This is a genomic window from Ramlibacter sp. (assembly GCF_035627355.1).
Lineage (GTDB): Bacteria > Pseudomonadota > Gammaproteobacteria > Burkholderiales > Burkholderiaceae_C > Ramlibacter.
Map to the genome: position 1 here is coordinate 218,246 of NZ_DASPLW010000007.1, position 111,735 is coordinate 329,980.

Sequence of the window (111,735 nt, forward strand, 5' to 3'; positions counted from 1 at the left end):
GCGGGCGCAGCTGCGGCTGCGTGGCAGCCAGGCGGTCGCGCTCGCGCACGGCGAACTGCAGGACCAGCAGGCCGGCCAGCGCAAGCACCACGAGCAGCAGCGCCAGGCGCACCAGCGGCCGCCGCCAGAAGGCCTGGCGGCGCGCCTGCCGCACGAAGGAGACGTCCTCGAGCGCACTGTCGGGGATTTCGGAGTCGGCTTCATCGTCGTCATCCGGCAGGTCCGTGTCGTCCTTCTCCCGGAAGGCCTGCGCATAGTCGTAAGGGGACGAGCTCGCCGCCGGCTGCGAATCGCGGGGGACCTCGGAGGCGCCGGTGGCTGGTTCCGCGTCGTCGGCGAACGCCGCGGACGGCGTCCGTTCCGTCGGCTGCGGCGGCAGTGGCATCGCCTGTGGCTGCGGCTGCGGCTCGGGATCACCGGGCAGGTTCCCTACCGGTTCGCTGGCGTCGGCCGCTTCCTGGTGCACCTCCTGCTGCGGTGGTGCAACCTCCGTGGCCCGATCGCTTCCGGACGCGGGATGGGCGTGCGGCTCGCCCGGTTCCGAAAACCGTGGGTGGATGGCTTGCACCGAGGCCTCGGCGGGGCGCGGGTCCGGCTGCAGGCTGCCGGTGGCGTCGAACACCTCGCCGCAGTGGCCGCAGCGCACCCAGCCTTCGGAGATCCTGAGCTGGTCGGGGACGACCCTGAACATCGTCCCGCAGGCCGGGCAGGCGGTGATCATGCTCATGAGCGCGGCATTGTAGAAGCCGCTAGCGCTGCCCCGTCATCAGGATCCAGCCGTCCTCGGTGTCGGCCACGTCCAGCCGCAGCCAGGGCGCGTAGGCCTGGGCCAATTCATCAGCCTGTCGCTCGAGGATGCCGGCCAGCACCAGCTCCCCGCCGGGCGCCACGTGCCCGCACAGCAGCGGGGCCAGCACCTTCAGCGGCGTGGCCAGGATGTTGGCCAGCACCACCTCGTAACGACCCTGCGCCGCCTCCGGGAGGCCGGCACGCAGTTCGACCCCGTTGGCGCTGGCGTTGTCCAGCGTGGCCTGCACCGCCGCCGGGTCGATGTCGACCGCGTCGACCTCGGGCGCGCCGTGCAGCGCGGCGCCGATGGCCAGGATGCCGGAGCCGCAACCGTAGTCCAGCACGCGCCGCCCGTGCAGCGGCTGCCGCGCGATCCAGCGCAGGCACATGCGGGTGGTCGGATGGGTGCCGGTGCCGAACGCCAGCCCCGGGTCCAGCCGGATGACGCGCCGGGCCTGGGCCGGCGGCTCGTGCCAGCTGGGCACGATCCAGAACTCGGGCGTGATCTCCACCGGCGCGAACTGCGACTGCGTCAGGCGCACCCAGTCCTGCTCGGGCACTTCCTCGATGCCCTGCACCTGTCCGTCGGCAAAGAAATCCTGCGCCGCCAGCAGCCGGGCCGCTTCCTCGGCCGCGGCGCGCTGCCCGAACAGCGCCAGCACGCGCGAACGCTGCCAGCCTTCGCGCGGCGGCGGCAGCCCCGGCTCCCCGAACAGCGCCTGCTCGGCGTCGGTCTGCGCGTCGGCGTCCTCGACCGAGACGCTCAGCGCGTCCAGGGCCTCCAGCGCCTCGCTGACCGCCTCGACCTGGCTTTCGCCGCAGAGCAGTCGCAGTTCGAACATGGGGTCAGCGCTTGTGGTGCGACAGCCACTGCTCGAGGTAGTGGATGTTGGTGCCGCCCGTCATGAACTTGGCGTCCACCAGCAGCTCGCGATGCAGCGGGATGTTGGTGTGGATGCCCTCGACCACCGTCTCCAGCAGCGCGGTGCGCATGCGCGCCAGCGCCTGCTCGCGCGTGTCGCCGTGCACGATGATCTTGCCGATCATGGAATCGTAGTTGGGCGGCACGAAGTAGTTGTTGTAGACGTGCGAGTCCACCCGCACGCCGGGGCCGCCGGGCGCGTGCCAGAGCGTGATGCGCCCGGGCGACGGGGTGAACTTGTACGGATCCTCGGCATTGATCCGGCACTCGATCGCGTGGCCGCGCAACTGGATGTCGCGCTGGCCGAACGGCAGCTTCTCGCCGGCCGCCACCATGATCTGCGACTTGACGATGTCCACGCCCGTGACCAGCTCGGTCACCGGGTGCTCCACCTGCACCCGGGTGTTCATCTCGATGAAGTAGAACTCGCCGTCCTCGTACAGGAACTCGAACGTGCCAGCGCCGCGGTAGCCGATCTTCTTGCAGGCGGCGGCGCAGCGCTCGCCGATGCGCTCGAGCAGCTTGCGCGGGATGCCCGGCGCCGGCGCTTCCTCGATGATCTTCTGGTGCCGCCGCTGCATGGAGCAGTCGCGCTCGCCCAGGTACACGGCGTTCTTGTGCTTGTCGGCCAGCACCTGGATCTCGATGTGCCGGGGGTCCTGCAGGAACTTCTCCATGTAGACCGCCGGGTTGCCGAACGCCGCGCCGGCCTCGGCCTTGGTCATCTGCACCGCGTTGACCAGGGCGGCTTCGGTGTGCACCACCCGCATGCCGCGGCCGCCGCCGCCGCCGGCGGCCTTGATGATCACCGGGTAGCCAATGGCGCGGGCGATGCGGCGGATCTGCGCCGGGTCGTCCGGGAGTTCGCCTTCGGAGCCGGGCACGCAGGGCACGCCCGCCTTGATCATGGCCTGCTTGGCCGAGACCTTGTCCCCCATCAGCCGGATCGACTCGGGCGTCGGGCCGATGAACTGGAAGCCGCTCTTTTCCACCCGCTCGGCGAAATCGGCGTTCTCGGACAGGAATCCGTAGCCGGGGTGGATGGCCTCGGCATCGGTGACTTCGGCGGCCGAGATGATGGCCGGCATGTTGAGGTAGCTCTGCGGCGAAGCCGCGGGGCCGATGCAGACGGCCTCCTCGGCCAGCTTGACGTACTTGGCGTCTCGGTCGGCCTCGGAATAGACCATCACCGCCTTGATGCCGAGCTCGCGGCAGGCGCGCTGCACCCGCAGGGCGATTTCGCCGCGATTGGCGACCAGGATCTTCTTGAACATGGACGGCGGCTACCCGGTCACTCGATCACGAACAGCGGCTGGCCGTACTCCACGGCCTGCCCGTTCTCGCACAGGATCTGGGTGATGGTCCCGGTCTTGTCCGCCTCGATCTCGTTGAGGATCTTCATCGCCTCGATGATGCAGACGGTGTCGCCTTCCTTGACCTGGCTGCCCACGTCGACGAAGGGCTTGGCGCCCGGGCTGGAGGCGCGGTAGAAGGTACCCACCATCGGCGACTTGATGGTGTGCCCGGCGGGCACTTCGGGCGCGGGGGCCGCAGCGGCCGGCGCCGACGCGGCCGGCAGTTGGGCGGGAACGCCTGCAGCGGCGGCGGGCGGCGCCGCATACACCACCTGCGGGGTGGCGGCCGGACCGCCCTTGACGATGCGGACCTTGCCCTCGGCTTCGGTGATTTCCAGTTCCGAGACGTTCGATTCGGACACGAGGTCGATCAGCGTCTTCAGTTTTCGCAGGTCCATGGTCTCCGCCGGTTCTTCGTGGAAAGTCGGCGAATTTACCGCAAAACGCTGCGATTTTTACTTTTCTTCGCCTAATTTTTCGGATCTTGCAGATCCTTGGGATGCCGTCCGGGTCGTCCGGAAGGCCATGGAACAGGGCCCGGGCCGGCTTGCAGGCTCATCCACCGGAAGATGCCCACTGGTCCAGGTCGCGGCGGTAGAGCTTGCCCATTCTACGCTGGCGGATGTCCCCCTCCGGTCCGAACACGACGGTGAACGGCAGCCCCCCGGCCTGGTTGCCCAGCGACTTGGACAGGTCTGTGCCACCCAGCCCGGCCATCCCGATCGGGAAGCGCACCGGCACCTTGCCAAGGAATTGGCGGACCGCGCTCGGCTGGTCGATGGCCAGGCCGACCACGTTCCAGCGACCGGCCTGCTCCTGCTGGAAGGCGTCCAGCAGCGGCAGTTCCTCGATGCAGGGCGGGCACCAGGTGGCCCAGAAATTCAGCAGCAGGGGCTGGCCGCGGAAGCGCGACATGGGCAGGTGGCCCCCGTCGGGGGTATCGAACCCGGAAGCCCAGAACCCCTCCGGCGCCCCTTCGGCGACCGCCCCGGGCCGCAGCCGCCACCAGGCCAGGCCACCGCCAGCCAGCGCCGCGGCGGCACCGACCCCGGCAGTCAACAGCATGCGCCGGCGGCTGGCCGGGCGCGAGACAACAGCTTCGTTCATTCCATCTCCAGCAGCGCCCGCAGCGCCGTCGCGTCGCCGCGCGCCACCCGGCCGCGGCCGTCCGGCCTCAGGGCACCCCGCAAGTCGTCCAGGTCGTGGATCAGCAGGTGCACCCCCACCGTCTCGCCCAGCCCCGGGCAGAGGCTGGACAGGCTGAGGGCCTCCACCGGCTCGCCCTGGAACCCGGTCACCGTGCGGGCCTCGTAGTTCACGTCGTGGTCGATCAGGGCCAGCTCGGCCGATTTCGGGTCGTCGCAGAACAGTTGCAGGTAGATATCCGACAGCCGGGTGGCGGTTCCATTCCACACGGCCCCGGCCAGGTGCGGCCGGAACTCCGCCAGCCGCTCCATCCAGGTCAGGGCGTGGCGACGCAGCGCGGCCAGTTCCTGTGGCTGGGTGTCGGCGCAGAAGACCGCGATGTACTCGCGGACGGCCTCGTCCAGCGTGTCGTTGTCGGGCAAGGCGGCGCGCGGCGGCAGGCGCAACTGGCGCACCGCGCGGCGCTTGGCCGGCCCGTACTCCAGTCCTTCCTCGACCACCATGCGGGCCGCGGTCGCCGCGATCTCCGCCTGCACACTGTCCATCACACCGGCATTGTGCCCGCCGCCCGCCGCGAGGGAACCGCAGCCGCTGCGAACGCGGCCGGACCGGAGGGCCATCCGATAATCCCGCGCATGCACATCCATATCCTGGGCATCTGCGGCACCTTCATGGGCGGCGTCGCGGCCCTGGCCCGCGAAGCGGGACACAAGGTGACCGGCTGCGATGCCGGCGTCTATCCGCCGATGAGCGACCAGCTGCGCGCCCTCGGCATCGAACTGATCGAAGGTTTCGGAGCCGACCAGCTCTCGCTGGCACCGGACGCCTGGGTGGTCGGCAACGTGGTCTCGCGGGCCCGCCAGGCCGACGGCTCGCCGCGCTACCCGCTCATGGAAGCCATCCTGGAGCAGGGCGCCCGCTACACCAGCGGGCCCCAGTGGCTGGCCGAACACGTGCTGCATGGCCGCCATGTGCTGGCCGTCGCCGGCACCCACGGCAAGACCACCACCACGTCGATGCTGGCCTGGATCCTGGAGCAGGCCGGGCTGGAACCCGGCTTCCTGGTGGGCGGGGTACCGATGAACTTCGGCCTCTCGGCGCGGCTGGGCAAGGGCTCCTGCTTCGTGATCGAGGCCGACGAGTACGACACGGCCTTCTTCGACAAGCGCAGCAAGTTCGTGCACTACCGGCCGCGCACCGCGGTGCTGAACAACCTGGAGTTCGACCACGCGGACATCTTCGATGACCTCGCGGCCATCGAACGCCAGTTCCACCACCTCGTGCGCACCGTGCCGCGCAGCGGCCGGGTGGTCGTCAACGGCCTGGAGGAAAGCCTGCAGCGCGTCCTGAACGCGGGCTGCTGGAGTGAGGTGCGCTCCTTCGGGGCGGCAGTCGACGATTTCAGCGCCATCGGGGAGCCTGGTGCCTTCGACGTGCTGCGCCGGGGCGAGAAGGCCGGCCGGGTCGAATGGGAGCTGGGTGGCGTGCACAACCAGCTCAATGCCCTGGCCGCCATCGCGGCGGCCGAGCACGTCGGCGTCGATCCGGCTGCGGCGGCGCAGGCACTCGCTTCGTTCCGGAACGTGCGGCGCCGCATGGAGCTGCGCGGCGAGGCCGGCGGGGTGCGGGTCTACGACGACTTCGCGCACCACCCGACGGCCATCCGCACCACGGTGGACGGGCTGCGCCGCCAGCTCGGGCCGCAGGGCGGGCGCATCCTCGCGGTGTTCGAGCCGCGCAGCAACACCATGAAGCTGGGCACGATGAAGTCGCAACTGCCCTGGAGCCTGGAACAGGCCGACCTGGCGCTGTGCCACGCTGGCGGCCTGGACTGGGATGCGCGGGCGGCGCTGGCGCCCATGGGCGAGCGGGCCCGGGTGGCCGATTCCATCGACGACCTGGTGGACATGACGACCGCCGCAGCCCGGCCGGGCGACCACGTCCTGTGCATGAGCAACGGGGGCTTCGGCGGCATCCACGCGCGCCTGCTGGCGGCACTGGAACGCCGGGCTGCCTAGCGGCCGGGGACGCGCCTCTCAGTCGAGCGACAGCGGCGCCGGCGCTGTCAGGTCCGGCCGGGGCCGCAACAGCTGCCGGTCGGAATCCTGGCCCAGCCCGGACGGCAGGACGCTGCGTCCGCTGTGCATCGAATCGGGCCCCTCGCCCCGCCGCAGCGTCGCCTGCGAAGCGCGCTTGGGGTTGGACGTGATGGCGCCCACGAGGTACAGCGCGGCCAGGTCTTGCGCCAGCCGCTCCTCACCCAGGCCGGTTCGCTGCTGGAGTTCGGCGAAGCGGGCCGGCGCGACGGCCAGCTCTCGCAGCAGCAACAGGTGGGCATCGCTCAGCATGCGCTGCGGCAGCCGGGGCGGCCGGCGGAAATACAGCAGCCCGGTCCGGTAGCGGCGCGGCAGGGTGTCGCGGCGGGTGCGCAGCGCGTATTGCCACATCAGCTGCGACAGGCTGGTGCGGGAGAAGTGGCCGGGGATGGCGGACGCGTTCGGCTGCGGCGTCCACATCGCATTTTCCAGCTCGAGCGGCGCGGCGGCCGGCAGCACGCCGACGTCGCCGCGAAGGTCCACCACCGCCAGCAGCAGGCCGCTGGCGGCGTTCACGTGGTAGACGCCGGACCCCAGCGCGCTCTCCTGCTCCAGGATCTGCGACGCCAGGCCGAACTGGGCGATGGTCGGGCGCATCCAGTTCTCGAGGCGCCCGAGCAGGCCACGGACGCTGGCCGGATCCTGCAGCTCGAAGCTGAGCCCCTGCGGCAGGTTGCGCGGCAAGGGCAGCGCGAAGGCCACCGGGCGATCCACGTCGGGCAGGTTGATGTGGACCGATCGCCCGCCGGCCACGCCGGAGGCGATGCGCACCGTGCCTTCCGACAGGACCTGGGTCCGGCTGCCGTGGATCAGGATGGCGTCGGCTTCGCCCAGCCGCGCGAGCTCCCAGGCCATGCCGCCGGGCGAAGCTCGCGTCAGCAGGGCCGCCAGCTCCTCCTCCTGCTGGGTGGAGAAGCCGGCCAGCCCGATGCGAAGGATGGGCAGTTCGAGGGACATGGGCGGTCGCCACCGGGGACTGCGTCGGCGGCGAAAGCAACCAATGTAGTGATGTAGTTACTGCATGTAAATAATGGCTTGCCCCGAGTGGTGTCATCGGGCTCGACGCGCGGCAACTGCCTCGGCGAGGACGCCGAGCAATCCCGCCGAGTCTTCCCAGCCCAGGCAGGCATCGGTAATGCTCTTGCCGTACTCCAGGTCCCCGGGCTTGTCCTTGCCCGGCGTGAACTTCTGGGCGCCGGCGTGCAGGTGGCTCTCCACCATCACGCCGAACACGCTGCGAGAGCCGCCGGCCAGTTGCCGGGCGATGTCGCGCGCCACGTCCAGCTGCTTCTCGTGCTGCTTGCTGCTGTTGGCATGGCTGCAATCGACCATCAGCCGCGGCGGCAGCTTGGCGGCCTCGAGTTCGCGGCAGGCCGTGGCCACGCTGTCGGCGTCGTAGTTGGGCGCCTTGCCGCCCCGCAGGATGACGTGGCAGTCCTTGTTGCCGTTGGTGCGCACGATGGCCACCTGCCCGTTCTTGTGCACCGACAGGAAGTTGTGCCCGCGGCTGGCCGCCATGATGGCGTCGGTCGCGATGCGGATGTTGCCGTCGGTGCCGTTCTTGAAGCCGATCGGCGCCGACAGGCCCGAGGCCAGTTCGCGGTGCACCTGGCTCTCGGTGGTGCGGGCGCCGATCGCGCCCCAGGAGATCAGGTCGCCGATGTACTGGGGCGAGATCACGTCGAGGAATTCGCTGCCGGCCGGCACGCCCAGGCGGTTGATCTCGATGAGCAGCTGGCGGGCGATGCGCAGTCCCTCGTCGATGCGGTAGCTCTGGTCCAGGTACGGGTCGTTGATCAGGCCCTTCCAGCCGACCGTGGTGCGGGGCTTCTCGAAATAGACCCGCATCACGATCTCCAGCGTGTCGGCGTAGCGGCGGCGCATCTCCTGCAGCCGGCGCGCGTACTCCAGTGCCGCGTCCGGGTTGTGGATGGAGCAGGGGCCGATCACCACCAGCAAGCGGTCGTCGGCGCCCGCCATGATGTCGTGGATGCGGCGCCGGGTCTGGCTGACCAGGCCTTCCACTTCGGTCCCGCGGATCGGGAAGAAGCGGATCAGGTGCTCGGGTGGAGGCAGCACGGTGATGTCCTTGATGCGCTGGTCGTCGGTGGCACTGGTCTTGTCGACGGGGTGCGGATACCAAGGCTCGCTGGCGGTGGCGGATCGGGCTGCATTCATCGGTGAGGCTCCTTCGCGGTCTGGAAAAGGCATAAAAAAACCGCCGGGGGTCCGGCGGTTTCTTCGGGGGTTCTCGCGTTTCTTGCAGGTACGCTCAGGACTCTCGACCGCCGGGGGCGCCAGAGAACCAAAAGTAGCCAAAGAAGAACACGCTGTGCTTGCGCATGGGTCGGAAATTTAGCACATGCACGCTCAGGCCGTGCCGCCGACCGTCAATCCATCGATGCGCATGGTCGGCTGGCCGACGCCCACGGGCACGCTCTGGCCTTCCTTGCCGCAGGTGCCCACGCCGCTGTCCAGCTGCATGTCGTTGCCGATCAGCGTGACCCGCGTCAGCGCGTCGGGGCCGTTGCCGACGATGGTCGCGCCCTTGACCGGATACAGGATCTTCCCGTTCTCCACCCAGAAGGCCTCGCTCGCGGAGAACACGAACTTGCCGGAGGTGATGTCCACCTGGCCGCCGCCGAAATTGGTGGCGTACAGGCCCTTCCTGATGCTGGCCACGATCTCCTCGGCCGGCTTGTCGCCACCCAGCATGTAGGTGTTGGTCATGCGCGGCATCGGGATGTGGGCATAGCTCTCGCGGCGCCCATTGCCGGTGGGCGCGACGCCCATCAGCCGGGCGTTGAGCGAGTCCTGGATGTAGGCGCGCAGGATGCCGTCCTCGATCAGCACGTTGCGCTGGGTGGCATGCCCCTCGTCGTCCACGTTGAGCGAGCCGCGCCGGTCGGCGATGGTGCCGTCGTCGAGCACGGTGACGCCCTTGGCCGCCACGCGCTCGCCGATGCGGCCGGAGAAGGCGCTGGAGCCCTTGCGGTTGAAGTCGCCTTCCAGCCCATGGCCCACGGCCTCGTGCAGCAGCACGCCGGGCCAGCCCGGGCCCAGCACCACGGTCATCTCGCCGGCCGGGGCAGGCCGCGACTCCAGGTTGGTCAGTGCGGCCTTGGCGGCATCGTCCACGTATTCGCGGATGCGCTCCTCGTCGAAGTACGCCAGCCCGAAGCGCCCGCCGCCGCCGCCCGAGCCCACCTCGCGGCGGCCGTTCTGCTCGGCGATGACGGTGACCGACAGGCGCACCAGCGGCCGCACGTCGGCGGCCAGCGTGCCGTCGGCTCGTGCCACCATCACGACGTCCCACTCGCTGGCGAGCCCCGCCATGACCTGCACGATGCGCGGGTCCTTGGCGCGGGCCAGCTGCTCCACGCGCCCGAGCAGGTTCACCTTGGCCGTGCTGTCCAGCGTCGAGATCGGATCGACGGCCGGGTACAGCGACCGGCTGGAGGCCACCTTCTTGCGGGCGCCGACCTTGGCCCGTCCGGACTGCATTGCCGATGCGATCGACCGCACCGTGCGCGCGGCGTCCAGCAGCGAGGCTTCGGAGATGTCGTCCGAGTAGGCGAAGGCGGTCTTCTCGCCGCTGACCGCGCGCACGCCCACGCCCTGGTCGATGCTGAAGCTGCCGGTCTTGACGATGCCCTCCTCCAGGCTCCAGCCCTCGCTGCGCGTGTACTGGAAGTAGAGGTCGGCATCGTCCACCCGGTGCGCCTGGATCTCGGCCAGGGCGCGCGCCAGGTGGGTTTCGTCCAGTCCGAAGGGTTCGAGGAGCAGCCGCTGGGCCGTGGCCAGGCGCTCCAGGGTCGGTTCGCGGGAGATCATCGAAGGATTCTAGGTGCGGCGCCCCGCCCCTGCGGTGCAGTGGCCCATGCACCGCGCCGGCGCGGCTCAGGTTCGCTGGCCGCCGAGCAGCTGCAACAGGGCCGCGTCGTCGAGCTCGCCCAGCCCGGCCTGCGCGGCCTGCTCGAACACGCCGGCGGCGACCGGCCCCAGCGGCCCCTCGAAGCCCGCCTGCCGCGCCATCGCGACCGCCAGCCTGGTGTCCTTGCGCAGCAGGTTGACGTGGGCGCGCGGCGCGTAGTCGCCCGCCAGCGCCCGCCGCATGCGGTCGGAGCCGATCCAGCTCTGCCCGCTGGACCGCTCGATCACGTCCAGCGTGCGACCGGGGTCCAGGCCCAGCCGCTGCGCCAGCGCCATCGCTTCGGCGGCGCCGGCCAGGTTGATCGCGGCCAGCAGGTTGTTGACCAGCTTGGTGCGGGCACCGTCGCCGCAACGGTCGCCGACGCGGAACACCTGGCTGCTCAGCGCGGCGACCAGGCCCTGGGCCTGCTGCCAGGCCTCGTCGCTGCAGGCGACCATCAGGCTCATGGTGCCCTCGCGGGCGCGGGCGGGACCGCCCGACATCGGCGCATCCAGCGGATGGAGCCCGCCCGCGGCCAGGCGAGCGGCCAGTCCCGCCACGTCTTCCGGCGCAATCGTCGGGCAGAGCAGCACCGGCGCGCCGGGCGCGAGCGCCGCGGCAGCGCCCCGCTCGCCGAACAGCACCGCTTCGCTCTGCGCCGCATCGACCACGCAGACGATCAGGGCGCCGGCGCCCTCGGCCGCCTGCGCCGGGTCGACGGCCGGCCGGGCACCGAGCGCCTGCAGCGCCGCCACCTTCGCGGCAACGAGATCGCAGGCGTTCACCGACCAGCCCAACCCCAGCAGGCGCTGCGCCACGGCGCCGCCCATGTTGCCGACCCCGACGATGCCGACGCGGCAGGGGCCGCTCATGTCTGCACCAGCCGCTTGGCCTTGGCGATCGACATCAGGATGCCCAGCCCCAGCCCCAGCGTGACCATCGCGGTGCCCCCGTAGCTGATGAAGGGCAGGGGCACGCCCACCACCGGCAGGATGCCGCTGACCATGCCCATGTTCACGAAGGCATAGGTGAAGAAGATCATGGTGATCGCCCCAGCCAGCAGGCGCGAGAACAGCGTCGAGGCCTCCAGCGCGATCGCCAGCCCGCGGAAGATCAGGAAGATGAAGCCGGCCATCAGGCACAGGTTGCCCACCAGCCCGAACTCCTCGGAGAAGGCGGCGAAGATGAAGTCGGTGGTGCGCTCGGGGATGAACTCCAGGTGCGTCTGCGTCCCCTGCATGAAGCCCTTGCCCAGCAGGCCGCCCGAGCCGATCGCGATCATGCCCTGGATGATGTGGAAGCCCTTGCCCAGCGGGTCCTTGGTGGGGTCCAGCAGGGTGCAGATGCGCTGCTGCTGGTAATCGTGCAGCACCGGCCAGCGCACGCCCTCGCCGCACAGCTGACCCTCGAACACCACCAGCAGCACGATGCCGACCAGCCCGATCGCCACCGGCGGCACGATCAGCTTCCAGGACAGGCCGGCAAAGAAGATCACCGACACGCCCGCCGCCAGGACCAGCAGCGAGGTGCCCAGATCGGGCTGCTTCATGATCAGGCCCACCGGCACCAGCAGGATCAGCCCGGCCATGGCGTAGTCCAGCGGGCGCAGCTGCCCTTCCCGCTTCTGGAACCACCAGGCCAGCATCAGTGGCATGGCGATCTTCATGATCTCGCTGGGCTGGATCACCACGCCCAGGTCGATCCAGCGGCGCGCCCCCTTCTTGGCGATGCCGAACATCGCCACCGCCACCAGCAGCGCGACCCCCAGCGTGTACAGCGGGACGGCCAGGCTCATCAGCCGCTGCGGCGGCACCTGCGCCACCACGAACATGATGGAGCCGGCGATCAGCATGTTGCGCGCGTGGTCGTAGAAGCGCGTGCCGTGGTCGAAGCCCGATGAATACATCGTCATCAAGCCGGCGCTGGCCAGCAGGAACACGGCGAACGCCAAGGGGCCGTCGAAACCCTGGAGCATCGGGGCCACCCGCTGCCACAGCGGCGGCTTTTCGAGGACAGCGGACATGGGGGCGGATTATCTCCGCTGGCATCATTGCCGGATGAGCGAAGAACCGGCTTCCGTGACGCATTTGCTGTACCTGCACGGCTTCCGTTCGTCGCCCCGCTCCGCCAAGGCGGTGCGGGTGGCCGAGCGGATCGCCCGCGAGCACCCGGGGCTGGCCTGGTGGTGCCCGCAGCTGCCGCCGTCCCCGCGTGCGGCGATGCAGATGGTCATGGACGGGATCGCGTCGTGGCCGCGCGACCGCATGGGCGTGATCGGCTCCTCGCTGGGTGGGTTCTACGCCACCCACGTGGCCCACGAGACCGGCTGCCGCGCGGTACTGCTGAACCCGGCCGTGGATCCGGCGCGCGACCTGGCCCGGTACATCGGCGAGCAGACCTTCTGGCACGACCCGAGTCAACACTTCTACTTCGAGCCGCGCTACGTCGACGAATTGAGGGCGATGGAGCACGGCCCCCTGCCCCACCCTGAACGGGTGCTGGCCATCGTCGCCAAGGGCGACGAGGTGCTGGACTGGCGCGAGATGGTGGGCCGCTATCCGGGCTCGGCCATCGACCTGATCGAAGGCGGCGACCACGCGATCAGCGACTTCGACCAGCGCATCGACCGGGTGCTCGCCTTCCTGGGCCTCGGCAGCCCCGCCGGCTGAAACCCGCATGGGACAATCGCGGCGATGTACGCATTGTTCGAAGAGGCCGGCAAGTTCCAGGCCGGGCGGATCCTCTCCGAAGCCGAATCGTCGGCACAGGTCGAGCTCGACAGCGGCAAGCGCGTCAAGGTCAAGGCCCAGAATCTCCTGCTGAAGTTCGACAAGCCGCAGCCGGCCGAGCTGGTCGCGGCGGCGCAGGCCCTGTCCGCCGACATCGAGCTGGACCTGGCCTGGGAGTTCGCGCCGGAGGACGAATTCGGCTTCGCCGACCTGGCGCGCGAGTATTTCAGCGACAAGGCCTCGCTGGAACAGCAGGCCGCCGCGCTGTTCCGGCTGCACGAGGCGCCGCACTACTTCCGTCGCGCCGGCAAGGGGCGCTTCCGCAAGGCGCCGGCGGAGATCGTCCAGCAGGCGCTGGCCGCCATCGAGAAGAAGAAACTGGTGCAGCAGCAGATCGCGGCCTGGGCCGCGGAGTTGGCCGCCGGCAGCTGCCCACCAGCGGTGCGCGAGCAGTTGTTCCGCATCCTGTTCAAGCCGGACAAGAACGGGCCCGAATACAAGGCCGTGGTGGAGGCCTCCCGCGCCACCCAGACCGCGCCGCTGGCGCTGCTGCAGAAGGCCGGTGCGATCGACTCGGCCTACCAGTTCCACTGGAAGCGCTTCCTGTTCGAGCAGTTCCCCAAGGGCACGGGCTTCCCGCCGCTGGCGCCGCCGGCCATCGCCGAGGCGCTGCCGCTGGCCACCGTCCAGGCCTTCTCGGTCGACGACTCCAGCACCACCGAGATCGACGACGCGCTGTCGGTGCAGGGGCTGGGCACCGGCACCGTGACGCTGGGCATCCACATCGCCGCGCCCGGGCTGGCGCTGCAGCCGGGCACGCCGCTGGACGCGGTCGCCCGCCAGCGGCTGTCCACCGTCTACATGCCCGGCCACAAGATCACCATGCTGCCCGACGAGGTGGTGCAGGCCTATACGCTGGAGCAGGGCCGCGATTGCCCGTCCGTGTCGCTGTACCTGCGCTTCGACGAAGCCTCGCTGGTGCTGCAGGACAGCCAGACGAAGCTGGAGCGCGTGCCGGTCACGACCAACCTGCGCCACGACCAGCTGGACGAGCACATCACCGAAGCCTGGCTGGAGAATCCGCAGGCCCCCGCGACGGCCGTGCCCGAGCCGGCCGCCCACCTGCGCGAGCCGCTGGCCTTCCTGTGGCGGCTGGCCCGGCACCTCAAGGGGCTTCGCGAGCAGGTGCGCGGCAAGCCCGAGACCTTCACCCGGCCCGACTACAGCTTCCGCCTGCTGGGCGAGCGCGAGGGCGAGCCGACCGGCGACGAGCGGGTGGAGATCACCGTGCGCCGCCGCGGCGCGCCGCTGGACCTGATCGTCTCCGAGGCCATGATCCTGGCCAACAGCACCTGGGGCCAGTGGCTGGCCGAACTGGGCGTGCCGGCGATCTACCGCAGCCAGGCCAGCCTGCTGCCGGGCGTCAAGGTGCGCATGGGCACCAAGGCGCTGCCGCATGCGGGGTTGGGGGTCAAGAGCTACGCGTGGAGCACTTCGCCGCTGCGCCGGTACACCGACCTGGTCAACCAGTGGCAGATCATCGCGGCCGCCCGGCACGGCCGCACCGCCGCGCTGGCGGCGCCCTTCAAGCCCAAGGACGCCGAGCTGTTCTCGGTCATCTCCGCCTTCGACTCGGCCTACTCCGCGTACAACGGCTACCAGGCGGCCATGGAGCGCTTCTGGACCCTCCAGTACCTGCGCCAGCACGACATCCGCGAGCTGGTGGGCACGGTGTTCCGCGAAGGCCTGGTGCGCGCCGACGAACTCCCGCTGGTGCTGCCGGTGCTGGGTACCGAGACCCTGCCGCGCGGCACGCGGGTGCGGGTGAAGCTGGGCGCGATCGACGACATCGCGCTGGACGTCGCCGGCACTGTGGCCGAGCGGCTGGACACGGCGCCGGCGCCGGTGTCGGCGGAAGACGACACCGGCGAGGACGAAGAGCCCGTGGCCGGGCCGATCGCCATCGCGGTGGACGTGACCGAGGGCGAGCAGCCCGACAATGCGGCCGATAATCCGGCCCCGTGAACCTGAAGTCCTTCAGCACCCTGCAGATCGCGCTGGGCGTCTCGGTGGCGGTCCACGCCGCCCTGCTGACGGTGCGCATCGTGGACCCCGAGGGCTTCAACCGCGTGTTCCAGGACACGCCGCTGGAAGTGGTGCTGGTCAACGCCGCCAGCCACGACAAGCGGGAAAAGGCTCAGGCCATCGCCCAGCGCACCCTGGCCGGCGGCGGCGAGGCCGCCAAGGGCCGCGCCACCTCCCCCCTGCCACCCTCCGCGCTGACCGAACTGGGTGACGCGTCCGAAGACGCGCAGCGCCGCATCGAGGCCATGCAGGAGCAGCAGATGGTGATGCTGGCGCAGGTCAAGCGCATGCTGGCCGCCATGCCGCCGGCGGACCCCCGACAGCCGAGCAGCAGCGCCGAGGCGAAGGAACGGGAAGAAAAGCGCCGGCGCCTGTCGCAGCTGCTGGCCGAGATCGAGCGCCGCATCAACGAGGAGAACGCGCGGCCGAAGAAACGCTACATCAGCCCCGCCACCCGCGAGGAGGTCTATGCGATCTACTACGACGGCCTGCGCCGCAAGATCGAGGAACGCGGCACCACCAACTTCCCGGAGCTGGGCGGCCGCAAGCTGTACGGCGAGCTGACCATGGTCGTCACCGTCAACCACGATGGCCGGGTGCTAGGCACGGAAGTCGTCGAGACCTCCGGCAACACGACGCTGGACCGCCGTGCCCAGGCCATCGCGCGGGCGGCCGGCCCCTTCGGCCGCTTCAACGAAGCCATGCGCCGCCGCGCCGACCAGATCGTGGTGGTCTCGCGCTTCCGGTTCACGCGCGACGAGACGCTCGAGACCAAACTCACCAGCCAATGAGCGAGGACCGCTACTGCGTGATCGGCAACCCGGTCGAGCACAGCCGCTCACCCTGGATCCACGCGCGCTTCGCCGAACAGACCGGCCAGCCCGTCGCCTACGGCAGGCGGCTGGCGCCGCTGGACGGCTTCGCCGCCACGGTGCGGCAGTTCCGCCAGGAAGGCGGCCTGGGCTGCAACGTCACCGTGCCCTTCAAGTTCGAGGCCGCCGCGCTGGCCGATGCGCTCAGCGCACGGGCGCGACAGGCCGGCGCCTGCAACACGCTGCGCTTCGACGGCGGACAGGTGTTCGGCGACAACACTGACGGCGCCGGGCTGGTGGGCGACATCCGCGCCGCCGGCGTCGAGCTGGCCGGGCGCGACCTGCTGCTGGTGGGCGCAGGCGGCGCCGCGGCCGGCGTGCTGGGCCCCTTGCTGGATGCGCGGCCGCGCCGCGTGGTGATCGCCAACCGCACGCCGGCCAAGGCGCAGGCGTTGGTGGACGGCCATGCGACGATCGCCCAGGGCGCAGAGCTGCTCGCCTGCGGGCTGGACGACATCGCCGGTGCCTTCGACATCGTCGTCAATGCCACGGCCAGCAGCCTGGCCGGCGGCTCCGTGCCCGTGCCCGGCCGCGTGCTGCGGCCCGGCGCACTCGCCTACGACATGATGTACGGCCCGGCGGCCGAGGGCTTTCTCGCCTGGGCCCGCGCGCATGGCGGCATCGCGCGCGACGGCCTGGGCATGCTGGTGGAGCAGGCAGCGGCGTCCTTCTTCGTGTGGCGCGGCGTACGGCCCGACACCGCGCCGGTGCTGGCCGGCCTGCGCGCGCTGCTGTCGGCAGGGGGTTGAGCGTGAAGGGCTTGCTGCGCTGGCTGCTGCTGCTGGTGCTGGCCGGCGTCGCTCTGCAGCTGTTCTTCGTGCTGCGCATCGCGCTGGCTACCGTCGTCGATCCGCAATCCACCACCTTCCAGCGCTCCGAGGCGTGGCGCATCGCCGTGGAGCGGAACCGCTTCCGATGGCGCCAGCAGTGGGTGCCGTACGAGCGCATCTCCGGGCACCTCAAGCGCGCCGTGATCGCATCCGAGGACGATGGCTTCGCGAACCACGAAGGCGTGGACTGGGAGGCGATCGAGAAGGCCTGGGAGAAGAACGCCCGCGCCGAGGAACGCGCCGCGCGGCGTGCCAACCTGCGGTCCAACGCGCGCCCGCCCAGGATCGTCGGCGGCTCCACCATCACCCAGCAACTGGCCAAGAACCTGCTGCTCTCGGGCGAGCGCACCCTGCTGCGCAAGGGGCAGGAGATGGTGCTGACGTTCGCGCTGGAGGCCTTGCTGTCCAAGCAGCGCATCCTGGAGATCTACCTGAACAGCGTGGAGTGGGGCGAAGGCGTGTTCGGCGCCGAGGCCGCCGCGCGCCACTACTGGCACAAGCCCGCCAGCCAGCTCAGTGCCTACGAGGCCGCGCGGCTGGCCGTGATGCTGCCACGGCCGCGGTACTTCGAGCGGGTGCCCAACTCGGGCTACCTGGCCAACCGCGCGCAGACCATCCTGGCGCGCATGCGCAGCGCGGAACTGCCCTGACGCAGGGAGCGGGGGCCTACTTGGCCCGGATGTCGCTGCCAGCCCCGTTCACGCGCCCGTTCGGGACGGGTGCCTGGAAGGCGCCGTCCTGCACGGCGATCGGCGCCGAAGCCGCGACCGCCCGCCCATAGACGTCGTCGAACCGGACGATGTCGTCTTCGCCGAGGTAGTCGCCCGACTGCACCTCGATGACTTCGATGGGGGTCGTGCCCGGGTTGCAGAGCCGGTGCACGGTGCCGACCGGGATGTCGACCGACTGGTGCTCGGCGAGCATGAAGGTCCTGGTGCCCAGCGTGACTTCGGCGGTTCCACGCACCACGGTCCAGTGCTCGGACCGGTGGTGGTGCAGCTGCAGGCTGATCGCCGCCAGCGGATCGATGTGCAGCCGCTTGACCTGGAAGCCGGGTCCCCGCTCGACGCTGTCGTAGTACCCCCATGGCCGCAGCACCTTGCGGTGGCTGGTGGCCTCCGGGCTCCCGCCGCGCTCGAGCTGGTCCACCACGCCCTTGACCTGCTCGGCGGCGGACCGGTCGGCCACCAGGACCGCATCCGGCGTGTCGATGATGATCAGGTTGTTCGTCCCCAGCGCCACGACGCGGCGGTACGGCGCGTGGATGTAGTTCCGGCTCACGGCGCCCACAACGGTGCCGTGGCCCTCGATGTGGTTGCCATGCTCGTCGGGGGGAGCCAGGTCGGCCACGGCATTCCAGCTGCCGACGTCGCTCCAGGTGCCCTGGAACGGCAGCACCACCAGCCGGTCATGCCGCTCCATCACGGCGACGTCGATGCTTTGCGACTCGCAGCCGCGCATCGCGGCCGCATCCGGCCGGATCGTGTCGTCCTTGCGCTGCGCCCGCTCCATCGCCTGGCGGCAGGCCGCCAGGATGCCGGGCGCATGCCGCTCCACCGCCTGCAGCAGGATGCGCGGCCGGCACAGGAAGATGCCGGCGTTCCAGAGCACGTCGGCACCGTCGATGAGCGCCTGCGCCCGTTGCGCGTCCGGCTTCTCCACGAAGCGGGCCACCCGGTGCCCGCCGTGCTCGTGCGGCTCGGCGCGCTCGATGTAGCCGTAGGCGGTGCTCGGATGCGTGGGCACGATCCCGAACACGACGATGGAACCGCTCTCTGCGGCGGCCACCCCGCTGCGCACCATGGCGGCGAACGCCCCGGCGTCGGGGATGTGGTGGTCCGCCGGGCAGAACAGCTGCAGCCGGTCCGGCTCGCCAGCCTGCAGCGCCGCCAGCACCATTGCCGCTGCGGTGTTGCGGGCGCAGGGCTCCAGGATGAGCAGGGCCCGGCCCACCGTCCGCTTCACGGCGTCGCGCAGCAGGAACCTGTGCTCCTCGGCGCCCACGCACACCGGCTCCCCGCCTTCCAGGAGCGGCGCCACGCGCTCCAGCGTGAGGTCCAGCAGGCTCTTGCTGGCGACCAGCTCGACGAACTGCTTGGGAAACGCCTTGCGCGACACGGGCCACAGGCGGGTGCCGGAGCCGCCACAGAGAATGACAGGTTGGATCATTGGCGCCTCGAAGGGGGTGCAGCGGGTCCCGGCTTGCGGGAGGTGGGGCCAGCCTATGCACAGCATCCCACGCACGCGAGAGATGAAACAACCCAGTTTCCTAGGCGTTTTGTCCCGGAGCGGGCCGGCCGCTGGACAGGCGCAGGAAGAATGTCCTGCCCGCTGGGTGACAGAAGCCCCTTCCGGGCGCCGGCGCATGCGCATCCAATCGCCCGATGCGCGCGATTTCCGCGGGGGTCACCGGATGAAGATCTACCTGGATCAACTGCCTCCCAGGCTCACCCCGGACCAGGGCCAGTGGGGCTTCGCCAAGGCCATCCTCGACCGGCTGCTGATGGCCGGCGCGTACCTGGCCACGGTGGGTGCGTTCCGCGTGCCCTTCCGGCGCAACGACCTCATCGTCGTGCTGATCGTCCTGATGGTGAGCGCACCCGGCCGGATCCCGTTCCGCCGCATGGACCGGTCGATCGCCTGGCAGATCGTCAAGCACTGGGGGCTGTCGGTCGTCTCGCTCGCGCTGATCACCGTCATCCTGAGTGCCGTGTTCCCCGAGGATCCGGCGCTGGTCGAGCCACGGATCGCGCTGGCGTGGAGCGCGGCGGCCCTGCTGACGCTGTTCGCGGCCCATGCCGCCTCGCCCTTCGTGGCGCCGCATGTGTCCAGGCTCTACCGCAAGGACAAGGTGCTGATCGTGGGCATCAACGACGTGGCCCGCCGCCTGTCGCGCCTGATCGCGAGCGGCGAGGCCGATGGCCAGCAGCTGGTGGGCTTCGTCGAGGACCGGTCGCCGCCGCGGCTGCAGCGGGCTGCTGGCGAGCGCGTGGTCGGCGGCTTCGAGCAGCTGGGCGAGCTCACGCGGACCCACGGCGTGAGCGTCATCTACCTCGCCATCCCGATGGCCCAGCAGCCGCGCGTGCTGGCGTTGCTCGAGCAGCTGCGCGACACCACGGCTTCCGTGTTCTTCGTGCCCGACGTGTTCATCGCCGACCTGGTCCAGGCCCGGGTGGCCACCGTGGCCGGCCTGCCGATGGTCTCGGTGTGCGACACGCCGCTGCAGGGCGCGGCCGCGGTCAAGAAGCGCGCGCTCGACCTGGTGGTCACGCTGGCGGCGATGCCCTTGCTGCTGCCCGTGCTCGGGGTGATCGCGCTGCTGATCAAGGCAACTTCCGAAGGCCCGGTGATCTTCAGGCAGCGGCGCTTCGGCCTCGATGGACGCGAGATCACCGTCCTGAAGTTCCGCACCATGAAGGTGATGGAGGACGGCCACACCACCTACACGCAGGTGACCCGGGACGACGACCGGGTCACCCCCATAGGCCGCTTCCTGCGCAAGAGCTCGCTCGACGAGCTGCCGCAGGTCTTCAACGTGCTGGAGGGCAGCATGAGCCTGGTCGGCCCCCGGCCGCACCCGATCGCGGTCAACGAGACCTACCGCAAGCTCATCGCCGGCTACATGATCCGCCACAAGGTCAAGCCGGGCATCACCGGCTGGGCGCAGGTGCATGGCCAGCGGGGAGGCAACGACCTGCCGTCCATGCGCAAGCGCACGGAGTACGACATCGCCTACCTGCAGTCCTGGAGCCTGGGCCTGGACATGAGGATCCTCGTGCGCACTGCGCTCATGCTGGTGCGCGGCGACATGATGGGGTACTAGGACCCTGGGTTGGCGCACGGGCGCCGGGTCAGGCGCCGCGGCCCTGGCGCGAGGCCGGATTGGTCACGTAGCGCGCCAGCGGCAGCGCGGCCGACCGCGGCAGGACGATCACGAGCACGGCCCAGACGGCGATGCAGGACTTCAGCAGCGGCGAGAAGTCCGGCGAGGTGCGCAGCGCGAACCACAGGTCGGCGAACTGTTGCTGCCCCGTCGAGAGTCGCCGCAGGTACCGCATGTCGCGAAAGACGCCGAGGACGAACTCCTGCTTCTGGGTGCTGAAGGACACCAGCCGCGGCGGCAGCTCGAGGCCGAGCTGGTGCTTCACGTGCGACCGGAACGTCGCGATCCGGGCCCTGAGCTTCTCGGGTGCGTTGTACTTGCCCGCATTGGCGAAGGCGAGCGAGGCTCCCTCATCGCCGGCCGACCCGTGCAGGCGATAGCGCCCCAGCACGGCGTCCACCGCAACGACCTTGCCGTTCAAGGCGCTTCCATAGACGGCGAAGAAGTCCGCGCAGTACTTGTCCTCGGTGACGGGGAGCGGGAACAGGCCCAGGAGTGCCCTCCTCGCATAGGCGTTCCCGGACCCGGGTGCCGACGAGTACAGGACGCCTTTGGTGGCCAGCAGGTGGCCCACGTCGCCGGACGCGAGGACCCTGGGCGTCTGCCCGGCGCGCGGCTCCCCCCCGGGTCCGATGAAGGACAGCCGGAAATGGGCCTTCGCCGTGTCCGCATCGATGGCCGGCACCACCCGCTCGGCCATGTCCGGCAGGTACAGGTCGTCCGCATCGAGGAACAGGACGATGTCGCCGGACGAAGCGGCGAAGCCTGCGTTGTACGCGGCGCACTGCCCCTGGTTGGCCTGGTAGATGGCCTTCACCGAGCCGGCCGCGACGAACTCGCCGATCACGGCCCGGGAGTCGTCGGTCGATCCGTCGTCGACCACGATGACCTCCACGTGTCCGTACGTCTGCCCGAGTGCCGAGCCGATCGCGTCGCGCAGGAACCGGCCGTGGTTGTAGTTGCAGATGATGATGGACACGAGCGGTCCGGGGCTTTGCTGGGAGCTTGGCATCGGTCACCTGCGACGGGTTGGCCCGTGGAGCGACGCGGGCATCGTCAGGCCTGGAGGAGGGTCGCGTGCGCCACGGCCTGCCTAGTACTCGAGCCCCTTGCGGGTCTGCTCGCGCCGGCCGAGGCTCGCGAGGTGCGTCCGCAGCTTGGCCCTGAACCGCGAGAACTGCCCGGTGAGCAGCATGCCGCCCGCGCGCAGGAACTTGGGACCCCAGTAGTACGCGAACACCGGCAGGTAGGCCCCGCCGTGCCGGCGCGTCATGGTCCGAACCTGCAGCCAGATGTCCGCCTTGTACAGCTGCGACCGCTGCTGCGGCTGCACCCGGTTGGCGCTCCACCAGTCGTCGACCCAGGCGATCGGGAACTGCTTGCAGATCCGGATCAGCCAGTCCCAGTCCTGCACGAGCGGGTAGCTGTCGTCGACGGGACCGATGCGCTCCAGGGCCTCGCGCCGCACGAAGGCGCTTTCCAGGGGCACGTAGTTGTACCGCAGCATGTCCCGCACGCTTGCCTGACGGCTGCGGGTCCTGCCGATCTCCACGCCCGTCTCGTCGACCTGCAGCGAGTTGCAGTACACCAGGCCGGCCTCGGGATGGCGCTTGAAGGCATCGACGGCCTTGGCGATGGCACCGGGCAGCAGGTAGTCGTCCGCGCTCAGCCAGCAGACGATGTCGCCGCGGGCCAGCGAGAAGCCGAGGTTCATCTTCGCGCTGAGGCCCTGCGGTGCCGGCGTGACGAGGCGCAGGCCCGGGTGGCGCGCCAGGATCTCGGCGGTGCCGTCCGTCGAGCCGGAATCGAGGACGATGTGTTCGACGCGCGGGTAATCCTGCTGCTCGACGCTTCCCAGGGTGTCTTCGATGTAGGCACCCGTGTTGAACGAAGGTGTCACGACCGACACGAGAGGAGTCTCTGGGAGCGGATTCACGGCGCGTGGCCTCCTGGCATGGTCACTGTCCTTTGGTTCGTCTCCGTTGCAAGGCTACGGGCGCAGCACCCCCACCGTAAGGGAGGCTCCTACCGAATCGGCTGGGTGATTTGTCCCGTCGTCGCCGTGCGTGGCAGCCACGACCCGCAGTTCCGCCCGCTGCCCGCAATGCCGGTCACAGCAAGTTCCTAGCCGAATCGGGACAAAACTCCCAACTGGCCGCGAGTCGGTTCGCATCCAATCTCCGTGGGCCGGACCCGACTTCCACCTGTCGTGTCGGCACCGGCTGCGCACCGCCGCACGCACGGCTGTGCAGCTGAATCAGGGAGCAGGTCTTGAGTGCAAGCATCGCCATCGATGGACGATTCCTGACGCAGAGAACGACGGGCGTGCAACGCTTCGCCAGGGAGATCGTCCGCGCGCTGGATGCCGTCGAGATGCCCGGCGTCGAGCTGGAGCTGATCTGCCCGCCGGGTGCCGAACGGCTGGGGCTGGCGCGCATCCGGCAGACTTTTCGCGGCCTGGGCGGTGGCCACGCCTGGGAGCAGCTGCAGTTGCCCTGGTTCGCCGCCGGCCGGCCCCTGCTCTGCCTGTGCTGCCTCGCGCCCGTCTTCTGCAGGCGCCGCGCGGTGGTGGTCCACGACGCCGCGGTCTTCGACCTGCCGGAGGGCTTCAGCCCGCTCTTCACGGCCTGGTACCGGCTTGTGCTGCGGGCCCTGGCGGCCACCGGCGCCCGGCTCGTCACGGTCTCGGAATTCTCCCGGGGCCGACTGGCGCGGGCGTTGCGCGTACCGCCCGCCCGCATCGACGTCGTCGGCGAGGGCACCGACCACGTCGACCGCATCGAGCCCGACCACTCCCTGGCCGACCGGCTGCGAGGCCAGCCGTACGTGCTGGCGATCGGCAGCCTGCAGGCCAACAAGAACATCGCCACGCTGGAGGCCGCCATGCAGGATCCGCGGCTGGCGCACCTCAAGCTGGTCGTCGCGGGCGGGGGGTCGGCGCGTGTGTTCCGTGCGACGCCCGGACAGGGTGGCACCCCGAACGTCGAATACACCGGCTACGTGACGGATGGCCAGCTGGTCGGCTTGCTGCAGCGTGCCGTCCTGTTCGTGTTCCCGTCGCGCTACGAGGGATTCGGCCTGCCGCCGCTGGAAGCCATGCGGGTGGGCTGCCCGGTGCTGGTGTCGAATGCGGCGTCCATCCCGGAAGCCTGCGGCGAGGAAGCGGCGGCCTACTTCGACCCGGACGATGCCGGCCAGCTCGCATCGGCGATCGCCCGCCTGGCCGCGGACGATGCCGAACGGGCCCGCCTGGTCGCTGCCGGCCGACGGCGGGCCGGGCAGATGAACTGGGACGTCCCGGCGCTCGCCGTGCTGGATTCGGTGCGCAAGTGGGTCGCAGCCCGCACGGCGCACCAGCCAGACACGCGGGGCAATGCGGCCACCTGACCATCGGAAACACGCCATGACGATCCAGCAGTTCTTCCGCGCACTCCGCTATCGCTGGCGCTTCGCGCTCACCGTCTGGGTGGGCACCTTGCTCTCGGTGCTCCTGATCGGGTCCCTGCTGATGCCCAACCGCTATCGCGCCACGTCCGAGATCCTGATCGAGGAAGAGGACCTGGATCCGATCGCCGGCGTGCACCTGCCGGGGACCAACCTGCCCAGCCGGATCATGACGGAGGCGGACGTGGTGCGCAGCGCGCGCGTCGTGTCCGGTGCCTTGCAGGCCCTCGGCCCGTCGGTGGAGCAGGCGCTGCGGGAGCGCTGGCAGGAGAAGACCGGCGGGCAGGGCGACTTCCAGGCCTGGGCGGTGGAGGAGATGCAGCGGACGACCGAGGTCCGGCCCGCCCGCGACTCCCGCGTGCTGAAGGTGTCCCATTCCTCGCGCGACCCCAAGCTGGCGGCGGCCTTCGTCAACGCCCTGGTCAAGGCCTACGTCGCGACCTCGGTGGACCTGCGGCTCGGGCCGGTGCGCGAGTTCAACGTCTTCTTCGACGAGCGCGCCAAGCTCCTGCGCGACCGGCTGCACGAAGCGCAGCGGCGCGCCTCCGAGTTCCAGCGGCGCAACGGCATCACCACGTTCGACGAGAAGCTCGACGTCGAGGACGCGCGCCTGGCCGAGCTCAGTGCCCAGGTCGTGGCCCTGCAGGCCAGGGCCGGCGAGGCGCAGCGCCGGCGCAGGGAGGCGGCCGACACTCCCGACCACATGGAGGAGGTGCTCAAGGACGTCACCGTGGCCGAGCTGGCCAAGTCGCTGGCGGTGCAGGAAACCCGGCAGAACGAGCTGCTGGAGCGCCTGGGCGACCGGCACCCGACGGTGGTCGAGTCGCGGGCCATCACGGCCAGCCTTTCCCAGCGGCTCGAGGCCGCCAAGCGCCGGGTCGCGAACGCCTTCGAGGGCAGCAGCAAGGTGCTGGCCAGCCAGCTGGCAGAACGCACGCAGGCGCTGGAACAGCAGCGCGCCAAGGTGCTGCAGCGCAAGGCCCTGCGCGACGAGGCCCGGCTGCTGCAGCAGGAAGTGGACGTGGCACGCGAGGCGTTCGACGCCGTGATCGAGCGCCTGAACAAGACCACCCTCGAGAAGAGCGCCCCGCAGGTCACCGTGTCGGTCCTGAAGGAAGCCAGCGTTCCGCTGCTGGCGAGTACCGCTTCGGTGGCCGCCAAGGCGTCGGTCGGCGCCGCGGTCGGCCTGCTGCTCGCGCTGGTGGCGATCGCGTTTGCCGAGCGGCGCGACCGCCGGCTCCACAGCACCGACGACGTGCTGGCCGAGATCGGGCAGCCGGTGCTGGCCGTCCTGCGGCAGCGCAAGCCGCGCGGCGCACTGTCCCCCGTGCGACCGCTGCTCGTCCGGCCCCGCCCTGCCCTCACCAGCGACTAAGCCATGCCGCAGACCAGCCCCATGACGTCCAACACGGCCCTCAGCACCCACGACGACCACGTCGTCACCCTCAAGCGCGACCGGCGGATGGGGCAACTCCTGGCCTATTCGGGGGTCCTGGACCCCGCCGGCATCGAACAGGTCCTGCGGCACCAGCGCGAGAACGGCGGACGCTTCGGCGAAACGGCCATCGCGCTGGGGCTGGCATCGGAGGACGACATCTTCGAGGCGCTGGCCGAACAGTTCGAGTACCCCTACCTGCGGGAAGCGGCGCTGTTCGACAGCGAGCTGGTGTGCGCCAGCGACCCGCTGGGCGAGGACGCGCACGGCTTCCGGGAGCTGCGGGCCGAGCTGGTGGCCGGTGCGATGGACCGCAAGGGCGAGCGCGGCCTGGCGGTGGTCAGCCCCGAGCGCGGCGACGGCCGCAGCTACGTGGCGGCCAACCTGGCGATCGCCTTCGCCCAGCTGGGCGGGAGAACCCTGCTGATCGATGCCGACCTGCACGCGCCGCGCCAGCACGCGCTGTTCCGGCTGGACGACTCGATCGGCCTGAGCCAGCTGCTCGCCGGGCGCGCGGCGGCGGAGTCCGTGGTGCAACCGTCGCCAGTGACCGGGCTGCTGGTGCTGGGCGCCGGGCCCATTCCGCCCAACCCGGCCGAGCTGCTGCATCGTGGCGCCTTCGAAGCGCTCCTGCGGGAGTTCCTCGCCAGGTTCGACTACGTGGTGCTCGACACCCCGGCCGCCAGCGAGGGCACGGAAGCGCGCATCATCGCGGCGCAGGCCGGCGCCGCGCTGGTCGTGGCGCGCCCCCACAGCGCGCGGATGGCTGCCTTGCAGGGCCTGGTGGCCGCGATCCGGAAAGGTCGGGCGGCCCTGGCAGGTGTCGTCATGAACGAGCACTGACAACCGGGCGCCGGGACGGTTCATGAGCAACCCCTCGCGCGTCAGCGCCCCCCTGCTGGTCCGCTTCTCCGACACGGGTGCGAAGGTGGTCGCGCTGGGGGTGGCGCAATGCGCCGTCTACTCGTTCCCGGTCGTCTTCGCGGTGGTGTGCGCGCGCAACCTCGGCCCGGCCCCCTACGGCGTGGTCGCCTTCTACACGGCGCTCACGTCCTTCCTGTGTATGTTCATCGAGTTCGGTTTCGACTCCATCGGCGTGCGCGAGGTCCATTCCAGCCACTGGCGTGACCGCCCGGCGCAGGTCCTTTGGAACATCACCCTGGCCAAGCTGCTGATCGCCCTGCTGACCTGCACGCTGGCCTTGCCGATCCTGCTCGCCACCCGCAGCCCGAGCGAAAGCTCGATGTCCTGGGCCATGGCGGTTTACATGCTCGCCTTTGCCCTCGAGCCCGGCTGGTACCTTCGCTCCCTGGAACTGATGTGGTCGGCCGCGCTGGTGGCCCTGGTGTCCCGCGGGGCCGGCATCGCCGTGCTGGTGGCGACCGTCGCGGCGCCGGAAGACCTGACGATGGCGATGTGGGCCTACGCCTTCGTGGTGTGGGCCAGCGCCATCGTGGGCTGGCTCCTGATGCACCGGTTCCGCCTGCTGAAGCCGCCGCACGTCGACGTTTCGCAGCTGCGCGCCCTGTTCCGCAGCGGCGCAGCCATCGTGCTGGGCAACCTCAGCGGCGCCTCGATCACGAGCGGAGGCGTCGTCGTCCTCGGCGCGATCGCCGATCCCGTGCTGACCGGTGCCGCCAACATCGCCCTGCGGATCCGGACCGCCGGGCTGGCGATCCTCGTCCCGCTGGGGCAGCTCGGCTACATCCGCCTCAGCCGGCTGATGGCCGACCGCCGCGCCGCCGTGCGCTTCGGGCGCAGCCTGTTCTACCTGCTGATGGTCTGCAGCGCGGCGATCGCACTGCTGATCAGCAGCCACGCCGGCAGCATCGTCACGTTTGCCTACGGGTCCGCGCAGGCGCCGTCCGCTGCCTTCATGCTGACGAGCCTGGTTGCGTTGACCCTACCCGTCTGCATGGCGGAAGCGCTCTTCGGCATGCAGTGCCTGACCCTGTTCCGCAAGGAACGCGTGTACGTCGCCATCGCGATGGTCGGTGCGGCCATCTTCTTCGGCCTGCTGCTTGCGCTCCGCGACATCCCCGCGGGGTTCGGCTGGGCGCTGCTCGCCGCCGATGCGTCGGTGGCGGTGGCGGCCGGGCTGGTGCTTCGCGGGCTCGCCCGATCCGATGCGAGAGCCTGAATACGCCGCTCCCTCGCCGGCACGAGCCCTGCCGTGGTGGACGCGTCCGTCCACCGTCAACCTGCTGTTCGTCCTGCCCATGCTGCTGGTGGTGTACTGGGCCGGCAGCAGCGACCTGCAAGGGCTTGCGGTGCGAACGCGCAACTACCTGTTGCCGTGGCACCTGGCCCTGTGCCTCGGCCTGGTGGTCTTCTCGGCCATCGGAGCCGCGTTGGGCGAAGGCCTGCGGCAGCGCACAGTGCTCCAGGGCCGCGACGACCACCTGGTGCGCGCCGCACTGTGCCTGGGGATGGTGGTGCTCGCCGCCTATGTGTTCTGGTACCGGTCGCTGGTCCTGGACCCGTCCGTGATGCTCCGCATCCTGACCGGCGAGTTCAAGCCCGACCGCGAGGAGATCGGCCGGGTCGTGGGCATCACCTCGTTGGTCAACTGTGCCGCGCCCTTCTTCTCGCTGGCGGGCTACCTCCTCTTCGTGCGCAAGGTGCGCAGCGACGCACTGAAGGCGATGGTGATCGTGCTGCTGCTGTTCACCCTCTTCCGCACCTACATCTGGTCCGAGCGCCTGGCGGCAGCGGAAGCGCTCATCCCGCTGGTGCTGGCCCTGCTCCTGGCCATGCCCAGGCCCACGGCGGAGCAGCCCATGCGCAGCTTGCTCTACCGGCTGGGGCCCTATGCGGCGCTGCCGGTCGTCTTCCTGTTCTTCGCGGTGGCGGAGTACTTCCGCAGCTGGCCCTTCTACGAGGACCGCATGGCGTTCTGGGAGTTCGCCGTGGGTCGCTTCGTCAGCTACTACTACACGGCGCTCAACAACGGGGCCGGCATCCTGGCCACCACGGAGTGGCCGAGCTGGAAGTTCGAGGCCGTGCTGGACTGGCTGCATGCGTTCCCGCTGGGCATAGGGCACTGGTTCTCCGAGGCGGTGGGCGCCACGACCGAGAGCGGCGACCTCTTCCTGCAGCGCTACGGCGACCCGGAGTTCAACTCGGGTTCCAGTTTCCTGGGGGTCACGCTGGACCTGGGCGTGGCCGGGGCCATCCTGTACTTCGCCGTCACGGCGTTCCTTGGCGGCGTCCTGTACTCGCGCTACCTCCGCGGCGACACCATCGCACTGATGCTGTACCCGTCCGTGCTGGTCGCCATCTTCGAAAGCTTCCGCTACTGCTACTGGGGCACCTCGCGGGCTTTCGTCTGGCTCCTGGGGGCCCTCGCCGTGCTGGCCGCGCTGTGGGCCTTCGGCGCGCTGGCCACGGCAAGACCGACCCGCGATGCGGCCCGGCGCTTCGCTTCTTGAGCGCCCCGGCTTCCCCGGACAGCTTCGCCGCCTCCTGGCCATGGGTGCGCTGGCCTCCGGGCTCGCGGCCGCTTACCCATTGGCCGGCAGCCCATCCGCACCCGCGCAGGCCGTGCGCCTGGTCGACCACGGCGCGGCCTGCGATGGCCGCACGGACGACGGCCCTGCCCTGGCCCGGGCGCTGGCACGCGGCCGGGCCTTGCGCCTGCCCGTGCTCGTTCCGGACCGGGTGTGCGCCTACGCGGGCGTCATCCGTGTCGATGGCGCCACCCTGACCGGTTCCGGACCCGACTCCGTGCTGCACGCGCTGGACTGGCGGCGCTCGGCCATCTTCATGTCGGGCGAGTCGCCGGTCGTCTCCAACCTCCAGCTCACGGGGGTGGCCGCGCCATCGCGCCGCGCCGACTGGGAGATGACCCGCATCACCGTGTTCGGCGCCACCGGCTTCGTCATCGACCACGTCACGATCGACGGCGCGGCCGCGGCGGGCATCCAGACGGCCGACCGGGCCATGCACGGGCGGATCACCCACAACGTGGTGCGGAACACGCTCTCGGACGGCATCCACCTGACGGGAGGGGCCAGCCACATCCTGGTGGAGGACAACCTGGTCGAATCGACGGGAGATGACGGGATCGCCGTCATCAGCTACCGGGACGACCCTGCCCGCGTGAGCCATGTCACCGCACGGCGCAACGTCGTGCGCGACAACCGCTGGGGACGGAACATGAGCGTCGTCGGCGGGGAGCACGTGCTCTACGAGAACAACCTGCTGCAGAACAACCTGGCCGGCCGGGCCTGCCTGTACATCGCGCAGGACGGCGGCGAGCTGGCCACCAAGGGTTCGCTCAACGTCGTGGCCCGCCGCAACACGCTGGAGCACTGCGGAGGCTTCCTGGCGAACCATGGCGCAGCGATGGTCTTCAGCGCCGGGCAGGAGGCCAATGCCGGCATCTCGCTGCTCGACAACGACGTCCGGGATCCGCGGCTCGTGGGCATCCGGGTCGCGGGCCCCAATTCGGACGTGCTGCTGCAGTCCAACCGGGTCACCGGGACGATGTGGCCGCTGGACGTCCGCGACCCGGCCGTGCGCGTGATTCCCTACGCCGGTGGCCCCGTCGGCCACGCCGCCGACTGACGCCGGGCTGAAGCCGCGCACGTTCGCGGCGCCTATCCGCGCCTTCCCCTAGTTTTCCTGCGCGCACGTTCACCGGCACGAGCGCGACGCGCGCGCTTGCGAAGGTGAGCGCCGGCTCCCGCCGCGGCCGGCGCCCCGCCAGGCCGGCCGCTTCAAGCTGACGTGTGTGTGGACTTGTGACGTACATACCTGCGCCGCGGGCCGTTTTCTCATCCATTCCCCTAGCTCATGAGCAGATCGCACAGGCGTGCGCCGCTCCAGCGTTGGACACAGATTGCAGTGGTCGCTTACAGCTGACTCAACCATGCCCGTTACTGTCGCGCTTCTGATCTCAACAGTGACGACATGAAGTACTCCTCTCACCCGAAATCCTCCTTCCAGGGTCGCCTCGCCCTGTCCGCGCTGATGGCCGCCGTGCTGGCGGGTTGCGGCGGCGGCGGCGGCGACGGTGTCGTGGCCGATGCGTCGGGCGATCTCGACAGCGCGATGCTCGCGCGCACCAAGCCGTTCCCGCCGGATCACCCTCTTTACCAGACGGACAAGGACCCGGGGAAGAAATCCCCCGCGCCGTCTCCTGCTCCGGCACCCGCTCCGGCTCCGGCACCCGCTCCGGCTCCGGCTCCTGCCCCGGCACCCGCTCCGGCTCCGGCTCCTGCCCCGGCGCCCGCGCCCGCTCCGGCCCCCGCACCCGCCGGGATCAGCCTGACCAACTACGGCGGCGTGTGCGACGGCCGCACCGACAACAACTCGGCCATCTCGCGCGGCATCGCGGACACCAAGGCCAAGGGCGTGGCGCTGCTGATCCCGGCCGGCCAGTGCAACTTCAGCTCGGTCATCCAGCTGGACAGCGGCAAGATCGTCGGCACGGGCGCGAACTCCGTGCTGTACGCCACGAACTGGCAGCAGGCCTCGATCTACATGCGCGGCACCGGGCCGGTCGTGAAGAACGTGAAGCTGACCGGCGCCGCGGCACCCGGCCGCCAGGCGAACTGGGAAATGACCAAGATCATGATCTGGGGCGCCAACAACTTCGTGATCGACGGCGTGACCATCGAGAACTCGCCGGCCGCCAGCATCCAGACGGCTTCGCGCGCCACCAAGGGCCTGATCACCAACAACACGATCCGCAACTCGCTGTCCGACTCGATCCACCTGACCGCCGGGGCCAGCTACATCACGGTGGAGAACAACGTGATCGACGGCAGCGGTGACGACGGCATCGCCGTGGTCAGCTACCAGGGCGACGGCACGCCGGTGAGCAACATCACGGCGCGCAACAACATCGTGCGTGGCAACAAGTGGGGCCGCAACATGAGCGTGCTCGGCGGGCGCAACATCCTGTACGAGAACAACCTCCTGCAGAACAACTCGCAGTGGGCCTGCATGTACTTCGCGCAGGAGACGCCGTGGAACACGTACAACGTGGTCGGCGTCACCGCGCAGCACAACACGATGCAGAACTGCGGCAGCCTGAGCACGGGCCATGGCGCGGTGCTGATCTACTCGGACGGCAGCTACAACGGCGGCGCGCCCAACGACGACATCAAGGTGATCTCCAACGACATCATCCAGGACGGCCGCAACGGCTTCAACTGGTGGGGTCCGCAGACGAACGTGCGCCTGGAGAACAACCGCTACAGCGGCTCCGGCCCGGCCTACGCCGGCAACGGCCCCGGCGTGACGGTCGTCCGCTACTCCAGCGGCCAGGTGGGCTACGTCGCCCCCTGAGGTCCATGAGTGCAGCCGGCAAGGTCCTGCCGGCTGCACCTGGCACCCCCGCATCGCGGCCCTGAGCCCGGGCCCTTCGCGTTCCCCGGCCGTCCGACCCGTGTGAGCAGCACAGGGCGTCGGCGGGCCGGTTCATCCGGTCCATCCGGGACGGCAGCTCGACCCCGAAGCCTGCCGGCCCGCCCTTCATCCCGACAGAGAAGACATTTGCAGTACTCATCCCTTACCCAATCTCCGTTTCGCCATCGACTCTGCCTCGCCGCGCTGATGTCCGTCGTCCTCGCAGGCTGCGGCGGCGGCGGTGGTGGTGGCAGCGAGGTCGCCAGCTCGGTCATCGGCGCCGACGTGGACGGCTCGGGCCTCTCGTCATTTCCTGCTCCTGGATCCGCGGCACCGGCTCCTGCACCCGCACCCGCCCCTGCACCCGCAGGGATCAGCCTGACGAACTACGGCGGCGTGTGCGACGGCCGCACCGACAACAACTCGGCCATCTCGCGCGGCATCGCCGACACCAAGGCCAAGGGCCTGGCGCTGCTGATCCCGGCCGGCCAGTGCAACTTCAGTTCGGTCATCCAGCTGGACAGCGGCAAGATCGCCGGCACCGGCCCGGACTCCGTGCTGTACGCCACGAACTGGCAGCAGGCCTCGATCTTCATGCGCGGCAACGGTCCCAGCGTGAGCAACGTGAAGCTGACCGGCGCCGCGGCACCAGGCCGCGTGCCCAACTGGGAGTCGACCAAGATCATGATCTGGGGCGCCACCAACTTCGTGATCGACGGAGTGACCATCGAGAACTCGCCGGCCGCCAGCATCCAGACCGCTTCGCGCGCCAGCAAGGGCCTGATCACCAACAACACGATCCGCAACTCGCTGTCCGACTCGATCCACCTGACCGCCGGCGCCAGCGACATCACGGTGGAGAACAACGTGATCGACGGCAGCGGTGACGACGGCATCGCCGTGGTCAGCTACCAGGGCGACGGCACGCCCGTCAGCAACATCACGGCGCGCAACAACATCGTGCGCGGCAACAAGTGGGGCCGCAACATGAGCGTGCTCGGCGGGCGCAACATCCTGTACGAGAACAACCTGCTGCAGAACAACTCGCAGTGGGCCTGCATGTACTTCGCGCAGGAAACGCCGTGGAACACGTTCAACGTGGTGGGCGTCACCGCGCAGCGCAACACCCTGCAGAACTGCGGCAGCACGAGCAACGGCCACGGCGCGGTGCTGATCTACTCGGACGGCAGCTACAACGGTGGCCAGCCCAACGACGACATCAAGGTGATCTCCAACGACATCATCCAGGACGGCCGCAACGGCTTCAACTGGTGGGGTCCGCAGACGAACGTGCGCCTGGAGAACAACCGCTACAGCGGCTCCGGCCCGGCCTACGCAGGCAACGGCCCTGGCGTGTCGGTCGTCCAGTTCTCCGGCGGGCCGGTGGGCTACGTGGCCCCCTGACCGTGCCACGGGTGAGCCAGCCACCCCGGCGCCTCGGCTCGCCCCCTCCTGACCGGCATGGCCGCCGCGGACGCGTTTGCGTCCGCGGCTTTTTTTTGCCGGCCGGGATGAATGTCCAGCCGACCCGGGACGTTCGTCATGGGTCGCGGGCCGGCTGCCGCGCGACACTGCGGATGTGCAGTCCCAGGTGCGCCCAGCCGCACGGAGGTATCCGGGTGAAAGTCGCGATCGTCCACGAGTGGTTCGACAGTTACGCCGGCTCGGAACGGGTCGTCGAGCAGATGCTGGCGCTGTTCCCCCAGGCCGACGTCTTCGGGGTGGTCGACTTCCTGTCCGGCTCCGAACGTGCGTTCCTCGGGGGCCGGAACGTGCGCACCACCTTCATCCAGCGACTGCCTTTCGCGCGCCGCGCGTTCCGCCACTACCTGCCGCTCATGACCCTGGCGATCGAGCAGCTCGACCTCAGCGCCTACGACCTCGTGCTCTCGAGCAGCCACGCGGTCGCCAAGGGGGTTCTCACCGGCCCCGACCAGGTGCATGTGAGTTACGTGCACAGCCCGATCCGGTACGCCTGGGACCTGCAGCACCAGTACCTGCAGGAATCCGGACTGGACCGTGGCGCCAAGGGCCTGTTCGCCCGGCTCGCGCTGCACTACATGCGCCTGTGGGACTGCCGCACCGCCGCCGGCGTGGACCTGTTCATCGCCAACTCCGCCTTCGTCGGCCGCCGGATCCGCAAGGCCTACGGGCGCGACAGCGTGGTGGTCCATCCCCCCGTGGACGTCCAGTCCTTCGCGCTGCAGGCCGACAAGGACGACTTCTACCTGGCGGCCGCACGGATGGTGCCCTACAAGAAGATGCCCGTCCTGGTGGAGGCGTTCGCGCGCATGCCCGACCGGCGCATCGTGGTGGTCGGGGAGGGCCCCGACCTCGACCGGTGCCGCAAGCTGGCAGCCGGCCGGCCCAACATCCAGCTGGTCGGACGCCAGCCCGCCGCCCAGCTGCGCCACTACATGCAGCGGGCCAAGGCCTTCGTGTTCGCCGCCGAAGAGGATTTCGGGATCACGCTCGTCGAAGCCCAGGCCTGCGGCACCCCCGTGATCGCCTACGGGCGTGGCGGCGCGCGCGAGACCGTGCGGCCGCTCGATGGCAGCGATGCGCCGACCGGCCTGTTCTTCGAGCAGCAGACGCCCGAGTCCGTCATGGCTGCGGTGGCGCGCTTCGAGGAGGAGGCCGGGCAGTTCAGCCCCCTCGCCTGCCGGGCCCAGGCCGAGCGGTTCTCGGTCGATGCGTTCCGCAGCGCCTATCGCCGGTGCATCGAAGACGCGATGGGCGCGCGGAACGCCGCACCGCCTGCGCCGCCCCGCAAGCGGCCCCACCTTGCCGCGTCGGGCGGGGTGCTCTCCCTGCAGGCGGTGCAGCGCGGCACGGGCGATGCCTTGCAAACGGGAGGCCCCACGGGGTCCGTCGCACCGGTGCGATGAGGCGCCACGCGGGCGCGGTCAATCGGCGCCGAACAGGTCCCGGGTGAACACCTTGTCGCGCACGTCGTGCAGGTCGTCCGTGAGCCGGTTGGCCACGATCACGTCGCAGTCCCGCTTGAAGGCCTCGAGGTCCCGCACCACGCGCGAATCGAGGAAGGAGCCCTCCTGCAGCAGCGGCTCGTAGACCAGTGCCTCGACGCCGCTGGCCTTGATCCGTTTCATCACGCCCTGGATCGCCGAGGCACGGTAGTTGTCCGCTCCGCTCTTCATCACCAGGCGGTGGAAGCCGACGGTCCGGGGCCGGCGCTGCAGGATGGCTCCCGCGATGAAGTCCTTGCGGGTGGCATTCGACCGGACGATGGCCCCGATCAGCGCCTGTGGAACATCGCCGAAGTTCGCCAGCAGTTGCCGGGTGTCCTTCGGCAGGCAGTAGCCGCCGTAGCCGAACGACGGGTTGTTGTAGTGCGCCCCGATGCGGGGATCGAGGCAGACCCCGTCGATGATGGCCCGCGTGTCCAGCCCATGGCTGAGCGCGTAGGAATCCAGCTCGTTGAAGAACGCCACCCGCATGGCAAGGAAGCTGTTCGCGAAGAGCTTGATCGCCTCCGCCTCGGTGGAACTGGTCAGCAGCACGGGCGCGTTCCTGGCCACCGTGCCTTCCAGCAGCAGGTCCGCGACCGCGCGGCCGCGCTGGGACTGCTCCCCCACGATGATCCTGGATGGATGCAGGTTGTCGTGCAGCGCGCGTCCTTCCCGCAGGAACTCCGGCGAGAACAGGATGTTGGGGCAACCGGTCTCCGCCTTCAGCCGCTCGGTGAAGCCCACCGGCACGGTGGACTTGATGACGATGACCGCGGCCGGGTTGACGGCGATGACCCGCCTGGCGACCGCCTCCACGCTTCGCGTGTCGAAACGGTTCGTCGCCGGGTCGTAGTTCGTCGGGGTGGCGATCATGACGTAGTCCGCGCCCGCGAAGGCCGCCTCGGCATCAGTGGTCGCTTCCAGCCGCGCCCCGGGCGAAGACAGGAAAGCCTCGATGTCGGGGTCGGCGATGGGACTGCGACCCGCATTGATGGCCGCCGTCCTCTGCGCGGACACGTCGACGCCGACGACCCGGTTGTGCTTCGCCAGGAGGCAGGAGTTCGCCAGCCCCACGAACCCCATGCCCACCACCGCGACCTGCTTCGCCTTCGAGGCGGGCTTCACCTCCGCGGCAGCGAGTTCGAGGTCCGCGAATCGCTGCGGGTCCCGCAGTGCGCGCAAGGGAGCCCTTCGGGAAACGACCTGGAGGCCTGGCGCCCCGGAAGCCTTCGTCGACTGCGGCTGCACGCCCCTGGGGGTGATGCCTGGCATGAAGAACTCCTTTCGTGAACGGAGCATTTGGCGCGCACGCCGTCGGCACGGCATGAGAGGAGTCTCACGGTGGGTGGGGGACAAACCTACCGGAAGCGGGGGAAGGCGCGCCCGTCGCTGCGCACGGATGGGTTGCCCCCCGTCCGCAGCCGCTCACCAGTCCCGGTGCTGGTGCCAGTGCCAGGCGTGCCGGATGATCGCGTCGAGGTCGGCGAACCGGGGCCGCCAGCCCAGCCTGGAAACGGCCTTGCCGGCATCCGCGTAGACGGCCGCGGGGTCGCCGGCGCGGCGTTCACAGATCCGGTAGGGGATGTCGCGCCCGGTCACGCGCGATGCCGCATCGATGACCTGCAATACCGAGAAGCCCTGGCCGTTCCCCAGGTTGAACGCATCCGGGGCGCCGCCCCGTTCCAGGTACTGCAAGGCCAGGACGTGCGCGTCGGCCAGGTCGCACACGTGGACATAGTCCCGCACGCAGCTGCCATCGACGGTCGGGTGATCGCCCCCATGGACCCTCGCTTCGGGAGTGCGTCCGGCGGCGACATCGAGGATGCAGGGGATGAGGTGCGGTTCCGGGTCGTGCGACTCGCCGATCGGTTCCGTCGGGTGGGCGCCCGCCGCGTTGAAGTAGCGCAACAAGGCGGCGCTCATCCCGTAGGCGCGGCAGAAGTCCAGGATCATTCGCTCGCAGAACAGCTTCGTGGCTCCGTACGGGCTGATGGGCACCTGGGGCGTTGCTTCCGTGACCTGCGCGGAGGGCGGCAGGCCATAGGTGGCGCAACTGCTCGAGAAGACGAAGTGCCTGGCTTCGTGCACGAGCGCGGCTTCGAGCAGCGCGATGGTGCCGGCCACGTTGTTGCGGTAGTACTTGCGCGGATGCTCCATGGACTCGCCCACGTAGGCTTTTGCCGCGAAGTGCAGGATCGCTCCCGGCCTGTACTTCAGGAACACCTCGCCCAACCGCGCCGGATCACCGATGTCCCCGACTTCGAGCGGTCCCCAGCGTACGCTCTCCCGGTGTCCGGTACTCAGGTTGTCGTAGGCGACCGGGACGTAGCCGGCCTGGGCCAGCGCGGCGCACGCGTGGCTGCCGATATAGCCTGCCCCACCGGTGACGAGAATCGTGCGGACATCGTTCATTCGGATCATCCCTGCGGTCGCACCGGCGACCGTCGCAAGCCAAGGAACTGCGAACGACGATTGGGCACGCAGGGGCCAAGGGTTGCACGGGAGGAACCTCCCGGTCTGCACGGGGCAAACGTCCCGCAAGCCTCCGTCTTTCGGGCAAGCAACGGCAGGGACGAGCGGTATCGCCGCCGGAAGGGACCGTCAGGCCCTCACCGCCGCCCGAACACCTGCGCCCAGTAGATCCCGCCCGTGCTGGCCTTGTTGACGGCGAAGGCCACGCCCATCTCGGTGAAGCGCGGCTCCATGATGTTGACGCAGTGCTCGGGGCTGGCGAGCCACCCGCGCACCACCTGTTCCGCGCTGGTCTGGCCCGAGGCGATGTTCTCGCCCACGCTGCGCCAGCGATAGCCCGTGCGGTCGACCCGCTCGACCGGGGTGCTGCCGTCACGGCCCCGGTGCTCCAGGTAGCCGTGGCGCGCCATGGAATCCGCATGGACCTGCGCCGCCTGCGCCAGCAGGCGGTTGCCTGCCAGCGGCCCGGCGGCGCCGAACGCCTGGCTGCCGCAGCGGCGCGGCTGGGCGCGGGCCTGGTTGACCAGCGCCAGCACGCGGCTCGCCACATCGCCGGACTGCCCGGACGCGGGCGGCGCGAAGGGCGCTGCGGCGATCACCCACCAGGACCCGCCCGCGTGCTGCAACCCGACTTCGCGCAGCCCCGGGTCGGCCAGCGCCTTGCAGTGCTGCGGCACCAGGGCCTGTACCGCCGCCTGCGGCGAGCGGTAGCCACGCAGCGACCATTGCACGCTGCGCTGGGCGCGGTAGCCGCTGGCCTGTAGCGCGCCGGACAGCGTGGCGCCGCGCGACAGGCGGCGGGCGGCCTCGTCGAGCTGGGGATTGGGTTGGAGCGGCGGGCCGGCGGCGCCGCATTGCTGCCGGGCACGCTGCAGGGCTTGCAACAGCGGGGCCTGGGCCGACGCTGCGGGTACCAGCACCGCGAGGACCAGGAACAGGGCCGCCAGGCGCATCGGTCCAGCATAGCGGTCCGCCTGCAGCCCGAGTGTGGCGCCGGCCTTCAACTGCAAGCACTTGTGCCCCGCTGGCTCAGCGGTGCTTATGATCGGCCGATGCTGGCCAAGGCGATGGGCATCTTCCTGCTGGGCCTGGTGCGGCTGCTCACCGGGGCGCAGGCGCGCTGGCACGGCTGCCCGCCCAAGGCCGAGCAGCGCATCTACTTCGCCAACCACCAGAGCCATGCCGACCTGGTGATGATCTGGGCGGCGCTGCCGCAGGAACTGCGCAGCATCACCCGCCCGATCGCCGCGCGCGACTACTGGACCCGGAGCCGGCTGCGGGAATGGATCACCACCGCGGTGTTCAACGCCATCTACGTGGACCGTGCCCGCACCGGCGAGCAGGATCCATTGGAGCCGCTGGTGCGGGCGCTGGAGAACGGCGACTCCATCATCCTGTTCCCCGAAGGCACGCGCGGCCATGCCGAGGAGCCGCAGCCCTTCAAGGCCGGCCTCTACAACCTCGCGCTGCGCTTCCCGCAGGTGGTGCTGGTGCCGGCCTGGATCGCCAACGTGCAGCGCGTCATGCCCAAGGGCGAGGTGGTGCCGGTGCCCATCCTGTGCTCGGTGACCTTCGGCGCGCCCATCGAACTGCAACCCGGCGAGGACCGCCATGCCTTCCTGGCGCGGGCGCGCGATGCCGTGATCGCGCTGCGCGACCTATGAGGGCCGCCTACGACTTCCTGCGCACGCTGTCGCCCGAGCAGCAGGTCGGCGCGCTGTTCTTTCTGGTGTTCGGCATCCTCGCCGTGGCCAGCATCGCCGTGTTCCTGCTGGGTTTCCGCAGCCGCCCGGACGCCGACGATGCCAGCCGGCAGGAGCGCCTGGCCGACCTGCGCAAGCTGCTGTCCACCTCGTGGGCCATGGTGGTGGTGTTCTGGGTCGGCTGGGCCGCGGGCAACGCCGGGGCCACCCTGCTCTTCGCGCTGATCGCCTTCTTCGCGCTGCGCGAGTTCATCACGCTGTCGCCGACCCGGCGGGCCGACCACCGCAGCCTGGTGCTGGTGTTCTTCGTCGTACTGCCGGTCCAATTCTGGCTGGCGGCTACCCGGCGCTTCGACCTGTTCACGGTCTTCATCCCGGTCTACGTGTTCCTCGCGCTGCCGCTGGCCAGCGCGCTGGGCGGCGATACCCAGCGCTTCCTGGAACGCAACGCCAAGCTGCAGTGGGGCATCATGGTCTGCGTGTACGGCATGAGCCACGTGCCGGCCCTGCTGCTGCTCGATTTCCCGCAGCGCAGCTACGAGGGCAAGGGCGCCTTCCTCGTGTTCTTCGTCGTGTTCGTGGTGCAGACCTGCATGGTCGTGCAGCACCTGCTGGCGCGCCAGTCGCAGCGGCCGCCGTCGATCCCCGGCGTGAGCCGCAGCTTCAACTGGCCATCCTGGTCGCTGGGCATGGCGGTGGGCAGCCTGCTGGGCGGCGCGCTCTCCTTCATCACGCCCTTCCGCCCGGGGCAGGCGGTGGCGATGGCGTTCATCGCCTGCGCCGCCGGCTCGCTGGGTCACCTGGTGATGAAGGCGATCAAGCGCGATCGCGGCGTGCCCGCCTGGGGCCACCGCGCATCGGTGACGGGCGCCAACGGGCTGCTGGACCGCGTCGACGCCCTGTGCTTCGGCGCACCGGTGTTCTTCCACTCGGCGCGCTGGTACTTCGGCGGCTGAGGGCCGCGTCAGCCCGAGATCACGAGCTGGTTGTCGACCGACTTCACGCCGTCGATGCTGCGGGCCAGTTCGCCGGCCTTGCGCCACTCCTTCATGCTCTTGACCTGGCCCTTGAGCTTGACGTTGCCCTGCAGCGTGTCGACGTTGATCTTCATGGCGCTCAGCTCCGGATCGGCCGCCAAGGCCGCTTTCAACCGGGTGCCTATGGTGGCGTCGTCCACCGCCTGGCCGGCCGTGCGCGTGCCGCCCGGTCCGGCGTCGCCATAGTTGAAGCTGGAACAGCCGACCAGGCCCAGGGCCACCATCGATGCGATCAGCAAGGTCTTCATTCGGTACCTCCATTCGATGCGAAAAGCCCAGCGTGCCGCCGCGCTGCGAAGCGGCCTGTAGGACTGCGCCGCCGCGGGCGGCGACCGTTTTCGCTTTGCCGTCTCGGCATCGGGCGATGCGCGGCGTGCGCTGCAGCGGAAGGTAGACTCGGCAGCGCCCATGCGAATCCTCGGCATAGACCCCGGCCTGCAGAACACCGGCTTCGGCGTGGTCGATGCGCTGGGCCACGAGCTGCAGTACGTCGCCAGCGGCACCATCAGCACCACCCACCTGCCGCGCGGCGACCTGCCGGCGCGCCTGAAGGTGCTGTTCCAGGGCATCGCCGAGGTACGCGGGCGCTACCAGCCCCATGCCGCGGCGGTCGAGATCGTGTTCGTCAACGCCAACCCGCAGGCCACGCTGCTGCTCGGGCAGGCCCGCGGCGCGTGCGTCACGGCCCTGGTGGCCGGCGAGCTGCCGGTGGCCGAGTACACCGCGCTGCAGATGAAGCAGGCGGTCGCCGGCTACGGCAAGGCGGGCAAGGCCGAGGTGCAGGAGATGGTCAAGCGGCTGCTCAGGCTGCCCGGCCTGCCGGGCAAGGACGCGGCCGACGCGCTGGGCCTAGCGATCACGCACGCGCACGCGGGGCAGGCGATGGCGCGCATCGCGCAAGCCACGCAGACCAGCCGCCGCAGCACCGGCATGTACAAGGCCGGGCGGACCTACTGAGGCGAGTCGCCGGGCGGGTTCAGCCCCGCAGCCGTTCGACCACCAGCACCGCGAAGAAGCCGAAGGCCGCGATCAGGGTCCACTTGAGCGTGACCAGGCCCAGGCGCCGGTAGCGCGGCTGGCCGGTGGCGGCATAGAAGGCGAAGCAGACGCCGGCGCCCAGCAGGAGCAGCAGCAGGGCCCAGCGGAAGACCAGCATGCCCCTACCAGGCGCGGGCGAGCTGGGCGAAGCCGGCGGGCGCCTGCCGCTCGTCCTGGAAGGTCACCAGTTCCCAGGCATCGCGCTGCGCCAGCAGTGCGCGCAGCAGCTTGTTGTTCAGCGCGTGGCCGGAGCGGAAGGCGCTGTACGCGGCCAGCATCGGCTTGCCCAGCAGGTACAGGTCGCCCATGGCGTCGAGGATCTTGTGCTTGACGAACTCGTCCTCGTAGCGCAGGCCGTCGGTGTTGAGGACGCGGTAGTCGTCCATCACGATGGCGTTGTCCATGCCGCCGCCCAGCGCCAGGCCGTTGGCCCGCATCATCTCCACGTCCTTGGTGAAGCCGAAGGTGCGGGCGCGCGCGATGTCGCGCTGGTAGTTGCCCTGGCCGAGGTCGAACTCGACCCGCTGGCCGGTGGAGTCGACCACGCGGTGGTCGAAGACGATCTCGAAGCTGAGCTTGTAGCCGTGGTAGGGCACCAGGCGCGCCCACTTGAGCGCGTCGCCCTCGCCCTCGCGCACCTCGACCGGCTTGAGCACGCGGATGAAGCGGCGCGGCGCGTTCTGCGCCACGATGCCGGCGCTTTGCAGCAGGAACACGAACGAGGACGAGGAGCCGTCCAGGATCGGCACTTCCTCGGCCGTGATGTCGATGTAGAGGTTGTCCAGCCCCAGCCCGGCGCAGGCCGACATCAGGTGTTCGACCGTGTGCACCTTCACCGTGCCGTTGGACACGGTCGAGGCCAGCCGCGTGTCGGTCACCGCCTCCGCCGACACCGGGATGTCCACCGGCTCGGGCAGGTCCACCCGCCGGAACACGATGCCCGTGTCCGGCTGCGCCGGCCGCAGCGTCAACTCCACCCGCTGCCCGCCATGCAGCCCCACGCCGACGGCACGGGTGAGGGTCTTGAGGGTGCGCTGGGGAAGCATGGGTGAATTCTAGGGAGGGAAGGTAAACGGCGTGTAGCGCGGGACAACCTTGCGGACGCGCCTCGGCGCGAGAGCCGGAGGACTGGATCCCCGCCTCCGCGGGGATGACACGGAGGGGGCGGCGATGACGGCCTAGGGCGGGGATGAGCGTCCGGGGCCCTTTGCGCGACCGGCGCAGCCGGAGCGCAGTCCGTCGGCGCGGAATAGCATGCAGCGCCGACGTGCTTCGAGCGAGGATCCGGCTCCGCCGGTCCTCGCTCGACTGATCAGAACACCGTGAAGAAAACGCGCAGCGTTTTCTTCACGCTCAGTCCGCTTGACGCCGCAGGAACGCCGGGATCTCGAAGTCGTCCATGCCGCCGGCGCTGAGCGCCTCGACCTTGGACGAGGCCTGGGCCCGGTTGGTGCGCCAGACGCTGGGCACCGTCAGGTCCGGGGCCGGCGCGGGCATGGCGACACCGGGCACCTGCATGGCGCCGGCACCGGCGACCGGGTTGTGCAGGGTCGGCACGTGCACCGGCATGTTGTCGGTGCCGGTGCGCAGCACCTGCAGCGGCGGCGCCGTGCGGCGCTGCTGGCCCTGGCGCGACAGCCCGGTGGCGACCACCGTCACCCGCATCTCGTCGCCCAGGCTGGGGTCGTAGGCGGTGCCGAAGATCACGTGCGCTTCGGGCGAGGCGTAGGCGCGGATGGTGTTCATCGCCTCGCGCGACTCGGCCAGCTTCAGGCTCTCGCGCGCGGCGGTGATCAGCACCAGCACGCCCTTGGCGCCCGACAGGTCGATGCCGTCCAGCAGCGGGCAGGCGACGGCCTGCTCGGCGGCGATGCGCGCGCGGTCGGGGCCGGAGGCCACCGCCGTGCCCATCATCGCCTTGCCGGGCTCGCCCATCACCGTGCGCACGTCCTCGAAGTCCACGTTGACGTGGCCGGGCACGTTGATGATCTCGGCGATGCCGCCGACCGCGTTCTTCAGCACGTCGTTGGCATGCGCGAAGGCCTCGTCCTGGGTGACGTCGTCGCCCAGCACCTCCTGCAGCTTCTCGTTGAGCACCACGATCAGCGAGTCGACGTTGGCCTCCAGTTCGGCCAGGCCCTGCTCGGCGTTGGTCATGCGGCGGCCGCCTTCCCAGTCGAACGGCTTGGTCACCACGCCCACCGTGAGGATGCCCATCTCCTTGGCGATGCGCGCGATCACCGGCGCCGCGCCGGTGCCAGTGCCGCCGCCCATGCCGGCCGTGATGAACAGCATGTGCGCGCCCTCGATCGCCTCGCGGATGCCGTGCTCGGCCACCTCGGCCGCGTCGCGGCCGCGATCGGGCTTGCCGCCCGCACCCAGTCCGTTGTTGCCGAGCTGGATGGTCTTGTGGGCCGCGCTGCGCACCAGCGCCTGGGCGTCGGTGTTGGCGGTGATAAATTCCACGCCCTGCACCGCGCGCTCGATCATGTGCTCGACGGCGTTGCCGCCGCCCCCTCCCACGCCGATCACCTTGATCTGCGTGCCCAGGTGGAAGCCTTCGTCTTCCTCGATCATTTCGATGGGCATTTCATTTCTCCTATACCTTGCAGTTGCCGATTGAAGTCGTTGTCGATGTGAAAGACCTGAACGTTCAGGATGGCGGATCGGTGCACCGCCATCGTCGTCGTCGTCGCCCGGCGCGCCGTTCGAAGTCCATCAGAAGTTCCCCACGATGAAGTCGCGCATGCGCGAGAAGGCCGTCTTCATGGAGCCGTTCTTCTGCGCGACCTTCTGGCCGCGCACGCGCGCCAGGCGCGCTTCCTCCAGCTGGCCCATCACGGTGGCGGCGCGCGGCTGCGCCACCATGTCGGCCAGCGCCCCGGTGTACTGCGGGATGCCTCGGCGCACCGGTTTGAGGAAGATGTCCTCGCCCAGTTCCACCATGCCCGGCATCACGGCGCTGCCGCCGGTGATCACCACGCCGGAGGACAGCACCTCCTCGTAGCCCGACTCGCGGATCACCTGCTGCACCAGCTGGTAGATCTCCTCCACCCGCGGCTCGATCACGCCGGCCAGCGCCTGGCGCGACAGCATGCGCGGGCCGCGGTCGCCCAGGCCCGGCACCTCGACCTGCTGCTCCGGGTCGGCCAGCAGCTGCTTGGCGTAGCCGCTCTCGACCTTGATGTCCTCGGCGTCCTTGGTCGGGGTGCGCAGCGCCATCGCGATGTCGCTGGTGATCAGGTCGCCGGCGATCGGGATCACCGAGGTGTGGCGGATCGCGCCGCCGGTGAAGATCGCCACGTCGGTGGTGCCGGCGCCTATGTCCACCAGCGCCACGCCCAGCTCCTTCTCGTCGGCCGTGAGCACGGCGTGGCTGGATGTCAGCGGGTTGAGCAGCAGCTGCTCCACCTCCAGCCCGCAGCGGCGCACGCACTTGATGATGTTCTCGGCCGCGCTCTGGGCGCCGGTCACGATGTGGATCTTGGCCTCCAGCCGGATGCCGCTCATGCCGATCGGCTCGCGCACGTCCTGGCCGTCGATCACGAACTCCTGCGGCTCCACCAGCAGCAGCCGCTGGTCGGTCGAGATGTTGATCGCGCGCGCCGTCTCCACCACCCGCGCCACGTCGGCCGGCGTCACCTCGCGGTCCTTCACCGCCACCATGCCGCTGGAGTTGATGCCGCGGATGTGGCTGCCGGTGATGCCGGTGTAGACCCGCGAGATCTTGCAGTCGGCCATCAGCTCGGCCTCCTTGAGCGCCTGCTGGATCGCCTGCACGGTGGCGTCGATGTTGACCACCACGCCGCGCTTGAGCCCGCCCGAGGGCGCCACCCCCAGCCCGGCGAGCTTGAGTTCGCCTTCGGGCAGGACCTCGGCCACCACCGCCATCACCTTGGCGGTGCCGATGTCCAGGCCGACGACCAGGTCCTTGTATTCCTTTGCCATGTTCCCCTCGTCCCCTCAGCGGGCCGCGGCCGCGGCCGCCGGTCCCTTCGTCCCCGGGCCGGCGCCGCGCGCCGACCCCTTGGTCCTGCCGGCGGCACCCGCCACCGGTCCTTCCTTGGCCTCCGCCGCCACGGTGCCCACGCCCCGCAGCCGGATCGCATAGCCGTCGCCATAGCGCAGGTCGGCCGACAGCAGCGACTCGGGCTGGCGGCCGTAGCGCGCCGTCACCTGGGCCAGCGTGGCGGCCAGCCGCTGCGCACGCGGCAGCACGTCGGCCACCTCGCCGCGCCCCAGCTCCACCAGCGCGCCGCTGTCCAGTTCCAGTTGCCAGCTGCCGCGGCCGGTCAGCTCCAGCCGCGCGGCCGACAGCTCCAGCGGCGCGAACAGCGGCGCGATCGCGCGGTACATGGCCAGCACCTGCGCCGACTGCCCGTCGGGCCCGGCCAGCCGCGGCAGGTCCTCCTGCTCGACCTCGCCGGCATTGGCCTCGAACACCTCGCCGAAGCTGTTGACCAGGCGCGAGCCGCCCTCCTCGCCCCAGAACGCCACGGCCTGGTGCTCCTCCAGCACCACGCGCAGGCGGTCCGGGAACTCGCGCCGGACCTCCGCCTGCCGCACCCAGGGCACGGCCTCGAAGGCGCGGCGGGTGGCCGCCAGGTCCACGGTGAAGAAGTTGCCGGACAGCCGCGGCGCCACGTTGGCGCGCAGCGTGGCCACGCTGTTGTGCGTCACGCCGCCCTGCACCGTGATGCCGCCCAGCGAGAACAGCGGATGGCGCAGCGCCCACCAGCCCAGCGCGCCCAGCAACAGGCCGGCGACGACCCCGAACAGCACCGTGGCGGTGCCGTTCATCAGCCGCACGTCGAAGGGCTGCTGCAGCGCGGCGCTCATTCGGCGGCGCCCTCCTTGGCGCTGGCCTGCCCGCCGCGCTCGTGGTCGAGCGCGGCCGAGGCGAGCAGCTGCAGGCACAGGTCCTCGTAGCTGATCCCCGCCGCGCGCGCCGACATGGGCACCAGCGAATGGCCGGTCATGCCGGGCGAGGTGTTGATCTCCAGCAGCCAGGGCTTGCGCGTGGCGGCGTCGATCATCACGTCGACCCGCCCCCAGCCGCGGCAGCCGAGCACGCGGTACGCCTTGAGCACCAGCTCCTGGATCGCCGCCTCCTCGCCTTCGGGCAGGCCGCAGGGCACCAGGTACTTGGTGTCGTCGGTGAAGTACTTGTTCTGGTAGTCGTAGTTGCCCTCGGGCGCCACGATGCGGATCACCGGCAGCGCGCGCGCCGAGTCGCCGCTGCCCAGCACCGGGCAGGTGACCTCCTCGCCGGCGATGAACTGCTCGCACAGCACGTCGGGGTCCAGTGCCGCGGCGGCGTCCACCGCCTGCTGCATCTCGGAGTAGCCCTGCACCTTGGCCACGCCGATGGACGAGCCCTCGCGTGCCGGCTTGACGATCACCGGCAGGCCGAGCGCATCCGGGATCTCGCGCACCTGCTCGCGCGTGAACACGCCGCGCTGCAGCAGCCGCCAGCCCGGCGTCGGCAGGCCCTCGGCCTGCCAGATGCGCTTGGTCATCACCTTGTCGATGGACACGGCCGAGGCCATCACGCCCGAGCCGGTGTAGGGGATGCCCAGCAGTTCCAGCGCACCCTGCACCGTGCCGTCCTCGCCGAAGCGGCCGTGCAGGGCAATGAAGCAACGCTTGAAGCCCTTGCGCTTGAGCTCGCACAGTTCGCGCTCGGCCGGGTCGAAGGCATGCGCCTTCACGCCCTTGCTCTGCAGCGCCTGCAGCACGCCGCTGCCGGACATCAGCGAGACCTCGCGCTCGGCCGAGCGGCCGCCCATGAGGACGGCGACCTTGCCCAGGGCCTTGACGTCGATGCCGCTCATGCCACGCCCCCGATCTCCACCAGCCTGGCCGGCACCGCGCCGATCGAGCCGGCGCCCATGCACATGAGGACGTCGCCGTCGCGGGCGACGTCGAGGATGGCCTGCGGCATGGCGCCGATCTCGTCGACGAACACCGGCTCGACCTTGCCGGCCACGCGCAGCGCGCGCGCCAGCGAGCGGCCGTCGGCCGCCACGATCGGCGGCTCGCCGGCCGCATAGACCTCGGCCAGCAGCACCGCGTCGGCCTGGCCCAGCACCTTGACGAAGTCCTCGAAGCAGTCGCGCGTGCGCGTGTAGCGGTGCGGCTGGAAGGCCACCACCAGCCGCCGGCCCGGGAACGCGCCGCGGGCCGCCGCCAGCGTGGCGGCGATCTCCACCGGGTGGTGGCCGTAGTCCTCGATCACGCTGAAGCGGCCGCCGCCGTTGGCCGCCGGCACCCGCACGTCGCCGTAGCGCTGGAAGCGCCGGCCCACGCCATGGAACTCCGACAGCGCCTTCTGCACCGCCGCGTCGGGCACGTTCAGCTCCGCCGCCACGGCGATCGCCGACAGCGCATTGAGCACGTTGTGGTGCCCGGCGAGGTTCAGCGTGACCGGCAGGTCGGGCAGCGTGACGCCGTTGCGCCGCACCGCGGTGAACTGCATCTGGGCCCCGGCGGCGCGGATGTCGACGGCGCGCACCTGCGCGTCGGCGCCGGTGCCGTAGGTGGTGACGGGGCACTTCACCTCCGCCACGATGTCGCGCACCGCCGGATCGTCGGTGCACAGGATCGCGGTGCCGTAGAACGGCATGCGGTGCAGGAAGTCGACGAAGGCGCCCTTGAGCCGGCCGAAGTCGTGGCCGTAGGTCTCCATGTGGTCGGCGTCGATGTTGGTCACCACCGCCATCACCGGCATCAGGTTCAGGAAGGAGGCGTCCGACTCGTCGGCCTCGACCACGATGTAGTCGCCGGCGCCGAGCTTGGCGTTGGCGCCGGCGCTGTTCAGGCGCCCGCCGATCACGAAGGTCGGGTCCAGCCCGCCCTCGGCCAGCACGCTGGCCACCAGGCTGGTGGTGGTGGTCTTGCCGTGGGTGCCGGCGATCGCGATGCCCTGCTTCAGGCGCATCAGCTCGGCCAGCATCATGGCGCGCGGCACCACCGGGATCTTGCGCTGGCGCGCCGCCAGCACCTCGGGGTTGTCGGCCTGCACGGCGGTCGACGTGACCACCGCGTCGGCGCCGGCGATGTGGCTGGCCGAGTGGCCGATGCAGGTGCGGACGCCCAGGTCCTGAAGCCGGCGCAGCGTGGCGCTGTCGGACAGGTCGGAGCCGGAGATCGTGTAGCCCAGGTTGAACAGGATCTCGGCGATCCCCGACATGCCGGAGCCGCCCACGCCGACGAAATGGATGTGCTTGATGGCGTGTTTCATGGTTGTGCGAGTTCCTCGCAGGCGGTGACCATCTCCGCGGTCGCGCCGGTCCGGGCCAGGGCATGGGCGGCGGTGGCCTTCTGCAGCAGGTCGGTGCGCGTCACCTGCTGCAGCAGCTCCGCGAGCCATTCGGGCGTGAACTGCGGCTGCGGCTGCAGCCAGCCGCCGCCGGCATCGACGATGAAGCGGGCGTTGGTGGTCTGGTGGTCGTCCACGGCGTGCGGGAACGGGACGTACACCGCCGCCGCGCCCACCGCCGCCAGTTCGGTGACGGTGCTGGCGCCGGCCCGGGCGATCACCAGGTCGGCTTCGGCGAAGGCATCGGCGGTGTCGTCGATGAAGGGAGTGAGTTCGGCCTGCACGCCGGCGGCCTGGTAGTTGGCGCGCAGTTCGTCGATCTGCTTGGCGCCGCTCTGGTGCAGCACGTGCGGGCGACGTTCGGGGGCCATCAGCGCCAGCGCCCGCGGCACGGTCTCGTTGAGCGCGCGCGCGCCCAGGCTGCCGCCGACCACCAGCACCTTGAGCGGCCCGCTGCGGCCGGCAAAGCGTTCCGCCGGCGCTGGCTGCTGCAGGAAGGCGGCGCGCAGCGGATTGCCGATCCAGCGCGCCTTGGCCAGCACGTCCGGGAAGGCGCTGAACACGCGGTCGGCCACGCCGGCCAGCACCTTGTTGGCCATGCCCGCGACCGAGTTCTGCTCGTGCAGCACCAGCGGCTTGCCCAGCAGCACGCTCATCATCCCGCCTGGAAAGGTGATGTAACCGCCCAGCCCGACCACCACGTCCGGCTGCACCCGGCGCACCACGCGCAGGCTCTGCCAGAACGCGCGCAGCAAGCGCACCGGCAGCAACGCCAGCGTGATCGGGCCCTTGCCGCGCACGCCGCCGAAATCGACCGGCTCGAAGTCGAAGCCGCGCGGCGGCACCAGCCGGCTTTCCATGCTGCCGGGCGCGCCCAGCCAGTGCACGCGCCAGGCGCGCTCGCGCAGCGCCTCGGCCACCGCCAGCCCGGGGAAGATGTGGCCGCCGGTACCACCGGCCATGATCAGGGCGCACTTGCTCATGCCCGGCCTCCGCGCATGAGAACCCTGTTCTCGTAGTCGATGCGCAATACCAGCGCGATCGCGACCAGGTTCATCAGGATGGCCGAACCGCCGTAGCTCATGAGCGGCAGGGTCAGGCCCTTGGTCGGCAATGCGCCCAGGTTGACGCCCATGTTGATGAAGGCCTGGAAGCCGACCCACAGGCCGACGCCCTGGGCGGCCAGCCCGGCGAACACCCGGTCCAGCGCCACGGCCTGGCGGCCGATGTGGACCATGCGCCGGGTCAGCCAGAAGAAGGCGACGATCACCGCCAGCAGGCCGACCAGCCCGAACTCCTCGCCGATCACCGCCAGCAGGAAGTCGGTGTGCGCCTCCGGCAGCCAGTGCAGCTTCTCCACGCTGCCGCCCAGGCCGACGCCGAAGATCTCGCCGCGGCCGATCGCGATCAGCGAGTGCGACAGCTGGTAGCCCTTGCCGAGCGCGTGCTTCTCGCTCCACGGGTCGAGGTAGGCGAAGATGCGCTCGCGCCGCCAGTCCGAGGCCGCGATCATCAGCGCGAAGGCCACCACGATCACGGTGGCGATCAGGAAGAACATGCGCGCGTTCACCCCGCCCAGGAACAGGATGCCCATCGCGATCACCGCGATCACCATGAAGGCCCCCATGTCCGGCTCGGCCAGCAGCAGCAGGCCGACCACGGCCACGGCCGCGGCCATGGGCAGCACGGCGCGGAAGAAGCGCTCCTTCACGCCCATGCGGCGCACCATGTAGTTGGACGCGTAGAGCAGCACCGCCAGCTTGGCCAGCTCCGAGGGCTGGAAACTCATCACGCCCAGGCCGATCCAGCGGCGGGCGCCGTTGACGCCCTTGCCCACGTGCGGGATCAGCACGATGGCCAGCAGCGCCAGCGACGCGAGGAACAGCCAGGGCGCCGTCTTCTCCCAGGTGCTCACCGGCACCTGGAAGGCGATCATGGCCGCCACGAAACCCAGCGCCAGCGACAGCAGGTGCCGCAGCAGGAAGTGGGTGTGGGCGTAACGGGCGAAGCGCGGGTTGTCCGGCAGCGCGATGGACGCCGAATACACCATCACCAGCCCGAAGGCCAGCAGCGCCACCGTCACCCACAGCAGCGGCTGGTCGAAGGCCTGGATGCGGGCCGGCGCGGCCGCGTAGCCGCGCGCGGCCGGCCGGCCGCCGCCACGGCCGAACCAGCCGCCGATGCGGGCTGCCAGCGCGTTCATGCGCCACCCTCCAGGGGCACGCCGGCTTCGTCAGCCAGCGACTGCACCGCGGCGCGGAAGACCTCGGCGCGGTGCTCGTAGTTGCGGAACATGTCCAGGCTGGCGCAGGCCGGCGACATCAGCACGGCGTCGCCGGCATGGGCGCGCTGCGCCGCCACCCGCACCGCTTCCTCCAGTGAAGCGGCCTCCAGCAGCGGCACGCCCGTGGCCTGCAGGGCGGCGCCGACCAGCGGTCCGTCGCGGCCGATCAGCAGCACAGCGCGCGCGTGGCGCGCCACCGGATCGGCCAGCGGCGCGAAGTCCTGCCCCTTGCCATCGCCGCCCAGGATCACCACCAGCTTGCGCTCGGCGCCCAGGCCCGCCAGCGCCGCCACGGTGGCGCCCACGTTGGTGCCCTTGCTGTCGTCGAAGTACTCGACCTCGTTGACGATGCCCACGGGCTCGACCCGGTGCGGCTCGCCGCGGTATTCGCGCAGGCCGTACAGCATGGGGGCGAGCTGCGCGCCGCTGGCGCTGGCCAGCGCCAGCGCCGCCAGCGCATTGACGGCGTTGTGGCGGCCGCGGATGCGCAGGGCCTCGGCCGGCATCAGGCGCTGGATGTGCAGCTCGACCTCTTCATCCTTTGGGCGGCGCTTCTGCGTCTCGTCGGCCTCGAACGCGCGCACCAGCCAGGCCATGCCGTTGACCACCTCGATGCCGAAGTCGCCGGGCCGTTGCGGCATGTCGCCGCCGAAGGTGAGGTGCTCGCGCTGCTCCATGCGTCCGCCGCGCACCTTCACCGGCGGCGGCAGCATCTGCATCACGCGCGGGTCCTCGCGGTTGAGCACCATCAGCGTGTGCTCGCCGAAGATGCGGGCCTTGGCCGCCGCGTAGGCGTCCATGCCGCCGTGCCAGTCCAGGTGGTCCTGGGTCACGTTCAGCACCGCCGCCGCGGTCGGCTCGAAGCCGCGGCAGGCGTCGAGCTGGAAGCTGGACAGCTCCAGCACCCAGGCCTGCGGCAGCGCCTGCGCCTCGATCTTCGCGGCCAGCGTGTCCAGCAGCGTCGGGCCGATGTTGCCGGCCACTGCGACGGTGCGGCCGCTGCGCTCCACCAGCTGGCCGGTGAGCGCCGTCACCGTCGTCTTGCCGTTCGTGCCGGTCACGGCCAGCAGCACCGGCGCGTAGCCGTGCGCCTCGCGCAGGGCGGCCAGTCCGGCCATGAACAGGTCCAGTTCGCCGCCGACCGGGATGGCGCGCTCCTGCGCCGCCTGCAGCACCGCGGCGGCCTGCTGCGGCGACAGGCCGGGGCTGCGGTACACCTCGTCCACCCCGTCCAGCAGGCCGGGCTCGAAGGCGCCGCCCACGAAGCGCGCCTGCGGCAGCTCCTCGCGCAGCGCCGCCAGCCGCGGCGGCTGCTCGCGCGTGTCGGCCACCGTCACGGCGGCACCCGCGCCCGCGCACCAGCGCGCCATCGCCAGCCCGGACTCGCCGAGGCCGAGGATGAGGACGCTGCGCGGGAGGGACTCGTCGTGCACCGGGTTCACCTCAGTTTCAGCGTGGACAGCCCCACCAGGCACAGCAGCATGGTGATGATCCAGAAGCGCACCACGACCTGGGTCTCGGTCCAGCCGCTCTTCTCGTAGTGGTGGTGCAGCGGCGCCATCTTCAGGATGCGCCGGCCCTCGCCGTAGCGCCGGCGCGTGTACTTGAAGTACATGACCTGCGCCATCACCGACAGTGCCTCGGCGACGAACACGCCGCCCATGATGGCCAGCACGATCTCCTGGCGCACGATCACCGCGATGGTGCCTAGCGCGCCGCCCAGCGCCAGCGCGCCGACGTCGCCCATGAAGACCTGGGCCGGGTGCGTGTTGAACCACAGGAAGGCCAGCCCGGCCCCCGCCATCGCGGCGCAGAAGATCAGGAGTTCGCCCGAGCCGGGAATGTGGGGGAAGAACAGGTACTTGGAGTACACCGCGCTGCCGGTGACGTAGGCGAACACGCCCAGCGCCGAGCCCACCATCACCACCGGCATGATCGCCAGCCCGTCCAGGCCGTCGGTCAGGTTCACCGCATTGCTCGAGCCCACGATCACCACGTAGGTGAGGAACACGAAGCCGAACACCCCCAGCGGATAGCTCACTTCCTTGAAGAAGGGCACCAGCAGGCCGGCCTTGGGCGGCAGGTCGACGTCGAAGCCCGATTGCACCCAGGCGAAGAACAGCTCCACCACCCGGACGTTGTTGCTCTCGGAGATGCTGAACACCAGGTACATCGCCGCGATCAGCCCGATCACCGACTGCCAGAAGTACTTCTCGCGCGAGCGCATGCCTTCCGGGTCCTTGTTGACGACCTTGCGCCAGTCGTCGGCCCAGCCGATCATCCCGAAGCCCAGCGTGACCACCAGCACGATCCAGACGAAGCGGTTGGACAGGTCGAACCACAGCAGGGTGGCCACCGCGATCGCCAGCAGCACCAGCACGCCGCCCATGGTGGGCGTGCCGCGCTTGGACAGGTGGGACTGCATCGCGTAGTCGCGCACCGGCTGGCCGATCTTCAGCTCGGTCAGGCGGCGGATCACCCAGGGGCCCGCGATCAGCCCGATCAGCAGCGCGGTCAGCGCCGCCATCACGGCGCGGAAGGTGATGTACTGGAACACGCGCAGGAAGCCGAACTCGGGTCCCAGGGTCTGCAGCCACACGGCCAGGCTAAGCAGCATCGCCATCCTTTCCTTCTTGTTGTTGTTCGATGGCCTGCACCACGCGTTCCATCATCATGAAGCGCGAACCCTTGACCAGGATGCTCGCGGTGCCCGCCAGCTGCGCCCGCACGGCGGCGTTGAGGGCGTCCACGTCCTCGAAGTGCTCGCCGCCCATGGCGCGCGACTGCTCGCCCAGCGTGAACAGGCGCTCGATGCCGCGCTGGCGCGCGTACTGGCCCACCTCGGCGTGGAACTGGGGCCCCTGGTCGCCGACCTCGCCCATGTCGCCCAGCACCAGCAGGCGCGGACCCGGCAGTTCGGCCAGCACGTCGATGGCGGCGCGCACCGAATCCGGGTTGGCGTTGTAGCTATCGTCGATCAGCGTCAGCTCGCGCCCTGCGATGCGGACCGACTGCGCACGCGAGCGGCCCTTCACCGGCTCGAAGTCCTGCAGGCCCTGCACGATCGCGGCCAGCGGAGCCCCTGCGGCCAGCGCGCAGGCGGCGGCCGCCAGCGCATTGAGGACGTTGTGGCGCCCGGCGATGCGCAGCACGAAGGCCAGCGCGCCGGCCGGGGTGGAGGCGCGCACCGCCCATCGTCCCTGCTGCCACTGCGCGGTCACCAGCGCGAGGTCGGCGCCGCTGCCGCCGTCGCCGAAGGTCAGGCAGGTGCGGCCCTGGGCCAGTTCCTGCCACAGCGGCGTGAACGCATCGCCGGCGGGGAACACCGCGACCCCGTTGTGGACCATCGCCGCGAACACCGCGCCGTTCTCCCGCGCGACCGCTTCCACCGTGGCCATGAACTCCTGGTGCTCGCGCTGCGCGTTGTTGACCAGGGCCACGGTGGGCCGCGCGATGTCGGCCAGGTAGGCGATCTCGCCGGGGTGGTTCATCCCCAGCTCCAGCACCCCGACCCGGTGCCCGGCCCGCAGCCGCAGAACGGTGAGCGGCAGGCCGATGTCGTTGTTCAGGTTGCCCTGCGTCGCCAGGTGGTGCTCCGGCTGCCAGGCGCGCAGGATGGACGCGATCATCTGCGTCACGGTAGTCTTGCCGTTGCTGCCGGTGACGGCGACCAGCGGCAGCCGGTGCTGCATCCGCCAGCCGCGCGCGAGCTGCCCGAGCGCGAGCCGGGTGTCGGCGACTTCGACGCCCGCGAAGCCCGCCGGCAGCCGGCCGGGGTGGGCGAGCGCCGCGACCGCGCCGCGCGCCTGGGCCTCGGGCAGGAAGTCGTTGGCATCGAAGCGATCGCCGCGCAGGGCCACGAACAGGTCGCCGCGCTGCAGCGTGCGGGTGTCCGAGTGCACGCGCCCGAAGGCCAGCGTGGCGTCGCCGACCACGCGGCCACCGGTCCAGTCGGCCACCTGCTGCAAAGTGGTCATGGCCGTCATGCGACCGCTCCCTGCGCAGCACGCTGCGCCAGCGCGGCCCGCGCCTGCTCGCGGTCGTCGAACGGATGCTTCACGCCGGCGGCTTCCTGGTAGGCCTCGTGGCCCTTGCCGGCCAGCAGGATCACGTCCTGCGGCCCGGCCGCGGCAATGGTCTCCGCGATCGCCCGCGCGCGATCGGCCTGCACTTCCACGCTGTCGTGGTGCGACAGCCCGAGCAGGATCTGGCTGATGATGGCCTCGGGCTTCTCGCTGCGCGGGTTGTCGCTGGTGACCACCACCCGGTCGGCGTTCTTCTCGGCCACGGCGGCCATCAGCGGCCGCTTGGTGGCGTCGCGCTCGCCGCCGCAGCCGAACACGCACCACAGCTGGCCGCCCCGCTGCAGCGCCAGCGGCCGCAGCGCCAGCAGCGCCTTGTCCAGCGCGTCCGGCGTGTGCGCGTAATCCACCGCCACCAGCGGCTGCCCCGGCTGCTGCAGGCGCTCCATGCGGCCCGGCACGGGGGACAGGCCGTCGCACGCGCGCACGGCGTCGGCCAGCGGCACGCCGAGCGCGCCCATGGCGGCGATCACGCCCAGCAGGTTGGTCACGTTGTACTGGCCGACCAACTCGGTAGCCAGCTCGTGCCGCTCGCCAGGCCCGAGCACGGCGAACTGCAACCCGGTGGCGCCATAGCGGATGTCGACCGCCTGCACGCGGGCGGGGCGCTCGGACGACACGGTCCACACCGTGATCCCGCTGTCCTGCAACTCGTCGGCCAGCGCCGCGCCCTTGCCGTCGTCGATGTTGATCACGGCCGCCCGCAGCCCCGGCCAGCGGAACAGCTGCTCCTTGGCGGCCCAGTAGGCCTCCATGCTGCCGTGGTAGTCGAGGTGGTCCTGGGTGAAGTTGGTGAACACCGCCACCGCCACCTGCGTGCCATCGAGCCGCCGCTCCTGCAGGCCGATCGAGGACGCCTCGATCGCGCAGGCCTTCAGGCCCTGGTCGGCGAAGGCGCGGAACTGCGCATGCATCAGCACCGGGTCGGGCGTGGTCATGCCGCTGTACGCCAGCGCCGGCGGCCGGCCGCTGCCCAGCGTGCCGATCACGGCGCAGGGCCAGCGGTGGCCCGGCAGGCGCGACAGCGCCTGGGCCAGCCACCACGCGGTGGAGGTCTTGCCGTTGGTACCCGTGACGGCCAGCACCTGCAACTGCGCGCTCGGATGCCCGTAGTACTCGGCCGCGATCGGGCCGGTGGCGGCCTTCAGCTGCGCATAGCCGGCGATGCGTTCGTCCTGGAAGCCGAAGGCTTCCGCGCCCTCGCGCTCGACCAGGCAGGCAGCGGCCCCCTGGGCCAGCGCGCTTGGCACATGGTGGCGCCCGTCGGTGGCCGCCCCGGGCCAGGCGATGAAGCCGTCGCCCGGTCCCACCCGGCGGCTGTCGCAGTGGAGCTGGCCGCGCACGCGGCCGTGCAGCCAGCGCGCCGCTTCCCCGGGGGTGCGCAGTTGCTGCATCAGAACGACTCCTCCACGGCGTCCACCACCACCTGCGGCTTGACGTTCATGTCGGGCTGCACGCCCAGCAGGCGCAGCGTCTGCTGCACCGTGGCACTGAACACCGGCGCGGCGACGTCGCCGCCGAAGTACTTGCCGTTGCTGGGTTCGTCGATCATCACCGCGACCACGATGCGCGGCTGCTCGATCGGCGCCATGCCGACGAAGAAGCCGCGGTACTTCTTGTCCGAGTAGCCGCGGCCTTCCTGCTTGTGCGCGGTGCCGGTCTTGCCACCCACCGAGTAGCCCACCGTCTGCGCCTTGGGCGCGGTGCCACCCGGACCGGTGGTCATCTGCAGCATGTGCCGCACCGCGCGGGCATGCCGTGCCTCGATCACGCGCACCCCGACGGCAGGGCCCTCGGCCTTGAGCAGCGTCACGGGGATCAGCTCGCCGTCGCGCGCGAACACGGTGTAGGCCCGGGCCAGCTGGAACAGGCTGGCCGACAGCCCGTATCCGTAGCTCATGGTGGCCTGCTCGATCGGGCGCCAGGTCTTGGGCGGGCGCAGGCGGCCGCTGACGGCGCCGGGGAAGGGCACGTGCGGCTTCTGGCCGAAGCCGGCCTCGGTGTAGAGCTCCCACATGTCGCGCGGCGACATCTGCATCGCCAGCTTGACGGTGCCGACGTTGCTGGACTTCTGGATCACCTGCTCCACGGTCAGCTCGCCGTGCGGGTGCGAATCGCGGATGGTGGAGCCGCCGATGCTCATGCGGCCGGGGGCCGTGTCGATCACCGTGTCGGGCCGCACCAGCCCCTTTTGCAGCGCCAGCGCGGCGATGAAGGGCTTCATCGTCGAGCCCGGCTCGAAGGTGTCGGTCAGCGCCCGGTTGCGCAGCTGCGCGCCGGTCAGGTTCTGCCGCCTGGCCGGCGAGTAGCTGGGGTAGTTGGCCAGCGCCAGCACCTCGCCGGTCTGCACGTCCAGCACCACCACGCTGCCGGCCTTGGCCTTGTGCTCGGCGATCGCGTCGCGCAGCTTCTGCCAGGCGAAGAACTGCACCTTGCTGTCGATCGACAGCTGCAGGTCGCGCCCGTCCACCGGCGGCACCTGCTGGCCCACGTCCTCGATGATGCGGCCCAGCCGGTCCTTGATCACGCGGCGCGAGCCGGCGCGGCCGGCCAGCGCCTGGTCGAAGGCCAGTTCGATGCCCTCCTGGCCCTTGTCCTCGACGTTGGTGAAGCCGACCACGTGCGCCGCCGCCTCGCCTTCGGGATAACGGCGCTTGTATTCCATCCGCTGGTAGATGCCCTTGATCCCGAGCGCGGCGATCTGCTGCGCCACCGGCTCGTCCACCTGCCGCTTGAGCCACACGAAGGTCTTGTCCTCGTCCTGCAGCTTGCGCCCCAGCTCGGCCGGGCTCATTTCCAGCAGCCGCGCCAGTTCCGCCAGCTTGCGCTTGTCGGCATCGACGTCCTCGGGGATCGCCCAGATGCTGGGCGAGGGCACGCTGGTGGCCAGCAGCAGGCCGTTGCGGTCGAGGATGCGGCCGCGGTTGGCCGGCAGCTCCAGCGTGCGGGCGAAACGCACCTCGCCCTGGCGCTGGAAGAAGTCGTTGCCGAACACCTGGATCCAGGCGGCGCGGCCGGCCAGCGTGGCGAAGCCCAGCGCCAGCCCGGCGACCATGAACTTGCTGCGCCAGACCGGCGTCTTGCTGGCCAGCAGCGGGCTGGAGGTGTAGAGCACGCTGCGCGTCATGGCTGCGGCACCCTCGCGGCGATGTACTGCGTGATGGCCGGGCCGGCCGGGCGCATCTTCAGCTGCTCCTTGGCCAGCTTCTCGACCCGCAGCGGCGTGGCCTGCGCGCGCTTGTCCACCTGCAGCCGCTCGTGCTCGACCTCCAGCTTGCGCGCCTGCGCCTGCGCCTTCTCGATCTCGGCATACAGGCGGCGCGAGTCGTACTGCACCTGCACCAGGTGCATGGCGCTGAGCAGCACGGCGAACAGCAGGACCAGGTTGAGGCGGGTCACGGCCTGCCTCCCCTTGCAGCCATGTGCCCGAAGCGAACCACGCGCGCGGGCCTCATGCGGCGGTCCTTTCCGCGACCCGCATGATGGCGCTGCGGGCGCGCGGGTTGGCCGCGACCTCGGCGTCCGAGGGCTTGACGCGCGCCAGCGCGCGCAGCTTCATGGGCTGCGGCGCGGCGAAGGGCGCCCGGCGATCGACCACCTCGCGCGAGTGCCGCGCGATGAACTGCTTGACGATCCGGTCCTCCAGCGAATGGAAGCTGATCGCCACGAGCCGGCCGCCGGGTTGGAGGACGTCCAAGGCCGCCCCTAGCGCTTCCTGCAGCTCTTCAAGCTCGGCGTTGATGAAAATCCGAAGAGCCTGAAATGTGCGCGTTGCAGGATCCTGGCCCGGCTCGCGGGTTTTGACCGCGCGAGCCACGAGCTCGGCCAGTTCGGCGGTGCTTGCAACAGGGCCCCGTTCCTGTCGGCGAGCCACAATCGCCTTTGCAATCGGAACAGCAAACCGTTCTTCGCCGTAGTCACGAATCACCTCCGCGATGCGGCCGGTCTCGGCCGTTGCCAACCACTGCGCCACGCTCTGGCCGCGCGTGGTGTCCATGCGCATGTCCAGGGGCCCGTCGCTCCGAAAGGAAAAACCCCGCGCGGGGTTGTCGATCTGGGGGGAGCTCACGCCCAGGTCGAGCAGCACGCCGGCCACGCTGGCCGGGCCCAGTTCCCCGATCGCCCGGAAGCCCTGGTGGCGGATCGAGAAACGCGCATCGGCGATCCGCGCGGCGGACTCGATCGCCTCCGGGTCCTTGTCGAAGGCAATCAGCCGCCCCTGGGGACCGAGCCGCTGCAGGAGCGCGCGCGAGTGGCCGCCGCGGCCGAACGTCGCATCGACGTAGGTCGCATCGGGCCTGGTGAGGAGCGCCTGGATCGCTTCGTTCAACAGGACGGTGGTGTGTTGCCATCGGGTGTCCACCGCCGTGCCGCTAGAAAGAGAAGTCCTTGAACACGTCGGGCATCGGGCCACCCAGGGCTTCGGCCTCCTTGGCCTCGTACGTGGGCTTGTCCCAGAGCTCGAAGTGGTTGCCCATGCCCAGCAGCATGGTTTCGCGCGTGATGCCGGCCGCCTTGCGCAATTCCGGCGAGACGAGGACGCGGCCCGTGCCGTCGAGTTCCACGTCCATCGCGTTGCCCAGGAAGATTCTCTTCCACCACTGGGCGTCGACCGGTAACGCAGCGATACGGTCGCGAAATTTTTCCCACTCGGGGCGGGGAAAGATCATCAGGCAGCCGTGCGGATGCCGCGTGATCGTGAGCTGGTTGGCAGCGGTGGCGGCCAGCACGTCGCGATGCCGGGTCGGCACGGAGAGCCGCCCCTTGGCATCGAGACTGACGGACGACGCACCCTGGAACACCGCTGAGCCTGCCTGCTGGAGTGCCGAAGTGGGGTGCGAAGGCACCTTTCACCACTTAATTGCACTTTTTTGCACTGTAGCAGGAAAAGCTTCGCCCGCAAGCGCCGAGCGGCGCCGTTTTCGCTTGTAAATCAACGACTTAGCGCCGGCTTTGCAAGCTCGACCGCGGTCAAAATCGTTCTAAATGAACGACTTAGCCGAGCCTCTGCATGTGGAACATGAAGCTCAGCGCAATTGTCAAAGGATGTAGCGCGAAAGGTCCTCGTTTCGGCTGAGCTCGGTCAAGCGCGCGTCCACGTAGGCGGCGTCGATGGTGACGGTCTGGCCGTCCAGCCGGGCCGCCTCGAAACTGACCTCGTCCAGTAGCCGCTCCATCACGGTGGACAGCCGGCGTGCACCGATGTTCTCGGTGCGCTCGTTGACGTCGTACGCGATGTGCGCCAGCCGTGTAATGCCCTCCGGCGTGAACTCGAGCTTCACGCCCTCGGTCGCCAGCAGCGCCTGGTACTGCTTGACCAGCGAGGCGTGGGTGCTGGTCAGGATGGCCTCGAAGTCCTGCACCGACAGGGATGCCAGCTCCACCCGGATGGGCAGCCGGCCCTGCAGTTCCGGGATCAGGTCGCTGGGCTTGGCCAGGTGGAAGGCGCCGCTGGCGATGAACAGGATGTGGTCGGTTCGCACCGGGCCGTACTTGGTCGACACGGTGGTGCCTTCCACCAGCGGCAGCAGGTCGCGCTGCACGCCCTGGCGCGAGACGTCGGCGCCGGAGGCCTCGCTGCGCGCCGCCACCTTGTCGATCTCGTCGATGAAGACGATGCCGTTCTGCTCGGCGTTGTGGATGGCCTGGGCCTTGATCTCGTCCTCGTTGACCAGCTTGCCCGCCTCTTCCTCCACCAGCAGCTTCATGGCCTCCGCGATCTTCAGCTTGCGGGTCTTGCGCCGCTGGCCGCCGAACTGACTGAACATGCCGCGCAACTGCTCGGTCATCTCCTCCATGCCGGCCGGGCCCATGATCTCCAGCTGAGGTCGCGCCTCGGCGACGTCGATCTCGATGTCCTTGTCGTCCAGCTGCCCCTCACGCAGCTTCTTGCGGAAGGACTGGCGCGCCGCGCTGTCGGGCGCCACTCCGGGCACCAGCACGTCCAGCACGCGCTCCTCGGCGGCGTCCTCGGCCCGGGTGCGGACCTTGCGCATCTCGGCGACCCGGGTCTGCTTGACGGCGATCTCGGCCAGGTCGCGCACGATGGCATCGACGTCCTTGCCGACGTAGCCGACCTCGGTGAACTTGGTGGCCTCGACCTTGATGAAGGGCGCGTCGGCCAGCTTGGCCAGCCGGCGCGCGATCTCGGTCTTGCCGACCCCGGTGGGGCCGATCATCAGGATGTTCTTGGGCGTGATCTCCGGCCGCAGCTTCTCGTCGACCTGCTGGCGCCGCCAGCGGTTGCGCAGCGCGATGGCCACGGCCCGCTTGGCATCGGCCTGCCCGACGATGTGGCGGTCGAGTTCGGAGACGATCTCCTGAGGGGTCATGGAGGACATCAGTCCAGCACCTCGATCGTGTGGTTCATGTTGGTGTAGATGCACAGCTCGCCGGCGATCTCCAGCGACTTCTTGACGATGTCGCGGGCGCCGATCTCGGTGTTCTCAAGCAGGGCGCGGGCCGCTGCCTGCGCATAGGAGCCGCCGGAGCCGATGGCGATGATCCCGTGCTCGGGCTCGAGCACGTCGCCGTTGCCGGTGATGATCAGCGAGGCCTCGCGGTCGGCCACCGCCAGCATGGCCTCCAGCCGGCGCAGCACGCGGTCGGTGCGCCAGTCCTTGGTCAGCTCGATCGCCGAACGGACCAGGTGGCCCTGGTGCTTCTCCAGCTTGGCCTCGAAGCGCTCGAACAGCGTGAAGGCGTCGGCCGTCGCTCCGGCGAAGCCGGCCAGCACCCGGTCGTGGTGGATCTTGCGCACCTTGCGCGCCGAGCCCTTGACGACCACGTTGCCCAGGGTGACCTGGCCGTCGCCGCCCAGCGCCACTTGCCAGCGTCCGTCCGCGGTCTTGCGGCGCACGCTGACGATGGTCGTGCCGTGAAATGGTTCCATGGGGGAAATGACGAGAATGACGGATGGCAGTTCGGGGCCATTTTGTCATTTGCAAGGTGCGCGGCGGCCGGCGTCACCGGCCAGCGCTCGCGCATTGCGGGGGGGCCAGCGCCGCGCTGCGGCGCCGCGCTTCAGTCGCGCCGCGCGCTCACCCGCGCGCACTCGCCGATGCCGATCACGTTGAAGAAGGCGGCCACCAGCCGGTTCACTTCGATGAACTGGACCTGCCGCCCTTCGCCCTGGCGCGCGCTCACCCAGTTGAGCAGCGTGCCCGCGGCGGTGAAATCGATGCGGATCAGTCGCGCACAGGAAATCACCATGAAGTCGGCGCCCGCCAGCTTGCTGTCCAGCAGGTCGATCGCCTCCTTGGCATCGCCCAGGATCTGCCCAGCCAGCTCCACCGTCGCCACGGTGGCCATCTGCGAGCTCGGGCTGGCGCTCAGCGATTCGCCGAAGCCGGTGAAGCCGGAGGTCATCGAATCGCGGAAGGCGTCGCCGATGATGGTGTTGCTCGCGACCACCGAACCGTCGGCCTGCAACGGCTTGTAGTCGCAACGGGCGCTCTCCCACGAGGGCGGGGAGACTTCGTAGGTCACGCAGTAGTCCAGCGCGACCAGCTCGAATTCGTCGGGCCGGTGCATCACGCGCAGCACTTCCATGCGCAGCTTCCAGTAGCCCGGCGGGGTGGACTTGTCACCCGAGGGCGTGGCCTCACGGAGCACGCGCTCGAGGTTGTCGGCTCCGATGAAGCGCAGCTGCAGCGGCTGCGACGCCCACTGGGTGAACAGCTTGGTCAGCCCTTCGATCGCCGCCTCCTCGATCGTGGCCAGCTTGGCCCAGGACAGGCGCCAGGGCTGCGCCGAGCGGGCGAGCGCGGCGTTGAGCGCCGCCAGCGTCTGCGTGCCCAGGGAGGACGGGCAGGTCCAGTCGGCCACCGCGCCGCCGGCAGCGGGCGTGGTGGGCGACGCGCCCATCCGGCCGACCACCTCGGGAAGCGAGATCCATTGCGGGGCCGAGCGGCCGAAGCGGCCGGCGAAGTCGATCGCGGCGCTTTCGAAGCGGTCCTGCTGCCCGGTGGCGCGATACAGGTCGAACAGCGTGAGCCAGGTCTCGTCGTGCTCGATGCGCGAGCCGCCGGGCCCCAGCACTTCCATCAGGCCGGCCTCCGCGCCCGCGTCGTCGCCGTTGGCGAAGCGGATCGCGGCTTCCTCCAGCTCCGGGTCGTGCGCGAATTCCTCGACGTCGATGGCGAACAGCTTGGAGGCGGAGAAGCCGCTCGCGCCGCCCGACTCGGGCCCGGCGTACAGCGGATGCCGCGCGCCCCCGAGCGAGGGCGGCCCCGACCTCGGGTCCGGGGCGGCGACCTTGCGCAAGGCCGCCGGCTCGATCGATTCGAGCATCGGAGCCGGCGCCGGCGTGGCGGCCGGTTCCGCCGCGTGCGCCAGCGGCTGCGGCTCGGTGCGCACGTAGGCGCTGGCACTGGCGGTCACGGGCACCACCGGCGGCGCGGTCGGGGCCGAAGGCGCAGGCTGCGCGGGCGCACCGGCTGGCGGCAGACTGCCCTGGACCGTGGTGCCGGCCACCGGCCGGGGCGCGGACTCGGGCGGCAGGCCGGAGGTGGGGAACGGCGTGCTGGCCGTGCGCGTCGCGTCGCTGCCATGCTTGGTCTTCCACCACTGCATGGACATCTGCGCCTCGATCTCGTCGATCTTCTTGAGGGTGCTGGCGCGGTCGTCCGGCTTGGACGGCATCGAGCTCTGGAAGAACGAGGGGCGGGCCGCGGGGTCCTGGCCCGCCATCACCTCGCTGCGGCGCATCTTGCGGAGCATGTCGAACTCGCGCTTGCGCACGAAGTCGTTGCGCCGCTTGCGCTCGATCATCTCCTTGAGCATCTGCTTGGAGTACGAGCTTTCGTGCTCGCTCTCCGGACCGCCGTCGGACCAGCTTCCGCCCGGGTTGCGGACGAACTTGACTACCTTGGAGAAAAGACCGGGGCTCTCGTCCTTCGGCATGTTCCGGGTACTGCCTCAGATGCTGAAGACGCGGCGTCAGTCGCCGAACATCTTCTGTTTGAGCTCTCGGCGCTGCTGCGCCTCCAGCGACAGCGTGGCGGTGGGCCGTGCGAGCAGCCGGCCCACGCCGATCGGCTCGCCGGTCTCGTCGCAGTAGCCGTAGTCGCCGGCGTCGATGCGGGCGATGGACTGCTCGATCTTCTTCAGCAGCTTGCGCTCGCGGTCGCGCGTGCGCAGTTCCAGCGCATGCTCCTCCTCGATGGTGGCGCGGTCGGCCGGGTCGGGCACGATGACCGTGTCCTCGCGCAGGTGCTCGGTGGTCTCGCCGGCGTTGTTCAGGATGTCCTGCTTGAGCTGCACCAGCTTGTTGCGGAAGAACGCCATCTGCTTGTCGTTCATGTACTCCGCATCCGGCATCGCCAGCACTTCCGCGTCGGTCAGTTCCTCCGCGGGCTTGGTCTTCCAGTTGTTGGCGAGCTTCGGGTCTTTCTTGACGTTGACGAGGGGAGGTGGGGTCAGCACGGATGAACTGGGGGTCTGGATGTAGCTGGCCTTGGCGGCGGTGGACGCGACCGACTGCGCCATCGAGGGCACGGTGATCTGCGCCAGCCGGGCCGACGGCCGGGTCGCGCGCGCAGGCATCGCCTGCATGTCGGCGGGCGTCGGCCGCGGCGGCATGGCGGGAGCCGGCGTAGGGGCTACGGGGGTTGGTCGGGCACTCGCCTTCGCCGGCGCAGCGGCCGGCCGGGTGGCGGTGGCGGTTGTTTTCTTCACGGAGGCCTTCGCGGGCGCGGCAGCCTTGCGGCTGGCCGGCGCCGGGGTGGGAGCAGCGGATGCCTTGCGCGCTGGCGGCGCCTTGGACACCTTGGCGGGCACCTTCTTCGGGGGAACCTTGGCCGCGGTCTTCGCCGGTGCCTTGGTCGTGGCGGCCTTCGGCGCGGAAGCCTTCTTCGCGACAGGCGCCTTCTTGGCGGGCGCCTTCTTCACCGCCGTCTTCGCAGCGGTCTTGGCCGGGGTCTTCTTGGCAGCCGCCTTGGCGGCTTTGGCCGGGGCCTTGGGTTGGGGCTTCACGTTCCGTCTCCTCGCAGCGCCGGCTCTGGGAGCCATGCTCCCGGCCTGCGTCTTGTCGTTGGGGTCGCCTTCATCGGAGCGAGTTATACCCTGATTGTCGGGCACGCCGACGTGGGTATCGGGGTTTTGCCCACGCCCCCGCGGCTCCCCTGCCCATGCCTGCCAAGGCAAGCCGAGGGGAAACCCCATCCGTTGGAGCAAGGACAGCAGCACGCGGGCGTTCCGTTCGGCTCAGGCGGGCTGCGCCCGGCTCACGCCAGGCACTGCTCCAGGCCCTGCAGGAAGATGTCGCGCGGCAGGTCGATGCCGATGAACACCATCTTGCTGGTGCGCGGCTCGCCCTCGGTCCAGGCCGGGCCCAGGTCGCTGCCCATGAGCTGGTGCACGCCCTGGAAGATGACCTTGCGGTCGGTGCCCTTCATGTTCAGCACGCCCTTGTAGCGCAGCATGCGCGGCCCGTAGATGTTCACCACCGCGCCCAGGAAGTCCTCCAGCCTGGCCGGGTCGAACGGCCGGTCCGAGCGGAAGACGAAGCTCTTGACGTCGTCGTCGTGGTGATGGTGGTGGCCGTGCCCCTCGTGCGCGTGCGAGGGGTGGTCGCAGTGCTCGCCATGCTCGTGGTCATGGTCGTGGTGGTCGTGCTCGTCCTCCTTCAGGAACTCCGGGTCGATCTCCAGCTTGGCATTCAGGTTGAAGCCGCGCAGGTCGAACACCTCCTGGATCGGCACCTCGCCGAAGTGCACCGGCTTCTGCGGCGCGCGCGGGTTCATGTGCTTGAGGCGGTGCATCAGCGCCTCGGTCTCCTCGCGGGCGACCAGGTCGGTCTTGCTGATGAAGATCTGGTCGGCGAAGCCCACCTGGCGGCGGGCCTCCTGGCGGTCGTTCAGCTGCTGCGCGGCGTGCTTGGCGTCGACCAGCGTCAGGATCGAGTCGAGCAGGTAGGTCTCGGCGATCTCGTCGTCCATGAAGAAGGTCTGCGCCACGGGGCCGGGATCGGCCAGGCCGGTGGTCTCGATCACCACCCGGTCGAAATCCAGCAGGCCCTTGCGCTTCTTGGCGGCCAGCAGCTGCAGGGTGGCGCGCAGGTCCTCGCGGATGGTGCAGCAGATGCAGCCATTGCTCATCTGCACGATCTGCTCCTGCGACTCGGTCACCAGGATGTCGTTGTCGATGTTCTCCTCGCCGAACTCGTTCTCGATGACGGCGATCTTCTGGCCGTGCGACTCGCTGAGCACGCGCTTGAGCAGCGTGGTCTTCCCCGAACCGAGGAAGCCGGTGAGGATGGTGGCGGGAATGAGGCTCATGGTCGCGCTGTGCCGGAATCGGAAGGTCGCCGAGTGTAGCGGTCCCCCATCCTCCTGAAGGCCAGTGGGGTCGGCCAGCCCGGCAACAGGAGAGAATGCGCCCCGGAGACGGGGAACACGAACGATGGGGACCTGGTGGAGGGGGCTGGCCGCCCGGGTGGCGGCGGGCCTGTCAATGCTGTTGCTGGCCGCCGCGCCGGCGGCCCATGCGGATCGCGTGGTCGCGCTCGATCCGGCCGAAGGGCTGGCGGCGCTGGGCACGGCCGGCTCCAGCTGGCTGGACCCCGAAGGGCGGGCCCGGTTGGCCGACGTCATGCAGGACACCATCCCCTGGCGCGCCACGGCGCCCGACACGGTGTACCCCCTGCAGGAGGGCGCCGCCCTCTGGTTCCGGTTCACGCTGGCCGAGACCCGCGACAGCGAGCGCTGGTTCCTCGAGGTCCCCTACCCCGCCGTCGACCGGGTCACGCTGTACGCCGCAGACCCGGGCGGCCGCTGGACCTCGCAGTCGGCCGGCGACAAGCTGCCGGTGGCGCGCTGGCCGCTGCCGCACCGGCACCCGCTGCTGCCGCTGCAGCTGGTGGCGGGCGAGCCGCAGCAGTTCTACGTGCGGGTGGAGAACCCGCACAGCTTCGGCGCCCCGCTGCTGTTCACGAGCGAGCGCCAGCTGGTGCAGCAGGAGCAGCGCACCGGCTTCATCCTCGGCATCTATTTCGGGCTGGCCGGCCTGTCGGTGCTGCTGGCGCTGCTGGGCGCGGCGGCGTTGCGCGAGCGCGCCTTCGGCTGGTATGCCGTCACGGTGCTGCTGATGGGGCTGGCGCAGGCGTCCCTGACCGGCGTCGCCGGCCTGCACCTGTGGCCCACGCTGGCCTGGTGGAACGACATCGCGGTGCTGGCGCTGCCGCTGGTCGCCAGCGCCACGCTGCTGTGGTTCTTCTCGGCGGTGATCTCGCTGCCGCAGCGCTCGCGGCCGCTGCACCGGCTGCTGGTGGTCGTGGCGCTGCTGTGCCTGCTGGCCGCTGCCGCCATCCCGCTGGTGCCGCCGGGCTGGCGCGTGCGCCTGATGGTGCCCACCATCATCCTGAACATCTCGGCGGGCTTGCTGGTCAACCTGTGGGCCGCGCGGCGGGGCGACCGCAATGCCGGCTGGCTGCTGGCCGGCATGACGCCGGTGCTGCTGGGTGCGGCCTTCCCGCTGGCGCGCACCTGGGGCCTGATCCCGATCGGCTTCTGGAGCACCTACGGCATGCAGATCGGCATCGCCATCGAGATGCCGGTGCTGCTGGCACTGCTGGCGCGGCGCAGCCAGGACCGCCGCGAGAACCTGCGCCGCATCCATGGACTGGAACGCACCGATCCGGCCACCGGTTTGATCCGGGGGGAGGTGTTCGTGGAGCGGCTGTCGCGGCTGATCGCGCGCAGCGAGCGCCTGAAGCTGCAGAGCGTGGTGCTGCTGGTGGACATCGCCAACGTCGACCAGATCCGGCGCGACTTCGACCGGCGCGAGGCGGAGGAGATGCCGCTGCTGGTGGCCGGCCGGCTGCTGTCGACGGTGCGCGACATCGACAGCGTCGCCCGGCTGTCGGAACACCGCTTCGGCATGATCGTCGAGGGTCCGCTGGCGCCGCTGGAGGCGGTCGGCACCGGCGCCAAGGTGGTGGCGCGCTGCCTGATGCCGTTCAAGGGCAAGCCCATGGGCTGGGTGGCGCAGGTGCGGGTGGCGCAGACCGTGGTGCCGAACGGCAGCGATGCGAAGCAGGTGATCGAGCGCCTGGGTGCCGTGCTGGCGCGCGTGCCTTCCGACAGCAAGCGGGCGGTTTTCACCATCCGCTGATGGCCCCGGCCAAACGCCTAGCCTTTCGACTTCCGCTGCGCCCTCGGATGCGCCGCATCGTAGGCCGCGGCCAGGTGCTGGAAATCGAGCCGGGTGTAGACCTGCGTGGTGGCGATGTTGGCGTGGCCCAGCAGTTCCTGTACCGCGCGCAGGTCGCCGCTGGACTGCAGCACGTGGCTGGCGAAAGAGTGCCGCAGCATGTGCGGGTGCACCGGCGTGGCCAGGCCGGCGCGCAGGCTGCGCTGGCGCAGGCGCAGCCAGATCGCCTGCGCCGACAGCCGCCTGCCGCCGCGGCCTATGAACAGCGCCGGATCCTGGCCGGCCAGGCCGGGCCGGGCCGCCAGCCAGTGTTCCAGCGCCTGCACCGCCTTGCGCCCGATCGGCACCGTGCGGCGCTTGCTGCCCTTGCCCAGCACGTGCGCCTCCGCGGCCTGCACGTCGACCCAGCCGCGTGCTCCCGCGCTGGCCTGCGCGTCCAGCCCGACCAGCTCGCCCACCCGCAGCCCGCAGCCGTACAACAGTTCGACGATGGCCGCATCGCGCGCTTCCAGCACCGGGTCGGCCTGGTCGTCGTGGTGTTCGGCCAGCTGCATGGCGTCGTCCACCCCCAGCGCCTTCGGCAGGGGCCGCGGGGACTTGGGTGCGCGCACGTCCTGCACCGGGTTGCTGCCCACCCGCCCCAGGCGGCCGAGCCAGGCGTAGAAGCCGCGCCAGCCGGAGAGGATCAGCGCGATGCCGCGCCCGCTGCGCCCGGAGCCGTGCATCTGCGCCACCCAGCGCCGCACGTGCGCCGCCTGCACCCGCAGCAGCTCGACGCCGGCCTCGTCGGCCAGCTGCCCGAGCTTCTGCAAATCCAGTGCATAGAGTTCGACGGTGCGCTGCGCCAGCCGCTTCTCGACGCGTACGTGCTCCAGGTACTGTTCGACCAGGGCCGTGTCGCCGGGCTGCATCGACCTTACTCGTCGCGCAGCCGCGAGAGCGCCGCGGCCGCCAGCTCCGCGATGCGCTCCAGGAAGTCGGTGCCCATGCCGGCGGCGAAGCGCTGCGGGTCGGGCGAGGCCAGCACCAGCATGCCGAAGGCGCGCGAGGCGTTGTGCAGCCCGCCCACGCGCAGCGGCAGCAGCGCCACGGACATGGCCATGGCCTTGTCCTCCAGCCAGTTCACGGCCTCGAAGCCGGAGTTGACGCCGCAGTAGGGCTGGGTCAGCGAGGAGGCGAAGCTCTTGGCGTCCTCGGTCACGCCGGTGGCGAATTCCTCCGCAGCGAAGTGCGGCGCCACGCCCCAGACCTTGATCGCGACCTGCGGCACCATGAACTGGGTCATGATCTCCGAGGCGATGGTCGCCGGCAGCGCATGCTTGGAGCGCACCAGCATGATGTTGCGGGCCCAGCGGTGCAGGCGGTCGGCGATCACCACGTTCTCGTTGCCGTGCCGCACCATGTCCATGATGCGGTGCTCCAGCGCCTTGATCTTCTCGCGCAACATCTCGGCCTGCCGTTCCTGCAGGCTGACCGCGCGACTGCCGTGCGGGCTGGTCAGCTGCACGCTGGCCAGCAGCTGCGCGTGGCGCTCGAAGAAGTCGGGCGAATTCGCCAGGTAGTTGGCGATGTCGTCCTCGGTGATGGGCGGCACGCTGGGGATGGGATGGTTCATTCGGGTACCTCGATCTCGCCTTCGAACACGGTCACGGCCGGGCCGGTCATGAAGACCGAAGCGCCCTCGCCCGCCCACTCGATGGTGAGCCGGCCGCCGCGGGTCTCGACGTCCACGCGGGGGTCCAGCCGGCCCAGGCGGATGCCGGCCACCACCGCCGCGCAGGCGCCGGTACCGCAGGCCAGCGTCTCGCCGGCGCCGCGTTCCCACACCCGCAGCCGCACCCGGCCGCGGTCGACGTATTCCAGGAAGCCGGCATTCACGCGCCGCGGAAAGCGGGCGTGCGTCTCGATCAGGGGGCCCTGGACGGCCACCGGGGCCGCCTCGGCGTCCTCGACCTCCTGCACCGCGTGCGGATTGCCCATGGACAGCACGGCCACCGCGACCTCGGCGCCATCGCCCAGCGCCAGCGGCCACTTCTGCCAGCTGCCCGCCGGCTGCGGCTGCAGGCCGGCGGCATCGAAGGGAATGGCCAACAGTTCGAACACCGGCGGGCCCATGTCGACGGTGACGCGGCCGTCCGGGTTCAGGCGCGGCTCGATCACGCCCGACATCGTCTGCACGCGCAGGTGGTCGCGCGCGGCCAGGCCCTTGTCGCGCACGTAGCGCACGAAGCAGCGGGCGCCGTTGCCGCACTGCTCGACCTCGCCACCGTCGGCGTTGTGGATCACGTACTCGAAGTCGATGCCGGGGCCCGGCGAGGGCCGCACCGACAGGATCTGGTCGGCGCCGACGCCGAAGTGGCGGTCGGCCAGGAAGCGGTACTGCGCCGGCGTGAGCTGCAGCGGGCGGCGGGTCTCGTCGAGCACGACGAAGTCGTTGCCCGCGCCCTGCATCTTGGTGAACCGGATCCGCATGGGCCGGATTATCGCGGCTGTGACGGCGGTGGCACGGGCTTGTCTGCTGTAATCGCCAGATGGTCAGAGCCACGCAACTGCTGCATCCGCAGCGCGAACCCGTTCCCACCCGCGCCGCGGCGACCGTGCTCCTGATGCGGGACACGAACCAGGGCCCGGAACTGCTGATGACGCGCCGTTCCGCCACGGCCTCCTTCGCGCCCGGCGCCTACGTGTTTCCCGGCGGCGGCATCGACCCGGCCGACGCCGCTGCGCATGCGATCGCCGCCCGCCGGCCGACCCAGAGCGACCTCCACCTGACCCAGGCCATTGCCGCCATCCGCGAGAGCTTCGAGGAGCTGGGCGTGCTGCTGGCCCGCCATGCCGACGGCCGCTTCGCCGGTCACGCCGACATCGCTGCGCTGGACCGGCGGGCCCCCTTTGCCGAGCAATGCCGTGCGCGCGGCCTGACCCTGGCCGCCGAGCAGGTGTACGTGCTGGCGCACTGGATCACCGACCGCGACCTGCCGCGCCGCTTCGACGTGCCCTTCCTGGTGGCGCGCATGCCCGAAGGCCAGCAGCCGCAGGCCGACGAGGCCGAGCAGTTCGAACCGGTGTGGGTGCGCCCGGCCGACGCGCTGGCCCGGCACGAGGCCGGCAACTTCTTCATGATCTTCCCGACCATCCGCACGCTGGAGCGGCTGCGCCGCTTCGACAGCGTGGATGCGGTGCTGGCCGCCTGCACCAGTGAGGAGCCGCTGTGGCGCAGCTGCCCGCGTGCCGGCTGGCTGGGCGGGAAGGAAGCGCGCTTCATGGAGCAGGACATGCCCTATGGCGAGCTGCAGCTGGTCGCACCGGACGGCCAGATCGTCCACCACCTGGACTGGCAGAGCGACAGGGCCGTGCCCCTGCTGAAGAACGTGCAGCGGCTGACCGCGCCCAACGGGGGTTTCATGACCGGCCCGGGCACCAACAGCTACCTGGTGGGCGACGCCGCCACGGGCCATGTCGCCATCGACCCCGGCCCCGACGATCCGCAGCACCTGCGCAAGCTGTGGCAGGCAGCCGGCGGCGACATCCGGATGATCGTGTGCACCCATTCGCACCCGGACCACGCCCCCGGGGCCAGGCCCCTGCAGGCGATGTGCGCCGGCCGGCCGCCCATCCTGGGCCTGCCCTCGCTGCCGACGGCGCGGCCGGGCAGCAGCTTCGCGCCCGACCGGGCGCTGGCCGACAGCGAGGTGCTCGCGCTGGAAGGCGATGGCGAGGGCCACCAGCTGCAGGTGATCCACACGCCGGGCCACGCCGCCAACCACCTGTGCCTGGTGCTGCTGGAGGATGGCCTGCTGTTCTCCGGCGACCACATCCTCAACGGCAGCACCACGGTGGTCGACCCGCCGGACGGCGAGATGACCGCCTACCTCGACTCCCTGGACCGGCTGGACGCCGCCTGCGTGGCCCACGGCATCGAGTTCATCCTGCCGGCGCACGGCCACGTGCTGGGCTCGGCGCGCGGCGCCATCGCCCAGCTGAAAAGCCATCGCCTGCAGCGCGAAGCCAAGGTGATCGCCGCCATGCGCGCCCGCCCCGGCGGCTCGCTGGAGGACTGGGTCCCGCTCGCCTACGACGACGTGCCGCCCAAGGTGTGGCCGCTGGCGCAGCGCTCCCTGCTCGCCCACGTGCAGCGCATCCAGGCGCTGGGCCTGGCCTGAAGGGTTTTCGCCGACCGCAGGTCGACCCGTTCGCGCGGAATAGCATGCAGCGCGAACACCCTTTGGGCATGGATCCGGCTTTGCCGGTCCATGCCCAACTGATCAGGAACCATCGAGGAAACGCGAAGCGTTTTCTCGATGAAGAAAGGTGTGAAGCACGCCTGTAGGCCGGATTCTGTGCGGCGCGGTTGCCCGCGCCGTGGCCGCCATTCCTCTGGGCCGGGGGTCGCCCCACCGGCTCGGTGCTACCTACCCGCCGACTCCCCGGGACCAGGTCTACGTCGGCCTACTTGGTATTGCTGCGCGTAGAGATTGCCCGTTTCACCCGGCGCGCCCCTGCGGGACGCGCCGACTCGTCTCTGTTGCTCTGATCCTCACCTCGCGGTGGACAGGTGTTGCCTGCTACGCTGCCCTGTGCAGTCCGGACCTTCCTCCAGTGCCGTGTTTCCACGATCGCACCAGCGGCGGCCTGGCGTGCTTCACGCCGCGTATTATCCCGGACCCGCCTGCAGCCCGCAGGCGGCCTGCTTGATGAACACAAGCCGTGATCCGCATCGCCGAACTCAAACTGCCGCTCGCGCAGGCCGAACAGCCTGAGCCCGCCCTGCGCGCCGCCGCGGCCGCCCTGCTGGGGGTGGCGCCCGACGCCATCGCGCGGCTGGAGGTCTTCAAGCGCAGCTTCGATGCGCGCAAGGCCGAGCTGCTGGCCGTCTTCATCGTGGACCTGGCGCTGGCCGACGCGGAGGCCGAGGCGGCCGTGCTGCAGCGCCTGGCCGCGAACCCGCGCGTCGCTCCCACCCCCGACATGGCCTGGCGCCTGCCCGTGGAGGCTCGCATCGCCCCTCAACCGCGACCGGTGGTGATCGGCTTCGGCCCCTGCGGCATCTTCGCCGCGCTGGTGCTGGCGCAGTTGGGCCTTCGCCCCATCGTGCTGGAGCGGGGCAAGACCGTCCGCCAGCGCACCAAGGACACCTGGGGCCTGTGGCGCCGGCGCGAACTGCATCCGGAGAGCAACGTGCAGTTCGGCGAAGGCGGCGCCGGCACCTTCTCGGACGGCAAGCTGTACAGCCAGATCAAGGACCCGCGCTTCCTCGGCCGCAAGGTGATGCGCGAGTTCGTCGACGCCGGCGCGCCGGAGGAGATCCTGTACGTCGCGCACCCGCACATCGGCACCTTCAAGCTGGTGAAGGTGGTGGAGAGCCTGCGCGAGCAGATCATCGCGCTGGGAGGCGAGGTGCGATTCCAGCAGCGCGTGACGGACTTCGTGATCGAAGGCGGGCAGCTGCGCGGGCTGAAGGTGCTGCACCAGGACACGGGCGCCACCTCCGAGCTGCGCGCCGACCACGTGGTGCTGGCCTTGGGCCACAGCTCGCGCGACACCTTCGAGGCGCTGCACGCGCGCGGCGTGCAGCTGGAGGCCAAGCCCTTCTCGATCGGCTTCCGCATCGAGCACCCGCAAGGGATGATCGATCGCGCCCGCTGGGGCAGGCACGCCGGCCATCCGCTGCTGGGCGCCGCCGATTACAAGCTGGTGCACCACGCCAGCAACGGGCGCGCCGTTTACAGCTTCTGCATGTGCCCGGGCGGCACGGTGGTGGCGGCGACCTCCGAGCCGCAGCGGGTGGTCACAAACGGCATGAGCCAGTACTCGCGCAACGAGCGCAACGCCAACGCCGGCATCGTGGTGAGCATCGAGCCGCGCGACTACCCCAGCGGGCCGCTGGCCGGCGTGGCGCTGCAGCGGGAGCTGGAGTCGCGCGCCTTCGAGTTGGGCGGCGGCAACTACGACGCGCCGGGGCAGCTGGTGGGCGACTTCATCGCCGGCCGCCCGTCCTCGCAATTCGGCGACGTGCTGCCTTCCTACAAGCCGGGCGTGAAGCTGGGCGACCTGCACCCGGCCCTGCCGCCGTATGCGATCGAGGCCCTGCGCGAGGCGCTGCCGGCCTTCGGCCGCACGATCCCGGGCTTCGACCGGCCCGATGCGGTGCTGACCGGCGTCGAGACCCGCACCTCCTCGCCGCTGCGCATCCCGCGCGGCGAGGACCTGCAGAGCCTGAACGTGCGCGGCCTCTATCCCGCCGGCGAAGGTGCCGGTTACGCCGGCGGCATCCTGTCGGCCGGCGTGGACGGCATCAAGGTCGGCGAGGCGGTGGCGCGCAGCCTCGCGGCCGCCGGCGCCCTGGACGGAACCACGACATGAACGACACCCATCCACCCGCCCCGCAGCCGGCCGCGCCGGCACCCGCCAGCCCGGGGGGCGCCGCGCGCCGCAAGCGCCCGGCGCGCCCGTTGCATCCGCTGCTGCACACCCTGTTCGAGCTGTATCCCGGCCTGTTCGGCGTGCGCTTCCTGCCGCTCAAGCTGGGCGTGTTCGAGGACCTGCGGGCCGCGCACCCGGACCGCCTGCCGGCCGACGAACTGAAGGTCGCGCTGGGGCTGCACACACGCTCCAACCGCTACCTGGAAGCGGTCGCGGGCGGACTGCCGCGGCACGACCTGGGCGGCCAGCCGGTGGAGCCGGTCGCGCCGGAACACGTGCACCACGCCATCGTCGAGCTGTACCGGCGCAAGAGCGGCACGCCGCAGGAGCCGGCCGCGCGCCAGCGTGCAGTGTCGCAGTTGGCCGAGGCCGTCGAGCGATCGGGCCTGGGGCGGGACGGTTACCGCGAGCGCTTCGGCGGAGCGCCGGAGCCGGCTCGCGGACTGCTGGAAGAGGCGCTGATGGCGCTGGGCCAGAAGAGCGCCCGGGTGGAAGCCCTGCGCCGCGCCTTCCAGGCCAGCGGCAAGACGGCGGAGGAGTTCGCCGAGATGTACGGGCTGACGGCGGGCGAGGTGAGGCAGCTGGCGGGCTGACCCGCCTCTCGACCGACCTTCCTGCGCCGGCGCGAATGCAGAAAGGCCGCCCGAGGGCGGCCTTCTTCCAACGCCAGCGCGGATTTCAGCCCTGCGCCTGCTGCAGCGCCGCGATGCGCTCCTCGATCGGCGGGTGGGTGGAGAACAGTTTGCCCACGCCGGAGGTGATGCCGGCCGTCTGCAGGCCCTTGGGCAGCTCGCCGGGGACCATGCCGCCCAGGCGCGCCAGGGCGTTGATCATGGGCTGGCGGCGGCCCATCAGCTCGGCCGAGCCGCGGTCGGCGCGGAACTCGCGCTGGCGCGAGAACCAGGCCACGATGATGGCGGCCAGGAAGCCCAGCAGGATGTCCAGCACGATGGTCGTGACGAAGTAGCCGATGCCGGGGCCCGAGCGCTGCTCGCCGCGGCTGAGCCAGCCGTCGACGACGTAGCCGATCACGCGCGACAGGAACACCACGAAGGTGTTCATCACGCCCTGGATCAGCGTCATGGTGACCATGTCGCCGTTGGCGATGTGGGCCACTTCGTGGCCGATCACGGCCTCGACCTCGTCGCGGGTCATGCCCTGCAGCAGGCCGGTGGACACGGCGACCAGCGCGCTGTTCTTGAAGGCGCCGGTGGCGAAGGCGTTGGGCTCGCCGGGGAAGATGCCGACCTCGGGCATGCCGATGCCGGCCTTTTCGGCGAAGCGGCGCACCGTCTCGACGATCCAGGCCTCGTCGGCCGAGCCGGTCCCGTCGATCACCTGCACGCCCGAGCTCCACTTGGCGATCGGCTTGGACAGCAGCAGCGAGATGAAGGCGCCGCCGAAGCCCATGATGAAGGCGAAGCCCAGCAGTGCCCCCAGGTTCAGCCCGTTGGCCGTGAGATACCGGTTGACGCCCAGCAGGCTGGCGACGACACCCAGCACCACCACGACGGCGAGGTTGGTGGCCAGGAACAGGACGATGCGTTTCATAAGGCTCCGTTGACGAAGGTTGCCGCGCGAAGATGAGGTGGCCGGCGGCCGAAATCAAGAGGCTGGACCGGCGCGCGAGGCCGGAATTCTGCCCGGTTTCAGCGCCGACCCGGCCGGAATACCGTCGAGTCGTCGTACCAGGAAAAGTTCTGGTTCTCCGGCCACCAGTTGGGGATGCCCAGCACCGGCAGCGGGGTGAACGGCTTGGCGGCCAGCCGCTGCGCCGTGCAGCGCCGGGAGAGCCAGGCGTCGGCCTCCTCCGGGGTCGCCAGCGGGCAGGGCTCGGCCCAGACATGGGCGGTCAGGTTCTTGCGCGGCCGGGCCAGCTGTTCCAGCAGCGCGTGGCCGAACACCATCACGCGCGCCCGCGACCAGAGCGGCCGCAGCTCGATGAACAGGGCCCGCCAGTCGCGCGCCAGCAGCGAGTCCCAGATCGGCGCCGGCGCCTGCAGCAGGGCGCCGTTCTCGTCGAACAGCGTGCCGGCATCCCGCACCGGCCCCCGCCGGCCCCCGATCCCGTTGGCGGCGATCTGCGCCGCCTGCAGCTCGTTCAGCCGCCGCTTGGTCTTCGGCATGCGCAGCCAGCACAGGCCGTTGAAGAAGTCGTGCAGGTTGTCGCGGGTGGGGCAGGCGCGCTGCTCGAAGATGAAGCGCTCGTAGGGCTCGCCGTCGGGCAACGCCGATTGCGCGACGAAGCGCACGGGCGGATCCGGCTCGGCGCCCAGCGCCTGCGCGACCGAGGATCCCTGCGCCACCCGGGCCGCCACCCGCTCGCCCGGCTCGCGCAGGGGCTGGAACCAGGGCGCGCCCCAGTCGATCGACCACGGCTGCACGCGGGGCCTCAGGAGCGCGAGCGGTTGCGCTTGTCGCGAACCATGACGCTCGACTTCCCTTCGTCCGCCACTTCGAACAACTGGGTCGCCACCAGCAGCTTGGTCAGGGTGGCATAGCCGTAGTTGCGCGGGTCGAAGGACGCCTGGTTGGCGATCTGCTGGCCGACGGCACCCACCCGCGCCCAGCCCTGGTCGTCGGCGGCGGCCTCGACGGCGTTGCGCAACAGCATGACGAGCCGGGTGTCCTGCTTGAGCTGCGCGGTCGTGGCGCGCAGGCGGGTGCCCGGGGCTTCGCTGCCGGACTCGTCCGCCTCGGCCGCCGGGGGTGGCAGCTTGTCCAGGAACAGGAAGCGCGAGCAGGCGTTGACGAAGGGCTCGGGCGTCTTGCGCAGGCCGAAGCCGTAGACCGCCGCGCCCTTGGCTCGCAGGTGCATCACCAGCGGGGTGAAGTCGGCGTCGGAGGAGACGATCCCGAAGGCGTCCGGCGCATCCGTGTAGAGCAGGTCCAGCGCGTCGATCACCATCGCCATGTCGCTGGCGTTCTTGCCCTTGGAATAGTCGAACTGCTGCATCGGCCGGATCGCGTGCTCGTGCAGGATCTCCTCCCAGCCGCGCAGCTCGGACTTCTTCCAGTTGCCGTAGGCGCGGCGGATGCTGGTCTCGCCGAAGGTCGACAGCTCGTTCAGGATGACGTCGATCTGCGAGGCCGGCGCGTTGTCGGCATCGATCAGCAGCGCCACGCGTGCGCGCGGCGTCATGCGCCCGCCCCAACCACGGCCTTCCACCGCAGCGTCTCTCCGGCCCGCAGCGGCTTGAGCTGCGCATCCCCGAATGCATAGCCGTCGGGGACGGTCCACTCGGTGCGCTGCAGCACCAGCGTGCCGCTGTTGCGCGGCAGCCCGTAGAAGTCGGGCCCGTGGAAGCTGGCGAAGCCCTCCAGCCGGTCGAGCGCACCGGCGGCCTCGAAGGCTTCGGCGTACAGCTCCATGGCCGCATGCGCCGTGTAGCAGCCGGCACAGCCGGTGGCGTGTTCCTTCAGGTGGGCCGGGTGTGGGGCGCTGTCGGTGCCCAGGAAGAACTTCGGGTTGCCCGAGGTGGCCGCCTGCACCAGTGCGACACGGTGGGTCTCGCGCTTGAGCACCGGCAGGCAGTAGTAGTGCGGGCGGATGCCGCCGGTGAAGATGGCGTTGCGGTTGTAGAGCAGGTGGTGCGCGGTGATGGTGGCGGCCGTGAGCGCATCCGAATCCTGGACGTACTGGGCCGCCTCCCGGGTGGTGATGTGTTCCATCACGATCTTCAGGCCGGGGAAGTCGCGCCGCAGCGGGACCAGTTGCTGCTCGATGAACACCGCCTCGCGGTCGAACAAATCAACTTCCGGCGACGTCACTTCGCCGTGCACCAGTAGCGGCAGGCCTTCACGCTGCATCGCCTCCAGCGTGGGCCAGGCCTTGCGGATGTCGGTGACGCCGGCGTCGCTGTTGGTGGTGGCACCGGCCGGATAGAGCTTGACGGCCACCACGCCGGCCTCGCGCGCGCGCCGGATCTCCTCCGGCGGTAGCCGGTCGGTGAGGTACAGCGTCATCAGCGGCTCGAAGGCCACGCCCCTCGGCACGGCCTCGAGGATGCGGGCCCGGTACGCCGCCGCCTGCGCGGCCGTGGTCACCGGCGGCTTCAGGTTGGGCATGACGATGGCCCGGCCGAACTGGGCCGCCGAGTGCGGCACCACGGCGGCCAGGGCCGCCCCGTCGCGCACGTGCAGGTGCCAGTCGTCGGGGCGGGTGATCGTGAGCGTCTGCAACATGGGCTGGATTGTCCCAGACGGCATGACCCGACCGCAGGTCGAACCGTTCACGCGGAATGACATGCAGCGCGAACACACCTTGGGCCAGGAACCGGCTTCGCCGGGCCTGGCCCAACTGTTCAGAACCACCGGGAAAACGCGCAGCGTTTTCCCGGTGAACCCTAGTGCGCCAGGATCTTGTTCAGGAAGTCCTTGGTCCGCGCCTGGCGCGCTTCGGGGTTGCCGAAGAAGTCGTCCTTGCTGCAGTCTTCCAGGATGCGGCCGCCCACGTCGATGAAGATCACGCGGTTGGCGACCTTGCGGGCAAAGCCCATCTCGTGGGTGACGACCATCATGGTCATGCCCTCGCGGGCCAGGTTGACCATCACGTCCAGCACCTCGCCGACCATCTCGGGATCCAGCGCCGAGGTCGGCTCGTCGAACAGCATGACGACCGGGTCCATCGACAGCGCGCGGGCGATGGCCACGCGCTGCTGCTGGCCGCCGGAGAGCTGGCCGGGGAACTTGTCCTTGTGCGCCATCAGCCCGACGCGGTCGAGCATCTTGAGCCCGCGCTTCTTCGCCTCGTCGGTGCTGCGGCCCAGCACCTTGACCTGCGCGATGGTGAGGTTCTCGGTCACCGACAGGTGCGGGAACAGCTCGAAATGCTGGAACACCATGCCGACGCGGCTGCGCAGCTTGGGCAGGTCGGTCTTGGGCCCGTTGACGTGGATGCCGTCGACGAAGATGTCGCCCTTCTGGATCGGCTCCAGCGCGTTGACGGTCTTGATCAGGGTGGACTTGCCCGAGCCCGAGGGCCCGCACACGACGACCACGTCGCCCTTGTCGATGCGCACCGAGCAGTCCTGGAGCACCTGCACCGGCCCGTACCACTTGGACACGTTGCGGACGTCGATCATGGGTTGCTGTTCGCTCATGGCGGGGTCTTTCAGCGGATGATGGCGATCTTCTGCTGCAGCCGCTTGACCAGCCACGACAGGGTGAAGCAGATGACGAAGTAGAAGACGGCGGCCAGGATGTAGCTCTCGCGCGGGTGGCTCAGGTTGTTGCCGGCCACCGTGAAGCCGTGCAGCATGTCGTGGGCCGTGATGATGTAGACCAGCGAGGTGTCCTGGAACAGGATGATGGTCTGCGTCAGGAACACCGGGATCATGTTGCGGAAGGCCTGCGGCAGGATCACCAGCCGCATGTTCTGCGCATAGCTCATGCCCAGCGCCTGGCCGGCGTAGACCTGCCCGCGCGGGATCGACTGGATGCCGGCACGCACGATCTCGGAGAAGTACGCCGCCTCGAAGGCGATGAAGGTGATCACCGCGGAGGTCTCGGCGCCGATCGGCCGGCCGGTGATCAGCGGCACCATCAGGAAGAACCACAGCAGCACCATCAGCAGCGGGATGGACCGCATGCCGTTGACGTAGACGGCGGCTGGCAGTTCCAGCGCCTTGACGCCGGACAGGCGCATGAGCGCCAGGACGGTGCCGAACAGGATGCCGCCCAGCGTGGCCACCGCGGTCAGCGCGAAGCTGAAATACATCCCCTGCAGGATGTAGCCGCGGAACACCTCGGCGGTGAAGAAGGAGAAGTCGAGCCCCAGCATCAGTGCCCGCCCCCGGTACTGGCGACGAAGCCCGGCACCCGCGCGCGCTTCTCGATGAAGGCCATGACGCGGTTGACGGCGAAGGCCGACACGATGTACAGGCCGGTGACCGCCAGGTACACCTCGATGCCGCGCGCCGTCTCCTCGCCCACCTGCTGGGCGTAGAAGGTCAGCTCGGTGATGGACACCGCGAAGGCGATCGAGGAGTTCTTCAGGATGTTCATCGTCTCGCTGGTGAGCGGAGGCACGATGATGCGGAACGCCATGGGCAGCAGCACGTAGCGGTAGGTCTGCGCCGTCGTGAAGCCCAGGGCCATGCCCGCGTAGCGCTGCCCGCGCGGCAGCGACTGGATGCCCGCGCGCACCTGCTCCGCGATGCGGGCGGACGTGAACAGGCCGAGGCCGGCGACCACCAGGGCCAGCTTGGGCGTGTCGGCGAAGGCCGGGAACACCACCGGCACCACGTGGTACCAGAGGAAGATCTGCACCAGCAGGGGGATGTTGCGGAACAGCTCCACCCACCAGTTGCCGATGCGCGTCAGCCAGGGGCTCGCGGGCAGCGTGCGCATGGTGCCGATGAGCGCGCCGGCGACCAGAGCGACGACCAGCGACAGCGCCGCGACCAGCGCGGTCTGGCCCCAGGCCTGGAGCAGCCAGTCCAGGTAGGTCTCCGTGCCCGTGGGACCGCCAGTGCCGAAACAGCCGGGCACCACCGTCCGGTCGATCGTGTCCTGGCAGAAGACCTGCCAATCGAGCGCCATCCGCTCCTCCTCCTTGTCGGTGCCTCACCGGCCGCCTGCGGGCGGCCGGCGGGCCCGGAGCCCCTTACTGGTTGTTGAAGGCTTCGGCCGGCTTGTCGTTCGGGTTGGCCACCAGCTCGGTGAGGATCTTGCCCATGGGCAGGTTCACGCTGGTGTTCTTCGGCGGGATCGGCTTCATGAACCACTTGTCGTACAGCGCCTTGATCTCGCCGTCCTTCATGGCCTTGCGGATGTAGTCGTCCACGGCCTGCTTGAACTTGGGATCGTCCTTGCGCAGCATGATGGCGATCGGCTCGACGTTCAGCGTCTCGCCCACGATGGCGAAGTCCTTGGGGTTCTTGGAGCCGGCGATCAGGCCCGCCAGGATGTTGTCGTCCATCACGAAGGCGTCGGCGCGGCCGGACTCCATCAGCAGGAAGCTGTCGGCGTGGTCCTTGCCGTACACCTCCTTGAACTGGATGCCCTGGGCGCGCTTGTTCTTGCGCAACAGCGCCACCGAGGTGGTGCCGGTGGTGGTGGCGACGGTCTTGCCGTTCAGGTCGGCCACCGACTTGATGCCGGAATTGTTCTTGACCGCGGTGCGCACTTCGGTGACGTAGGTGGTCAGCGCGAAGGCGACGTCCTTCTGGCGGGCCTCGTTGTTAGTGGTGGAGCCGCACTCGATGTCCACCGTGCCGTTCTGCACCAGCGGGATGCGGTTGGCGGAGGTCACGGCCACGTACTCGACCGGCGTGTTGGGGAAGACCGACTTCAGGATGCGCTGGCACAGCTCGACGTGGTAGCCGGTGAACTGGTTGTTGCCCAGCGTGTAGGCGAGCGGCGCCGACGACTCGCGGGTGCCCATCACGACCTTGTTGGCGGCCTTGACCTTGGCGATCGTGTCGTTCGCCTGCGCAAACGCGGTGCCGGTGGTGACGGTGGCAGCAGCCAGGGTGGCAGCCAGCAGAACCTTCTTCATGGAGATCTCCTCGGGGGGTTCGGTTTAAGGTGAACTGACAACGAAATTCTAGGGGGCCCGGCGTTGCGGGAATACCCGCATCCCGACGGCTCGCGAAGCGAGTACCCGTCTCACGCGGTCCTGCCGCCGGCGCCCTCCAGCCGCATCGGCTGGGTCAGCTTCTCGGGCACCAGCAGGGCGTCGATCTGCGCCCGCGTCATGATCCCGAGCGACTCGGCCACCTCGTCGATGGGCGCACCGGTGGCGATCGCCGTCTTGGCGATCAGGGCCGCCTTCTCGTAGCCGATGATGGGGTTGAGCGCGGTCACCAGCGTCACCGAATCGCGCACGCGGCGCGCGAGCAGGTCCTGGTTGGCCTCGATGCCCGACACGCAGTGCGCCTGCAGCGTCAGGCAGGCATTCGACAGGTGCTGGATGCTCTTGTAGAGGCTCCAGCCCATGATGGGCTCAAAGGCGTTGAGCTGCAGCTGCCCCGCCTCGGATGCCATGGTCACGGTCACGTCGTTGCCGATCACCTCGTAGGCGACCTGGTTCATCACTTCCGGGATCACCGGGTTGACCTTGCCCGGCATGATGGACGAGCCGGCCTGCCGCGCGGGCAGGCGGATGTCGCCGAAGCCGGCCTGCGGCCCGCTGGACAGCAGGCGCAGGTCGTTGCAGGTCTTGGATAGCTTGGTGGCCACCCGCTTGAGCACGCCCGACAGCTGCACGAAGGCACCGGTGTCCTGCGTCGCCTCGACCAGGTTGGGCGACTTCACCACCGGCACCCCGCTGATCTCGGCCAGGTGGCGGCAGGCGAGGTCGGCATAGCCGGCCGGCGAGTTGATGCCGGTGCCGATGGCGGTGGCGCCCAGGTTGATTTCCTGGATCAGCGCGCGGGCCTCGCGCAGGCGTGCCTCGTCCTCCTCCAGCATCACCGCGTAGGTGGAGAACTCCTGCCCCAGCGTCATCGGCACCGCATCCTGCAGCTGGGTGCGGCCGATCTTGAGGATGTCCTTGAACGCCTCGGCCTTGGTCTCGAAGCCCTTTCGCAGCACGTCCATGGACGCGATCAGGCGGTCGATGCCGAACCACAGCGACACCCGCACCGCCGTGGGGTACACGTCGTTGGTGCTCTGCGAGGCATTGACGTGGTCGTTGGGGTGCAGCACGTCGTAGCGGCCCTTCTCGAACCCCATGCGCTCCAGCGCCAGGTTGGCGATCACCTCGTTGGCATTCATGTTGGTCGAGGTGCCGGCGCCGCCCTGGATCACGTCGACCACGAACTGGTCGTGGAAGCGGCCCTCGATCAGCTGCTCGCAGGCGCCCATGATCGCGAAGGCGCGCGCCTCGTCCAGCACGCCGAGCTCCAGGTTGGCGCGGGCGGTGGCCTTCTTGACGAAGCCGAATGCGCGCACCAGTTCCGGCATGGCCGACACCGGCGTGCCCGAGATCGGGAAGTTCTCAATGGCGCGTGCGGTGTGCACGCCCCAGTAGGCCTCGGCGGGAATCTGCTTCTCGCCGAGGAAATCGCGCTCGATGCGGTGGTCGTTGGACATGGCGTGGGCCGGAAGTGGCGACGAAATGTAGCGGCGGCGTTGCGGGGCAGCCAATGCCGTTTGCGCCCCAGCCTTATGCGAAAAAACTATGACCGGGCCGCGCGCGCCGGTGCCTCGTCCGCCGCGGCCGGACCGGCCAGGAAGGACCATAGCGCCTGCACCGTGCGCTTGGGGGCTTCGCGCGGCGAAGGCTTCTCGCGATAGGCGCGGATGTCCATGGCCATCTGCAGCGCCATGCCCGGCGGCGTCGCCGGCACCAGCTTGCGCGAGCGCAGCTCCTTCTTCACCGCGCTGTAGGGGAGGAAGGCGACGCCATGGCCTTCCAGCGCCATCACCTTCAGGCCCTCGGCCATGTCGGTCTCGTAGACCCGGTCGAGGTGGATGGCGGTGGGCGACTGCTTGAGGATCAGGTCGGTCACGCGCCCGAGATAGGCGCCCGGCGCGTAGCCCAGGTACGGCAGGGGCTGGCCGGCCCGGCCCGGCAGCTTGAACACGGGCTCGCCGTCCGGCCCGGGCTTGCAGTAGGGGGCCAGCACTTCCTCGCCCAGCGTGACCATCTGGTAGCGGTCGGTATCCAGCTGCAGCGGCTGCGACACGTGGTGGTAGGCGATCAGCACGTCGCAGCCGCCCTCGACCAGCCGCATCACGGCGTCGTGCACGTTCAGCGCGATCAGCCGGCTCTTGATCGGGCCGAACTTCTCGCGCAGGCTGGAGACCCAGGCCGGGAAGAAGGTGAAGGCCAGGGTGTGCGGCACGGCGAACTCGATCACGTCCTGGCCGGCGGTGGAGTGGCCGCGCAGCATGGCACGCGTGCTTTGCAGCGCCTGCAGCATCTCCAGCGACTGGGTGTAGAGCGTCTCGCCGGCGGGCGTGAGGCGGGTCGGATAGGAACTGCGGTCCACCAGGTCGGTGCCGGCCCAGGCCTCCAGCGCCTGGATGCGGCGCGAGAACGCCGGCTGCGTCACGTGGCGAAGCTGCGCCGACCGGCTGAAGCTGCGTGTCTCGGCCAGGCTGACGAAGTCTTCGAGCCATTTGGTTTCCATGGCCGATATTGTCTCCCGCCGCGTTGCCGGCCGCCGCTCCGGCGTTGGTCCACCACCCCGGACGCCGGGGGTCTCAGGCGGCGAACTCCATGATCCGCGCCGAGACCGAATCGCCGTCCACCAGCAGTTCCCCGGCCGCGATCGGCAGCTTGAAGCGGCGGGGCCCGGCGCTGCCCGGGTTGACGAACAGGACGCCGCCGCGCTCCTGCACCAGCGGCTTGTGCGAGTGGCCGGACACGACCACGCGCGCCGAGCGGACCTGCGCATGCTGCGCCAGCATCGCCAGGTCGTGGATCACGAACACGCCGATTCCCTCCACCGCGAGCAGCTCGCCCTCGGGCAGCCGGTCGGCCCAGGGGCCCCGGTCGTTGTTGCCGCGCACGGCGGTGACCGGGGCGATGCGGCGGAGCTGCTGCAGGATGGCCTCGTCGCCGATGTCGCCGGCATGCACGATGCGGTCGCTGCCAGCCAGGAAGTCCAGCACCTGCGGGCGCAGCAGGCCATGGGTATCGGAGACGAGGCCGATGCGCGTCATGCGGCCTCCGGTGCCCACGCTCAGGCGAGGCTGGCCGGATCGAGGTTGGCGCCGCACACGACCAGCGCCACGGATTCGCCGGGCGCCGGCCGGTACGCCTGCTGCTGCAGCGCCGCCAGGGGCAGGGCCGCGGCCGGCTCCACCGCCAGCTTCATCTGCTGCCACAGCCAGCGCTGGGCGGAGCGGATCGCCTCGTCGGTCAGCAACAGCGACTGCGGCACCCAGCGCTGCGTGACGTCCCAGGCCAGCCCGCCGATGCGCTTGGCACCCAGCGAATCGGCGGCGATGCCGCTGACCGCCACGTCGACCGGCTCGCCGGCCTCCCGGGCCCGGTGCAGCGTGGGCGCGAGCTCGGGCTCCAGCGCGATCACGCGGCTGCGATCCCGGAACCAGGACGCGACGCCGGCGATCAGCCCGCCGCCGCCCACGCTCACCAGCACCGCATCGGGCGCGCGGCCGCCCTGCTCCTCGATCTCGAAGGCGAGCGTGCCGGCACCGGTGACCACTTCGGGCTGGTCGTAGGCGTGCGTGAGCAGGGCGCCGGTCTCCCGCTGGCGCGCGAGGCAGGCCTCCAGCGCCTCGGCATAGACCGCGCCGACAACCACCACCTCCGCGCCCAGCTCGCGCAGCCGCGCCTGCTTGGCCGGGCTGCAGACGGTGGGCACGAACACCTCGCAGCGCACGCCCAGTTCACGCGCCGCGGCGGCCGTGGCGATGCCTGCGTTGCCGCCGGACGCGACGATCACGCCGCCGGCCGGAACCGGGTTGGACAGCAGCCGGTACAGCATGCCGCGCGCCTTGAAACTGCCCGAGGCCTGCAGGTGTTCCAGCTTGAGCCACACCTCCTCGCAGGCGACGCCGAGCGCGCTGCCGGGCAGCTTCCACAGCGGCGTGCGGCGGATGAAGTGCGGGAAGCGCTCGCGGAAGATGCGGGCAGCCTGCTCGATGGCGGCGCTATCCATTGATGTCATTCCCGCGAAGGCGGGGATCCAGTGTTTCCAACTTCCTCTAAAGGCTCATGCGCGCGCCCGCAACGTCGCCGGGCCACGCTCACAGCTTCAGCCCCTTCGGCAGCGGGAACTTGACCGTCTCCCGCACGCCCTCCATGGGCTGCAGCGTCACGCCGACACCCAGCGAGCGGATGCGCTCGATCACCTGCTGCACCAGCAGCTCCGGCGCCGAGGCGCCGGCCGTCAGGCCGACCCGCTTGCGGCCGACCAGCCACTGCGGATCGAGGTCCTCGGCGCGGTCGACCATGTGGCTGGGCACGTCGAGCTTGCGCGCCAGCTCGGCCAGCCGGTTGCTGTTGCTGCTGGTGGGGCTGCCCACCACAATCACCACGTCCACCTGGCGCGCCATGACCTTGACCGCGTCCTGCCGGTTCTGGGTGGCGTAGCAGATGTCCTGCTGCTTGGGCTCGCGCACGTTGGGGAAGCGCCGGCGCACCGCCGCCGAGATCTCGGCCGCGTCGTCGACCGACAGCGTGGTCTGCGTGACCAGCGCCAGCCGCTCGGTCTGGGCCGGCTGCACCCGCTCGACGTCCTCCACGTCCTCGACCAGGTGGATGCCGCCGTCGAGCTGGCCCATGGTGCCCTCGACCTCGGGGTGGCCCTTGTGGCCGATCATGATGAATTCGTAGCCCTCGCGCGCGAGCTTGGCCACCTCGATGTGCACCTTGCTCACCAGCGGGCAGGTGGCGTCGAAGATCTCGAAGCCGCGCCGGCGCGCCTCGTCCTGCACCGCCTTGCTGACCCCGTGCGCCGAGAACACCAGCGTGGCGCCGGCGGGCACCTGGTCCAGGTCCTCGATGAAGATGGCGCCCTTGGCCTTCAGGTCGTTGACCACGTAGGTGTTGTGCACGATCTCGTGGCGCACGTAGATCGGCGCGCCGAACTTGGCCAGCGCCCGTTCGACGATCTCGATGGCCCGGTCCACCCCCGCGCAGAAGCCGCGCGGCTCGGCCAGGACGATCTGCTTGGTGCCGGTGTTCACAGCACCCCGATCAGCTGGACCTCGAAGGTCACCGCCTGCCCCGCGAGCGGGTGGTTGAAATCGAACAGCACGGCGTCCTCGGCGCCCTCGCGCCCGACCTGCCGCACCGCGCCGGCGTAGCTGCCGCTGCCGTCGGGCGTGGCGAACTCCACCACCTCGCCGACGTGGTACTCCTCCTGGGGATCGCCCATCTCGCGCAGCAGCTTGCGCGCCACCCACTGCACCATCTCCGGGTTGCGCTCGCCGAAGGCCTCGCCGGCGGCCAGCTCGAAGGTGGCGCGTGCGCCCTCCTCCAGGCCGATGAGGCGCTGCTCCATGGCCGGCGACAGCTCACCCGTGCCCAGTGTCAAAGTCGCGGGCTTGTCGTTGAACGTGTTGATGACGTCGCCGCCGGGGCCGGCCAGGCGGTAGTGCAGCGTGAGGAAAGAGCCCGGCTGCACGCGGGGCGTAGGGGATGGCATGACAGGGTGGATTTTAGGCGCCCGGCACCCCCCGCATCCTTGCCCCCGGTCATTGCCCCCGCCCCTTCCGCCATGCCCCTGGACCACCTCCCGCCCGACGCCCGCCCGCGCGAGAAGCTGCTGGCGCGTGGCGCCGCCGCCCTGTCGGACACGGAACTGCTGGCCCTGCTGCTGCGCACCGGCCCGGCCGGCAAGGGCGTGTTCGCGCTGGCGCAGGAACTGGTGGAGACCTTCGGCGGCGTCGCCGGGCTGCTGCACACCCGCGCCGAGGACCTGCGGCGCATCAAGGGCCTGGGCGGCCCGGCCAAGCGGGCCGAGCTGGCCGCGGTGCTGGAGCTGGCGCGCCGCGCCCTGGCCCAGCAGTTGCGCACGCGCGAGGCCTTCGGTTCGCCGGACGCCGTCAAGCACTACCTGCAGCTGCACCTGGCGCGCCAGCCGCACGAGGTGTTCGCGGTCATGTTCCTGGACGCCCAGAACCGGCTGATCGAGATGGAAGTGATGTTCCGCGGCACCCTGACCCAGACCTCGGTCTACCCGCGCGAGATCGTGGTCCGCGCCCTGCAACACGAGTCGGCCTCGGTCGTGCTCGCCCACAACCACCCCAGCGGCACCGTCAACCCCTCGCGCGCCGACGAGGCGCTCACCCAGGCCCTGAAGGCCGCCCTGGCGCTGGTCGACGTGCGGGTGCTGGACCACGTGATCGTGGCGCCGGGGCAGGCGCTGTCGATGGCGGAGCGGGGGTTGCTCTAGGGAGCTAGGGCGTTGGTCCGAGCGGCCTGAGCAGCACCACCAGCGCCCCCGCCCCGCCCTCGTCGCCGCGGGCCTGGACGAAGGCCAGCACTTCCTTCTTCTGCACCAGCCAGCCCTGGACCTTGGCCTTGAGCACCGGCGTCTTGCCGGGGGAGCCCAGGCCCTTGCCGTGCACCACCCGGACGCAGCGCACGCCGTGGCGGTGGGCCTCGCGGATGAAGGCCGACAGGGCCTCGCGGGCGTCGTCCCGGCGCAGGCCGTGCAGGTCGATCTCGCGCTGGATGCTCCAGTGCCCCTTGCGCAGCTTGCGGGTCACGTCCAGGCCGATACCGGGGCGGCGGAAGCTCAGCGCGTCGTCCACGTCCAGCAGGGTGCTGGCGTCGAAGTCGTCGCTCAGCGATTCGGCCAGCACGCGCTGCTCGTCCAGCAGCTGCTGCACCGGGATGGGCGGCGGCTGCTCGCCGGCCAGCAGCACGCGGGGTGGGTGCCGCAGGGGCTTCACCTCGCCGGCGGCGCGCACGAACAGGTTGCGCTCGGCGGCCGCCTTGCGCTGCGCCGCCTCGCGCGCGGCCGCCTCCTGGGCGGCGAGTTGCTGCTGCTCGGCGAGCTTGCGCTGGATCTCCTGCAGGTCGCGCAGCGACTTGGCCTTCATCGCGCGCGGCAGGGCGAAACCCGGGACGTCATGGGTCGATTGTCGCAGCCGGGGCTTGCTTGAAAATCGGGCCGCCGGCCCGAACTGGGCGCCATGAACACACCGCTGACCGCCCACCGCAACCTGGTCACGCTGGTGCAGGTGCTCCGCAAGCTGGAGCGCAGCCGCGTGCCCCTGGACCCCGAGCAGTACCGCTCGGTGGTCACCCGCATCCAGGACGAGCTGCGCAACCACCCGCGCGACGCCGGCCTGGAGGCGTTGCTGGCCGCCGTGCCGGAGCTGGCCGAGTTGTACGAGAACCTGAACTACGAGCTGGCAGGCCTGTGCCGGTCGCCGCTGGAAGTGGCGGTCGGCGCGGAGCAGCAGGCGCGCGAGGCGATCGCCCGCGCCATCGGCAAGCCGGCGACCCGGTAATCGCCCCGGCTAGCGCCCGCGCCGCACCCAGCGCGGCACGCGGAAGCGCACGATGCTGATGTACGCCCACACGTACAGGGCCACGAAGCCGATGCACAGCGCCATCAGCACCCCGGTGTTGCGCCAGAACAGCGTGGCCGGCACCACCGTCAGCAGGCAGAACGCCCACAGGTAGGGCGAGGTGCGGTTGTTGCGCATCAGCATGCGCCGCGCCTCGTCGTCGTCGAACACCTCCCGCACGATGCGCTTGTAGACCAGCTGGTGCAGGTGCAGCGCGTCGGCCATGCTGGGGGACTGGCCGCGCACCAGCTTGCGGTAGATCGAGAACCCGGTCTCCAGCACCGGGTACGACAGCAGCAGCATGGGGAACCAGGGCGACACCGACGGGTGCCGCTGCACCAGCAGGATGACCGCCATCGCGATCACCACGCCCCACAGGTAGGCCCCGCCGTCGCCGGCAAAGATCAGGCCGCGCGGGTAGTTCCAGACCAGGAAGCCGACGGTGGCGCCCGCCAGCACCAGCACCACGGCCGCGATCTGCCGGTCGCCCACCTGCATCGCCACGTAGGCGATCGACAGGCAGCAGATCATGGCGACGGTGCCGGCCAGGCCGTTGTAGCCGTCGATGATGTTGAAGGCGTGGGGCAGCCCGGCGATGGCGAACAGCGCCAGCAGGATCCCGGGCCAGTGGCTGGCCGTCCAGGCCAGGTCCACCCAGCCGATGTCGAACCCGGGCACCCGCAGGCGCAGCAGCAGCACGCCGCAGATCCCCGCCACCAGGGTGAAGATCAGGCGCCAGCGGGCGCGCAGGAAGTGCCAGATGTCCTCGGCCGTTCCGCCCACGCTGGCGATCATCGCCACCGCGCACCAGGTCAGCGCCTCGAACGGCGAGAAGTCGATGCCGTTGGAAACGCCCAGGTACGGCTGGGCCACCACCATCCACAGCCAGCCCAGCAGGCAGGCGACCAGCATGGCGACGCCGCCCAGGCGCGGCACGTGGCCGGCATGGAAGCGCTGCGGCATGTCCATGCCGTAGCGATGCGCGATCCGCCGCCCCGACCGGATCAACCAGGCACAAGCGAGCGCCGACACCGACGCGCACGCGAACAGGAGGAAAAGCATGACTTCAGCTTGCTTTTTGTTGTGCCTGATTGTCCCATGCCCATCGGCACCGTCATCCGGCGGCCACCCCGTGGCCGTCACGGTTGCGTGCACCACCGGTCTTCCTCTTGTGCTGTGCAATAATCGTTCATTCAGTGAACGGAGCCGCCGTGCAGCACCCCAAGCGCCAGTCGCTGCAGCAGGAGGACATCCAGTTCCAGGTGCTGCGGCGCCTGCGCGAGCGGCCTGACATCAGCCAGCGGGAGCTGGCCCGGGAATTGGGCGTCAGCCTGGGGAGCGTCAATTTCTGCTTCCAGGCCCTCGTGCAGAAGGGCTGGATCAAGATCCAGAACTTCCAGCAGAGCAACCACAAGCTGGGATACATGTACCTGCTCACCCCTGCCGGCATCACCGAGAAATCCGTCCTGACCGCCCGCTTCCTGGCCCGCAAGATGCGCGAGTACGAGGCGCTGCGGCGCGAGATCGAACTGCTGCAGGCCGAGGTGCCGGCGAAGCACGACCCGGGCGGGAAGAAGCGTTCACCGTGAGGCAGCAGCACGCCACGACAATCCGCGGCCATCGCCCCTGAGGACAATCGCGGCGGCTGCGACCGGCCCGGACCCAGCCACCGCGAACACCCGACATCGAGAACATGAAAGTACTGGTCACCGGCTCCGCCGGCTTCATCGGTTCCGCGCTCACCCTGCGCCTGCTGGAGCGCGGCGACACGGTCGTCGGCGTCGACAACCACAACGACTACTACGACCCGGCCATCAAGGAGGCGCGCCTGGCGCGCTTCGCCGGCCATTCGGGCTACACCCACGTGCGGGCCGACCTGGCCGACCGGGACGCCATCGAGCAGGTCTTCGCCATGCACAAGCCGCAGCGGGTGGTCAACCTGGCGGCCCAGGCCGGCGTCCGCTACTCGATCGAGAACCCACTGGCCTACATCAACAGCAACATCGTCGGGTTCGCGCACGTGCTGGAAGGCTGCCGCCACCATGGCGTGGAGCACCTGGCCTACGCCAGCAGCTCCAGCGTCTACGGCGCCAACACCGCCATGCCGTTCTCGGTGCACCAGAACGTCGACCATCCGCTGAGCCTTTACGCGGCCAGCAAGAAGGCCAACGAGCTGATGGCCCACACCTACAGCCACCTGTACGGGCTGCCGACCACGGGGCTGCGGTTCTTCACCGTCTACGGCCCCTGGGGCCGGCCCGACATGGCCCTGTTCAAGTTCACCAAGGCCATCCTGGCCGGCGAGGCCATCCAGGTCTTCAACCACGGCCAGCACCGCCGCGACTTCACCTACATCGACGACATCGTCGAAGGCGTGATCCGGGTGCTGGACCACCCGGCCGAACGCAATCCCGCGTGGGACGGCGCGAGGCCCGATCCCGGCACCAGCGCGGCGCCCTGGCGCGTCTACAACATCGGCAACAACCGGCCGGTGCAACTGCTGGACTACATCGCGGCGCTGGAGAAGGCCCTGGGCCGCAAGGCCCGCATGGAGATGCTGCCGCTGCAACCCGGCGACGTGCCGGACACGTATGCCGACGTCGACGACCTCGTCGAGCAGTTCCAGTACCGGCCGGGCACGACCGTGGAACAGGGCATTGGCCGCTTCGTCGAGTGGTACCGCGACTACTTCAAGGTTCCGGCATGACGATCTCCGCCGACACCGTCGTCGCCGTCATCGGGCTGGGCTACGTGGGCCTGCCGCTGGCCGCGGCCTTCGGCCGGAAGTACCGCACCATCGGCTACGACCTGTCCGAAACCAAGATCGCGCACTATCGGCAGCGCGTGGACCCCACCGGCGAGCTCGGCGCGGAGCAGTTCGAGGCCGCCACCCGGCTGTCGTTCTCCACGGATCCCAAGGCGCTGGCCGAGGCCGACGTCCTCGTCGTCGCGGTCCCGACGCCGGTGGACGGGGCGCACATCCCCGACTTCTCGCCGCTGGTGGGCGCCTCCACGACGGTGGGGGCGCACATGAAGCGCGGCGCCATCGTGGTGTACGAGTCCACGGTGTATCCCGGCGCGACCGAGGAAGTCTGCGTGCCGCTGCTGGAAAGGCACTCCGGCCTGCAGTGGAAGCGCGACTTCCACGTCGGCTACTCGCCCGAGCGCGTCAACCCCGGGGACCGGGAGCGCACCGTCACCCGCATCGTGAAGGTGGTGGCGGGCGACGACGCCCGGACCCTGCAGGCGGTCGCCGATCTCTACGGGTCGGTCATCGAAGCCGGCGTGCACCGCGCCTCCTCCATCAAGGTGGCCGAGGCCGCCAAGGTGATCGAGAACACCCAGCGCGACCTCAACATCGCGCTGATGAACGAGCTGGCCATCATCTTCGGCCGCATCGGCATCGACACGCTGGAGGTGCTGCAGGCGGCCGGCACCAAGTGGAACTTCCTGCCGTTCCGCCCCGGGCTGGTCGGCGGCCACTGCATCGGCGTGGATCCCTACTACCTGACGCACAAGGCGGAGATGCTGGGCTACCACCCGCAGGTGATCCTGGCCGGCCGGCGCATCAACGACGGCATGGCCGCGCACGTGGCGCAGCAGACCGTCAAGCAGATGATCAACGCCGGCAGCAGCATCAAGGGCGCCCGGGTGAACGTGCTGGGCCTGACCTTCAAGGAGAACTGCCCGGACCTGCGCAACTCCAAGGTGGCCGACGTGGTGCGCGAACTGCGCGAGTACGGCTGCGACGTCCACGTGCACGACCCGATCGCCGACCCGGCCGACGCCCGGCACGAGTACGGCATCGAGCTGGCCGCCTGGGACGACCTGCCGGCCGCCGACGCCACCGTGGCGGCCGTCTCGCACGCCGAGTACCTGGCCATGCCGCTGGCGCAGCTGGTCGCCAAGACGCGGCCCGGCGGCGTGTTCGTCGACGTCAAGTCCGCCTATGGCGCCGACGCCCTGCGTGCCGCCGGCCTGGCCGTGTGGCGACTCTGAACACCGACCCCCGAACCGGAGAACCGCGATGGCAGAGATGAAGATTGGAAACCGGCCCGTCGGCAGCGAGCACCCGCCGGTGGTGATCGCCGAGATCGGCATCAACCACGGCGGCTCGCTGGACCTGGCGATCACCATGGCCGATGCGGCCATCGACGCCGGCGCCGAGATCGTCAAGCACCAGACCCACGTGATCGAGGACGAGATGTCCGAGGAGGCCCGGGCCGTGATCCCGGGCAACGCCGACATCTCGATCTACGAGATCATGGAGCAGTGCGCGCTGGGCGAAGACGACGAGCTGCGCCTGATGCGGCACGTGCAGGACCGGGGTGCCATCTTCATCAGCACCCCGTTCTCGCGCGCGGCGGCCGAGCGGCTGCGCCGCTTCGACGTGCCCGCCATCAAGATCGGCTCGGGCGAGTGCAACAACTACCCGCTGGTGCGCCACGTCGCCCGCATGGGCAAGCCGGTGATCATCAGCACCGGCATGAACACCATCGACTCGGTCCGCCCGTCGGTGGACATCCTGCGCGCCGCCGGGGTGCCCTATGCGCTCCTGCACTGCACCAACGTCTACCCCACCCCGCCCGAACTGGTGCGCCTGGGCGCCATGACGCGGCTGCAGGACGCCTTTCCCGACGCGGTGATCGGCCTGTCGGACCACACGACCTCCAACTACACCTGCCTGGGCGCGGTCGCCCTGGGCGCCTCCATCCTGGAGCGACACTTCACCGACCGCATGGACCGGCCCGGCCCCGACATCGCCTGCTCCATGGACCCCAAGGCGCTGGCCGAGCTGGTCGAGGGTTCGCGCACCATCTTCGCGGCGCGCGGCGGCGAGAAGGGGCCGGTGGAAGCCGAAGCGCCCACCATCGCCTTCGCCTTCGCCTCGGTGGTCGCGATCAAGGACATCCAGCCGGGCGAAGCGCTGGGCGAGGACAACATCTGGGTCAAGCGCCCGGGCGGCGGCGACTTCGGGGTCCTGGACTACGACACGCTGCTGGGCAAGGTTGCCCGCGCCCCGATCAAGCGCGGCTTCCAGATCCGCCGCGACCAGGTCGCCGGCGCCTGAGGACGGCACGGAGAAAGCCGATGCAGGTCGTGGTCACCGGCGCGTCCGGATTCCTGGGACAGGCCCTGCTGCGCTGCCTGGCGCAGGCCGGCGTGCCCTGCCTGGGTGTCTCGCGCCGGACCCAGCCCGGCCTGCTGCAGGTCGCCGACTACGAGCAGGCGCCGGCAGGCGACGTGCTGGTCCACCTGGCCGAGTCCAGCGACCGGGCGGCCGTCAACCAGCGCGGCGCCGCGGCCGAGGCGCAGGCCCTGGCCACGCTGGACGCGCTGCTCGCCAAGGACTACCGCCAGGTCGTCTACGCCTCGTCGGCCGTGCTGTACGGCGACCGCGGCGCGACGCCGCGCAAGGTGGCGGACCCGGTCGAAGTCGTGGACGCGTACACGCGCATCAAGCTGGCCTCCGAGCGGGCCGTGCTGGCGCGCAACGGCAGCGTCGCGCGGCTGGCCAACCTCTACGGGCCCGGCATGTCCACCGGCAACGTGCTCAGCCACCTGCTGGGCCAGCTCGGCACCGGCGCGACCATCACCCTGCACACGCTGGAACCCGTGCGCGACTTCCTGTGGATCGACGATGCCGCGCAGGCCCTCGCGGCGATCGTCGCCCGCGACGCCCGCGGCCTGTTCAACCTCGGCAGCGGCCAAGGCAGTTCCATCCGCCAACTGGCCGCCATCGCGCAGCAAGCAGCCGGCACCCGCCAGGCGGTGGTGGAGCGGCAAGCCGCCGCTGCGCCCTCCAGCCTCGTGCTGGACATCGCCGACACCTGCGCCGCGCTGGGCTGGTCGCCACGCACCAGCCTGGCCGAAGGCATCGCACGGCTAGTGAACAAGAAACCGGATCCCGTCACACCATGAGCAAGCGCACCGTCGCGGTCTTCACCGGCAATCGCGCCGAATACGGACTGCAGTACCCCATCCTGCGGGCGATCGACCGCCATCCCGACCTGGACTACCGCCTGATCGTGTCGGGCGCCCACCTGGACGCGAACTTCGGCCGCACCCTGGAGGAGATCCAGGGCGACGGATTCCGCATCGACGCCGAAGTGCGCATCGAGATGGACGCCGGATCGCTGTTCGCCACCGCGCAGGCCATCGGCTCGGGCGTGATCGAGATCAGCAAGGCGCTGGCCAGGCTCCAGCCGGACCTGATGGTGGTCTACGCCGACCGCTTCGAAGGCCTGGCCGCGGTCATCGCCTCCAGCCAGATGAACATCCCCACGGCGCACATCGAGGGCGGCGACCTGACCGAGGGCGGCGCGCTGGACGACTCGGTGCGCCACGCGATGACCAAGCTGTCGCACCTGCACTTCACCACCAACCAGCAGGCCAGCAACCGCCTGCTGGGCATGGGCGAGGAGGACTGGCGCGTCCATACCGTGGGCTTCCCCGCCATCGACCTGATTTCCGAGGGCCGGTTCGCCACCCGCGAGGAGGTGGTGCAGCGCCTCGGCCTGGACCTGTCGCGCCCGGTCGTGCTGTTCACCCAGCACTCGGTCACGACCGAGTTCGACCAGGCCGTGGCGCAGCTGCAGCCCAGCCTGGAGGCGCTGGAGCAACTGGCCGGCGAGGGCGTGCAGGTGATCCTGACCTACCCCAACAACGACGCGGGCGGCCGCCAGATCATCGAGCGGCTCGATGCCTTCGGCGCGCGCCGCGTTCCCAACACCCAGGTGCACCGCTCGCTCGGGCGCCACCTGTACCACGGCGTGCTGGCGCTGGCGCGCGACCCCGCGCTGCGGGTCGCCTGCGTGGGCAACTCCTCGTCCGGCCTGAAGGAGACGCCCGCCTTCCATTGCCCGACCGTCAACATCGGGTCGCGCCAGGAAGGCCGGCTGCGCGGCGACAACGTGGTCGACGCCGGCTACGACAAGGACGCCATCGCCGCCGCGATCCGCCGCTGCCTGCACGACGAGGGCTTCCGCGGCGCCTGCCGGGTGGCCGAGAACCCGTACTGGCTGGGCGATGCCGGCCCCAAGATCGCCAACGTGCTGGCCAGCGTGCCGCTGGACACGCGACTGATCCGCAAGCGCATGACCCTCAAGGGCGAGGTGCGCGATGGCTGGTTCCGATGAGTGACACGCGGCTTTCGCCCGGCTCGGCCCTGATCGAGGCCGTCCGCGCCATCGAGTCCAGCCGCCGCCGCATCGCGGTGGTGGTGGACGAGGACGGCCGGCTGCTGGGCACGCTGACCGATGGCGACGTCCGCCGCTGCCTGCTCGACGGCGGCAGCCTGGACACGCCGGTGGGCCGTGCGATGAATCCCGATCCCGTCACCGCCGAGGTGGGCAGCCCGCCCGGCTACGTGCTGGACCTGCTGCGTCGCGCCAACGTGCTGGCCCTGCCGCTGGTCGACGGCAATGGCCGCTTCCAGCGGCTGGTGCACCTGACCGACCTGGACAAGGGCAGCGCCGAAGCCGCACGGGGATCGGCCTTCGACTTCGCGGTGATCATGGCCGGCGGCGAGGGCACGCGCCTGCGCCCGCTGACCGAAACCATCCCCAAGCCCATGGTCGACATCGGCGGCATGCCGCTGCTGGAGCGCCAGATCCAGCGGCTGGCCGACAGCGGGGTGCGGCGCGTCTACCTGTCGGTGAACTACCTCGGCTACGTCATCGAGAACCACTTCGGCGACGGGCGCGATTTCGGCATCGAGATCCGCTACCTGCGCGAGAAGGAAAAGCTGGGGACCGCCGGCGCGCTGTCGCTGCTGCCCGAGACGCCGCAGGGGCCCATCATCGTGATGAACGGCGACATCCTCACGCACTCGGATTTCGACAGCCTCCACGCCTTCCACCAGGCGCACGGCGCCTGCGTCACCGTGGCCGCCGTCGACTACCGCGTGAGCATCCCCTACGGCGTGATCCGCTCCGACGGGCCCTTCGTCAGCGGCCTGGAGGAAAAGCCCTCCCAGCGCTTCCTGTGCAACGCCGGCATCTACGCCGTGTCGCCGCAGGCGCTGGGGCTGCTGCAGGGCGAAGGCCACTGCAACATGACCGACGTGGTGGCCACCTGCCTGGACAGGGGCCTGCCCGTGGCGGTGTTCCCGGTGCACGAGTACTGGAGCGACATCGGCACTCCCGACGACCTGGAGAAGGCGCGCGCCTTCTTTTCCGAGGACACGAAACATGACTGAATCGATCGCCGGCAAGAAAGTCTTCGTCACCGGTGCGGACGGCTTCATCGGCAGCCACCTGGTGGAGCTGCTGGTCGCCGCGGGCGCGAGCGTGCGCGCCATGACCTACTACAACTCCTGGAACGAGAAGGGCTGGCTGCGCGACGTGCCCGCGGCCACGCTGTCCGGCGTCGAGCTGTTCGCCGGCGACGTCCGCGACGCCGAGCGGGTGCGCCAGGGCGTGCGCGGCTGCGACTACGTGTTCCACCTCTCCAGCCTGATCGCCATCCCCTACAGCTACGACGCGCCGCGCTCCTACGTCGAGACCAACGTGGTGGGCGCGATCAACGTGCTGCAGGCCTGCCGCGACAGCGATGCGCTGGCCCGGCTGGTGCACGTGTCCACGTCCGAGGTGTACGGCTCGGCCCAGCAGGTGCCCATTCCCGAGAGCCACCCGCTGGTGGGCCAGTCGCCCTACTCGGCCAGCAAGATCGCGGCCGACAAGATGGCCGAGAGCTACCACCTGTCGTTCGGGCTGCCGGTGGTGACTGCGCGCCCGTTCAACACCTTCGGCCCGCGCCAGACCGCACGGGCCGTGATCCCGACCATCGCCAGCCAGCTGGTCGCCGGGCGCAACACGCTGCGGCTGGGGGCCCTGTCGCCCACGCGCGACTTCAACTTCGCCACCGACACCGCCGCCGGCATGATCGCGCTCGGCCTGTGCCCGCAGGCCGAGGGCCAGGTCGTCAACATCGGCTCCGGCGAGGAATGGTCGATCGCGCAGACGGTGGAGATGCTGTGCGACATCGTCGGCCGCCGGGTCGAGATCGTCACCGAGGAAGCGCGCATCCGCCCCGAGAAGAGCGAAGTCAACCGGCTGCTGGCCGACAACCGCCGCATCGCGCAGCTGACCGGCTGGAAGAGCCAGGTGCCGTTCCGCGACGGGCTGGCGCGCACCGTGGAGTGGATCGCGCGCAACCTGCAGCACTTCGACGTGGACCAGTACGCCAAGTAGCCGCATGAAACAGACAGACAGGATCCTGTGCGTGATCGGCGCGCGCGGCGGCAGCCAGGGCGTGCCGGGCAAGAACATCCGCCCGCTGCTGGGCAAGCCCGTCATCGCCTGGGCGATCGGGAAGGCGCTGCAGGTGCCCGGCATAGCCCGGGTGGTGGTGAGCACCGACTCCGAGGCGATCGCCGAGGTGGCACGCGCCGCCGGCGCCGAGGTCCCCTTCCTGCGTCCGGCGGAACTGGCCTCGTCGGACGCCGGCAAGTTCCAGGTCTGGCAGCACGCGCTGGCGGCCTGCGAGCAGGCGGACCGGACGAGCTACGACCTGTACGTGGACATCGACTGCACCAACCCGCTGATCGGCACCGAGCAGATCGCCGGCGCCATCGACCGGTTCCGCGCCCTGCGCGACGAAGGCAAGCGCCCGGACGCCGTGTTCACCGTGTCCGAAGCGCGCCGCAACCCCTACTTCAACCTGGTCGAGCCCGATGCCGAAGGCGTGCTGAAGATGAGCAAGAGCCTGGGCAGCGGCACCGTGCTGGCCCGCCAGCGCGCCCCGGCGGTGTACGAGCACGTGGCGGGCACCTACGTGCTGGCCACGGACTACCTGCGCTCGGCCGGGCACCTGCTCGACGGCCGCGCGTTCGGCTATGCGATCGCGCCGGATCGCGCGTTCGACATCGATTCGGAACTCGACTTCACGATCATCGAGTTCCTCCTGCGGCGGCAACTGGGCCTGCAAGCGGGCGCGGGGGTGCCGGCCCGATGAACGTGCTGTTCTGCACGCAGAGCGAAAGCCTGCAACTGTTCGACGCGCTGGGCACCGCGCTCAAGGCCCGGATGCCGGTCGGCCGGACGGGATTCATCGTCGCCGACAGCATGGCCTACGGCCGCTGGCTGTCCGCGCGCCCCGGCTTCGAACAGGAAGGCCACCTCCTGCTCAAGGAATGGGAGGTGACCCAGCGCCCGCTGGGCCGGCCCGACCTCGCCAGGCTGGCCCGCTACGAGCAGGAACTGGGCGGCCGCGCCGGCCTGTTCGGCGCGCTGGTGGCGGACCGGCGCCTGTTCATGGGCCCGGACTGCGCCTTCACCCAGGACTACCGGCGCCGCTTCAGCGACGACGAGATGCTGTGCATCCTGCAGCGGGGCCTGGAGCAGGTGGAGGCGCTGTTCGACCGCCTGGAGCCGGACCTGGTCGTGAGCTTCATCTGCGTGACGATGCTCGACTACCTGGCCTACCTCGTGGCCAAGGCGCGGGGCGTGCGTTTCCTGAACCTGCGGCCGACCCGCATCGGCGACCGGGTCGCCTTCTCGGACCACCTGAACGACCCCTCCCCCGAGCTGGCCGACTGCTACGCGCGCCTGCGCGCCGGCGAGCCGACGGCCTTCGCGGAGGAGGCCAGCCGCTACATCCAGCGGGTGCGCGAGCAGCACGGCCGCTACGAAGGCGTGGTCCGGCCCTCGGACAAGCCGGCGCTGAAGGCCAACACCGCCAAGTTCGCGCGCCTGGACCGCCTGTGGTCGGCCACCCGCGGCTACCTGTCGTATCGCCGCTCGGTTGCTGCTTCCGACAACCACGTGCCCGACCCCCTCCGGCGGCTGTACTTCACGGCCTGGCGCAACCCGCGCCACGCGGCCCGCACGAGGCGCTTCTTCTCGGACCGCTATGTGCGCGAGGCCGACCTGCCCGGCCTGCGCTACGTGTTCTTCCCCCTGCACACCGAGCCCGAGGTGTCGCTGCTGGTCTACGGGCGCCCCTACGTCAACCAGATCGAGATCATCCGCATGCTGGCCATGAGCCTGCCGGTGGACCGGGTGCTGGTGGTCAAGGAGCACCCGTGGATGGTCGGCAAGCGCTCGCTCGCCGCCTACCGCAAGATGCTGGACATCCCGCGCGTGCGCTTCGCCGATCCCTCGCTGGAGGCACGCACCCTGGTGCAGCAGGCCGACCTGGTGGCGGTGGTCACCGGCTCGGTGGCGCTGGAGGCCGCCATGCTGGGCAAGCCGGTGCTGACGTTCGGGGACTGCCCCTACAATCTGCTGCCCGATTCGATGGTCAGGCGCTGCGCCGACCCCCGGCACCTGCAGGTGCTGGTGCGGGACGCCATAGCCCACCACGCGACCGACGAGGACGCCCTCCAGGCCTACGTGGCCGCGGTCTTCGAGACGAGCGCCAGCGTCAACCTCTACTCCGTCCTGCTCGGCAAGTCCAACGTCCATGCGGAGCGCAGCGCCGCATACGCCGAGGAGATCGGCAAGCTGGCCGATCGCGTGATCGCCCAGCTGGATGCACGGGCGGCCGTGGAACCCACCCTTGCGGACCAGGCGACCTGGTGATGCACATGCAACTGAACAAGACCGACATCCAGAACCGGGTCGACGAGCTCGCCGCCGTCCAGGCCTGGAACCACAACTACTCGCTGCCCGGCGGCGTCGAGACCCGCCCCGGCACGCAGGTGTCGCACGGCAAGAACCTGGTCAAGCTGGAGCGCCTCAAGCCGCTGTTCGAGGCCATCGGGCTGCGCGGCAAGTCCGTGCTGGACGTGGGCTGCAACGAGGGCTTCTTCTCGCTGCACATGGCCGGCGAGGGCGCGCGGGTGCTGGGCATCGACATCGACGAGCACCGGATCTCCAAGGCGCGCTACGTGCAGACGCTGCTGGGCGGAGGCAAGGACGTGCGCTTCGACAGCCTGGACATCTACTCGCGCGAGTTCAAGGCGCTCGACCGCTTCGACCTGTGCCTGTGCCTCGGCTTCATCCACCGCGTGCCCGACCCGTTCTCGGCGATCGCGGCCCTGGGCGACCGGGCGGACATGATCATCTTCGAGTGGAAGGCGCTGAAGTTCGGCCCGCACGACGAGGCCTTCGCCTACTTCTCGCCCAAGCCGGTGGACCAGGCCGACTACTACGGCACCGAATACTGGCTGCTGAGCTACGCCGCGCTGGAGCGCATCCTGCAGCGCATCGGCTTCACGCATTTCCACCGCATCGACGACCCGCGCCAGCGGCGCGCCATCCTGGTGGCCGGCCGCAAGCCGCACCCGCTGTTCGAGCGGCCCGACCAGGTCATCCACCGCGGACGCCTGCGCGCGTTCCTGACCCACGGCAAGCGCTGCCTGCGCACCTTCGCCGGCATCCTGAGCGGGCGCGTGAATGCTTGACAGGCCCCTCGCCCGGCTTCGCTACGCGGGCGGCAACGCCGTCCGCGCGCTGAGCCGTCCCTGGCGGCAGCGGCGCATCGCGCCCGGCGACGCCACCACGCTCTTCGGCTGCTCGTTCGGCGACGGTGGCTGGCACCACTTGCGGCGCACGCTGGCGGAGTTCGATGCCGACCCGTCCATCGCCGCCGGCGACACCTCGCTGGGCCGGTTCCTCTCGCGCTTCTGCCCGACCAGCATCTCCACCCTCGCGGGCGTGACCGACGAGGAGCCGCTGGAACTGTTCGTGTATCCCTGGGGCACGTTCAACGACGGTGCCGCGCGCAGCGGCAAGAGCGCCTGGGATTCGCGCTTCTGCGGGCCCTCGAGCGAGGAATTCATCGAGCAGGAATTCGAGCGCACCCTCCGGCTGTACCGCGAGATGCGGGGCAGCGGCTACCAGCCCACGCGCTTTCCCAACTCCCACATCGGCGGCACCTGGCTGGTGGCCGCGGACGGGCGCCGGCGCTTCGTGGTGATGCAGGGCAACCACCGCATGGCGGTGCTGGCCCACCTGGGCCTGGGGCACGTGGACGTGCGCACCATCCGGCAGGCGCTGGCGCAGGTGCGCGAGACGGACATCGCGAGCTGGCCGCTGGTGGCCAGCGGGCGCTGCAGCCTGGCGCATGCCCGGCGCGTCTTCGAATTCTTCTTCCGCGAGACCGGCTGGCACGTCGCCCGCCTGGTCGAGCCGCAGACGCCATGAACGGCCATCCTGGAACCCGCTCGGTCGACGCGTGCCCCGCCTGCGGCGGCGCGGACTTCCGCCGCCGCGTCGCCATCGAGGAGGACGGCCGCCGGGAGCGCCTGCGCCGCTTCAGCGAGCTGAAGTACGGCGGCCTGCTCGACGAGTGGCTGGAGGAACTGCGGCCCGAGATCGTGGCCTGCGACGACTGCGGCCACCACTGGTACCGCCGCCAACCCTCGGCGGCGCAGCTGTCGCGCATGTACGCGAGCGGGCGCCCCCTGGTCGAGGCCGCCGTGTCGCGCGAACCGACGCCCGACATGCTGGTGGAGATGCAGCGGCTGGCACGCATGTCCGGGCGGCGCGCGCCGCGCCTGCTGGACTTCGGCTCGGGATTCGGGCGCTGGGCCCGCGCCGCCGCGCGCGCCGGCTTCCGGGTGCACGCCTACGAGCCCAGCGCCGCGCGCGGCGCCGAGACCGTGGAGGAGTTCACCCTGGTGCACGAGCTGGCGGCGATCGCCGGCATGCAGTTCGAAGTGGTCAATCTCGAACAGGTGCTCGAGCACGTGCCGGATCCGCTGGAGACCCTGCGCCTGGTCCAGGGCCATTTCGGCCCCGACACCCTGCTGCGGGTTCGCGTGCCCAACATCAACCGCCCGCCCGAAGGGCCGGGCGTGTGGCGCGACTGGCCCTACGACGGCAGGCGCGTGCACATCATGGCGCCGTTCGAGCACCTGCACGGGTTCACGCCTGCCTCCCTGCGGGCGCTGGCCCGGCGCGCGGGGCTGGCCCCCGTACCGCGCTGGCGACTGGCCCGCAACTATCCCGTGGCCTGGCTGCGCCAAGCAGTCGAGCCGGTCCACCCCCGTTGGGGAAGCACGTTCGCCCTGCTGACGAGCGCCGGCACCCCGGATCGAGAACAACATGCTCACTGAAAACTGGAAAGGCAAGTCGGTCCTGATCACCGGCGTCTGCGGCACGGTCGGCAGCGAACTGCTGCGGCAGGTCAGCGCCCTCGGCTGCGCCCGAATCATCGGGATGGACAACAACGAGAGCGAGCTGTTCTTCCTGGGGCAGGCCTATGCCGGCCGCGACGACGTGCGCCTGTTCATCGGCGACCTGCGCGACCGAGAGGAGATGCTGCGCCGCATGCGCGGCATCGACATCGTGCTGCACGCCGCCGCCCTCAAGCACGTGATCCTGTGCGAGGAAGCGCCGCGCGACGCCGTGCAGACCAACATCATCGGCATGATGAACATCATCGACGCCGCGGAAACGAACGGCGTGCAGCGGGTCATCTTCACCTCCTCGGACAAGGCGGTGAACCCGACCAACGTGATGGGCACCACCAAGCTGATGGGCGAGCGGCTGGTCACGGCGGCCAACGCGCACCGGCACAGCGAGGACGGCACCATCTTCGCGTCGACCCGCTTCGGCAACGTGCTCGGCTCGCGCGGTTCCGTGGTCCCGCTGTTCCGCCGCCAGATCGCCGCGGGCGGGCCGGTGACCCTGACCGATCCGGCGATGACCCGGTTCATCATGACGCTCGAAGAGGCCGTGCGGCTGGTCATGTCCTCGGTGTTCCTGGCCCGTGGCGGCGAGGTGTTCGTCACCAAGATGCCGGTGGCCCGCATCTCGGACCTTGCTGCCGTGATGATCGACGAGCTGGCCCCGCTCCACGGCTACAAGCCGGCGGACATCCCGATCCGCCACATCGGCACCAAGGCGGGCGAGAAGCTCTACGAGGAACTGCTGAGCGAGGAGGAGATCCGCCGCACGGTCGAGCTCGAGAACTTCTTCGCCGTGCTGCCGGCGTTCAAGTCGGTCTACCGGTCCATCGACTACGGCTACGAGGGCCTGGTTGCCGACCGCGTGAGCCAGCCCTACAACTCGCGTCTGCAGGCGGCCATGAGCCCCACCGAACTCGCGGCCTACCTGCGGGCCAACGACATTCTGAAAGCGGAGGACTGATGCGCATCCTGATTCTGGGCGGAGACGGCTACCTCGGGTGGCCGACCGCCATGCACTTCGCCGCCCGGGGCCACGAGGTCACGGTGATGGACAACTACCTGCGGCGCCGCATGGCGCTGGAGAAGGATTCCGAGCCGCTGGTGCCGCTGGTCCCGATGCCCGAGCGCGTGCGGCGCTTCGAGGCGGAAACCGGCAAGCGCATCCGCGCCGTGGTGGGCGACTGCTGCGACCACGAGCACCTGCTGCAGGTGGTGCGGGATTCGGCGCCCGAGGTGATCGTCCACTACGCGGAGCAGCCGTCGGGCCCGTACTCCATGTCCGACTACCGCTCGGCGCGCCTGACGCTGGAGAACAACCTCGGGGCCACCTTCAACGTGATCTGGGCGGTGATGGAGGCGGCGCCCGACTGCCACATCGTCAAGCTCGGCACCATGGGCGAGTACGGCACGCCGAACATCGACATCGAGGAAGGCTGGATCGACGTCACCCACAAGGGCCGCACCCAGAAGTTCCTCTACCCGCGCCAGGCCGGCAGCCTGTACCACACCACCAAGGTGCTGGACACGGACCTGCTCTGGTTCTACGTGCGCATGCACGGCCTGCAGGTCACCGACCTGATGCAGGGCCCCGTCTACGGGCTGAGCACGGAGGAGACGGACCTGCACGAGGAGCTGGCCACCTCCTTCAGCTACGACGACATCTTCGGCACCGTGGTCAACCGCTTCGTCGTGCAGGCCGTGGCGGGCGTGCCGCTCACCGTGTACGGCAAGGGCGGGCAGACCCGCGGCTACCTGCACATCCGCGACACCCTGCAGTGCATCGAACTGGCCGCGAACTCGCCGCCCGGCAAGGGCCAGCTGCGCATCCTCAACCAGTTCACCGAGCCGTTCAGCGTCAACCAGCTGGCCGAGCGCGTGAAGACGGTCGGCGACCGGATGGGCCTGAAGGTGCAGGTCCAGCCGGTGGAGAACCCGCGCAAGGAAGCCGAGGACCACTACTACAACCCGGCCCACAGCGGCCTGCTGGAGCTCGGCCTCCAGCCCCACTACCTGACCGACGAGGTGATGGCCTCCATGCTGGAGCAGGTGCTGCGCCACCGCGACGCCATCGACCGGCGCAAGATCCTGCCGCGCGTGCGCTGGAGTTCGTGACGATGGCACCGCAGGCGTTTTCCGATCGCTTCGAGATCGACGGCCGCCCGGTCGGCGCCGGCTGCCCGGCCTACGTGATCGCCGAGGCCGGTGTCGCCCACTTCGGCAGCGAGGAGAAGGCCTACCGGCTGGTCGACCTGGCCGCCGACGCGGGTGCCGACGCCGTCAAGTTCCAGGTGTTCGACGTCGATGCGCTGATCTCCGGCGAGCTGCCCGAGTGGAAGGACCGCCTGTCCAGCCGGCACCTGCCCTACGAGGCCTTCCGGCGCATCCAGGCCTATTGCCGCGACAAGGGCATCACCTTCTTCGCCACCGCGCATGACGAGCCCTCGCTCGACTTCCTGGGCACGCTGCAGGTGCCGGTCTACAAGGTCGGCTCCGGCGAGGTGGGCAACTGGCCCTTCCTGCGGCGGGTCGCCTCGATGGGCAAGCCGATGATCTTCTCCACCGGCATGTACCAGCGCAGCCAGATCGGCGAGGCGCTGGACGCGGTTCGGCAGGCCGGCAACCGGGACGTCGCGGTCCTGCATTGCGTGACCCGCTATCCCACGCCGCCCGAGGAGGTGAGCCTGGGCAACATGCAGTGGATCCGCGAGAACCACCGCGTAGTGACCGGCTACTCGGACCACACCAGGGGCTTCCACTTCCCGCTGGCCGCCGTCGCGCTCGGCGCGCAGGTGATCGAGAAGCACATCACGCTGGACTACGACGTGCCGAACGCGCAGGACTGGAAGGTCTCGTGCGGGCCCTCCGACCTCGGCGTGTTCATCCAGCAGCTGCGCGAGATCGAGGCCGGCCTGGGCCTGCGCGACTCCGGCCCCACCGCCGGCGAACGCGACAGCCTGGTGTGGGCCAGCAAGAGCCTGGTGCCCGTGAGGGACATTCCCGCCGGCACCGTGCTGCAGGCGGCCGACCTGGCCGGCAAGCGGCCCGGCACGGGCATCCCGCCCTCGCGCATCGCCGAGGTCGTGGGCAAGACGACAAGAACCGGCCTGGCCAGGGACCAGGTCATCCGATGGGAGCAGCTGTCTTGAGCAAGCGCAAGATCTGCATCGTGCTGACCACTCGCGGCAACTACGCCAAGATGAAGTCGGTGATCCGCGGGATCCAGGACCACCCGGACCTGGAACTGCAACTCGTGCTGGGCGGCATGGTCGTGCTGGAGAAGTACGGGCGCATCCTCCACGGCCCCGAAGGCCAGCGCCTGCCGGTGGCGCGCACGATCAACTTCGTGATCGAGGGCGAGAGCCTGTCGACCATGTCGAAGTCGGCCGGGCTCGCGATGATCGAGTTCAGCACGGTCTTCGACGACCTCAAGCCCGACGTGGTGGTGGTCATCGCCGACCGCTTCGAGTGCCTGCCCATCGCCATGGCCGCCGCCTACATGAACATCCCGGTGGCGCACGTGGAGGGCGGCGAGGTCTCGGGCTCCATCGACGAGTCGATCCGCCACGCCATCACCAAGCTGGCGCACGTGCACTTCCCGGCCTCGCGCGAGGCCGCCGAGCGCATCCAGCGCATGGGCGAGGACCCGGCCACCGTGTTCGCGGTGGGCGGCACCAGCATGGACGCGATCCGCGAACTGGACCTGGCCGACCTGGAGCCGGTGCGCAGGTACCAGCGCGACTACGGCATGGGACCGCTGGTCGACCTGGTGCCCGGCCAGTACCTGGTGCTGATCCAGCACCCGGTCACCACGGAGTACGACGAGAACCTGGCGCACGTGCGCGAGACCATCGCCGCGCTGGAGCGCCTGCGCATGCCCACCGTCTGGATCCTGCCCAACATGGACGCGGGCTCCGACGGCATCAACAAGGGCATCCGGCAGTTCCGCGAGAACCAGCGCCCGGACTACATCCACTTCTTCAAGAGCCTGCCGATCGAGTGCTACGCACCGCTGATGAAGAACGCGGCCTGCATGCTCGGCAACTCCTCCAGCGGCATCCGCGAATCCGCCTTCCTGGGCACGCCCAGCGTGAACATCGGCTCGCGCCAGCACGGCCGCGAGCGCGGGCACAACGTGGTGGACGTGGACTACGCGGCCGCCGAGATCGAGGCCGCCGTGCGGCGGCAGGTCGCCCACGGCCGGTATGAGCCCGACCATCTCTATGGCGACGGGTACGCGGCGGAGAAGATCGTCAGGACGCTGGCCGAACTGCGGTTCACGGTCCAGAAGACGATCACCTACTGATCGGGGGCACCGGTGGTCATCCAGGGCATCCCCCTTCTCCTGGCCTCCAAGTGGGTCGGCCTGTGCCGGCGCTGGCAGGTGCGCGAGGCGAAGCGGTTCACCTCGCGCGAGACGCCGCAATTGCTGGCCGCCTACCGGCAGTTCGCCCAGGCGAACCAGTCGGGGGCACCCCGGCAGCCGTTCAAGGGAAGGGACCTCTGGCGGATCCTGGACTCGGTGCGACCCGCATCCATCGTGGAGCTGGGGTCCGGCACCACTTCGGCCGTCTTCGCCCTGTGGGCGCGGGAGCACGCAGCGCGCTACACGGCCTACGAGCACCACCAGGCCTGGTCCGAGGTGACCTCCCGCTGCCTGGACGAGGCGGGCCTGGCGCCTGCGGCCGGCTCCGCGGGCATCGTCTGCATCCCGACCCGGGTGGCCGCGGACCAATCCAGCATCGGGTTCGCGCAGGCCCTGCCTGAAGACGCCGATTTCCTCTACGTCGACGGACCGCCGTGCGTCCTCGACAGCGGCCGCAAGGTGCCCAACGACGATGCGACGCGCCTGCTCGATGGCGGCCACCGGCCCCGTGCGATCGTGATCGACGGCCGTACCGAAACCGTCGACCTGCTGCTCAAGCACCCGGCCATCTCGAAGTACGACTTCCGGCCGGGCCTGGCCTATTGCCTGCGCAAGGGGCTGTTCCTGCAGGCCCTTGCGGGCCGCGAACACACTCTCTTCCTCCTCAAGTGACCCGACCCGTCGCCCTCTACTACCGGATCCTGAAATACCAGCCGGAGAACCTCGCCACGCTGGCGCGGGAGTTCGACCTGGCCGAGCTGGATTCGCCGGCCCAGGACACCCCGGACCTCCTGTCCCGCGTCGAGGTGCTGTTCGCGCCGCTCGGCTACCAGGTGGATGCCGCCAAGATCGACGCCTGCCCGCGGCTGAAGGCGATCGTCTCCAACACCACGGGCCACCCGCACATCGACGTCGAGCACGCCCGCCGCAAGGGCGTCTTCATCGCCTGCCTGAAGTTCGCCCCGGAGTTCCTCAAGCGCATCACGCCGACGGCCGAACACACCTGGGGCCTGCTGCTCGCGCTGACGCGCAACCTGGTGCCGGCGCACCGCGCCGCGCTGGCCGGCACCTGGGACCGGCGGCCGTTCGGCGGCCGGGCGATGCTCTCGTCGATGAGCCTGGGCATCGCCGGCCACGGTCGCCTGGGCGGGATGGTGGCCCGCTACGGCGCCGCCTTCGGCATGAAGGTCCGCTACTACGACCCCTACGTGGAAGCGTCGGCCGAAGGCGCCGAACGCGTGGCCACGCTGGAGGAGCTGGTCGAGTGCAGCGACGTGGTGAGCATCCACGTGCCGCACGAGAAGGAGACCGAGGGGATGTTCAGCGCCGAGGTGTTCGCGCGCTTCCGCCCCGGCTCCTGGCTGGTCAACACCGCGCGCGGCGAGCTGGTCGACTGGAACGCGCTGCTCGCGGCGCTGGAGAGCGGCCGCCTCGCCGGCGCCGCGCTCGACGTGTTCGAGGACGAGTTCGCGCCGGGCTTCGCCGGGCGCTTTCCCGCCCACCCCCTGCTGGCGTACGCGCGCCGGCACGACAACCTGCTGCTCACGCCGCACATCGGCGGCTCGACCGTGGACGCCTGGCGGCTGACGGAAGCGCATGCCATCGAAATGGCGCTGGCCCACCTGCGCTCGCTGCACCGATGACCACCCCGCAACCCGCAAGCCAGGCCGGCGGCAACTCCCTGGTCGGCGCCGTGATCGGGCCCTTCCGCCGGCGCGGCCTGGGCGTGCTGGCGCTGGTGCTGGTGGACACCGCGCTGGCCAGCCTGGGCATCGGCATGGTGTTCCCGGTGTTCCAGGTGCTGCTGGACCCGGCCAACGGCAGCCCGGTGCTGAACGAGGCCTTCCCGGTGCTGCAGCGCATGGCGCCGGACACCCGGCTCGTGCTGCTGGCGGCCGCCACCATCGCCGTCTTCGGACTGAAGGCGGCGATCGCGCTGCTGACCACCTGGTCGACCAACGCCTTCCTGCAGGACCTGCGTTTCCACTGGGTGGCCCGCATCGGCGAGAACTACCTGTACGGCCCGCACCGGCGGCTGGCCGGGCGCAAGCCGGGCGAACTGCTCAACGACTGGTTCAACGAGACCGTGGCGGCGACGCGGTTCTTCCAGTCCTCGATCGCCTGGCTCTCCTCCGGCATGCTGGTACTGGCGCTGGTCGTCGTCGGGCTGGTGGTCGACTGGCGGGTGACGGCCGGCACCGTGATCGGCGGCGGCCTCATCTGGGCGCTGGCGCGCAGGCGCCTGTTCGGCAGTTCGGCCCGCCTGTCCAAGACCAAGGTCGCGCTCAACCAGGCGGTCACGGCCGGCATGATCGAGGACCTCACCCACGCGCGCGACATCAAGCTGCTGCAGGCCGAAGCCGCGCGGCTGCGCAGCCTGGACGAGACCGGCCGGGCGCTCGCCAGGGCGGTGCTCAAGAGCGCCGTGTTCGCGGACATCCCGCGGGTGGCCGGCGAGTTCATCGCCGTGCTGGCGCTGATGGCCTTCGTCGTGATCAGCGTGCAGGTGCTGGACCGGCCGCCGGCCGACATGCTGCCGCTGCTGGCGTTCTTCTTCGTCGCCTTCTACCGGCTGGTCAGCGCCGGCAGCACCGCGATGGCGGCGCGCGTCAAGGCCCTGAACGAGATGCACTCGGTGGAAGTGGTCAGCCGGCTGCTCGCGGCTTCCGGCGAGCGCGAGGACCACGGCGGCGGCCTGCCGCTGGACCGGCTGGACGGCGACATCGTGCTGCGCGACGTGCGCTACGGCTACGACAAGGAGCACGCCGTGCTGGGCGGCGTCAGCGCCACCATCCCCCGCGGCAGGACCACCCTGCTGGTCGGCCCTTCCGGCTCCGGCAAGTCCACCCTGCTGGACCTGCTGATGCGGCTGGAGAACCCCGACGGCGGCTCGATCGAGGTCGGGGGCCGCAAGTCGACCGACTACCGCCTCGCCGACTGGCGACGCCAGTTCGGCTATGTGAGCCAGGAAGCGGCGCTGTTCAACGGCGACATCCTGTCCAACCTGCGGCTGGCCGACCCGGACGCGAGCGACGCGCAGCTGGAGGCCGCCTGCCGGCTGGCCGGCGCCGACGAATTCATCCGCGCGCTGCCCAACGGCTACCGCACCCTGGTGGGCGACCGGGGCTATTCCCTGTCGGGCGGCCAGCGCAAGCGCATCGCGATCGCACGGGCGCTGGTGCGCCGGCCAGCCGTGCTGATCCTGGACGAGGCGACGACCTCCTTCGAGCAGTCGCTGGAGCAGGCCATGCTCGCCACCCTGCGCGCGGCCATGCCGGACATGACCGTGCTGCAGGTGACGCACCGCCTCGCGGCGCAGGAGGGCGTGGACTGGGCGATCGCCCTGCGGCAGGGCCGCGTGGTCGCCGAAGGCCGCTGGGCCGACCTGCAGCCGCACCTGAGCCCCATGGTCGAGAACGCCACCGCCTAGAAGGAAGCATCCATGGCCACCCAGCCCCCCATCGACGACGACATCGCCATCGGCCTGATCCCGGCCCGCGGCGGCTCCAAGAGCATCCCGCTCAAGAACCTGGCGCCGGTTGCCGGCACCCCCCTGATCCGCTTCGTGATGGACGCTGGCCGCAAGGCCTCGTCCCTCGCCGCCGTGTACTGCTCCACCGACCACCCGGAGATCGCCCGCGCCTGCGGCGAAGGCGGCGTCGAAGTGATCGAGCGGCCGCCGGAACTGGGCCAGGACGACACGCCCGTCACGGCCGTGCTGCTGCAGGTGCTGGACGCGCTGGCGCGGCGCGACGGCCGCATGCCCGGCATGGTGGCCCTGCTGCAGCCGACCTCGCCCTTCCTGCTGCCGGCGCATGTCGACGCCTGCGTGTCCGCGCTGCGCGCCCACCCCGAGGCCGATTCCGCACAGACGATCACCCCGGTCGTGCACAACTCGCATGCCTTCAACCAGCGGGTGGTGGAGGACGGCAAGGTGCGCTTCCGCTTCCTGGAGGAGCGCCGGGCCGCCTACAACAAGCAGCGCAAGCCCAAGCACTTCACCTTCGGC

At 70.2% G+C, this 111,735-nt stretch carries 105 protein-coding genes and 1 other RNA gene (2 of these 106 only partly in view); 46 read left to right on the forward strand and 60 right to left on the reverse strand.

Going from position 1 to position 111,735, the window contains the following annotated elements:
• From VEC03_RS02495 to VEC03_RS02520, 6 genes are all read right to left on the reverse strand, one after another.
• Positions 1 to 727, reverse strand: partial view of a DUF3426 domain-containing protein gene (locus VEC03_RS02495; protein WP_324912547.1) — the 5' portion only. 359 nt of this gene lie to the left of the window's left edge; the window shows 727 of its 1,086 coding nt (coding positions 1-727); the start codon lies at positions 725 to 727; its stop codon lies beyond the left edge, outside the window.
• A gap of 22 nt (positions 728 to 749) precedes the next feature.
• Positions 750 to 1,631, reverse strand: a complete 882-nt coding sequence (gene prmA, locus VEC03_RS02500) for a 50S ribosomal protein L11 methyltransferase (RefSeq protein ID WP_324912548.1) — start codon at positions 1,629 to 1,631, stop codon at positions 750 to 752.
• A 4-nt stretch (positions 1,632 to 1,635) separates the two neighbouring features.
• Positions 1,636 to 2,985 carry an acetyl-CoA carboxylase biotin carboxylase subunit gene (accC, locus tag VEC03_RS02505; RefSeq protein ID WP_324912549.1) on the reverse strand — a complete coding sequence of 450 codons (1,350 nt, stop codon included), beginning with the start codon at positions 2,983 to 2,985 and terminating at the stop codon, positions 1,636 to 1,638.
• A 17-nt stretch (positions 2,986 to 3,002) separates the two neighbouring features.
• On the reverse strand, positions 3,003 to 3,464 hold the full coding sequence (gene accB, locus VEC03_RS02510) for an acetyl-CoA carboxylase biotin carboxyl carrier protein (protein ID WP_324912550.1): 462 nt from the start codon (positions 3,462 to 3,464) through the stop codon (positions 3,003 to 3,005).
• Positions 3,465 to 3,621: 157 nt separating this feature from the next.
• Complete coding sequence (locus VEC03_RS02515) at positions 3,622 to 4,173, reverse strand: TlpA disulfide reductase family protein (protein ID WP_324912551.1); 552 nt, start codon at positions 4,171 to 4,173, stop codon at positions 3,622 to 3,624.
• Positions 4,170 to 4,757, reverse strand: a complete 588-nt coding sequence (locus VEC03_RS02520; RefSeq protein WP_324912552.1) for a hypothetical protein — start codon at positions 4,755 to 4,757, stop codon at positions 4,170 to 4,172. The genes VEC03_RS02515 and VEC03_RS02520 overlap by 4 nt, the downstream gene beginning before the upstream one ends.
• Positions 4,758 to 4,847: 90 nt before the next feature.
• On the opposite strand from VEC03_RS02520, the gene mpl reads away from it, so the two are divergent.
• Positions 4,848 to 6,230, forward strand: a complete 1,383-nt coding sequence (mpl, locus tag VEC03_RS02525) for a UDP-N-acetylmuramate:L-alanyl-gamma-D-glutamyl-meso-diaminopimelate ligase (protein ID WP_324912553.1) — start codon at positions 4,848 to 4,850, stop codon at positions 6,228 to 6,230.
• A gap of 18 nt (positions 6,231 to 6,248) precedes the next feature.
• Here mpl and VEC03_RS02530 read toward each other — a convergent pair whose 3' ends face one another.
• The 5 genes from VEC03_RS02530 to rodA form a co-directional block, all read right to left on the reverse strand.
• The gene (locus VEC03_RS02530; protein WP_324912554.1) at positions 6,249 to 7,265 is read right to left on the reverse strand and encodes a hypothetical protein; all 1,017 of its coding nucleotides are present in this window, start codon (positions 7,263 to 7,265) and stop codon (positions 6,249 to 6,251) included.
• Between the two features lie 93 nt (positions 7,266 to 7,358).
• Entirely contained in the window at positions 7,359 to 8,486 is a 1,128-nt protein-coding gene (locus VEC03_RS02535) for a 3-deoxy-7-phosphoheptulonate synthase (RefSeq protein ID WP_324912555.1), read from the reverse strand.
• A gap of 192 nt (positions 8,487 to 8,678) precedes the next feature.
• Positions 8,679 to 10,142, reverse strand: a complete 1,464-nt coding sequence (gene tldD / locus VEC03_RS02540; RefSeq protein WP_324912556.1) for a metalloprotease TldD — start codon at positions 10,140 to 10,142, stop codon at positions 8,679 to 8,681.
• 66 nt (positions 10,143 to 10,208) lie between these two features.
• Entirely contained in the window at positions 10,209 to 11,093 is an 885-nt protein-coding gene (locus VEC03_RS02545; RefSeq protein WP_324912557.1) for an NAD(P)-dependent oxidoreductase, read from the reverse strand.
• Positions 11,090 to 12,244, reverse strand: coding sequence for a rod shape-determining protein RodA (rodA, locus tag VEC03_RS02550; RefSeq protein WP_324912558.1), 1,155 nt, complete (start codon positions 12,242 to 12,244; stop codon positions 11,090 to 11,092). Before rodA ends, VEC03_RS02545 begins: the two co-directional genes overlap by 4 nt.
• Positions 12,245 to 12,278: 34 nt before the next feature.
• On the opposite strand from rodA, the gene VEC03_RS02555 reads away from it, so the two are divergent.
• From VEC03_RS02555 to mtgA, 5 genes are read left to right on the forward strand one after another with little or no spacing between them, the layout of a single operon-like run.
• On the forward strand, positions 12,279 to 12,890 hold the full coding sequence (locus VEC03_RS02555) for a YqiA/YcfP family alpha/beta fold hydrolase (RefSeq protein WP_324912559.1): 612 nt from the start codon (positions 12,279 to 12,281) through the stop codon (positions 12,888 to 12,890).
• Positions 12,891 to 12,914: 24 nt separating this feature from the next.
• A complete protein-coding gene (locus tag VEC03_RS02560) occupies positions 12,915 to 14,975 on the forward strand; it encodes a ribonuclease catalytic domain-containing protein (protein ID WP_324912560.1) in 2,061 nt (686 codons plus the stop codon).
• A 2-nt stretch (positions 14,976 to 14,977) separates the two neighbouring features.
• A complete protein-coding gene (locus VEC03_RS02565; protein ID WP_324912667.1) occupies positions 14,978 to 15,826 on the forward strand; it encodes a TonB family protein in 849 nt (282 codons plus the stop codon).
• Complete coding sequence (gene aroE, locus VEC03_RS02570; RefSeq protein WP_324912561.1) at positions 15,823 to 16,656, forward strand: shikimate dehydrogenase; 834 nt, start codon at positions 15,823 to 15,825, stop codon at positions 16,654 to 16,656. The genes VEC03_RS02565 and aroE overlap by 4 nt, the downstream gene beginning before the upstream one ends.
• 2 nt (positions 16,657 to 16,658) lie before the next feature.
• Entirely contained in the window at positions 16,659 to 17,387 is a 729-nt protein-coding gene (mtgA, locus tag VEC03_RS02575; protein WP_324912562.1) for a monofunctional biosynthetic peptidoglycan transglycosylase, read from the forward strand.
• 16 nt (positions 17,388 to 17,403) lie between these two features.
• Here the strand turns inward: mtgA and VEC03_RS02580 are convergent, their stop codons facing one another.
• On the reverse strand, positions 17,404 to 18,906 hold the full coding sequence (locus VEC03_RS02580) for a mannose-1-phosphate guanylyltransferase/mannose-6-phosphate isomerase (protein WP_324912563.1): 1,503 nt from the start codon (positions 18,904 to 18,906) through the stop codon (positions 17,404 to 17,406).
• A 244-nt stretch (positions 18,907 to 19,150) separates the two neighbouring features.
• On the opposite strand from VEC03_RS02580, the gene VEC03_RS02585 reads away from it, so the two are divergent.
• A complete protein-coding gene (locus VEC03_RS02585) occupies positions 19,151 to 20,560 on the forward strand; it encodes an undecaprenyl-phosphate glucose phosphotransferase (protein WP_324912564.1) in 1,410 nt (469 codons plus the stop codon).
• Positions 20,561 to 20,588: 28 nt separating this feature from the next.
• On the opposite strand, the gene VEC03_RS02590 is transcribed toward VEC03_RS02585, so the two are convergent.
• Together VEC03_RS02590 and VEC03_RS02595 are read right to left on the reverse strand one after the other, a co-directional pair.
• Positions 20,589 to 21,599, reverse strand: coding sequence for a glycosyltransferase family A protein (locus VEC03_RS02590; protein ID WP_324912565.1), 1,011 nt, complete (start codon positions 21,597 to 21,599; stop codon positions 20,589 to 20,591).
• Positions 21,600 to 21,713: 114 nt separating this feature from the next.
• Positions 21,714 to 22,529: a glycosyltransferase family 2 protein gene (locus VEC03_RS02595; RefSeq protein ID WP_324912566.1), complete on the reverse strand. Its 816-nt coding sequence runs from the start codon at positions 22,527 to 22,529 to the stop codon at positions 21,714 to 21,716.
• Positions 22,530 to 22,891: 362 nt separating this feature from the next.
• On the opposite strand from VEC03_RS02595, the gene VEC03_RS02600 reads away from it, so the two are divergent.
• The 9 genes from VEC03_RS02600 (at position 22,892) to VEC03_RS02640 (ending at position 34,744) form a co-directional block, all read left to right on the forward strand.
• On the forward strand, positions 22,892 to 24,007 hold the full coding sequence (locus VEC03_RS02600) for a glycosyltransferase family 1 protein (RefSeq protein ID WP_324912567.1): 1,116 nt from the start codon (positions 22,892 to 22,894) through the stop codon (positions 24,005 to 24,007).
• A 16-nt stretch (positions 24,008 to 24,023) separates the two neighbouring features.
• Positions 24,024 to 25,439, forward strand: coding sequence for a hypothetical protein (locus VEC03_RS02605; RefSeq protein WP_324912568.1), 1,416 nt, complete (start codon positions 24,024 to 24,026; stop codon positions 25,437 to 25,439).
• Positions 25,440 to 25,442: 3 nt separating this feature from the next.
• A complete protein-coding gene (locus VEC03_RS02610) occupies positions 25,443 to 26,342 on the forward strand; it encodes a polysaccharide biosynthesis tyrosine autokinase (RefSeq protein WP_324912569.1) in 900 nt (299 codons plus the stop codon).
• A 22-nt stretch (positions 26,343 to 26,364) separates the two neighbouring features.
• The gene (locus tag VEC03_RS02615) at positions 26,365 to 27,639 is read left to right on the forward strand and encodes an oligosaccharide flippase family protein (protein WP_324912570.1); all 1,275 of its coding nucleotides are present in this window, start codon (positions 26,365 to 26,367) and stop codon (positions 27,637 to 27,639) included.
• Positions 27,626 to 28,930 (forward strand): oligosaccharide repeat unit polymerase, encoded by a 1,305-nt coding sequence (locus VEC03_RS02620; RefSeq protein WP_324912571.1) that lies wholly within the window; start codon positions 27,626 to 27,628, stop codon positions 28,928 to 28,930. The genes VEC03_RS02615 and VEC03_RS02620 overlap by 14 nt, the downstream gene beginning before the upstream one ends.
• Positions 28,931 to 28,970: 40 nt before the next feature.
• Complete coding sequence (locus tag VEC03_RS02625) at positions 28,971 to 30,068, forward strand: right-handed parallel beta-helix repeat-containing protein (protein WP_324912572.1); 1,098 nt, start codon at positions 28,971 to 28,973, stop codon at positions 30,066 to 30,068.
• A 345-nt stretch (positions 30,069 to 30,413) separates the two neighbouring features.
• The gene (locus VEC03_RS02630; RefSeq protein WP_324912573.1) at positions 30,414 to 31,796 is read left to right on the forward strand and encodes a right-handed parallel beta-helix repeat-containing protein; all 1,383 of its coding nucleotides are present in this window, start codon (positions 30,414 to 30,416) and stop codon (positions 31,794 to 31,796) included.
• Positions 31,797 to 32,063: 267 nt separating this feature from the next.
• A complete protein-coding gene (locus VEC03_RS02635; RefSeq protein WP_324912574.1) occupies positions 32,064 to 33,260 on the forward strand; it encodes a right-handed parallel beta-helix repeat-containing protein in 1,197 nt (398 codons plus the stop codon).
• A gap of 215 nt (positions 33,261 to 33,475) precedes the next feature.
• Positions 33,476 to 34,744 (forward strand): glycosyltransferase family 4 protein, encoded by a 1,269-nt coding sequence (locus VEC03_RS02640; RefSeq protein ID WP_414708446.1) that lies wholly within the window; start codon positions 33,476 to 33,478, stop codon positions 34,742 to 34,744.
• An 18-nt stretch (positions 34,745 to 34,762) separates the two neighbouring features.
• Here VEC03_RS02640 and VEC03_RS02645 read toward each other — a convergent pair whose 3' ends face one another.
• The 3 genes from VEC03_RS02645 to VEC03_RS02655 form a co-directional block, all read right to left on the reverse strand.
• On the reverse strand, positions 34,763 to 36,181 hold the full coding sequence (locus tag VEC03_RS02645; protein ID WP_324912575.1) for a nucleotide sugar dehydrogenase: 1,419 nt from the start codon (positions 36,179 to 36,181) through the stop codon (positions 34,763 to 34,765).
• A 69-nt stretch (positions 36,182 to 36,250) separates the two neighbouring features.
• Positions 36,251 to 37,237: a UDP-glucose 4-epimerase GalE gene (gene galE / locus VEC03_RS02650; protein ID WP_324912576.1), complete on the reverse strand. Its 987-nt coding sequence runs from the start codon at positions 37,235 to 37,237 to the stop codon at positions 36,251 to 36,253.
• Positions 37,238 to 37,434: 197 nt separating this feature from the next.
• Positions 37,435 to 38,250 (reverse strand): CAP domain-containing protein, encoded by an 816-nt coding sequence (locus VEC03_RS02655; protein ID WP_324912577.1) that lies wholly within the window; start codon positions 38,248 to 38,250, stop codon positions 37,435 to 37,437.
• A gap of 99 nt (positions 38,251 to 38,349) precedes the next feature.
• On the opposite strand from VEC03_RS02655, the gene VEC03_RS02660 reads away from it, so the two are divergent.
• Together VEC03_RS02660 and VEC03_RS02665 are read left to right on the forward strand one after the other, a co-directional pair.
• Positions 38,350 to 38,961 (forward strand): lysophospholipid acyltransferase family protein, encoded by a 612-nt coding sequence (locus VEC03_RS02660; RefSeq protein WP_324912578.1) that lies wholly within the window; start codon positions 38,350 to 38,352, stop codon positions 38,959 to 38,961.
• Positions 38,958 to 39,956: a phosphatidate cytidylyltransferase gene (locus tag VEC03_RS02665; RefSeq protein ID WP_324912579.1), complete on the forward strand. Its 999-nt coding sequence runs from the start codon at positions 38,958 to 38,960 to the stop codon at positions 39,954 to 39,956. Before VEC03_RS02660 ends, VEC03_RS02665 begins: the two co-directional genes overlap by 4 nt.
• An 8-nt stretch (positions 39,957 to 39,964) precedes the next feature.
• Here VEC03_RS02665 and VEC03_RS02670 read toward each other — a convergent pair whose 3' ends face one another.
• Positions 39,965 to 40,285, reverse strand: coding sequence for a BON domain-containing protein (locus VEC03_RS02670; RefSeq protein WP_324912580.1), 321 nt, complete (start codon positions 40,283 to 40,285; stop codon positions 39,965 to 39,967).
• A 160-nt stretch (positions 40,286 to 40,445) separates the two neighbouring features.
• Between VEC03_RS02670 and ruvC the strand changes: the two genes are divergently transcribed.
• Positions 40,446 to 40,994 carry a crossover junction endodeoxyribonuclease RuvC gene (gene ruvC / locus VEC03_RS02675; RefSeq protein ID WP_324912581.1) on the forward strand — a complete coding sequence of 183 codons (549 nt, stop codon included), beginning with the start codon at positions 40,446 to 40,448 and terminating at the stop codon, positions 40,992 to 40,994.
• A gap of 19 nt (positions 40,995 to 41,013) precedes the next feature.
• On the opposite strand, the gene VEC03_RS02680 is transcribed toward ruvC, so the two are convergent.
• The 22 genes from VEC03_RS02680 to VEC03_RS02785 form a co-directional block, all read right to left on the reverse strand.
• Positions 41,014 to 41,193, reverse strand: coding sequence for a hypothetical protein (locus VEC03_RS02680; RefSeq protein ID WP_324912582.1), 180 nt, complete (start codon positions 41,191 to 41,193; stop codon positions 41,014 to 41,016).
• Positions 41,194 to 41,197: 4 nt separating this feature from the next.
• The gene (gene lpxC, locus VEC03_RS02685) at positions 41,198 to 42,121 is read right to left on the reverse strand and encodes a UDP-3-O-acyl-N-acetylglucosamine deacetylase (protein ID WP_324912583.1); all 924 of its coding nucleotides are present in this window, start codon (positions 42,119 to 42,121) and stop codon (positions 41,198 to 41,200) included.
• Positions 42,122 to 42,428: 307 nt separating this feature from the next.
• Complete coding sequence (ftsZ, locus tag VEC03_RS02690; RefSeq protein ID WP_324912584.1) at positions 42,429 to 43,664, reverse strand: cell division protein FtsZ; 1,236 nt, start codon at positions 43,662 to 43,664, stop codon at positions 42,429 to 42,431.
• Between the two features lie 129 nt (positions 43,665 to 43,793).
• Positions 43,794 to 45,023 (reverse strand): cell division protein FtsA, encoded by a 1,230-nt coding sequence (gene ftsA, locus VEC03_RS02695; RefSeq protein WP_324912585.1) that lies wholly within the window; start codon positions 45,021 to 45,023, stop codon positions 43,794 to 43,796.
• A 15-nt stretch (positions 45,024 to 45,038) separates the two neighbouring features.
• On the reverse strand, positions 45,039 to 45,914 hold the full coding sequence (locus VEC03_RS02700; protein WP_324912586.1) for a cell division protein FtsQ/DivIB: 876 nt from the start codon (positions 45,912 to 45,914) through the stop codon (positions 45,039 to 45,041).
• Entirely contained in the window at positions 45,911 to 46,909 is a 999-nt protein-coding gene (locus tag VEC03_RS02705) for a D-alanine--D-alanine ligase (RefSeq protein WP_324912587.1), read from the reverse strand. The genes VEC03_RS02700 and VEC03_RS02705 overlap by 4 nt, the downstream gene beginning before the upstream one ends.
• Positions 46,906 to 48,318 carry a UDP-N-acetylmuramate--L-alanine ligase gene (gene murC / locus VEC03_RS02710; RefSeq protein ID WP_324912588.1) on the reverse strand — a complete coding sequence of 471 codons (1,413 nt, stop codon included), beginning with the start codon at positions 48,316 to 48,318 and terminating at the stop codon, positions 46,906 to 46,908. The genes VEC03_RS02705 and murC overlap by 4 nt, the downstream gene beginning before the upstream one ends.
• Positions 48,315 to 49,379 carry an undecaprenyldiphospho-muramoylpentapeptide beta-N-acetylglucosaminyltransferase gene (gene murG / locus VEC03_RS02715; RefSeq protein ID WP_324912589.1) on the reverse strand — a complete coding sequence of 355 codons (1,065 nt, stop codon included), beginning with the start codon at positions 49,377 to 49,379 and terminating at the stop codon, positions 48,315 to 48,317. Before murG ends, murC begins: the two co-directional genes overlap by 4 nt.
• On the reverse strand, positions 49,376 to 50,599 hold the full coding sequence (gene ftsW, locus VEC03_RS02720; protein WP_324912590.1) for a putative lipid II flippase FtsW: 1,224 nt from the start codon (positions 50,597 to 50,599) through the stop codon (positions 49,376 to 49,378). The genes murG and ftsW overlap by 4 nt, the downstream gene beginning before the upstream one ends.
• Positions 50,596 to 52,122: a UDP-N-acetylmuramoyl-L-alanine--D-glutamate ligase gene (gene murD / locus VEC03_RS02725; protein ID WP_324912591.1), complete on the reverse strand. Its 1,527-nt coding sequence runs from the start codon at positions 52,120 to 52,122 to the stop codon at positions 50,596 to 50,598. Before murD ends, ftsW begins: the two co-directional genes overlap by 4 nt.
• Positions 52,119 to 53,297, reverse strand: a complete 1,179-nt coding sequence (gene mraY, locus VEC03_RS02730) for a phospho-N-acetylmuramoyl-pentapeptide-transferase (RefSeq protein ID WP_324912668.1) — start codon at positions 53,295 to 53,297, stop codon at positions 52,119 to 52,121. The genes murD and mraY overlap by 4 nt, the downstream gene beginning before the upstream one ends.
• Positions 53,287 to 54,657 carry a UDP-N-acetylmuramoyl-tripeptide--D-alanyl-D-alanine ligase gene (locus tag VEC03_RS02735; RefSeq protein WP_414708448.1) on the reverse strand — a complete coding sequence of 457 codons (1,371 nt, stop codon included), beginning with the start codon at positions 54,655 to 54,657 and terminating at the stop codon, positions 53,287 to 53,289. The genes mraY and VEC03_RS02735 overlap by 11 nt, the downstream gene beginning before the upstream one ends.
• A gap of 5 nt (positions 54,658 to 54,662) precedes the next feature.
• Positions 54,663 to 56,156 (reverse strand): UDP-N-acetylmuramoyl-L-alanyl-D-glutamate--2,6-diaminopimelate ligase, encoded by a 1,494-nt coding sequence (locus VEC03_RS02740; protein ID WP_324912593.1) that lies wholly within the window; start codon positions 56,154 to 56,156, stop codon positions 54,663 to 54,665.
• Positions 56,156 to 57,889: a penicillin-binding protein 2 gene (locus tag VEC03_RS02745; protein ID WP_324912594.1), complete on the reverse strand. Its 1,734-nt coding sequence runs from the start codon at positions 57,887 to 57,889 to the stop codon at positions 56,156 to 56,158. The genes VEC03_RS02740 and VEC03_RS02745 overlap by 1 nt, the downstream gene beginning before the upstream one ends.
• On the reverse strand, positions 57,886 to 58,161 hold the full coding sequence (gene ftsL / locus VEC03_RS02750) for a cell division protein FtsL (RefSeq protein ID WP_324912595.1): 276 nt from the start codon (positions 58,159 to 58,161) through the stop codon (positions 57,886 to 57,888). The genes VEC03_RS02745 and ftsL overlap by 4 nt, the downstream gene beginning before the upstream one ends.
• Before the next feature lie 52 nt (positions 58,162 to 58,213).
• Positions 58,214 to 59,125, reverse strand: coding sequence for a 16S rRNA (cytosine(1402)-N(4))-methyltransferase RsmH (gene rsmH / locus VEC03_RS02755; RefSeq protein WP_324912596.1), 912 nt, complete (start codon positions 59,123 to 59,125; stop codon positions 58,214 to 58,216).
• A gap of 10 nt (positions 59,126 to 59,135) precedes the next feature.
• On the reverse strand, positions 59,136 to 59,564 hold the full coding sequence (gene mraZ, locus VEC03_RS02760; protein ID WP_324912597.1) for a division/cell wall cluster transcriptional repressor MraZ: 429 nt from the start codon (positions 59,562 to 59,564) through the stop codon (positions 59,136 to 59,138).
• Positions 59,565 to 59,801: 237 nt separating this feature from the next.
• On the reverse strand, positions 59,802 to 61,103 hold the full coding sequence (gene hslU / locus VEC03_RS02765) for an ATP-dependent protease ATPase subunit HslU (RefSeq protein WP_324912598.1): 1,302 nt from the start codon (positions 61,101 to 61,103) through the stop codon (positions 59,802 to 59,804).
• Positions 61,103 to 61,654, reverse strand: a complete 552-nt coding sequence (gene hslV, locus VEC03_RS02770; RefSeq protein ID WP_324912599.1) for an ATP-dependent protease subunit HslV — start codon at positions 61,652 to 61,654, stop codon at positions 61,103 to 61,105. The genes hslU and hslV overlap by 1 nt, the downstream gene beginning before the upstream one ends.
• A 131-nt stretch (positions 61,655 to 61,785) precedes the next feature.
• A complete protein-coding gene (locus VEC03_RS02775) occupies positions 61,786 to 63,666 on the reverse strand; it encodes an STAS domain-containing protein (RefSeq protein ID WP_324912600.1) in 1,881 nt (626 codons plus the stop codon).
• 36 nt (positions 63,667 to 63,702) lie between these two features.
• Positions 63,703 to 64,542 carry an RNA polymerase-binding protein DksA gene (gene dksA, locus VEC03_RS02780; RefSeq protein ID WP_414708449.1) on the reverse strand — a complete coding sequence of 280 codons (840 nt, stop codon included), beginning with the start codon at positions 64,540 to 64,542 and terminating at the stop codon, positions 63,703 to 63,705.
• A gap of 446 nt (positions 64,543 to 64,988) precedes the next feature.
• Entirely contained in the window at positions 64,989 to 66,041 is a 1,053-nt protein-coding gene (locus VEC03_RS02785) for a GTP-binding protein (protein ID WP_324912601.1), read from the reverse strand.
• 124 nt (positions 66,042 to 66,165) lie between these two features.
• Here VEC03_RS02785 and VEC03_RS02790 point away from each other — a divergent pair, with 124 nt between their 5' ends.
• Positions 66,166 to 67,875, forward strand: a complete 1,710-nt coding sequence (locus VEC03_RS02790) for a sensor domain-containing diguanylate cyclase (protein ID WP_324912602.1) — start codon at positions 66,166 to 66,168, stop codon at positions 67,873 to 67,875.
• Between the two features lie 17 nt (positions 67,876 to 67,892).
• Here the strand turns inward: VEC03_RS02790 and VEC03_RS02795 are convergent, their stop codons facing one another.
• The 3 genes from VEC03_RS02795 to dapF are packed head-to-tail and all read right to left on the reverse strand — an operon-like array spanning position 67,893 to position 70,386.
• Positions 67,893 to 68,825 carry a tyrosine recombinase XerC gene (locus VEC03_RS02795; protein WP_324912603.1) on the reverse strand — a complete coding sequence of 311 codons (933 nt, stop codon included), beginning with the start codon at positions 68,823 to 68,825 and terminating at the stop codon, positions 67,893 to 67,895.
• 5 nt (positions 68,826 to 68,830) lie between these two features.
• Positions 68,831 to 69,529 carry a DUF484 family protein gene (locus VEC03_RS02800; RefSeq protein ID WP_324912604.1) on the reverse strand — a complete coding sequence of 233 codons (699 nt, stop codon included), beginning with the start codon at positions 69,527 to 69,529 and terminating at the stop codon, positions 68,831 to 68,833.
• Positions 69,526 to 70,386, reverse strand: a complete 861-nt coding sequence (gene dapF / locus VEC03_RS02805; protein ID WP_324912605.1) for a diaminopimelate epimerase — start codon at positions 70,384 to 70,386, stop codon at positions 69,526 to 69,528. The genes VEC03_RS02800 and dapF overlap by 4 nt, the downstream gene beginning before the upstream one ends.
• A 59-nt stretch (positions 70,387 to 70,445) precedes the next feature.
• On the opposite strand from dapF, the gene VEC03_RS02810 reads away from it, so the two are divergent.
• A complete protein-coding gene (locus VEC03_RS02810; RefSeq protein ID WP_324912606.1) occupies positions 70,446 to 72,077 on the forward strand; it encodes an MBL fold metallo-hydrolase in 1,632 nt (543 codons plus the stop codon).
• Positions 72,078 to 72,225: 148 nt separating this feature from the next.
• Here the strand turns inward: VEC03_RS02810 and rnpB are convergent.
• Positions 72,226 to 72,558: RNase P RNA component class A (gene rnpB, locus VEC03_RS02815), an RNA gene on the reverse strand.
• A gap of 63 nt (positions 72,559 to 72,621) precedes the next feature.
• On the opposite strand from rnpB, the gene VEC03_RS02820 reads away from it, so the two are divergent.
• Positions 72,622 to 74,277 carry an NAD(P)/FAD-dependent oxidoreductase gene (locus VEC03_RS02820; RefSeq protein WP_324912607.1) on the forward strand — a complete coding sequence of 552 codons (1,656 nt, stop codon included), beginning with the start codon at positions 72,622 to 72,624 and terminating at the stop codon, positions 74,275 to 74,277.
• Positions 74,274 to 74,930, forward strand: a complete 657-nt coding sequence (locus tag VEC03_RS02825; RefSeq protein WP_324912608.1) for a ProQ/FINO family protein — start codon at positions 74,274 to 74,276, stop codon at positions 74,928 to 74,930. Before VEC03_RS02820 ends, VEC03_RS02825 begins: the two co-directional genes overlap by 4 nt.
• A gap of 85 nt (positions 74,931 to 75,015) precedes the next feature.
• On the opposite strand, the gene htpX is transcribed toward VEC03_RS02825, so the two are convergent.
• The 14 genes from htpX to VEC03_RS02895 form a co-directional block, all read right to left on the reverse strand.
• Complete coding sequence (htpX, locus tag VEC03_RS02830) at positions 75,016 to 75,888, reverse strand: protease HtpX (protein WP_324912609.1); 873 nt, start codon at positions 75,886 to 75,888, stop codon at positions 75,016 to 75,018.
• Positions 75,889 to 75,986: 98 nt separating this feature from the next.
• Positions 75,987 to 76,721, reverse strand: coding sequence for a DUF3025 domain-containing protein (locus VEC03_RS02835; protein ID WP_324912610.1), 735 nt, complete (start codon positions 76,719 to 76,721; stop codon positions 75,987 to 75,989).
• 8 nt (positions 76,722 to 76,729) lie between these two features.
• On the reverse strand, positions 76,730 to 77,479 hold the full coding sequence (locus tag VEC03_RS02840) for an NYN domain-containing protein (protein ID WP_324912611.1): 750 nt from the start codon (positions 77,477 to 77,479) through the stop codon (positions 76,730 to 76,732).
• Entirely contained in the window at positions 77,476 to 78,522 is a 1,047-nt protein-coding gene (gene pyrC, locus VEC03_RS02845; RefSeq protein ID WP_324912612.1) for a dihydroorotase, read from the reverse strand. The genes VEC03_RS02840 and pyrC overlap by 4 nt, the downstream gene beginning before the upstream one ends.
• A gap of 161 nt (positions 78,523 to 78,683) precedes the next feature.
• Positions 78,684 to 79,421 (reverse strand): amino acid ABC transporter ATP-binding protein, encoded by a 738-nt coding sequence (locus tag VEC03_RS02850; protein ID WP_324912670.1) that lies wholly within the window; start codon positions 79,419 to 79,421, stop codon positions 78,684 to 78,686.
• Positions 79,422 to 79,450: 29 nt separating this feature from the next.
• On the reverse strand, positions 79,451 to 80,122 hold the full coding sequence (locus tag VEC03_RS02855) for an amino acid ABC transporter permease (protein ID WP_324912671.1): 672 nt from the start codon (positions 80,120 to 80,122) through the stop codon (positions 79,451 to 79,453).
• A complete protein-coding gene (locus VEC03_RS02860) occupies positions 80,119 to 80,880 on the reverse strand; it encodes an amino acid ABC transporter permease (RefSeq protein WP_324912613.1) in 762 nt (253 codons plus the stop codon). The genes VEC03_RS02855 and VEC03_RS02860 overlap by 4 nt, the downstream gene beginning before the upstream one ends.
• A gap of 64 nt (positions 80,881 to 80,944) precedes the next feature.
• Entirely contained in the window at positions 80,945 to 81,838 is an 894-nt protein-coding gene (locus VEC03_RS02865) for an amino acid ABC transporter substrate-binding protein (RefSeq protein ID WP_324912614.1), read from the reverse strand.
• 110 nt (positions 81,839 to 81,948) lie between these two features.
• Complete coding sequence (locus tag VEC03_RS02870; RefSeq protein WP_324912615.1) at positions 81,949 to 83,376, reverse strand: aspartate ammonia-lyase; 1,428 nt, start codon at positions 83,374 to 83,376, stop codon at positions 81,949 to 81,951.
• An 86-nt stretch (positions 83,377 to 83,462) separates the two neighbouring features.
• Complete coding sequence (locus VEC03_RS02875; RefSeq protein WP_324912616.1) at positions 83,463 to 84,419, reverse strand: LysR family transcriptional regulator; 957 nt, start codon at positions 84,417 to 84,419, stop codon at positions 83,463 to 83,465.
• Positions 84,420 to 84,492: 73 nt separating this feature from the next.
• The gene (locus tag VEC03_RS02880) at positions 84,493 to 84,954 is read right to left on the reverse strand and encodes a metallophosphoesterase family protein (RefSeq protein WP_324912617.1); all 462 of its coding nucleotides are present in this window, start codon (positions 84,952 to 84,954) and stop codon (positions 84,493 to 84,495) included.
• A gap of 20 nt (positions 84,955 to 84,974) precedes the next feature.
• On the reverse strand, positions 84,975 to 85,916 hold the full coding sequence (locus tag VEC03_RS02885) for a threonine/serine dehydratase (RefSeq protein WP_324912618.1): 942 nt from the start codon (positions 85,914 to 85,916) through the stop codon (positions 84,975 to 84,977).
• Positions 85,917 to 86,004: 88 nt separating this feature from the next.
• Positions 86,005 to 86,946, reverse strand: a complete 942-nt coding sequence (gene ispH, locus VEC03_RS02890; protein ID WP_324912619.1) for a 4-hydroxy-3-methylbut-2-enyl diphosphate reductase — start codon at positions 86,944 to 86,946, stop codon at positions 86,005 to 86,007.
• Complete coding sequence (locus tag VEC03_RS02895; protein WP_324912620.1) at positions 86,943 to 87,407, reverse strand: FKBP-type peptidyl-prolyl cis-trans isomerase; 465 nt, start codon at positions 87,405 to 87,407, stop codon at positions 86,943 to 86,945. Before VEC03_RS02895 ends, ispH begins: the two co-directional genes overlap by 4 nt.
• Before the next feature lie 72 nt (positions 87,408 to 87,479).
• On the opposite strand from VEC03_RS02895, the gene radC reads away from it, so the two are divergent.
• Positions 87,480 to 88,157: a RadC family protein gene (radC, locus tag VEC03_RS02900; protein WP_324912621.1), complete on the forward strand. Its 678-nt coding sequence runs from the start codon at positions 87,480 to 87,482 to the stop codon at positions 88,155 to 88,157.
• 4 nt (positions 88,158 to 88,161) lie between these two features.
• On the opposite strand, the gene VEC03_RS02905 is transcribed toward radC, so the two are convergent.
• Positions 88,162 to 88,809, reverse strand: coding sequence for a Smr/MutS family protein (locus VEC03_RS02905; RefSeq protein WP_324912622.1), 648 nt, complete (start codon positions 88,807 to 88,809; stop codon positions 88,162 to 88,164).
• A 93-nt stretch (positions 88,810 to 88,902) separates the two neighbouring features.
• Here VEC03_RS02905 and VEC03_RS02910 point away from each other — a divergent pair, with 93 nt between their 5' ends.
• On the forward strand, positions 88,903 to 89,223 hold the full coding sequence (locus VEC03_RS02910) for a hypothetical protein (protein ID WP_324912623.1): 321 nt from the start codon (positions 88,903 to 88,905) through the stop codon (positions 89,221 to 89,223).
• Positions 89,224 to 89,232: 9 nt separating this feature from the next.
• Here VEC03_RS02910 and VEC03_RS02915 read toward each other — a convergent pair whose 3' ends face one another.
• Complete coding sequence (locus VEC03_RS02915; RefSeq protein WP_324912624.1) at positions 89,233 to 90,345, reverse strand: glycosyl transferase; 1,113 nt, start codon at positions 90,343 to 90,345, stop codon at positions 89,233 to 89,235.
• Positions 90,346 to 90,479: 134 nt separating this feature from the next.
• Between VEC03_RS02915 and VEC03_RS02920 the strand changes: the two genes are divergently transcribed.
• From VEC03_RS02920 to VEC03_RS03020, 21 genes are all read left to right on the forward strand, one after another.
• Positions 90,480 to 90,872, forward strand: coding sequence for a MarR family EPS-associated transcriptional regulator (locus VEC03_RS02920; RefSeq protein ID WP_324912625.1), 393 nt, complete (start codon positions 90,480 to 90,482; stop codon positions 90,870 to 90,872).
• Positions 90,873 to 90,976: 104 nt separating this feature from the next.
• The gene (locus tag VEC03_RS02925; RefSeq protein WP_324912626.1) at positions 90,977 to 91,990 is read left to right on the forward strand and encodes an NAD-dependent epimerase; all 1,014 of its coding nucleotides are present in this window, start codon (positions 90,977 to 90,979) and stop codon (positions 91,988 to 91,990) included.
• Positions 91,987 to 93,282: a nucleotide sugar dehydrogenase gene (locus tag VEC03_RS02930; RefSeq protein WP_324912627.1), complete on the forward strand. Its 1,296-nt coding sequence runs from the start codon at positions 91,987 to 91,989 to the stop codon at positions 93,280 to 93,282. The genes VEC03_RS02925 and VEC03_RS02930 overlap by 4 nt, the downstream gene beginning before the upstream one ends.
• A gap of 28 nt (positions 93,283 to 93,310) precedes the next feature.
• The gene (locus VEC03_RS02935) at positions 93,311 to 94,354 is read left to right on the forward strand and encodes an N-acetylneuraminate synthase family protein (RefSeq protein ID WP_324912628.1); all 1,044 of its coding nucleotides are present in this window, start codon (positions 93,311 to 93,313) and stop codon (positions 94,352 to 94,354) included.
• Between the two features lie 20 nt (positions 94,355 to 94,374).
• The gene (locus VEC03_RS02940; RefSeq protein ID WP_324912629.1) at positions 94,375 to 95,205 is read left to right on the forward strand and encodes an NAD(P)-dependent oxidoreductase; all 831 of its coding nucleotides are present in this window, start codon (positions 94,375 to 94,377) and stop codon (positions 95,203 to 95,205) included.
• A complete protein-coding gene (gene neuC / locus VEC03_RS02945; protein ID WP_324912630.1) occupies positions 95,202 to 96,422 on the forward strand; it encodes a UDP-N-acetylglucosamine 2-epimerase in 1,221 nt (406 codons plus the stop codon). Before VEC03_RS02940 ends, neuC (VEC03_RS02945) begins: the two co-directional genes overlap by 4 nt.
• The gene (locus VEC03_RS02950; protein WP_324912631.1) at positions 96,419 to 97,483 is read left to right on the forward strand and encodes a nucleotidyltransferase family protein; all 1,065 of its coding nucleotides are present in this window, start codon (positions 96,419 to 96,421) and stop codon (positions 97,481 to 97,483) included. The genes neuC (VEC03_RS02945) and VEC03_RS02950 overlap by 4 nt, the downstream gene beginning before the upstream one ends.
• The gene (locus tag VEC03_RS02955) at positions 97,476 to 98,477 is read left to right on the forward strand and encodes a GDP-mannose 4,6-dehydratase (protein WP_324912632.1); all 1,002 of its coding nucleotides are present in this window, start codon (positions 97,476 to 97,478) and stop codon (positions 98,475 to 98,477) included. The genes VEC03_RS02950 and VEC03_RS02955 overlap by 8 nt, the downstream gene beginning before the upstream one ends.
• Before the next feature lie 4 nt (positions 98,478 to 98,481).
• A complete protein-coding gene (locus VEC03_RS02960; protein WP_324912633.1) occupies positions 98,482 to 99,240 on the forward strand; it encodes an acylneuraminate cytidylyltransferase family protein in 759 nt (252 codons plus the stop codon).
• Positions 99,237 to 100,808 (forward strand): hypothetical protein, encoded by a 1,572-nt coding sequence (locus VEC03_RS02965; protein WP_324912634.1) that lies wholly within the window; start codon positions 99,237 to 99,239, stop codon positions 100,806 to 100,808. The genes VEC03_RS02960 and VEC03_RS02965 overlap by 4 nt, the downstream gene beginning before the upstream one ends.
• Positions 100,808 to 101,632 carry a class I SAM-dependent methyltransferase gene (locus VEC03_RS02970; protein WP_324912635.1) on the forward strand — a complete coding sequence of 275 codons (825 nt, stop codon included), beginning with the start codon at positions 100,808 to 100,810 and terminating at the stop codon, positions 101,630 to 101,632. The genes VEC03_RS02965 and VEC03_RS02970 overlap by 1 nt, the downstream gene beginning before the upstream one ends.
• Positions 101,625 to 102,374, forward strand: coding sequence for a hypothetical protein (locus VEC03_RS02975; RefSeq protein WP_324912636.1), 750 nt, complete (start codon positions 101,625 to 101,627; stop codon positions 102,372 to 102,374). The genes VEC03_RS02970 and VEC03_RS02975 overlap by 8 nt, the downstream gene beginning before the upstream one ends.
• A complete protein-coding gene (locus VEC03_RS02980) occupies positions 102,371 to 103,288 on the forward strand; it encodes a class I SAM-dependent methyltransferase (protein ID WP_324912637.1) in 918 nt (305 codons plus the stop codon). Before VEC03_RS02975 ends, VEC03_RS02980 begins: the two co-directional genes overlap by 4 nt.
• The gene (locus VEC03_RS02985; protein ID WP_324912638.1) at positions 103,278 to 104,324 is read left to right on the forward strand and encodes a polysaccharide biosynthesis protein; all 1,047 of its coding nucleotides are present in this window, start codon (positions 103,278 to 103,280) and stop codon (positions 104,322 to 104,324) included. The genes VEC03_RS02980 and VEC03_RS02985 overlap by 11 nt, the downstream gene beginning before the upstream one ends.
• On the forward strand, positions 104,324 to 105,475 hold the full coding sequence (locus VEC03_RS02990; protein WP_324912639.1) for an NAD-dependent epimerase/dehydratase family protein: 1,152 nt from the start codon (positions 104,324 to 104,326) through the stop codon (positions 105,473 to 105,475). Before VEC03_RS02985 ends, VEC03_RS02990 begins: the two co-directional genes overlap by 1 nt.
• A 2-nt stretch (positions 105,476 to 105,477) precedes the next feature.
• Positions 105,478 to 106,509: an N-acetylneuraminate synthase family protein gene (locus tag VEC03_RS02995; protein ID WP_324912640.1), complete on the forward strand. Its 1,032-nt coding sequence runs from the start codon at positions 105,478 to 105,480 to the stop codon at positions 106,507 to 106,509.
• On the forward strand, positions 106,506 to 107,666 hold the full coding sequence (gene neuC / locus VEC03_RS03000) for a UDP-N-acetylglucosamine 2-epimerase (protein ID WP_324912641.1): 1,161 nt from the start codon (positions 106,506 to 106,508) through the stop codon (positions 107,664 to 107,666). Before VEC03_RS02995 ends, neuC (VEC03_RS03000) begins: the two co-directional genes overlap by 4 nt.
• A 12-nt stretch (positions 107,667 to 107,678) precedes the next feature.
• Positions 107,679 to 108,398, forward strand: a complete 720-nt coding sequence (locus VEC03_RS03005; protein ID WP_324912642.1) for a hypothetical protein — start codon at positions 107,679 to 107,681, stop codon at positions 108,396 to 108,398.
• Positions 108,395 to 109,369, forward strand: a complete 975-nt coding sequence (locus VEC03_RS03010) for an NAD(P)-dependent oxidoreductase (protein ID WP_324912643.1) — start codon at positions 108,395 to 108,397, stop codon at positions 109,367 to 109,369. The genes VEC03_RS03005 and VEC03_RS03010 overlap by 4 nt, the downstream gene beginning before the upstream one ends.
• Positions 109,366 to 111,156: an ABC transporter ATP-binding protein gene (locus VEC03_RS03015; protein WP_324912644.1), complete on the forward strand. Its 1,791-nt coding sequence runs from the start codon at positions 109,366 to 109,368 to the stop codon at positions 111,154 to 111,156. The genes VEC03_RS03010 and VEC03_RS03015 overlap by 4 nt, the downstream gene beginning before the upstream one ends.
• 12 nt (positions 111,157 to 111,168) lie before the next feature.
• Positions 111,169 to 111,735, forward strand: the 5' portion of a protein-coding gene (locus VEC03_RS03020; RefSeq protein ID WP_324912645.1) for an acylneuraminate cytidylyltransferase family protein. Its footprint extends 171 nt past the window's final position; 567 of the gene's 738 nt are visible here — the first part of the coding sequence; the start codon lies at positions 111,169 to 111,171; the stop codon falls past the right edge of the window.

Excerpts from the sequence above, each read along its gene's own strand:
- prmA (WP_324912548.1), bottom strand. The coding sequence starts at position 1,631 with ATGTTCGAACTGCGACTGCTCTGCGGCGAAAGCCAGGTCGAGGCGGTC.
- accC (WP_324912549.1), bottom strand. The coding sequence starts at position 2,985 with ATGTTCAAGAAGATCCTGGTCGCCAATCGCGGCGAAATCGCCCTGCGG.
- accB (WP_324912550.1), bottom strand. The coding sequence starts at position 3,464 with ATGGACCTGCGAAAACTGAAGACGCTGATCGACCTCGTGTCCGAATCG.
- VEC03_RS02515 (WP_324912551.1), bottom strand. The coding sequence starts at position 4,173 with ATGAACGAAGCTGTTGTCTCGCGCCCGGCCAGCCGCCGGCGCATGCTG.
- VEC03_RS02520 (WP_324912552.1), bottom strand. The coding sequence starts at position 4,757 with ATGGACAGTGTGCAGGCGGAGATCGCGGCGACCGCGGCCCGCATGGTG.
- mpl (WP_324912553.1), top strand. The coding sequence starts at position 4,848 with ATGCACATCCATATCCTGGGCATCTGCGGCACCTTCATGGGCGGCGTC.
- VEC03_RS02530 (WP_324912554.1), bottom strand. The coding sequence starts at position 7,265 with ATGTCCCTCGAACTGCCCATCCTTCGCATCGGGCTGGCCGGCTTCTCC.
- VEC03_RS02535 (WP_324912555.1), bottom strand. The coding sequence starts at position 8,486 with ATGAATGCAGCCCGATCCGCCACCGCCAGCGAGCCTTGGTATCCGCAC.
- tldD (WP_324912556.1), bottom strand. The coding sequence starts at position 10,142 with ATGATCTCCCGCGAACCGACCCTGGAGCGCCTGGCCACGGCCCAGCGG.
- VEC03_RS02545 (WP_324912557.1), bottom strand. The coding sequence starts at position 11,093 with ATGAGCGGCCCCTGCCGCGTCGGCATCGTCGGGGTCGGCAACATGGGC.
- rodA (WP_324912558.1), bottom strand. The coding sequence starts at position 12,244 with ATGTCCGCTGTCCTCGAAAAGCCGCCGCTGTGGCAGCGGGTGGCCCCG.
- VEC03_RS02555 (WP_324912559.1), top strand. The coding sequence starts at position 12,279 with ATGAGCGAAGAACCGGCTTCCGTGACGCATTTGCTGTACCTGCACGGC.
- VEC03_RS02560 (WP_324912560.1), top strand. The coding sequence starts at position 12,915 with ATGTACGCATTGTTCGAAGAGGCCGGCAAGTTCCAGGCCGGGCGGATC.
- aroE (WP_324912561.1), top strand. The coding sequence starts at position 15,823 with ATGAGCGAGGACCGCTACTGCGTGATCGGCAACCCGGTCGAGCACAGC.
- VEC03_RS02580 (WP_324912563.1), bottom strand. The coding sequence starts at position 18,906 with ATGATCCAACCTGTCATTCTCTGTGGCGGCTCCGGCACCCGCCTGTGG.
- VEC03_RS02585 (WP_324912564.1), top strand. The coding sequence starts at position 19,151 with ATGAAGATCTACCTGGATCAACTGCCTCCCAGGCTCACCCCGGACCAG.
- VEC03_RS02605 (WP_324912568.1), top strand. The coding sequence starts at position 24,024 with ATGACGATCCAGCAGTTCTTCCGCGCACTCCGCTATCGCTGGCGCTTC.
- VEC03_RS02610 (WP_324912569.1), top strand. The coding sequence starts at position 25,443 with ATGCCGCAGACCAGCCCCATGACGTCCAACACGGCCCTCAGCACCCAC.
- VEC03_RS02615 (WP_324912570.1), top strand. The coding sequence starts at position 26,365 with ATGAGCAACCCCTCGCGCGTCAGCGCCCCCCTGCTGGTCCGCTTCTCC.
- VEC03_RS02620 (WP_324912571.1), top strand. The coding sequence starts at position 27,626 with ATGCGAGAGCCTGAATACGCCGCTCCCTCGCCGGCACGAGCCCTGCCG.
- VEC03_RS02625 (WP_324912572.1), top strand. The coding sequence starts at position 28,971 with ATGGGTGCGCTGGCCTCCGGGCTCGCGGCCGCTTACCCATTGGCCGGC.
- VEC03_RS02630 (WP_324912573.1), top strand. The coding sequence starts at position 30,414 with ATGAAGTACTCCTCTCACCCGAAATCCTCCTTCCAGGGTCGCCTCGCC.
- VEC03_RS02635 (WP_324912574.1), top strand. The coding sequence starts at position 32,064 with ATGTCCGTCGTCCTCGCAGGCTGCGGCGGCGGCGGTGGTGGTGGCAGC.
- galE (WP_324912576.1), bottom strand. The coding sequence starts at position 37,237 with ATGAACGATGTCCGCACGATTCTCGTCACCGGTGGGGCAGGCTATATC.
- VEC03_RS02655 (WP_324912577.1), bottom strand. The coding sequence starts at position 38,250 with ATGCGCCTGGCGGCCCTGTTCCTGGTCCTCGCGGTGCTGGTACCCGCA.
- VEC03_RS02660 (WP_324912578.1), top strand. The coding sequence starts at position 38,350 with ATGCTGGCCAAGGCGATGGGCATCTTCCTGCTGGGCCTGGTGCGGCTG.
- VEC03_RS02665 (WP_324912579.1), top strand. The coding sequence starts at position 38,958 with ATGAGGGCCGCCTACGACTTCCTGCGCACGCTGTCGCCCGAGCAGCAG.
- VEC03_RS02670 (WP_324912580.1), bottom strand. The coding sequence starts at position 40,285 with ATGAAGACCTTGCTGATCGCATCGATGGTGGCCCTGGGCCTGGTCGGC.
- ruvC (WP_324912581.1), top strand. The coding sequence starts at position 40,446 with ATGCGAATCCTCGGCATAGACCCCGGCCTGCAGAACACCGGCTTCGGC.
- VEC03_RS02680 (WP_324912582.1), bottom strand. The coding sequence starts at position 41,193 with ATGCTGGTCTTCCGCTGGGCCCTGCTGCTGCTCCTGCTGGGCGCCGGC.
- lpxC (WP_324912583.1), bottom strand. The coding sequence starts at position 42,121 with ATGCTTCCCCAGCGCACCCTCAAGACCCTCACCCGTGCCGTCGGCGTG.
- ftsZ (WP_324912584.1), bottom strand. The coding sequence starts at position 43,664 with ATGCCCATCGAAATGATCGAGGAAGACGAAGGCTTCCACCTGGGCACG.
- ftsA (WP_324912585.1), bottom strand. The coding sequence starts at position 45,023 with ATGGCAAAGGAATACAAGGACCTGGTCGTCGGCCTGGACATCGGCACC.
- VEC03_RS02700 (WP_324912586.1), bottom strand. The coding sequence starts at position 45,914 with ATGAGCGCCGCGCTGCAGCAGCCCTTCGACGTGCGGCTGATGAACGGC.
- VEC03_RS02705 (WP_324912587.1), bottom strand. The coding sequence starts at position 46,909 with ATGAGCGGCATCGACGTCAAGGCCCTGGGCAAGGTCGCCGTCCTCATG.
- murC (WP_324912588.1), bottom strand. The coding sequence starts at position 48,318 with ATGAAACACGCCATCAAGCACATCCATTTCGTCGGCGTGGGCGGCTCC.
- murG (WP_324912589.1), bottom strand. The coding sequence starts at position 49,379 with ATGAGCAAGTGCGCCCTGATCATGGCCGGTGGTACCGGCGGCCACATC.
- ftsW (WP_324912590.1), bottom strand. The coding sequence starts at position 50,599 with ATGAACGCGCTGGCAGCCCGCATCGGCGGCTGGTTCGGCCGTGGCGGC.
- mraY (WP_324912668.1), bottom strand. The coding sequence starts at position 53,297 with ATGCTGCTTAGCCTGGCCGTGTGGCTGCAGACCCTGGGACCCGAGTTC.
- VEC03_RS02735 (WP_414708448.1), bottom strand. The coding sequence starts at position 54,657 with ATGACCACTTTGCAGCAGGTGGCCGACTGGACCGGTGGCCGCGTGGTC.
- VEC03_RS02740 (WP_324912593.1), bottom strand. The coding sequence starts at position 56,156 with ATGCAGCAACTGCGCACCCCCGGGGAAGCGGCGCGCTGGCTGCACGGC.
- VEC03_RS02745 (WP_324912594.1), bottom strand. The coding sequence starts at position 57,889 with ATGACGCGCAGCGTGCTCTACACCTCCAGCCCGCTGCTGGCCAGCAAG.
- hslU (WP_324912598.1), bottom strand. The coding sequence starts at position 61,103 with ATGTCCTCCATGACCCCTCAGGAGATCGTCTCCGAACTCGACCGCCAC.
- hslV (WP_324912599.1), bottom strand. The coding sequence starts at position 61,654 with ATGGAACCATTTCACGGCACGACCATCGTCAGCGTGCGCCGCAAGACC.
- VEC03_RS02775 (WP_324912600.1), bottom strand. The coding sequence starts at position 63,666 with ATGCCGAAGGACGAGAGCCCCGGTCTTTTCTCCAAGGTAGTCAAGTTC.
- VEC03_RS02785 (WP_324912601.1), bottom strand. The coding sequence starts at position 66,041 with ATGAGCCTCATTCCCGCCACCATCCTCACCGGCTTCCTCGGTTCGGGG.
- VEC03_RS02790 (WP_324912602.1), top strand. The coding sequence starts at position 66,166 with ATGGGGACCTGGTGGAGGGGGCTGGCCGCCCGGGTGGCGGCGGGCCTG.
- VEC03_RS02795 (WP_324912603.1), bottom strand. The coding sequence starts at position 68,825 with ATGCAGCCCGGCGACACGGCCCTGGTCGAACAGTACCTGGAGCACGTA.
- VEC03_RS02800 (WP_324912604.1), bottom strand. The coding sequence starts at position 69,529 with ATGAACCATCCCATCCCCAGCGTGCCGCCCATCACCGAGGACGACATC.
- dapF (WP_324912605.1), bottom strand. The coding sequence starts at position 70,386 with ATGCGGATCCGGTTCACCAAGATGCAGGGCGCGGGCAACGACTTCGTC.
- VEC03_RS02810 (WP_324912606.1), top strand. The coding sequence starts at position 70,446 with ATGGTCAGAGCCACGCAACTGCTGCATCCGCAGCGCGAACCCGTTCCC.
- VEC03_RS02825 (WP_324912608.1), top strand. The coding sequence starts at position 74,274 with ATGAACGACACCCATCCACCCGCCCCGCAGCCGGCCGCGCCGGCACCC.
- htpX (WP_324912609.1), bottom strand. The coding sequence starts at position 75,888 with ATGAAACGCATCGTCCTGTTCCTGGCCACCAACCTCGCCGTCGTGGTG.
- VEC03_RS02840 (WP_324912611.1), bottom strand. The coding sequence starts at position 77,479 with ATGACGCCGCGCGCACGCGTGGCGCTGCTGATCGATGCCGACAACGCG.
- pyrC (WP_324912612.1), bottom strand. The coding sequence starts at position 78,522 with ATGTTGCAGACGCTCACGATCACCCGCCCCGACGACTGGCACCTGCAC.
- VEC03_RS02850 (WP_324912670.1), bottom strand. The coding sequence starts at position 79,421 with ATGATCGACGTCCGCAACGTGTCCAAGTGGTACGGGCCGGTGCAGGTG.
- VEC03_RS02860 (WP_324912613.1), bottom strand. The coding sequence starts at position 80,880 with ATGGCGCTCGATTGGCAGGTCTTCTGCCAGGACACGATCGACCGGACG.
- VEC03_RS02865 (WP_324912614.1), bottom strand. The coding sequence starts at position 81,838 with ATGAAGAAGGTTCTGCTGGCTGCCACCCTGGCTGCTGCCACCGTCACC.
- VEC03_RS02870 (WP_324912615.1), bottom strand. The coding sequence starts at position 83,376 with ATGTCCAACGACCACCGCATCGAGCGCGATTTCCTCGGCGAGAAGCAG.
- VEC03_RS02875 (WP_324912616.1), bottom strand. The coding sequence starts at position 84,419 with ATGGAAACCAAATGGCTCGAAGACTTCGTCAGCCTGGCCGAGACACGC.
- VEC03_RS02880 (WP_324912617.1), bottom strand. The coding sequence starts at position 84,954 with ATGACGCGCATCGGCCTCGTCTCCGATACCCATGGCCTGCTGCGCCCG.
- VEC03_RS02885 (WP_324912618.1), bottom strand. The coding sequence starts at position 85,916 with ATGGATAGCGCCGCCATCGAGCAGGCTGCCCGCATCTTCCGCGAGCGC.
- VEC03_RS02895 (WP_324912620.1), bottom strand. The coding sequence starts at position 87,407 with ATGCCATCCCCTACGCCCCGCGTGCAGCCGGGCTCTTTCCTCACGCTG.
- radC (WP_324912621.1), top strand. The coding sequence starts at position 87,480 with ATGCCCCTGGACCACCTCCCGCCCGACGCCCGCCCGCGCGAGAAGCTG.
- VEC03_RS02905 (WP_324912622.1), bottom strand. The coding sequence starts at position 88,809 with ATGAAGGCCAAGTCGCTGCGCGACCTGCAGGAGATCCAGCGCAAGCTC.
- VEC03_RS02910 (WP_324912623.1), top strand. The coding sequence starts at position 88,903 with ATGAACACACCGCTGACCGCCCACCGCAACCTGGTCACGCTGGTGCAG.
- VEC03_RS02915 (WP_324912624.1), bottom strand. The coding sequence starts at position 90,345 with ATGCTTTTCCTCCTGTTCGCGTGCGCGTCGGTGTCGGCGCTCGCTTGT.
- VEC03_RS02925 (WP_324912626.1), top strand. The coding sequence starts at position 90,977 with ATGAAAGTACTGGTCACCGGCTCCGCCGGCTTCATCGGTTCCGCGCTC.
- VEC03_RS02930 (WP_324912627.1), top strand. The coding sequence starts at position 91,987 with ATGACGATCTCCGCCGACACCGTCGTCGCCGTCATCGGGCTGGGCTAC.
- VEC03_RS02935 (WP_324912628.1), top strand. The coding sequence starts at position 93,311 with ATGGCAGAGATGAAGATTGGAAACCGGCCCGTCGGCAGCGAGCACCCG.
- VEC03_RS02940 (WP_324912629.1), top strand. The coding sequence starts at position 94,375 with ATGCAGGTCGTGGTCACCGGCGCGTCCGGATTCCTGGGACAGGCCCTG.
- neuC (WP_324912630.1), top strand. The coding sequence starts at position 95,202 with ATGAGCAAGCGCACCGTCGCGGTCTTCACCGGCAATCGCGCCGAATAC.
- VEC03_RS02950 (WP_324912631.1), top strand. The coding sequence starts at position 96,419 with ATGAGTGACACGCGGCTTTCGCCCGGCTCGGCCCTGATCGAGGCCGTC.
- VEC03_RS02955 (WP_324912632.1), top strand. The coding sequence starts at position 97,476 with ATGACTGAATCGATCGCCGGCAAGAAAGTCTTCGTCACCGGTGCGGAC.
- VEC03_RS02960 (WP_324912633.1), top strand. The coding sequence starts at position 98,482 with ATGAAACAGACAGACAGGATCCTGTGCGTGATCGGCGCGCGCGGCGGC.
- VEC03_RS02965 (WP_324912634.1), top strand. The coding sequence starts at position 99,237 with ATGAACGTGCTGTTCTGCACGCAGAGCGAAAGCCTGCAACTGTTCGAC.
- VEC03_RS02970 (WP_324912635.1), top strand. The coding sequence starts at position 100,808 with ATGCACATGCAACTGAACAAGACCGACATCCAGAACCGGGTCGACGAG.
- VEC03_RS02975 (WP_324912636.1), top strand. The coding sequence starts at position 101,625 with ATGCTTGACAGGCCCCTCGCCCGGCTTCGCTACGCGGGCGGCAACGCC.
- VEC03_RS02980 (WP_324912637.1), top strand. The coding sequence starts at position 102,371 with ATGAACGGCCATCCTGGAACCCGCTCGGTCGACGCGTGCCCCGCCTGC.
- VEC03_RS02985 (WP_324912638.1), top strand. The coding sequence starts at position 103,278 with ATGCTCACTGAAAACTGGAAAGGCAAGTCGGTCCTGATCACCGGCGTC.
- VEC03_RS02990 (WP_324912639.1), top strand. The coding sequence starts at position 104,324 with ATGCGCATCCTGATTCTGGGCGGAGACGGCTACCTCGGGTGGCCGACC.
- VEC03_RS02995 (WP_324912640.1), top strand. The coding sequence starts at position 105,478 with ATGGCACCGCAGGCGTTTTCCGATCGCTTCGAGATCGACGGCCGCCCG.
- VEC03_RS03015 (WP_324912644.1), top strand. The coding sequence starts at position 109,366 with ATGACCACCCCGCAACCCGCAAGCCAGGCCGGCGGCAACTCCCTGGTC.